This window comes from Virgifigura deserti (assembly GCA_003576685.1).
GTDB lineage: Bacteria > Pseudomonadota > Alphaproteobacteria > Dongiales > Dongiaceae > Virgifigura > Virgifigura deserti.
In genome coordinates, this window is the sequence record QOZR01000006.1 from 1 (window position 1) to 112,151 (window position 112,151).

The window sequence follows — 112,151 nt, forward strand, 5'->3', positions numbered from 1 at the left end:
GGCGGCGGCGATGCCCTCGGGCGCTGGCGCCAGCCCCGGCGCGCCCAGCATCTCGCGCAGCGCCGCGGCCTCGGCCAGCGCATCGCGAACGGCGGCGAGGTCGCGCGGGCCGCCACGGCCAAGCGTGAGGCGCGACAGCGCACGCTCGATGTCGGGGCAACGGCGCAACCGTTCGCGCTGGTCGGCACGCAGGCGTTCCTCGGCGATGAAGAATCCCACCATGTCGAGGCGCGCCGCGATGGCCGCCGGATCGGTCAGCGGCGCGGCAAGCGCGGCGGCGAGCGCCCGCGCCCCGGCGCCGGTGACGGTGCGGTCGATCACCGCCAGCAGCGAGCCCTGGCGCTCACCGGTCAGGCTGCGGACCAGCTCCAGGTTGCGCCGGGTCGCGGCGTCGATCTCCAGCACCGCGCCCTCGGCGACGCGGCGCGGCGTGCCGAGGCGCGGCAGGCGCCCCTGCTGCGTCAGCTCGACATAATCGACCAGGGTTCCGGCCGCCGCCAACTCGGCGCGGTTGAAGCCGCCGAAGGCGTCGAGCGCCTTGACGCCATAGAGCGCTTCGAGCCGGCGGCGGGCGCTCTCGCTGTCGAACCGGCTGGAGGGCAGGGGCGAGAGCACGGGCTTCCAGTCGTTCAGCAACTCGAACAGGTCGGGCTGTTGGAGCAGACGCTCGGGCAGCAGCAGCTCGCCGGGATCGAGCCGCGCCAAGGCCGCGGCGAGATCGCCTTTCGCCACCGGCTGGACCTGGAAATCGCCCGTCGACATGTCGAGCCAGGCGAGCCCGTAATCGCCGGCGGCGTCGGCGAGCGCCGCCAGATAGTTGTGGGCACGGGCATCGAGCAGCGTGTCCTCAGTCAGCGTCCCGGGCGTCACCACCCGAACGACGGCACGCCGCACCACGGATTTGGAACCGCGCTTCTTGGCTTCCGCCGGGTCCTCGGTCTGCTCGCAGACCGCGACCTTGAAGCCCTGGCGGATCAGCCGCGAGAGATAGGCGTCGGCGGCATGGACCGGCACGCCGCACATCGCGATATCCTGCCCGTCATGCTTGCCGCGCTTGGTGAGCGCAATGTCGAGCGCCCGCGCCGCGGCCACCGCATCCTCGAAGAACATCTCGTAGAAGTCGCCCATCCGATAGAACAGCAGGCAGCCGGGATGGGCCCGCTTCACCGCGAGATACTGCGCCATCATCGGAGTGGCGGCGGCATCTCTGCCAGTTTCCGGGGCAGGACGCCCAACAACGGCGGACGGGTCTTTTTCGATAGCGGATTCGGGCATAGGCGGCAAAAATCAGCGAATAATCTGGTCGGTTTTGCAGCGGCGGCGGACCATAGCATGTCCGGCCCCCGACCCGCCATGCCGGGGAGCAGAGGCCGAAGCCGCCGGTGATGGGTTAGGTCGACAACAGCCCGTGTTGAGCCGATCACAGTCGTTCGACGCGTTCCTTTGCCACGTAGATTCGCCACGTGGATTCGCTGAGGCCGGTGCGCTAATCTTCCGGTAGAGGAGATTTGGCTTGAAACGCCGTCTCGCTGCCATTTTCGCTACCGATGTGGTCGGCTACACCCGGCTCATGGAGCTGGACGAGGCCGGAACGCTGGCGGCGCTGAAGCAGCGGCGCAAGGATATCCTCGAGCCGCTCGTCGTCGAGCATCACGGTCGCATCATCAAGGTGATGGGCGACGGGGTCCTGGTCGAGTTCGCCAGCGCCGTCAATGCGGTCGCCTGCGCTGTCGAGCTGCAGAAGCGCATGGCGACGGCCAACGCCGGCATAGCGGAGGATCGCCGGATCGTCCTGCGCATCGGCGTCAATCTCTGCGATGTGATCGTCGAAGGCAGCGACCTCTATGGCGACGGCGTCAACGTCGCGGCCCGGCTGCAGGCACTGACCGAGCCTGGCGGCATTTTGATCTCCGGGGCCGCCTACGATCAGGTCAAGAACAAGGTCGACGTCGGGTTCGAGGACCTTGGGTCCCAAACACTGAAGAATCATCTTGATCCGATCCGGATCTATCGCGTCGCGCTTGGTGCACGACGCCGCACGAGCCCCGAAGGATCGCGTGGCAATGACCTCAAACAGGAGAAGCCGTCGATCGCCGTACTGCCCTTCGTCAACAGGGGTGGTGATGCGGAGCAGCTCTATTTCAGCGATGGCCTCACCGAGGACATCATCACGGGCCTGTCGCGCTTTCGGCAGATTCTCGTCATCGCGCGCAACTCGTCATTTCAATACCGGGACAAGGCCGTTGACGTGCGGCAGGTGGCTCGCGACCTGGGTGTTCGGTTCGTCGTCGAGGGCAGCGTTCGGAAGGCCGGTACCAGGCTGCGCGTCAGCGCGCAGCTGATCGACGCAAAAGCAGGCTGTCACATCTGGGCGGAACGCTTCGATCGCGAGCTGACGGACATCTTCGCCGTACAGGACGAGATCACACGGACCATTGTCGCGAGTCTCGCGGGCCGCGTCGAGGATGCTGACCGTCGCCGTGCATTGCGCAAGAGCGCTTGTGACCTCTCCGCCTATGACCTCCTTCTTCAAGGCAGGCACTGCCTGGAGAACGGTTCGCAGCAGGACGTGCTCAAGGCACGCGAGATGTTCCAGCGGGTCCTTGATCGGGACCCGGACTATGCAGCGGCCTATGTCGCGCTCGCCGAGACATATTTCTATGAGGCGGTATCCAACTGGACGGCCTCGCCCGAGGCCGCGGCTGAACGGCTGTTCGAGCTCGGCCACATGGCGGCGGGGCTGGATGATCAGGAGAGCCGCGCCCGCCTGTGCCTCGCCTGGGGGTACTGGCGGGTTCAGGGCAACTTCGAGATGGCGAAGGCCCAGATCGAGGAAGCGATCCTGCTCAACCCGAACGACCTGGACAATTATTGCTTGAAGGGCTTTCTCTCGACCTATGCGGGTGAGCTTGAGGAGGGCATCTGGTGCGCGAGCGAGGCGATCCGCCGAGCCCCCAACATGCCCGAGAAATGTCTGCATAGCCGCGTCATGGCCGAATATCTGCTGGGACGATACGAAGATGCCATCGCGACCTTCGTCCGACTGTCGCACCCGGCCGTGGAACTCCTCGGTTGGACGGCTGCCTGCTACGCCGAGCTGGGTCGCGACAGCGAGGCGCGTGCAGCGGCGGCCCAGTTTCGCGAGCGTGCCCGAGTCGAGGGCGCCGGACCGCCGGACGATGACGTCGAGGGCTGGACGGCCTACTGGCTGAAGGTATTTCCCGCGAAGGATCGGAGTAGCGTCGAACTTCTGTTTGCCGGCCTGCGCAAGGCAGGTCTGCCGGTATGACCCCCGACGAATCCGCCCCAGTCCCTTTCCTTCCCGCACAAAAAGTGCAACGCTGGCGGTGACGATAGCGGCTTTCGCGCGGGAACAGCGGAGCGGCAAGACTCCGTGGCGCGGGACATCAGCGGAGGAAACATGCCGGACGACCAGCCAGATGCCAACCGAACGCTTTTCGAAGAAGCGCTGCTGCTGCACAGCAGCGGCCGCCCCGGCAAGATCGAGATTCGCGCGACCAAGCCGCTGACGACGCAGCGCGACCTGTCGCTCGCCTATTCCCCCGGCGTCGCAGCGCCCTGCCTGCGCATCGCCGAGAATCCGGATCTTGCCTACGAATACACGGCCAAGGGCAATATCGTCGCCGTGATCTCGAACGGGACGGCGGTGTTGGGCCTAGGCGACCTCGGCGCGCTCGGCGCCAAGCCGGTGATGGAAGGCAAGGCGGTGCTGTTCAAGCGCTTCGCCGACATCGACGGGATCGACCTGGAGATCGACACCAGGGACGTCGACGAGTTCGTCAACTGCGTGCGTTTCCTGGGCAAGGGCTTCGGCGGCATCAACCTCGAGGATATCAAGGCGCCGGAGTGCTTCATCATCGAACAGCGCCTGCGCGAGCTGCTCGATATTCCCGTCTTCCATGACGACCAGCACGGCACCGCGATCATCGTCGCCGCAGGGCTGCTCAATGCGCTCGATCTCACCGGCCGCAACCTGAAGAACACCCGAATGGTCGTGAACGGCGCGGGCGCCTCGGCCATCGCCTGCGTCGAGCTGATCAAGTCGATGGGGATGCCGCAGGACAATGTCGTGATGTGCGATCGCCAGGGCGTTATCTATCGCGGCCGCGAAACCGGCATGAACCAGTGGAAGTCGAGCCATGCGGCGCAGATCAAGGCCCGCACGCTGGAGGAGGCGCTGGCTGGGGCCGACATCTTCCTCGGCCTGTCCGGCAAGGACGCGGTGACAGCGGCGACGGTCAAGACGATGGCGGACCGGCCGATCATCTTCGCGATGGCCAATCCCGATCCTGAGATCACGCCCGAGCAGGTGCGCAGCGTGCGCCAGGACGCGATCATCGCCACCGGCCGGTCGGACTATCCGAACCAGATCAACAATGTGCTGGGCTTCCCCTACATCTTCCGCGGCGCGCTCGACGTCCGCGCCTCGACGATCAACGACCGGATGAAGATCGCCGCGGCGGAGGCGCTGGCCGCGCTCGCCCGCGAGGACGTGCCGGACGAAGTCGATGCCGCCTATTCCGGCCGCCGGTTGCGCTTCGGGCCGGACTATATCATCCCGGTCCCGTTCGACCCGCGGCTGATCTCGGCGGTCCCGCCGGCGGTCGCGAAGGCGGCGATGGACAGCGGCGTTGCCCGCGCGCCGATCGAGGACATGAATGCCTATCGCGCCCGGCTGAAGGCCCGCCTCGATCCGACGGCGACGAGCCTGGAGCTGATCTTCGAGGCGGCGCGCAGCCATCCCAAGCGCGTCGTCTTCGCGGAGGGCGAGGAAGAGAAGGTGATCCGCGCCGCCGTCGCCTTCCGCAATGCCGGCTACGGCACGCCGATCCTGATCGGTCGCGAGGACCGGGTCGCTGCGACGATGAAGGCGGTCGGGCTGGGCGCGTCCGCGGGCATCGAGATCCACAACGCCCGGCTCAGCCAGAACAACAGGGAATATACCGACTTCCTGTTTCGCCGGCTGCAGCGCCGCGGTGCGCTCTATCGCGACTGCCAGCGGATGGTGAACCAGGACCGCAACGTCTTCGCCGCCTGCATGGTCGCGGCCGGCCATGCCGACGGGATGGTGAGCGGCGTGACCCGCAGCTTCAGCACGACCTTCGAAGACATCACGCGGGTGCTTGACCCGAAGCCGGGCGAGCGGCTGTTCGGCCTGCAGATCGTGATCGCGCAGGGGCGAACGGTCCTGATCGCCGACACCAGCGTTCACGAGCTGCCGACGGCGGAGGAACTCGCCGACATCGCCGTGCAGAGCGCAGCCAAGGCGCGGCAGCTCGGCCATGATCCGCGCGTGGCGCTGCTCTCTTTCTCCAATTTCGGCAATCCGCCGCGCGAGAAGGCCGAGCGGATCCGCGAGGCGGTGACGGTGCTCGATGGGCGCCAGGTCGATTTCGAGTATGACGGCGAGATGCAGGCGAACGTGGCGCTCGATTTCGAGCTGATGCGCCGGCTCTACCCGTTCTGCCGCCTCTCGGGCCCGGCCAATGTGCTGATCATGCCGGCGCTGCACAGCGCCAACGTCTCGGCCAAGCTGCTGCAGCAGCTCGGCGGCGGTACCGTGGTCGGGCCGGTGCTGATCGGGCTGGAGAAGCCGGCGCAGATCGTCTCGACCGGCGCGACCGTGACGGACCTCGTCACCGCCGCCGCCTTGGCCGCCTTCGATGCTGTTCGCTGATGGTCCGGCCCAGAGGATCGATCCGGGCCAGCGGCCGTCGCCTCGCTTCCGGATCGGGCGGAGCGCATCGATGGACGTGACGCAATGGACGTGACATTGGATGCGAACGGCGCGCTGCGCAGCCCGAATCCGCAGGAAGCCTATCTCGAAGGGCTGGCCTTGAGCGACGGCACCGGCCAGCGCATGCTGCGTGTCGCATTCCGGCCGGAGAAGCCGGTGAACCGCCGCTTCGCGCTCGTGCTGGAAGGATTGGAGCATCTTCGATGCATGGACTTCCGAGAGGGCAATATCGTCCTCTCCGTCGAAATCGTCCGCCATCGAAAGCCCGACGCCGCGGCCTTGCATGCCCTGTTCGACACGGGCGCAAAGGCATCGACACCCTGGATCGATCGCTTTGCCCGGGATGTCGCCGTCGGGAAGCTGACCTTTGTCCGGATCAGCCCGTCCTATGGCTGTGAGCTGATCGCGCTCTGCAGAGAGGTCCGTGCCGAGGAGGAGAGAGGGGCGCGGTGACACGGCGGCGTCATCGCTTCTTCTCTAGCTCCTCCGCCGCCTCCGCGCAGGACGCGATGTTTCGCAGGTGCGTCTCGTGCATTTCGCGCAGAGGTTCCCGTATTTCGGGATCTTCGATTCGCGGCAGGGCTTCGCCCAGCTTGCGCGCGACCCATGCCTGCCCCCGGTTGAGAAACGCCAGGCGCTCGCTCCCGTCCTCGATGGCGCGGGCCTTGTCATAAAAGCTGCCGGTTGCGGCGCTCGGGGTGCCGCCGAGGCGATCGATCAGCCGGCGGAGCAGCGCGGTGTAGCGGGCCTCATCGCGCCCCGTCGAGGCGAGGGCGGTCTGCACGGCCCCGTCCGGCGTGCTTCGCAAATAATAGGTGATGGTCTTCGCGCCGGCGCGCTCCGCCTCCAGCAGCGTGTTGAGAAATTGTATCAGCTCCTGCGCCGGCATCGGCTGCGGCGCCATGAAGTAGTTGGGGTCGACCTCATGGGCATAGCAGGGCGGCGAACTGTAGCCTGCGGACTCGGTCTCGTTCGGATCCGTGTCGCTGCCGACGGAGTCGAGGGTCTTTTTCTGCATTGCTTCTTCCCACGATCGTGATTTCAACCAGCGTCCGTTCTTGAATAGTAGAGAGGGCGAGGATCCGAATCGATCCCCCAAGTGGCCCTCCAGATGGCTCCCTGGGCGGCGGATGGGGGTCTGGAGAAAGGGCGGGCGGAACATTCGGCGAAAAAAGACGGAAACCTTTTCCCTCGACCTCCCGTCTTCGGAATATGGAGGCGATTCTGCAAAGCACGATTGACGACGGACAGGCCGCTTTGGACTCGAGCCATGGCTCCCTCGCCGACGGCCAGCTCGTCGAGTCCGTACTGGGCGGCGATCATCGCGCCTTCGAGACGCTGATGCGTCGGTACAACCAGCGGCTCTTTCGCGTGGTGCGCGGCGTGCTGCGGGACGATGCCGAGGCCGAGGACGCGGTCCAGGAAACCTACATCCGGGCCTATCTGCGGCTGGGCCAGCTCTCGGAGCCGGCCGCATTCGGCGGATGGTTGACGCGGATCGCCGCCAACGAAGCCCTCGAGCGAGTTCGACGAGGCGCAAAGGCGCGCCGGTCCGGCGAAGCCGTCTCGGACGACATCGTTCAGGATCATGCGGAGCGAATGCTGATGGCCGGCTTGGCACGCGACATTTCGACACCGGAGGAGGCGGTCGCCGCCAGGGAGACCCGGCGGCTGCTCGAACGGGCCATCGATTCCCTGCCCGATGCATTTCGAACGGTCTTCATCCTGCGGGCCGTGGAGCAGCTCAGCACCGCCGAGACGGCGGCCTGCCTCGGGCTCCGGCCGATGACCGTCAAGACACGCTATTTCCGCGCCAAGATGCATCTGCGCAAGGCGCTCGAGCGGAGCATGATGACGCGGGCCTCGACGGCCTTTCCGTTCGCCGGCGCGCGCTGCGACCGCATCGTCGCCGCCGTCCTTCGTTGGATCGCGTCACAGCCTTCGGCTCCAGGCCTGTCCGGAGCAGAGACAGCTAGCGGTGCACCGCATTCCATTCCGGTTTCCAAACCACGATACGACAGGAGGACTCGATGATTCGACCTGCCATGACCCTTGCCGCCGGCTTGATGGCACTTTCCTTGCCGGCCTGCGCCCAGGACTATGATTCAGCCCCACCGGGCGGCGACTACAAGGCGGTGAGCAGCCTGGTCCCGTTGCCGGATTTCATTCCGGGGCTGGGCACGTTGTATGTGCAGCCCGACACCCTGCCCGCCGGCCCGTTCCTTGCCTATGACAAGGAAGGTGGTCTGGTCAGCACCGTCTACATGATCCCAATGGAGGATGTCGAGGCGCAGAAGGAGTTCGATGGACTGCAGGCGGCGAGCCAGCCGGTCGATCATGTCGATCTCTACTACAACGCCGGGCATCCGGGCGTGGAGAAGCCGCATTATCATATCATCCTCTGGCACGTCTCCGAGGACGAGGCGAAGAAACTGCAGTAGGCGCTCCGGTGATCACACGCAGAACGTGCCTTGGGGCCGGCGGCGCAGCGCTTGCCGGCCTCGCTTTTCCAGCCCTGTTCCGCAAGGGACGGGCCGCCGGCATCGTCGAGATCCGCATGGGCAGTGATCCGACCGGCGCCAAGGTCTGGTTCGATCCGATCGGCCTGCGGATCGAGCCGGGACAGACGGTGCGCTGGGTGCTGGACGCCAATGTCCATACATCCACGGCCTACCATCCCGCCAATGACGGCCATCCGCTGCGTATTCCCGAAGCAGCCGAGCCCTGGGACTCGGGATATCTGATCGATCCCGGCACCCATTTCGATGTGACCCTCACGGTCGAAGGCGTCTACGACTACTTCTGCGCGCCGCATGAGGAAGGCGGCATGGTCGGGCGGATAATCGTCGGCAAGCCGGGCGGGCCGGGTGCGCGGCCCTTCGACGACCCCGAGGACGACCCGAACTGGAAGCCCGTGCCGGCCGCAGCGCGCGCCACCTTCCCGAGCATCGAGACGATCATGAAGATGGGGGTCGTGCGGGTGTCCTGACGGGCTGCCAGGCGGCGCCGCGATGTATATGCTAGCGTCGTCTGTTGAACCGTCCGATGAGACCCATGCCCGGCCCCCGCCTGCTGCCCCGTCGCCTGCTCCTTGCCATCGCCTGCGTTTCGGCGCCGGCGCTGCTGGCACTCGCCCTGCTGGTGATGACGGATCGGGTGGCGGCCTGGCCGGCGCTGATCGCCGGGATCGGGACGATCGCCGGCTTGGCGCTGCTGATCCGGCCGCATCTCCTCCATCTCGAAGCAGTGGCCGACTACATCCGGTCGATGGCGGCCGACGGCGGGGTGGCCCGCGGTAAGGCGCCGCCGGTGCCCCGCGGTCCCGGCCCATCGGCGCTGGCGCCGGAGCTGAGCGACGCCGCGGCGGAGGCCGGGCACGCCTGGAACGACCGCCGCCACGAGCTCGAGGCGGTGGTGACGGCCAACGAGACGATTCTCGCGAGCCTGCCCGATCCGCTGATCATGCTGGACGACGAGCGGCGCATCGTCCGCGCCAACCACGCGGCCGAGACGCTGCTCGGCCGGTCGCTCGCCGGGCGGGACCTGATCACCGTGCTGCGCAACCCGCCGCTGATCGAGGCCGTGGATGCGGCCCTTGTCGGCGGGCCGGGACGCGTTGTCGAGTTCTCGCTGCCGGTGCCGGTCGAGCGCGTGTTCAGTGCGCGGGTCGAGCCGCTCGCCTCGCGCATCGCCGACGGCACGGTCGCGCTGATCGCGCTGCACGACCTGACCAAGATCAAGCGCGCCGACCAAATGCGCGCCGACTTCGTCGCCAATGCGAGCCACGAGTTGCGAACGCCGCTGAGCACGCTGCTCGGCTTCATCGAGACGCTGCGAGGGCCGGCGCGGGACGATGCCGAGGCGCGCGACCGGTTCCTGACGATCATGCACGACCAGGCGTCGCGGATGGCCCGCCTCGTCGCCGACCTCTTGTCGCTGTCGCGCATCGAGCTGAACGAGCACAGCCCGCCGACCGGCCGCGTCGATCTGGCGCACACCCTGCGCAGCGTCGCCGATACGCTGCAGTTCAAGGCGGCGGAGAAGAGCGTGACCATCCGGATCGCGCCGGACCTCACCGAGCTGCCGCCCGTCTGCGGCGACGCCGACGAACTGGCACAGGTCTTTCAGAACCTTGTCGACAACGCGGTGAAGTACGGCCGAGGCGGCTCGACCGTCCGCGTCGAGGGACGGGCGATACCGGCGGGATCATTCGGGGACGCTTCAAGACCGCAGGCCGACCGATCGATCGCGGCACCGCGGCGCGTCATCGGCGATGCGGTCGCCATCTCCGTCAGCGACGAGGGTGAAGGCATCGCGCGCGAGCATCTGTCGCGGCTGACCGAGCGATTCTATCGCGTCGACACCGCAAGATCGCGCGATCTCGGCGGGACCGGGCTCGGCCTCGCCATCGTCAAGCATATCGTCAACCACCATCGCGGGACGCTCGAGATCGAGAGCACTGTCGGCAAGGGCAGCCGGTTCACGGTCCTTCTTCCGGTCGCGGGGGAGAAGATTCCTGCGTCTGCCCCGGCATCTCAACAATGACCGGCGAAGGTCTGGACCAATGCGGTGAAACGTCCATGATCCGGCCGCCACGAGGCGTCGCGGGATGTTAACCATTACCTTCGCGGGACATGCGACAGGCGAATACGGCCTATGCGCGCCCTATCCTCTTGTCATCATTGGAAAGACCCCTCCACATACCCGCTGCCGCCGTCATTAATCATTAATGCAGCTGCAAACGCAGTATGCCGCGCTGCGTCATAAAACTGTCACTGCTCTGTAGTATTTTTAACGCCGTCCCTGAGTAGGTTCGCTCGCGTCGGCGGAGGCCTGCTTTGCTCTATCGGCTTCCGGCCATGACTTTTGGACCCCAACGGGAGATCGTCAGATGAAACAAACTCTCGCCATCGCGGCACTGGCCACGCTGGCCTTTGCGGCATCGGCCGAGGCGCGCGATCAGATCCGCGTCGTCGGATCGAGCACGGTATATCCTTTCACCACGGCTGCTGCCGAGCGGTTCGGCCAGAGCGGCGAGTTCCCGACGCCCGTCGTCGAGTCGACCGGGACAGGCGGCGGCTTCAAGCTGTTCTGCGCCGGCGTCGGCGTCGACCATCCGGACCTCTCGAACGCGTCCCGCGCGATCAAGCCGTCGGAAGTCGAGATGTGCGCCAAGAACGGCGTCGACGAGATCACCGAGATCAAGGTCGGCTATGACGGCATCGTCCTCGCCAACTCGAAGCAGGCCGAGCAGGTGGAGTTCACGGTCGAGCAGATCTGGCAGGGGCTGGCCAAGGAAGTCCCGGTCGACGGCGAGATCGTGCCGAACCCCTACCGGAACTGGAGCGACATCGACCCGTCGCTGCCGGATACCAAGATCGAGGTGCTGGGTCCGCCGCCGACCTCCGGCACGCGCGACGCCTTCGTCGAGCTGGTGATGGAAGTCGGCTGCGAGTCCTTCCCGGAAGTCGAGGCGCTGGACGAGGACCGCATGGAGCAGGTCTGCAAGACCATGCGCGAGGACGGTGGCTTCGTCGAGGCCGGCGAGAACGACAATCTGATCGTGCAGAAGCTGGACGCCAACAAGGCGGCGTACGGAATCTTCGGCTTCAGCTTCCTGGACCAGAACGCCGACAAGCTTCAGGGCAGCCTCGTGAGCGGCGTCGAGCCGACCTATGAGAACATCGCCGACGGCTCCTACCCGGTGTCCCGTCCGCTGTTCATCTATGTGAAGAACGCGCATGCGGGCGTCATTCCGGGCATCCAGGAGTTCATCGACGAATACACCAGCGAGCGGGCCATGGGCGAGGACGGCTACCTCGCCGACAAGGGCCTGATCGCCTTGCCGGAGGAGGAGTATGAGCAGGTTCGCGAGAAGGCGACCAGCTTGACCCCGATGGCAACCGCGAGCAACTAAGGCGCGGGATTCGCGCGACGGCCGGACCGGCTCCGGCCGTCGCTTCCTTTCACCAAACGATTCGGCTTTCCTGCCCATGCAGCTTACGATTCTCGCCACCACGCTTCTGCTGCTGACCTTGATCGGCTTCTATCTCGGTCGGAGCCGCGCGGTCGCGTCGGCCGGCGGAAACCGGCGGCAGCTGCATTCTCTGCCTGGCTATCACGGAGTCTATGTCGCGCTGTGGTGCGGGCTGCCGGCCCTCTTCATCGTCGCCCTTTGGCTCGTCGTCGAGCCGCATGTCATCGAAGCGCTTGTCCTCAGCGGCCTTCCCGAGGGCATGACGGATGTCGGGCCCGGGCAGCTCAGCCTCCTGATCAACGAAATCCGGAACGCCGCGAACGGCGTCTCGTTCTTCGGCGAACCCAACCCGGCCGTGGTCGCGGCGGCCGAACGATACAACGCATTGCATCAGATCGGCTTCGCCGCCATGGGCGTGGTCGCCGCTGCCGCCGCAATCGGCGGCCTTGCCTGGGCACGCCGGCGGATCGCGCCAAACATGCGGGCGCGGAACCGCGTGGAGAAGGCGATCATGGCGATTCTGATCGTGCTGTCGACGATCTCCGTCCTGACCACGATCGGCATCGTTCTGTCGCTGCTGTTCGAATCGATCCGCTTCTTCTCGCGCGTTCCGGTCACCGAGTTCCTGTTCGGCCTGCAGTGGAGCCCGCAGACGGCGATCCGCGAGGACCAGGTCGGCAGCTCCGGCGCGTTCGGCGCGGTGCCGCTCTTCGCCGGGACGATGCTCATCACCCTGATCGCCATGTGCGTCGCGGTGCCGGTCGGCCTTCTGTCGGCGATCTATCTGGCCGACTATGCGAGCCCTCGCGTGCGCTCGGTCGTCAAGCCGGTGCTCGAGGTGCTCGCGGGGATCCCAACGGTCGTCTATGGCTTCTTCGCCGCCCTGACGGTGGCGCCCTTCGTCCGCGACGCAGGCGCGAGCGCCGGGCTCGACGTGGCCTCGTTCAGCGCGCTCGCCGCCGGCCTGGTCATGGGCATTATGATCATTCCCTATGTCTCGTCGCTCTCCGACGATGTGATGAACGCGGTGCCCCAGACATTGCGCGACGGCTCCTACGCGCTGGGCGCGACGAAATCGGAGACGATCCGGCAAGTGGTGTTTCCAGCCGCCCTGCCGGGCATCGTCGGCGCCATCCTTCTCGCGGTGTCGCGCGCGATCGGCGAGACGATGATCGTGGTGATGGCCGCCGGCCTGGCGGCGAACCTGACCGCCAACCCGCTGGAGGCGGTGACCACCGTCACGGTGCAGATCGTGACGCTGCTGGTCGGCGATCAGGAGTTCGACAGCGCCAAGACCCTGGCCGCCTTCGCGCTCGGCCTTCTTCTCTTCTGCGTCACGCTCATCCTCAACATCATCGCCTTGCGCGTGGTCCGCAAATACAGGGAAAAATATGACTGATATCGCCCGAGAAGGACATCGGGGGCGGCCGGCCGCGCAGCATGCGGACCTGTCGCAGGCGAGGCTTCGCCGCCGCTATGCCGCCGAGCGCCGGTTCAAGCTGTACGGCGTGCTCGCGATCTGCCTCGCCATCGGGGTGCTCGGCATTCTGCTGTTCAGCGTGGTGAGCAAGGGCTACACCGCCTTCGTCAAGACCGAGATCGGCCTCGACGTCTATTTCGACCCGGAGGAGATCGATCCCGAGGGCACGCGCGACCCGGCCGTGCTGGCGGACGCGAACTACGACCGCGTCATCCGCGACGCCTTCGAGCGCACCTTTCCCGAGGTGAGCGAGCGGCGCGAGCGGCGGGCGCTCAGCGACCTGGTCAGCTCGGGCGCCTGGCTCGTCCTCCGCGATCGCGTCCTCGAGGACCCGTCCGTCATCGGCACCACGGAGCGCGTCTGGTTTCGCGCCTCGGACGATGTCGACATGCTCATGAAGGGCTATATCCCGCGCGACGTGCCGGAGACGGCGCGACGGGTGTCGGACGCACAGATCGCCTGGATCGACGCGCTCGACGAAGCCGGGCAGGTCGGCACCCGCTTCAACCTGGACTTCTTCACCGCCGGGGACAGCCGCGAGCCGGAGCTCGCCGGCATCTGGGGCGCGGTGGTCGGCACCTTCCTGACGATGGTGGTGACCCTCGTCCTGTCCTTCCCGCTCGCCGTCGCGACCGCCGTCTATCTCGAGGAGTTCGCGCCGAAGAACCGCTGGACCGACCTGATCGAGGTCAACATCAATAATCTCGCCGCGGTCCCGTCAATCGTCTTCGGCCTGCTCGGCCTCGCGGTTTTCCTGGGATGGTTCGGGCTGCCGCGGTCCGCGCCGCTGGTGGGCGGCATGGTGCTCGCGCTGATGAACCTGCCGATCATCATCATCGCCGGCCGCGCATCCTTGAAGGCAGTACCGCCGTCGATCCGCGAGGCGGCGCTGGCGGTCGGCGCCTCGCGCCTGCAGGTGGTGACGCATCATGTCTTGCCGCTGGCCATGCCCGGGATTCTCACCGGCACGATCATCGGCATGGCCCATGCGCTGGGCGAGACGGCGCCGCTGCTGATGATCGGCATGGTCGCCTTCATCGTCGACATTCCCAGCGGCTTCACCGATGCGGCGACCGTCCTGCCGGTCCAGATCTTTCTGTGGGCCGACAGCCCGGAGCGCGCCTTCGTGGAGAAGACCAGCGCCGCGATCATCGTGCTGCTGGGATTCCTGGTCATCATGAACGCGCTTGCCGTGATCCTGCGGCGGCGCTTCGAACGACGCTGGTAGGAGAAAAGGATGATGGTGATGGACCGGTCCAATCGTGCGACGGCGCCCACTGCGCCGGCGCCTGGGGCCCAGGCTGAGGCCACCGCTGAGGCCACCGCCGGGGTCTATGGCCCGCTCAAGATTTCCGCACAGGGCGTCGACGTGTTCTACGGCGACAAGCAGGCGCTGAAGCAGGTCGACCTCGATATTCACGAAAACCAGGTGACGGCGCTGATCGGCCCGTCGGGCTGCGGCAAATCGACCTTCCTGCGCTGCCTCAACCGGATGAACGACGTGATCGAGAGCGCCCGCGTTCGCGGCACCATCCTGCTCGACGGTCAGAACATCTATGACCGGGATCTCGATGTGGTGACGCTGCGCGCCCGCGTCGGCATGGTCTTTCAGAAGCCGAACCCGTTTCCGAAGTCGATCTATGACAATGTCGCCTACGGGCCGCGCATCCACGGCATCGGGTCGGGCAAGGCGGAGCTCGACGAGATCGTCGCGACGAGCCTGGAGCGGGCGGGCCTGCTGAAGGAGGTCAAGGACCGCCTGCACGAGCCGGGCACCGGACTGTCGGGCGGCCAGCAGCAGCGGCTGTGCATCGCCCGGGCGATCGCCGTGAACCCGGACGTGATCCTGATGGACGAGCCCTGCTCGGCGCTCGACCCCATCGCCACGGCGCGCGTCGAGGAGCTGATCGACGAGCTGCGCGAGAACTACACCATCGTTATCGTCACCCACTCGATGCAGCAGGCTGCCCGCGTGTCCCAGCGCACGGCGTTCTTCCATCTGGGCGAGCTGGTCGAGGTCGGCGACACCGAGCAGATCTTCACCAGCCCGCGCGACGAGCGCACGCAGGGCTACATCACCGGCCGGTTCGGCTGAGGCGCAGCCGACCACACTTCACCGGAGGAACAATGCCGATCGCAACGGATCACATCGTCAAATCCTTTGACGATGAATTGAAGCATCTGAACCAGATCATCACGCAGATGGGCGGCCTCGCCGAAGCGCAACTGCAGACGGCGATCGAGGCGCTGATGCGGCGCGACACGGACCTCGCCGGCCAGGCGGTGCAGAACGACGCGCGGATCGACGAGCTGGAGCGTCAGGTCGACAGCCTCTCGGTCCGCATGCTGGCGCTGCGTCAGCCGATGGCGCAGGACCTCCGCGAGGTGGTCGCGGCACTGAAGATCTCGAGCGACCTCGAGCGCATCGGCGACTATGCCGCCAACGTCGCCAAGCGCGCCATCGCACTGGCGCAGACGCGGCCGATGCGGCCGGCCCATGTCATCCCGCGGATGGGGCGCATGGTGCAGGCGATCATCAAGGACGTGCTCGACGCCTACATCGACCACGACGCGGAGAAGGCGGTCGCCGCCTGGGAACGCGACGAGGAGGTGGACGAGATGTACACCAGCCTGTTCCGCGAGCTGCTGACCTACATGATGGAAGACCCGCGGAACATCAGCCCCTGCACGCATCTGCTGTTCATCGCGAAGAACATCGAGCGCATCGGCGACCATGCGACCAACATCGCCGAGCTCGTCTATTTCCTGGTCCATGGACGGGAGATCGAGGCGGTGCGGCCGAAGGGCGACACCACGAGCTTCGCCCTGGTGACACCGCCCAATGGTGATGGAACAGATCAGGCCAAGAGCAAGGAGTAGAGAGAGGTGAATCCGCTGATCCTCATCGTCGAAGACGAAACCGCGCTGGTCACGCTGCTGCGCTACAACCTCGAAAAGGAGGGATTCCGCATCGCCGAGGCCCGCGATGGCGAGGAGGCGCTGCTGGTAGCGCGCGAGCAGAAGCCGGACCTGGTGCTGCTCGACTGGATGCTGCCGCTGCTCTCCGGGATCGAGGTCTGCCGGCAGATGCGTCGGATGCCGGAGACGAAGGGCGTGCCGATCATCATGCTGACTGCCCGGGGTGAGGAGGGCGACAAGCTGCGCGGCCTCGACAGCGGCGCCGACGACTACATCACCAAGCCCTTCAGCCCGAGCGAGCTGATCGCCCGCATCCGCGCCGTCCTGCGCCGCGCGCGGCCGGCCACCGAAGGCGAGACGCTGCGCTATGAGGACCTGGTGATGGACCTCGCCTCCTATCGCGTCCGCCGCAAGGGGCGCGACGTCCATCTCGGCCCCACCGAGTTCCGCCTGCTGCGCCACCTGCTTGAAAATCAGGGACGCGTGTTCAGCCGCGAGCAGCTGCTCGACATCGTCTGGGGCCAAGACGTCTATGTCGAGCCGCGCACGGTCGACGTCCATATCCGGCGCCTGCGCAAGGCGCTGAACGGGACCGCCGACACCGACCTGATCCGCACGGTCCGCTCCGCCGGCTATGCCCTCGACCGCGCGCAGTGAGTCGGTCCCCATCCTTCGACAGGCTCAGGATGAGGGGTAGATGAAATCCTCATGGTGAGCCTGTCGAACCATGAGGGCCGGTACTCGGCCCGCAATTACGACAACTCCGCCAACGCCTTCCGGTAAGTCGCGGCGACCTCTTCGCCGAAGCAGGCGAAGATCACCTCTTCGAGATTCGTGGCGGCGACTTCGCGCGCCACCGTCGTCACCGCGATGCGGGTCGCGCGCTCCAGCGGGAAGCCGTAGATGCCCGTGGAGATCGCGGGGAAGGCGATGGATTTCAGGCCGTGCCGCTCGGCGAGCGACAGGCTGTTGGCATAGCAGGCGGCGAGCTGGTCGTCCTCGCCCTCTTCGCCGCCCTGCCAGACCGGCCCCACCGCATGGATCACATGGCGCGCTTTCAGCCGATAACCCGCCGTGATCCGCGCCTCGCCGGTCGGACAGCCGCCGATCCGGCGGCATTCTTCCGCCAGCTCCGGCCCCGCGGCGCGATGAATGGCGCCGCAGACGCCGCCGCCCGGCGCCAGCTCGCTATTGGCGGCATTGACGATCGCGTCGACCTCGAGCCGTGTGATGTCGCCCTCCACGACCGAAAGGCGTGCCGCCTCCGGGGGCGTCCCTGAGGCAGAGGCCATCACTCGGCCTTCGCGCGCTCGATCGCCTCGGCGATCAGCTTGGTCGCCTCGTCCGCCTCGGCCCAGCGCGCCACCTTGGCCCATTTGCCCTTCTCCAGGTCCTTGTAGTGGGTGAAGAAGTGGGCGATCTGCTCGATCAGGATGTCCGGCAACTGCCGGTAGGAGGCGACGTTACGATAGAACGGATGCAGGTCGTCGACCGGCACCGCCAGGATCTTCTCGTCCATCCCGGCCTCGTCCTCCATCATCATCGCGCCGATCGGGCGCGAGCGGATCACGACGCCGGGCACCACCCGGGTCGGGCCGACGACCATGATGTCGCACGGGTCGCCATCGGCCGAGAGCGTGTGCGGGATGAAGCCGTAATTGGCGGGATAGGACATCGAGGTGTGCAGGAAGCGATCGACGAACATCGCGCCGGACGCCTTGTCCAGCTCGTACTTCACCGGCTCGCCGCCGAGCGGAATTTCGATGATGGCGTTGAGGTCCCAGGGCGGGTTCCGCCCGATCGGAATCTTCGACACATCCATGATTGGATCTCCGTTGGTCATGCTAGCGCGCCCACGGGCACGCTTCAAAAGTTAATATTAGGGTGTCGGCTGTGCGAGCGGGCGGGTTCCGGGAAAGCGCCGCATCATCCAGAGCAGCAGCAGCAGCCCCGGAATCGCCACGACCGTCGAGATCACGAAGAACGAGACCCAGTCGACATTGTCGGCCACCCAGCCGCTCGACGAGGACAGAAGCGTCCGGCCGAAGGCCATGAAGGACGAGAACAGCGCATATTGCGTCGCCGTGTAGGCGACGTTGCAGAGCACCGACAGATAGGCGACGAAGGCGGCCGAGCCCATGCCGCCGGACAGGTTCTCGATCCCAATGGTCAGGGTCAGCAGGCCGAGATCCGCGCCGGCGGCTGCCTGGACCGCGAACATCAGGTTCGACACCATCTGCAGAATGCCGCAGATCAGCAGGGCCTGCAGGACGCCGTAGCGACCGACGATCGCGCCGCCGATGAAGACGCCGAGCAGCGTCGCGACCAAGCCGAAGATCTTGCTGACGCTGGCGATCTCCGCCTTGGTGAAGCCGATCTGGACATAGAAAGGATTGGCCATCACCCCGGCGAAGGCGTCGCCGAACTTGTAGAGCAGGATGAAGGCGAGCACGAGCAGCGCCTCGCGCACGCCGCGCCGAGTGAAGAATTCGGCGAAGGGTTCGATGACGGCCTCGCGCAGCACGGCGACGGGGCCACGCCCGGGCTCTTGTGATGTCGCCTCGCGCCGGGGTTCGGGGCTCAGCAGCGCCGTCGCCAAGCCGATCAGCATGAGCGCCGCCATCGCCGCATAGACCCAGAACCAGGACACCTCCGCGGCCAGGAACAGCGCGCCGGCGCCGCTCGCCAGCAGGCCGATCCGATAGCCGAACTGCGTCACCGCCGCTCCGGCGCCCTGTTGATGCTCCTCCAGGATCTCGATGCGGTAGGCGTCGATCACGATGTCCTGGCTCGCCGAGAAGAACGAGACCAGGAGGGCGGCGAGCGCGGTCCAGAGCGGCGCCTCGGCGGGCCGCGTCGCGCCCAGGAAGAGGATCGAGCCGATCAGCGCCGCCTGGATCGTCAGCATCCAGGACCGCCGCCGGCCGAGCGCCCGGGTCAGCAGCGGGATCGGCGCCCGGTCGATCAGCGGAGCCCAGAGAAACTTGAAGGCGTAAGGCGTGCCGACCAGGGCGAACAGCCCGATCGTGGTCAGCGTGACGCCTTCCTCGGTCAGCCAGATCGACAGGGTCGACAAAGTGAGCAGCAGCGGCAGGCCGCTCGCGAAGCCCATCAGCAGGACGATCAGCATCCGGCGGTCGCGATAGACCGACGCCGCATCGAGCCAGGTTTTGCCGGGTGCGGTCGTCACTGGACCTCGCTCCGTCGTCGCGTCTCTCCCGTTACAGGGAGAGAATAAAGGAAACAGTGAATGGCTAACGAGTCCTTAAGCCGGCCCGCCGCTCACCCCACCTCGGCGGCGGCCCGGCTCGCGCGCTTGCGGGCGTGCGGGTCGAGCAGCTTCTTGCGCAGCCGGATGTTCTTCGGCGTCACCTCGACGAGCTCGTCCTCCTCGATATAGGCGATCGCCTTCTCCAGGCTCATCACCCGCGGCGGCGTCAGGCGCACCGCCTCGTCCTTCGAGGTCGTGCGGATGTTGGTCAGCTGCTTGCCCTTCAGCGGATTGACCTCGAGATCGTTGCCGCGGCTGTGCTCGCCGATGACCATCCCCTCATAGACCTGTTCGCCCGGCGCGATGAAGAGCGGCCCCCGCTCCTCCAGATACCACAGGGCATAGGCCACGGCGACCCCGGCGCCGGTGGCGATCAGCACGCCGTTGCGCCGGCCCTCGATCGCGCCCTTATAGGGTTCGTAGGCGTGGAAGATCCGGCTCATGATGCCGGTACCGCGGGTATCGGTCAGGAACTCGCCGTGATAGCCGATCAGGCCGCGCGAGGGGACGCGGAAGGTGATCCGGGTCTTGCCGCCGCCGGACGGCCGCATGTCGGTCATCTCGGCGCGGCGCTGGCCGAGCTTCTCGACGACGACGCCGGAATATTCCTCGTCGACGTCGACCTGGACCTCCTCGATCGGCTCGAGGCGCTGGCCGGTCTCCGGATCGGTCCGGTAGATCACCCGCGGGCGGCCGACCGACAGCTCGAAGCCCTCGCGCCGCATGGTCTCGATCAGCACGCCGAGCTGCAGCTCGCCGCGGCCGGCGACCTCGAACACGTCCTTGCCCTCGGATTCGTGGACCCGGATCGCGACATTGCCCTCGGCCTCGCGCAGCAGGCGGGCGCGGATCATCCGGCTGGTCACCTTGTCGCCCTCGCGGCCGGCGAGCGGCGAGTCGTTGACCGAGAGGGTCATCGACAGGGTCGGCGGATCGATGGGGAGCGCGGCGACCGGCGTGATCACCGTGGCGTCGCAGATGGTGTCCGCGACGGTGGTCTCGCCGAAGCCGGCGATCGCGACGATGTCACCGGCCGAAGCCGCTTCGATCGGCGTCCGGTCGAGCCCGCGGAAGGCGAGCAGCTTGGTGAGCCGCGCATGCTCGATCACGCGGCCGTCCGGGGCCAGCGATTTGACATGCATGTTCATCCGCGCGGTGCCGGAATAGATCCGGCCCGTCAGCACGCGGCCGAGATAGGGGTCCGCCTCCAGCGTCGTCACCAGCATGGCGAAGGGCGCGTCGCGATCGCCCGTCGGCGGCGGCACATGGCGGACGATCAGGTCGAAGAGCGGCGCCAGGCTTTCATGTGGCTCGTCGAGATCGGCGACCGCCCAGCCGTTCTTGCCCGAGGCGAACAGCGTCGGAAAGTCGAGCTGCTCGTCGCTGGCGCCGAGCGCCGCGAACAGGTCGAATACCATGTCGTGGACGGCGTGGGGCCGCGCGTCGGGGCGATCCGCCTTGTTGATGACGACGATCGGCCGGAGACCCAGCGCCAGCGCCTTGGCGGTGACGAACTTCGTCTGCGGCATCGGGCCTTCCGCCGCGTCGACGAGGACGACGACGCCGTCAACCATGCTGAGGATCCGCTCCACCTCGCCGCCGAAATCGGCGTGGCCGGGCGTGTCGACGATGTTCAGCCGGATGTCCTTCCAGGCGACCGAGGTGCATTTGGCGAGGATGGTGATGCCGCGTTCGCGCTCGAGATCGTTGGAGTCGAGCGCCCGCTCGGCGACCTGCTGGTTCTCGCGGAAGGTGCCGCTCTGGCGCAGCAGCTGATCGACCAGGGTCGTCTTGCCGTGGTCGACATGGGCGATGATCGCCAGGTTGCGGAGAGTCGGAATGGGTTGGTCGGACAAGGAAAACCTTCTTTCAAATTCAAATCAGCGCGCCCACTCAGCGCGTCAGCTCGGCGGGCAGAAGCGCCCTCAGCGGCGTTTCCGGCCGCGCGCCGATATGGCCGATCACCTCGGCGGCGGCGAGGCTGCCGATGCGCCCGCAATTAAAGGGTCCCCGGCCGGCGGTATAGCCGAACAAGAAGCCGGCGGCATAGAGGTCGCCGGCGCCCGTCGTATCGACCACCCGGGCGACCGGCGCGGCGTCGACGACATGCACGTCGCCGTCGGCCATCACCACCGAGCCCTTCTCGCTGCGGGTCAGCGCCGCGACGGCGCACTGGCCGCGCGTCGCCTGCAGCGCGGCGTCGAAGTTCTCGACCTCCCAAAGCGCGCAAAGCTCCGCCTCGTTCGCGAACAGGATGTCGACATGGTCGCGGACGAGGTCGCGAAACTCGGCCCGGTGCCGATCGACGCAGAACGGATCGGACAGGCTGAGCGCCACCTTGCGGCCCGCGCCGTGGGCGATCGCCGCCGCCTTCAGGAACGCCTCCTTCGCGCGCGGCGGGTCCCACAGATAGCCCTCTAAATAGGTGACCTTGGCCGCCGCGACTAGATCCGCGTCGATATCTTCCGGTCCCAGCTCGATGCAGGCGCCGAGATAGGTCTGCATCGTCCGCTGGGCGTCCGGCGTCACGAAGATCAGGCAGCGCGCGGTGGGCGCGCCACCCGTGGCGGGCGGCGTGTCGAAGCTCACGCCCGCCGCCCGGATGTCGTGCCGGAAGATCCGGCCGAGCTGGTCGTCGGCCACCGTGCCGATGAAAGCGCCGCGCCCGCCGAGCGAGGCGAGGCCCGCAATGGTGTTGGAGGCCGACCCGCCGGAGACCTCGACGCCCGGCCCCATCGCGCCATAGAGCGCCTCGGCCCGTGCCGCGTCGACCAGCGTCATCGCGCCTTTCTCCAGCCCCTGCGCCACGAGGACGCCGTCCTCGACATGGCTCAATACGTCGACGATGGCGTTGCCGATCCCGACGACGTCGAAGCTTGCGTCACTCATGAGTCTGTTCCGTATCGTGATTCGCGATTGCGGCGCCGAGGCGCGCCTACGCCCGGCTCGCGGGCGGGCGGAGTATAGCGAAGGACGGCGGTCGCACAAGCGGGGGCGGAGGTAGGGCGCAGTTTCGGGTCCGATAGGGGATCAGGGTGGTAAACACCAGCTTTGTGTAGGAACGGACGTCAAGACCGTGACATGAACGAGAGCCAGCCGAGAAGAGGCCGGACACCGAATCGATGCGGCCGAACGGAGAGTGGCACTGCAGATGCTCGGCCTCAACCGACCCCTCCACCGGGTAGGATGATCGATCTATCCGCCGCTCAGTCGCACCAGCCTTCCACGCCCCCGCACTTGCTGATCCAAGGCTGCTCCCAGACGCCGCCGGCGGAATTCTGGCACCAGGTGGGGTAGCTTCCGTCGTCGTACTCGTAGTCGAAGTTGGTCCAGCACCAGAGGTCATGCCCCTGCCAGTATTCGGATCCCGGCGGCGGTGCATTGCCCTCCGAACCGTGGCAGCAGCTGGGCGGCGACCATTCCTCGCCCGAGGACGCCTGCGACCCGTCGGACTGTGGGCCGGGGTCCGTCATCGCCTTCCCGATGCCGATGATCAGCGCCAGGGCGATGGCGGCGCCGCAGCTGTCGCTGTTCCCCGCCTCGCAGCCCCAGGCGTAAAACTGTCCCGCCCGCATGAGGTCGACTGGTCCGCCGTCGCCGTTGGCGTACATGTCGCCGGCGATCTTGCAGGACAGGGGAATGCCGGTGCCTTCCCGGCATTCCTTCTCGATCTGCTCGCGCGCGCTCGGAGGTTCCGGCGGCGAGAGGTCGAGGGTCGGCGCCTCCTCGGCGTCCGGAGGATCGGCGGCCGGTTTCTGCGCCGCCACGACGGCCGGATCGACCGGCTTGTAGGCGGTGGCGTTTGGCGCGATCGCCACCATCTCGGGCAGCGCCTTCTGCAGGATCGGCAGAGAGTCGAAAACCGCGACCTTGTCCTTGTCGATCGTCCAGCCCGGCATGTCCCTCCAGCGTGAAGTCGCGATGTACTGCTCGAAGGAACTTCCCATGAAGCCGTGGCTGATGACGATATCCTCTCTGATGTCGATCGCACCATAGACGAAGCCGGCTTCTTCCCTCTTACCCTTCTTGGCCATGACAACGAAGACGGACGGGTCCTCCGTATCGGCGAGCTTGAACTCCATGGGTTCGCCGCCGGCGTCTTCCTGGTAACGGTACCAGCCGTTGACGATCTCTAGACGGCCGGTTTCGACCCGGCCGTCACTCGCAACCCGAGGAGTCAGCCAAGCGGTTCCGTCCTTCATCTCGAATTGGAACTCCTGGGCTGTGCCCGGGGAGAGCGGGTACACCGGCCGGTCGATCAGCGGCCGCGTCGAGTAGAGGCAGCCGGCGAGCAGGAATGCCGTCGTCGCGACCAGCCATCCGATAGACCGGAGCATGGAAACCTCCTCTGGGCACCCGATCCAATTGGCGTTTGCTCCTGTCTGAGGAGCAAATTGGCGGCTTACCGGGAACTCGCCCGCGGTTCTTCGCTCAATACCTCGGATAGAGAATCTCGGTGGCGCGCATCGAGGAGGCGTGACGCTGTCATCATAGAGTCCTCCCCCCGCTCGACGATCGAGCGTTCAGTCCAAACAGGAAGGCCCGTGCGGGCCCGCCAGCGTGTTCCATTCTGCGCGCGATCGATTGGGCCGGGCAATTCTCCAGAAGTCGACCTCTCGAAAGACTCGTTCGAGGCGTTTTCGCCGGCCGCCTTTCTATTGGCGTTCAACAAAGACTCGAGGATCCGGTAGATCGTCTCGTTAAAGCCGCCGGCGAGATGATGGACGTCGTTGCGCAGCGCCTGTTGCTCGAAGCCCATCGTCAAGGCCGGGGTAAGGGCCCGATGAGGGCCGATAATCGCGGATCGCCCAGACGCCGACATCGGCTGCTTCCATCGGACCGCCTTCGGGTCCGGCGAACCGAAGGCGCGGGCGGGCCGTTCGACGAGAAAGGCGCGATCCTCCGGATCGTCCAGGAGCATCGTCCCCAGAGCCGCGCCAAGCGCCGGACGCGGCGCGCCATAGGCTACTACGATCGGATAGGGCGCGAGGTGGAATTCTAGATATTGGCCCCAGCCGGACCGGGACAGATCCCTGGTCGCAGATGGCGGGCCACCGGCACTCCGGAATCGGGCAGCGCCGATGATCCGCATTGATGTGTCCTGGAATCTATCCTGGCCAAGCCGCCAGCTCTCGCCGATTTCAGATCAAGGCATTCTGGTAGACGAACCGCGATGGCCGGTTTGGGGCAGAAGCCGATATTCCCCTATTGGGCTCTTACTTCCTGTCCGACTTGCGCACATGGATCTCAGCCGTTACACAAGGCCCACCCGCCGCCCCCTCAACCCCGATCCCGAGCCCGCGCTTGCTTTCCGTCCTCATCAAGGCCTTCGCCCAGCTCACCGATCCGCGCGCGCGGCGCTATGTCTGGCTCAGCCTCGGCGGCGCCATTGCGGTGCTGGTGGCGCTGGTGATCGTGATCTGGCTGGCGGCGTTTCAGCTTCAGTTCGTGTCGCTCGGCTGGCTCGACACGGTGATCGATGTCGGCGCCGGGCTGGGTGCCATTCTGCTGGCCTGGCTGCTGTTTCCGGTGAGCGTGCTTCTCATCGTCGGGTTCTTCCTGGAGGACGTCGCCGAGGCGGTCGAGGCACGGCATTATCCGGACCTGCCGGAGGCGCGGTCGCAGTCGGTGGGCGAGGCGGTGCTGTCGAGCGCGCGGTTCGCGGGGCTGGCGCTGCTGCTCAACCTGCTGGCGCTGCCGCTCATCATTGTGCTGTTCTTTTTCCCACCTTTTAATCTTTTTGTTTTTTATGGTCTGAACGGCTATCTTCTCGGCCGAGAGTATTTCGAGCTTGTCGCGCTTCGGCGCCTCGATCCGCGACAGGTTCGTGCATTGCGGCAGGCGCACAGGGGCCGCCTGTTCCTGGGGGGTGTCGTCATTGCCTTCCTGTCGACGGTTCCGGTGATCAACTTCGTGGCGCCGGTGGTTGCCACCGCGTTCATGCTGCATCTGTTCGAGGCGCTTCGGCGCAGACAGCCGCAACGGGTCCCTCCGGGACGGGCGGCATAGCAGGACGGGGGAACGGGTCCACATGCTTCGCAGACGAGCCGACGGCGGCGACACCGGTCGATCAGTTTCACAGGCAATCCCACAGGCAACTCCACAGGCAACCCCACCGGCATCTGCGCCGGCGGCCGCCATGGCGGCCGCGCAGCAGTCGGGCGGAGCAAACATCCCGGACCGCCGCGCCCTGGAGGCGGAGGCGGCGGCCGAGCAGGCGGCGAAGCGGCTGCTCGTCGGTAGGGGCATCAAGCTCAATGGCGAGCTTCAGCGCTGCGACACGCTGATCGTCGAGGGCCACGTCGATGCGCTGCTGAAGGAAGGCCGCGTCATCGAGATCGCCGAGTGCGGCTCGTTCAAGGGCACCGCGGCGGTCGACGAGGCGGATATCGGCGGACGGCTGGAGGGCGACCTCACCGTCCGGCAGCGGCTGACCATCCGGGCGACCGGACGGGTCGAGGGCACCGTGCGCTATGGCGAGCTCGCGATCGAGGCCGGCGGCGTTCTGGTCGGCCCGATCGAGCTTCTTCAGGCCGGCGCGAAAGCGGCCGGGGCAGGGGGCTCGGCCACAGGATCGGCCACGGCGCCGGACGCCCAGGCAACCCGCCCGACGACACAGACACCCTGACGGCGCCGACCTTGCCTGTCGGACGCCGCCACCCGACCGGGTCAGTTCGGAGTCCGGCCCAGACTCCAGAAGGATGGCGTCGGGGCGGCGTCGCTTCTTCGGTGTTCCGGCTGGGCCTGGTGTCGCTGGCGCTCGTGATGTTGGGCGCCTGCGCGACCGGCGGCCAGCGGGTCGTGCCGGTGCGGAGCGCATCGAGCGGGATGATTTCGGCGGATGCCGCCGCGTTCCTGCAGCGCGGGTCCTTCCTGCGCTCAGCGGATATCGATCCTGCGCGGATGGTCGGCCTGGACGGCGTGGCGTTGGAGCGGCTGCTCGGCGAGCCCGCACTGGTCCGCCGGGATGCGCCGGCCGAGATCTGGCAGTATCGCGGCGCGGATTGCGTGCTCGACCTGTTCCTCTATCGGGAAGCCGGTGGGCAGGAAGCCAGCGGGCAGAAGGAGGGCAGGCCGCGCGTGCTCTATCTGGAGGCGCGGACCGGCGCCGCGGAACCCGCGCCGACCGAGGGCTGCATCGGCAGCCTGCTGACGACCAAGCGGAAACTGCAGTCGAGCTGAGACGTTTTCGGACTGGCTCTTTGGTCTTGTCATTGCCGGACTTGATCCGGCAATCCATGGGGCTGCGGCTGGATGGATGCCCGGGTCAAGCCCGGGCATGACACTAGAAGATTAACCGGGGGCTCAACCAGCCTTCGCGCCGAAATCGCAGAGGTCGTGGACCGGGCAGAGAGCGCAGTCGGGCTTTCGGGCCTTGCAGATATAGCGCCCATGCAGGATCAGCCAGTGATGGGCATGCTGCTTCCAGCGGGCGGGCACCCGCTTCTCGAGCGCGCGTTCCACCTCGATCGGCGTCTTGCCCGGCGCCAGCCCCGTCCGGTTGCCGACGCGGAAGACATGGGTGTCGACAGCGATAGTCGGTTCGCCGAAGGCGATGTTCAGCACGACATTGGCCGTCTTCCGCCCGACGCCCGGCAGGCTTTCGAGAACCGCGCGATCGGGCGGCACCTGCCCGCCATGGTCGCGCACGAGGATCGCGCTGAGCGCGATCACGTTCTTCGCCTTGGTGTTGAACAGGCCGATGGTCCGGATGTAGTCGCGCAGGCCCGCCTCGCCGAGGGCCAGCATCTTCTCCGGCGTGTCGGCTACCTCGAACAGCGGCGCCGTCGCCTTGTTCACCCCGGCGTCGGTCGCCTGGGCCGACAGCACCACCGCGACCAGCAGCGTATAGGGGTTGATGTAGTGGAGCTCGCCGCGCGGATCGGGATTGCGCGCGGCAAGGCGGGCGAAGAATTCATCGATGGCTGGTTTCTTCATGCTCTGCAATCTATCGCGCCGCCGGGAACTCGGCAAAGACTCGCGACGTTTCGTCCTCCATGACCTGAACCGTAACCCGGGCTTTACCCACATTCGCCCTGGCCCCTATAGTCGAGACATGGCCCATCCGACGCCGAACGAATCCTGGCCGGAGGAGGAATCCTGGCCCGTCGAGGACGAGTCGCCGGCCTCGTTCGACGCGATCCTGCGGCCGCATCGCAGCCTCAGCCCGGCCGGCTTCGCGATATTGATGAGCGCCGTCGCCACCGTCGGCTTCGGCGCGGGGATCGCGTTCCTGGCGATGGGCGCCTGGCCCGTCTTCGGCTTCTGCGGCCTCGAGGTCGTGCTGATCTATGTCTGCTTCCGCCTCAACTATCGCAGCGGGCGGATGTTCGAGCGGGTCCGCCTCACCGATCGGGAGCTGATCGTCGAACGGCACAGCCCGCGGGGCACGCCGCTCGGCTGGCGCTTCCAGCCCTATTGGCTGCGCGTCACAATGGACGATCCGCCGCAGCATGACAGCCCGCTGACGCTGCGCTCGCACGGGCGCTCGCTGGTGATCGGCAACTTCCTCACGCCGGAAGAGCGCCTCGACTTCGCCCGCGCCCTGAACCGCGCGCTGGCGCAGCAGCGCATGGCGCCGACTGGCTGACCTCACCGGCGGATGTAGAACCAAAACCACTGACCTTGAAGATAACCACAGAGACACAGAGGCGCAGAGAACTCTATTGCTCGTTAGTATCTCAGTTTGAATTTCGGCTCTCGACACGTCAGAGAGGCACGAGCACATTCTACGTTCGTGGTGCACCGTTGAGGCGGACTGTCAACCGCCCCCGAGTGCGGGGGAAACCGGGCCGGAATTGGCTTCAAAAGTGAAAGGACGAGCAATGGCGATTGCCAAGAACACGATCTGCCTATGGTACGACAAGGACGCCGAGGCTGCAGCCCGCTTCTACGCCGAGACTTTTCCGAACAGCTCGGTAAGTGCCGTCCACCGCGCTCCCAGCGACTACCCGTCCGGCAAGGCGGGCGACGTGCTGATGGTCGAATTCACAGTCGCCGGCATCCCCTGTCTCGGCCTCAATGGCGGGCCCGCATTCAAGCATAGCGAAGCCTTCTCGTTCCAGATCGCCACTGACGATCAGCAAGAGACCGACCGCTACTGGAACGCCATCGTCGGCAATGGCGGCCAGGAAAGTGCGTGCGGTTGGTGCAAGGACAAATGGGGCATCTCCTGGCAAATCACGCCGCGCGTGCTGACCGAGGCGATGGCTGCCGGCGGCGATGAAGCAAAACGCGCGTTTGAGGCGATGATGAATATGAAGAAAATTAACGTCGCCGCGATCGAGGCGGCTCGGCGCGGCTGACGGTCCTAGGTTTTCCCATCTCCGCCCTTGTGGAGGCGGCGAAGGTTCGGGTTGGGTCGAAACAAGTCGTCGGCCCAATGTCCGCTTCGTCTGCAAAGGCGTCATTCGCGGCACGCCGACCCGACCTCCGCCTTCCGTCCGAAGTCGAAACTCAAACTGAGACGCTACCTATTTCTCTCTGTGGCTCTGTGATTTCAAACGCCGAATGGCGCAAACCTTGCCGACTTCGTATAAGAGGTCCGTTCGCGCGCGACGGCTCTCCGGTGTTCCTATGCCTCTTTCCGCCAATCGTCAGGACTATCTGCTCCTCCTGCTGCTCGCCGCGGCCTGGGGCTCGTCCTTCTTCCTGATCAAGATCGCCGTCGTCACCATCCCGCCGCTCACCGTGGCCGCCGGACGAATCGTGATCGGCGCCGCCCTGCTTGTTCTCTTCGTGCGCGCCCGCGGCGGCAGGTTGCCCTGCCGGCCGCGGACCTGGGCGATGCTGACCTTAATGGGGGCGGTCGGGATGGTCCTGCCCTTCGCGCTGATCGGCTGGGGCGAAACGCGGATCGACAGCGGGCTGGCGGCGATCCTGATCTCCGCCGTGCCGTTCTTCACGATCCTGCTCGCCCACCGCTTCGTGCCGGACGAGCCGCTGTCGCTTGGCAAGCTGGTCGGCGTGGCGCTCGGCTTCCTCGGCGTCCTCCTGCTGATCGGCCCTGCCGCGCTCCGCGGCCTCGGCGCCGATCTGCTCGCCCAGCTGGCGGTCGTTGCCGCCGCCGTCTGCTATGCGATCGCCGGCGTTCTCATAAGGCGGCTGGGGGGCCTGGCGCCCGAGGTCGCCGCCGCCGGGATGCTGACGACCGCAGCGGGCGTCGCCCTGTCGGCGGCGCTCCTCGTCGATCGACCCTGGAGCCTGACGCCGACTCCCGCCGCGCTCGCGGCCGTGGCGGCGCTGGGGCTGATCTCCACGGCCGGCGGCTATATCCTGTTCTTCCGGATCATCGCCCGCGCCGGCACCGGGTTCGCGTCATTCAACAATTACCTAGTCCCGGTGATGGGCGTGCTGTGGGGCGCCCTGCTGCTCGACGAGACGATCGACCCCCGCGCATTTTTCGCACTCCTGCTGATCCTCGGCGGTGTCACGGCCCCACGTCTGTGGCCGCACAGGACGGCGAAGTCGGCCGGCGCCTAGATCGTTATTTGGCAAGGCCGAGCACGTCCGCCATGGAATAAAGCCCGGGCTCCCGGTCCTTCGCCCAGCGGGCGGCCCGGACGGCGCCACGGGCGAAGATGTCGCGGCTGGTCGCCTTATGGGTGAGCTCGATCCGTTCGCCGCCGGCGGCGAACATCACCGTGTGCTCGCCGACCACATCGCCGCCGCGCAGGGTGGCGAAGCCGATCTCGCCGGGATGCCGCGCGCCGGTATGGCCGTCGCGCACCCGCGTCGACACGGCGTCGAGATCGACGCCGCGACCGGCCGCCGCAGCGTGGCCCAGCGCCAGCGCGGTGCCGGACGGCGCGTCGACCTTCATCCGGTGATGCATCTCGACGATCTCGATATCCCAATCGGGGTCGAGCGCGCGGGCGACCTGCTCGACCAGCCCCAGCAGCATATTGACGCCGAGGCTCATATTCGGCGCCCAGACGATCGCCGTCTCCTGCGCCGAGCGCCTGAGCGCCGCCATGTCGGCCGCGGCGAGCCCGGTGGTGCCCACGACATGCGCGGTCCGGGTCCGCGCGGCGATGGCGGCATGGGTGACCGTCGCGGCCGGGCCGGTGAATTCCAGCACTGCATCGGCAGCGGCGAAAAGCGCCGCCGGATCGTCCGTCACCGGAACGCCGAGCGCGTCGAGCCCCGCCACCACGCCGACATCCCGGCCGACGGCCGTGCCGCCCGATCGCTCGGTGCCGCCGGCAACGACGCAACCCTCGGCCTCGGCGACGGCACGGACCAGCATCTGCCCCATCCGCCCGGCGCAACCGATTACGCCGATTTTCAGCGCTGCCATGTCCGCCCTGTCCCTTCTTTGTCAACCATCGGCATCGTAGGACTGTGACAGCGACGGTCAAGCGCGGGAGTGCGGCCGCCTACTCTTTCAGATCCTCCCAGAACTCCTTCACCTTGGCGAAGAAGCCCTCGGATTCGGGGCTGTGAGCCTTGCCCTTACCGCCGACCTTGTCGAACTCGCGCAGCAACTCCTGCTGCTTCTTGGTCAGGTTGACCGGCGTCTCGACCATGATCTGGACATACATGTCGCCGCGCGATTGCGAGCGCAGCACGCTCATGCCCTTGCCGCGCAGACGGAACTGCTGGCCCGTCTGCGCCCCGGCCGGAACGGCGACACGGGCGCGGGAGCCATCGATCGACGGCACCTCGATATGGCCGCCGAGCGCGGCCGTGGTCATCGGGATCGGCACCCGGCAGTAGATGTTCGCGCTGTCGCGCTGGAAGAACCGGTGCGGCGCGATCGAAAGGAAGATGTAGAGGTCGCCGGCCGGCGCGCCGCGCATGCCGGCCTCGCCCTCGCCGGCGAGGCGGATGCGCGTGCCGTCCTCGACACCGGGCGGAATGGTCACCGCCAGAGTCTTTTCCTTATGCACCCGGCCGGCCCCGCCGCAGACCTTGCAGGGCTTCTCGATCACCCGGCCGGCGCCGTTGCAGCTCTGGCAGGTGCGCTCGATCGTGAAGAAGCCCTGGCTGGCACGCACCTTACCGGCGCCCATGCAGGTCGGACAGGTGATCGGCTGCGCGCCCTTCTCGCCGCCGGTGCCGTTGCAGGCGTCGCAGCCGACGGAGGTCGGCACCCGGATCGTCGCCTGCTTGCCGGCATAGGCTTCCTCGAGAGTGATCTCGAGATTGTAGCGGAGGTCGGCACCGCGGCCGCGTGCGGCGCCGCCGCGCCGGCCGCCCATGAAGTCGCCGAACATCTCGTCGAAGATGTCAGCGAATCCGGCCGCATTGAAGTCGAAGCCACCGGCCCCGCCGCGCGGCCCTGCGCTGCCGTTCTCGAAGGCGGCATGGCCGAACCGGTCATAGGCGGCGCGCTTCTGGTCGTCCTTGAGGACGTCGTAGGCCTCGTTGATTTCCTTGAACCGCTTTTCGGCGTTGTGGTCCCCCGGATTGCGGTCGGGGTGGTACTTCATCGCGAGGCTGCGGAACGCCTTTTTTAAGGCGTCGCCGCTGGCGTCCCGTCCTACCCCCAGAGTCTCGTAATAGTCCTGTTTGGCCATATGATCAGACGGTCAGTCGTAGACATCCAGCAGTCTGCTGCCGGAACGAAGACGCCCTATGCCGGGGATCCGGCGCCCGAAGATCGAACGCATGGTGCCGGACAACCGACATAGGGCCGCCAGGTTTCGTAATTACGCGGACCGGTTCTTCCGGTCCTCGTCCACCTCCTCGAAGTCGGCATCCACGACGCCCTCATCCGCGCCGCCAGCGGCACCGCCGCCCGTGGAACCGCCGCTCGGTCCCTCGCCGGAGTCGCCGTCATCGCCGGCACCCTGCTGCTCGGTCCGATACATCGCCTCGCCGAGCTTCATCGCCGCCTGCGCCAGCGCTTCCGTCTTGCTGCGGATCGCATCCGGGTCATCGCCCGAGAGCGCGCTGCGCAGATCGGCGATCGCGGCCTCGATCGTCTGCTTGTCGGCGTCCGCGATCTTGTCGCCATGCTCGGACAGGGTCCGCTCGGTGGTGTGGATCAGGCCCTCGCCATGGTTGCGCGCCTCGACGACCTCACGCCGCTTCTTGTCCTCCTCGGCATGGGACTCGGCATCCTTGACCATGCGGTCGATGTCGGAATCGCTGAGGCCGCCCGAGGCCTGGATGCGGATCTGCTGCTCCTTGCCGGTGGCCTTGTCCTTGGCCGAGACGCTGACGATGCCGTTCGCGTCGATGTCGAAGGTGACCTCGATCTGCGGCACGCCGCGCGGCGCCGACGGGATGCCGACCAGGTCGAACTGGCCGAGCAGCTTGTTGTCCGCCGCCATCTCGCGCTCGCCCTGGAAGACGCGGATGGTGACGGCCGTCTGGCTGTCCTCGGCCGTCGAGAACACCTGGCTCTTCTTGGTCGGGATCGTCGTGTTGCGATCGATGAGGCGGGTGAACACGCCGCCCAGCGTCTCGATGCCGAGTGACAGCGGCGTCACGTCGAGCAACAGCACGTCCTTGACGTCGCCCTTCAGCACACCGCCCTGGATCGCGGCGCCGATCGCGACGACCTCATCCGGGTTCACGCCCCGATGCGGCTCGCGGCCGAAGAAGTTCTTCACCGTCTCGATCACCTTGGGCATGCGGGTCATGCCGCCGACGAGGATCACCTCGTTGATCTCCGACGACTTCAGGCCGGCATCCTTCAGCGCCGCCCGGCACGGGCCGATCGTCCGCTGGACCAGCTCGTCGACCAGCGCCTCGAGCTTGGCGCGGGTGAGCTTGATGTTCAGATGCTTCGGACCGCTCTGGTCGGCGGTGATGAAGGGCAGGTTGACCTCGGTCTGCATCGCGCTCGACAGCTCGATCTTCGCCTTCTCGGCCGCCTCCTTGAGGCGCTGCAGCGCGAGCCGGTCCTTGCGCAGGTCGATGCCCTGCTCCTTTTTGAACTCATCGGCCAGATAGTCGATGATGCGCTGGTCGAAATCCTCGCCGCCAAGGAAGGTATCGCCGTTCGTCGACTTCACCTCGAAGACGCCGTCGCCGATCTCGAGGATCGAGATGTCGAAGGTGCCGCCGCCCAGGTCATAGACCGCAATGGTGCCCTGGCCCTGCTTCTCGAGCCCGTAGGCGAGCGCCGCGGCCGTCGGCTCGTTGATGATGCGCAGGACCTCGAGGCCCGCGATCTTGCCGGCATCCTTGGTCGCCTGACGCTGGGAATCGTTGAAGTAGGCCGGGACGGTGATCACCGCCTGGGTGACCTTCTCGCCCAGGTAGTTCTCCGCCGTCTCCTTCATCTTCTGCAGGATGAAGGCGCTGACCTGCGAGGGCGAATACTTCTTGCCCTGCGCCTCGATCCAGGCGTCGCCGTTGTCGCCCTTGATGATCTTGTAGGGAACGAGATCCTTGTCCTTCTCCGTCAGCGGATCGTCATAGCGGCGGCCGATGAGCCGCTTGATCGCGAACAGCGTGTTCTCCGGGTTGGTCACGGCCTGGCGTTTCGCCGCCTGGCCGACCAGCCGCTCGCCGGAATCCGTGAAGGCGACCATCGAGGGCGTGGTGCGCGTGCCCTCGGCATTCTCGATGACCTTCGGATCCTTGCCCTCCATGACGGCGACGCAGGAGTTGGTCGTCCCGAGATCGATCCCAATGACTTTGCTCATTTCAACCTCATCTTGTCAGCAAGTCCAAACCCGGCCTTCCGGTGAAGCACCGGCCGGACCCCCATATGATGACGGTCCCGGACGATGGATGGTCCGGGACGGTTCAAAGAAACCATTCAATCCGACGGGATATATATGCACGGCTTCCGGTCGTGCAAGCACCGGCCGCAAGCCGTGCGGGAGAAAGATTCCGCCACGCCAAGCCCTTCGCGCAGGTCGAGACGTTGAGGGGATCAAACCCGCCCCTGTCAACCATCGGGTCAACCATCGGGATTTCAGGCTTTCGGGATTTTAGGCTGTGGTATCGACGCGGCCGCCGGGCGCCGAGGGTTCGCTGTCCCCCGCGCCGTTGCCATTGCCGCCGGGGCCATTGCCGTCGGAAGCGCTCGGCGCCGGCTCGCTCTTGGCGACGCCGACCATGGCCGGGCGGAGCAGCCGGTCGTTCAGCAGATAGCCCGACTGTAGAAGCTGGACCACGGTGCCGGCCGGCTCGCCGCTGCCCGGCACCTCGAACATCGCCTGATGCAGGTTGCTGTCGAACTTCTCGCCGAGCGGTTCGATCTTGCGGATATTGTGACGCTCGAACGCCGCCTGCAGCTGGCGTTCCGTCATCTCGACGCCTTCGCTGAGCGTCTTCAGGAGCTCGTTCTCCTCGATCGCCTCGGCCGGAAGGCTCTCCAGCGCCCGCCGCAGATTGTCGGCGACGGGCAGCAGATCCTTGGCGAAGCCCGTGACGGCGAACTTCGAGGCGTCCTCGCGGTCGCGCTGGGCCCGCCGCCGGACGTTCTCCGTCTCCGCCAAGGCGCGCAGCAGCTGATCCTTGAGCTGGGCGGCCTCCGCCCGGCTCGCCTCCAGCGCCGCCGCGAGGTCGTCGGCCGGCGCCTCCATATCGGCGTTCCCTTGCTCCGCCGGCTGCTCGTCAGGCGCCACCGCTTCGACCGCGCGCTCTTCCTCCGGCGCGGCGGCGTCCATGGTCCGAGGATCGCCCCGAGAGTCGTTGGTCATGTCGTTCGTCTTCCGATTCTGCATTCCGAGAGTCCATTCATCGCTGTTTTTCATGTGTCTGTTCGGGAAGGCTCAGCCGATCACCCGGCCGATTACCGTCGCGGTATAATCGACCATTGGGATGATGCGGGCATAGTTGATCCGGGTCGGGCCGATCACGCCGACGGCGCCGACGATCTGTTCGCGGCTGTTGCGATAGGGCGCCAGCACCATCGAGCAGCCGGCGAGACTGAACAGCTCGCTCTCGGCCCCGACGAAGATCTGGACGCCCTGCGCGTCGTCGGCCGCATCGAGCAGCCGCACCAGGGCCTCCTTCGTCTCGAGCGCCGTGAACAGCGCGCGAATGCGCTCGAGGTCGCTCAAGGCGGTCACGTCCTGCAGCAGATGCGCCTGGCCGCGGACGATGAGCGCGCCGCCCTTGTCGCCGCCCGCCCAGGTCGCGAGACCTGCCTCGACCACGCCGCTGGCCAAGCTGTCGAGCTCGGCGCGCTGGCTCTCCAGCTCACCGATGATCTCGGCCCGCGCCTCGTCAATGGTGCGCCCGACCAGCCGCGCCGCGAGATAGTTGCTCGCCTCGACCAGGGACGAGGCCGGCATGCCCATGGGCACGTCGATGATCCGGTTCTCCACCAGCCCACCCTCGGTGACGATCACGACGAGGGCGCGTCCCGGGCCGAGATGGACGAACTCGATATGCTTCAAGGTATGGTTGGTCTTCGGCGCGACCACCAGTCCGGCGCAGCGCGACAGGCCGGAGAGCAGCGTCGTCGCCTCCTCCAGCACCTCGGGAACACTGCGGCCGACGGCGGCGCATTGCCCGTCGATGCTCTCGCGATCCTCCTTCGATAGATTGCCGACCTCGAGCAGGCCGTTGACGAACATGCGCAGGCCCAGGTCGGTCGGTAGGCGGCCGGCCGAGGTGTGCGGCGCATAGAGCAGGCCGAGATCCTCGAGATCCGCCATCACGTTACGGATCGTCGCCGGCGACAGATTCATGCCGAGCCGGCGCGAAATCGTGCGCGAACCGATCGGCTCGCCAGTTTCGACATAAGCGTCGACGATATGGCGAAAGATCTCCCGGGACCGTTCGCTGAGCTCGCCGATGGCCGTCCGCTGTCCTTCCTGCATTCCCATCTTGTGACCTTCCTCCAAGGCTGGAATGTAGTGACCGCCTGAAATAGCGTCAACGTAGCGGCTGGGGTAGGGGTCCGGGAAGGCGACGGGGTAGCAGCCAGGGTAGCAGGCTGGACGCGACAGCCCTTGGGGAGTAGCGTGGCGCCCCATTTCATCGACCCGGCTCTTTCGAAAGGAAATTCATGCGACCGTCCGGCCGTTCCCCCGATGCGCTGCGCCCGATCCGACTCGAGGTCGGCGTCAACAAACATGCCGAGGGTTCGTGCCTGGCGCGGTTCGGCGACACGCATGTGCTCTGTACCGCGAGCGTCGAGGACCGGGTGCCGCCATTCCTGCGCAACAGCGGCCGGGGCTGGGTCACCGCGGAGTACGGCATGCTGCCGCGCTCCACGGGAACGCGCACCGACCGCGAGGCGGCGCGGGGCCGGCAGTCCGGGCGCACCCACGAGATCCAGCGGCTGATCGGCCGCTCGCTCCGCTCCGTGACGAACCTCGCCGGCTTCGGCGAGCGGCAGATCAAGGTCGACTGCGACGTGATCCAGGCGGACGGCGGTACGCGCACCGCGGCGATCACTGGCGCCTATGTGGCGCTGCATCAGGCGTTCCAGCATCTGCGCGAGATCGGCGCGATGCCGGCACTGCCGTTCAGCGATCAGGTCGCCGCCGTGTCCTGCGGGATCTATCAGGGGACGCCGGTTCTCGATCTCGACTATGCCGAGGACAGCACCGCGCAGGCCGACGCCAATTTCGTGCTGACCGGCGGCGGCGGCATCGTTGAGATCCAGGGCACCGCCGAGCATGAGCCCTTCGACGACGCAGCGTTCGCGGCGATGTTCGCGCTCGCGCGCCAGGGCATCGCGCAACTCGTCGCCAAGCAGCGCGAGGCGTTGGGGCTGAGCTGACGGGCCTTTGCCGCCTCGCGTTCGCATAATAGATATGCGGGGGCAGAAGCCCCCGGTACATCACGAGGACGAACGGCTCATGGCGCGGAAATTCGGCGGCGACCGGCTGGTGATCGCCAGCCATAATCAGGGAAAGCTGCGAGAGATCGCGGCGCTGCTTGAACCTCATGGAGTCGACGTGGTTTCCGCCGCCGCGCTTGGGCTACCGGAGCCGGAGGAGACCGGCGACAGCTTCGTCGCCAATGCGGAGCTGAAGGCGCGCGCCGCGGCGACCGCCGCCGGCCTGCCGGCCTTGTCCGACGATTCCGGCCTGGCCGTCGACGCGCTCGATGGCGCGCCGGGAATTTATTCGGCGCGATGGGCGGGGCCCGACCGGGATTTCCGCCTCGCGATGGAGCGGGTCGAGCGCGAGCTTGCGGCGCGTGACGGCGCGAACCGGCGCGCGCGCTTCGTCTGCGCGCTGTCGCTGTGCTGGCCGGACAATCATTGCGAAAGCTTCGAGGGCACCGTGGCGGGATCGCTCGTCTGGCCGCCGCGCGGCGAGCGCGGGTTCGGCTATGACCCGATCTTCCTGCCCGAGGAAAGGACGCTGACCTTCGGCGAGATGGAGCCGGCGGCGAAGCATGCGATGAGCCATCGCGCCGAGGCCTTCCGCAAGTTGATCGCGGCCTGCTTCGCACCATGACAGCCGCTGTCGCCGTCGAGTCGCTTTTGCGAGGCGGCACCGAGGACGCGGGCTTCGGCCTTTATGTGCATTGGCCGTTCTGCCTGTCGAAATGCCCCTATTGCGACTTCAACAGCCACGTCCGCGAGGCGGTAGATCAGCCGCGCTGGCGCGACGCGCTGCTTCGCGAGCTCGATCATTACGCTAGCGAAACCGCCGGGCGGCGAGTGGCCAGCATCTTCTTCGGCGGCGGCACGCCGTCTCTGATGCCGCCGGACACCGTGGCCGCGGTGATCGACCGAGCCGCGGCGCGGTGGCGGTTGGCGCCGGACGTCGAGATCACGCTTGAGGCGAATCCCACCTCGGTCGAGGCGGAACGGTTCGCCGGATTCCGCGGGGCCGGCGTAAACCGCGTCTCGCTCGGCGTGCAGGCGCTGAACGATCCGGACCTGCGAGCGTTGGGCCGCGGCCATAGCGCCGCCGAGGCACGAACCGCGCTGGCGCTGGCGCGGCGGCAGTTCGACTGCTTCACCTTCGACCTGATCTATGCCCGGCCGGGGCAGGATGCGCGCGCCTGGCGGGCCGAGCTGCGCCAAGCCCTCGATCTCGCCGCCGATCATCTGTCGCTCTATCAACTGACGATCGAGCCGAACACCGTCTTCGCCGGCGCGCATCGGCGCGGCGAGCTCGTGCTGCCCGGGGAGGAGGATGCCGCGACGCTCTATGAGGAGACGCAGAATCTCCTGGAGGCGGCCGGCCTGCCCGCCTACGAGATCTCCAACCACGCCCGGCCGGGGGCGGAATGCCGCCACAACCTGACCTATTGGCGCTATGGCGATTATGTCGGCATCGGCCCCGGTGCGCATGGCCGGCTGACCCTCGATGGCGCCAAAATTGCGACGCGTCAGCATCGCGCGCCGGAGGCTTGGCTCGCCGCGGTCGAGGCCGCCGGGCACGCGACGCGCCAGCGCACCCCCGTGCCGCCGGCCGAGCGGATCGACGAGATGCTGATGATGGGCCTGCGCCTCACCCAGGGAGTCGACCGCGCCCGCTTCCGCGAGGAGACGGGTTCCGAAATCGAGACCGCCCTGGACCGCGACGGGCTGCGCCGGCTGAGCGAAGCCGGCTTCCTGGTCCTCGACGATCATGGCCTGCGCGCCACTGCCGCCGGCCGCCAGCGGCTCGACGCACTGCTCGGCGCCCTTCTCGCCTGACGGGCCGACCCGAACCCTCATGCTTCGACAAGCTCAGCATGAGGGTTGCCGGAATGCCTGCTAGAACAGCTTCTCCTCGAAGCTTTGCGGCGCAGGATCGACGACGATGATTCCTTCGCGCTGCAACTCGAGCACGGCGAGGGCGCGCTCGACCGTTCCGTCTTCCCGGAAGCGGAAGACGCCGTCGGTGCCGATGAAACCGCTTGGCTGCATCAGCGCGTCCATGGTGAACCCCTCCGCGCCCCCGCTCCGCGCGAGGACGGCCGCGAGCGCCGTCGCGTCGTAAGCGAGACTGGCGACGCGCGGTGGGGTGGCTTCGTAGATGGCCCGGTAGCGCCGCTCGAAAGCCTCCCAGAGTTCCGGCTGGGGCGCCGCGAACCAGCCGCCGACCAGCGCCGGCTCGACGCCGAGGTCGGGATCCTGCCACAGCGCGGTTCCCAGCAGGCGAACCTCGGCCGGGTCGATGTCGTAGAAAGGCAGCAGGGGCGCGACGGAACGCAGCCGGGCGCCGCCCTCAGGCAGGAGAACGGCATCGAAACCGATCTCGCCCAATGTGTCATAGCGGTTGAGTCGCTCCAGCGCCTCGATCGAGGCTTGGTCCTGCCTGCCGGCGAGCGCCGCCCGCTCGGCGGCGAGCGCGGCGGCGCGCGCCTCATAGCTCGCCAGGCGGCGCACGCTTTCGGAGACGTCCGCGGCGTTGGGGTCGTAATACTCGATCTGCGCCATCGAGACGCCGAACCGCTCCGTCGCCTCGTTCATCGCCACGACGATGGCTTGGCCGTAGGCCGAGTTCGGCACCAGGGCGGCGAAGCGTCGCAAGCCCTGCCGGCTGGCATAGCCGACGATGCGCTCGACCTGCGTCCGCGGCAACGGGCCTATCACGAAGATTCCGTCGCCGGCCACGGAGCTGTCGGTCGAAAAGGCGAGCACGTTGATGCCCGCGGCCTGCGCCGCCGGCGTCACGGCCCTCACCGAGGCGGAGAACAAAGGCCCGATAATGAGCTGCGCACCGGCGCCAATCGCCTCGTTTGCCGCCTGCGCGGCCCCCTCCGGCGTTCCGCGGGTGTCGCGCACGATCAGGGCAAACTCGGCGGCGGCGGCATCGAACAGCGCCATCTCGGCGGCATGCAGCAACGCCTGCCCGAGCGCCGCGCTCGTGCCGCTGAGCGGCAGCAGCAGGCCGACGCGGATATCGGCATTCTCCGGCTCCAGCGGCGATCGGACCAGCACGGGCGGCACGGCGTCGAGCAACTCCGGGAAGGACGGCGTCACCTGCGGCGCGGCTTGCTCGGTTTCGCCCGAGTCCGGTATGGTTGCAGGCCCAGCACAGGCGGCCAGGCCGAAGAGCAGCAGGCCGAGACAAGCCGCAGCCCAGGAACGGCGGAAGAATGGCGAAGAAGCCGCCGGACGGCGGATCCAGAATGCTCTCACGGGGCGCAATCTCCCGAGCCACAGATGACGGGCCTGAGCCTAGCGGGGCGACCCCGGGAAGTAAACCGCCGGACCAGCGGTCCACCCCATTGCCGCGCGGGCTGATTCTCGTCGCGACGCCGATCGGCAATCTGGCCGACATCACGCTGCGCGCGCTCGACACGCTGCGCCGGGCCGACGTCATCGCCTGCGAGGATACGCGCGTCACCGCCAGGCTGCTGGCCCGTTATGGAATCGAGACGTCGCTTCTTGCTTATCACGACCATAACGCCGCCCGTCGGCGGCCGGTCCTGCTGGATCGCCTGCGGCGCGGCGAGACCGTGGCACTGGTCTCCGACGCCGGAACGCCGCTGGTCTCCGACCCGGGATTCAAGCTGGTACGGGCGGCACGCGACGCAGGAATCAATGTCACCGCGGCGCCGGGTCCGTCGGCACCGCTCACCGCCCTGGTGATCTCCGGCCTCCCCAGCGACCGGTTTCTCTTCGCCGGCTTCCTGCCACCGCGCGGCGCGGCGCGGCGAACCGCGCTCGGCACGCTGGCGACCGTTCCGGCCAGCCTGCTGTTCTTCGAATCGGCGGGGCGGCTGGCCGCGACGCTCGCCGATATGGCGACGGTGCTCGGCCCGCGCGAGGCGGCGGTGGCCCGGGAGCTGACCAAGCTGTTCGAGGAGGTGCGGCGCGCACCCTTGCCGGAGCTCGCCGCGCACTATGCCGCCGCTGGACCGCCGAAGGGCGAGATCGTGATCGTCGTCGCCCCGCCCGAGGAGGCGGCGGCCACCGAGGCGGATCTCGATGCTGCGCTGGAACGCGCACTGGCGGAGATGAGCCTGCGCGATGCCGCCGCCGCGGTCGCCACCGCCACCGGCCGGCCGCGCCGCGAGGTCTATGCCCGCGCCCTGGCCCTGGCCCGCGATAAACCGGAGGACAGGCGTTCATGAAGTCGGCCGTTGCGCGAAAGACGCTTGGCAAAAGACGGCGCGCCTATCGGTACGGCCGGCGCGCGGAACGGCTGGCGGTCTGGTATCTGTGGCTGAAGGGCTATCGCCTGCTGGCCCGCGACCGGCGCTCGGCGGCCGGCGAGATCGATATCATCGCGCGACGCGGCCGCACGATCGCGGTGATCGAGGTGAAAGCGCGCGGAAGCCTGGCGACAGCCGCCGAATCACTCGGTGGCCGCCAGAGGACACGCATTCTGCGCGCGACGCATCTGTTCCTCGCAGGTCGCCCGGATCTCGCCCAGCATCAGGTCCGCTTCGATGTGATCTGGGTTGCGCCCGGCTGGTTGCCGCGCCATGTCGTCGACGCTTGGCGACCGGAGGGACCGCAGGCTGGATTTTGAGTCGGCTCGAACCCAATGTTCCGCTCGACGAACGGATTAGGTCGATTAATTACAATGTCGATGCGATCGACGACATCGTCCATCCAATAATCCATCGCGCAGGACAAAGCCGCATTGCGACGGGTCATCGATCACGTATGCGACATTCCTTATGCACAGGGGATGGGAAGTCGTGTAAGGCTGAAGGACGATCCGGCGAGGCAATCATGACCAATGGCATCGAAGCGGAAGACATCCTGCGCCGTGTCGCGGCCCTGCCGGACGAGGCCATCGACCTCGCCGAGGCGGCGCTGGCGCTTGCCAGCTTCGACCGGCCGGAGGTCGGGCTGAACCCCTACCGTGAGCATCTGTCGCAACTGGCACGCGACGTCGCCGCCTTCGCGAAAGATGGCGAGGCGGCGGACGCCGCCCTGGAGCCGCAGGTCGAGGCGCTGGGAACGATCCTCGCCGACCGCTATGGCTATGCCGGGGATTCGGTCACCTACGATGATCTGCAGAACGCCAACCTGATGCAGGTGATCGACCGGCGGCGCGGTCTTCCGGTGGCCCTGGGCATTCTCTACATTCATGCCGCCCGGGCACAGAATTGGGAAATTCATGGCCTGAGCTTTCCCGGCCATTTCCTGATTCGACTGCAGCGGGGCGGCGAGCAGGCGATTCTGGACCCGTTCAATGGCGGACGGGTGCGCGAGGCGGCGGATCTGCGAGGCTTGCTGAAGGCGACCGCCGGAATCGCGGCAGAGCTGACGCCGGGCCATTACGCGCCCGTCGGCAACCGCGAGATTCTGTTGCGGCTGCAGAACAACATCAAGCTGCGGCTGATTCAGGACCGGCAGTTCGAACGGGCCGTCGCGGTGGTCGAGCGCATGCTGCTGTTCGCACCGGGTCAGGCGTCGCTGCTGCGCGAGGCCGGCATCATCCACGCGCAGCTTGGCAATCTGCGGGCCGCGACGGCGGCGCTGGAGAGTTTCCTGAATATGAGCGACATCGGCGGTGACCAGCGGCACGAGGCGGCGCGGCTGCTGCAAAGCCTGAAGGGGCAGCTCAATTGAGAAGACAAATCTTGCGTGCGCAGCCCGGGGCTCTCGATCTATAGTCCGCGCCATGAGTCTCGCCGTCGGCATTCAGATGGACCCGATCGAAGGCATCGATATCGATGCCGACAGCACGTTCGTGCTTGCGCTCGAAGCGCAGCGGCGCGGACACGCGCTGTTTCATTATCTGCCGCGCGACCTGTTCTTCCGCGAGGGCCGGGTCTATGCGCGGGTCCGGCCGCTGAAGGTTCGCCGGAAGCGCGGCGATCACGCCAACCTCGGGGCGCCCGAGCTGATTGATCTGGCGACGCTCGACATCGTCCTGATGCGTCAGGACCCGCCGTTCGACATGGCCTATATCACGGCGACGCACCTGTTGGAGCATGTCCATCCGGAGACGCTGGTGGTGAACGACCCGGTGCATGTCCGCAACGCGCCGGAGAAGCTGTTCGTCACCCATTTCGAAGAGCTGATGCCGCCGACGCTGATCAGCTCGGATCGGGAGTCGATCCTCGATTTCCGCAAGGCGCATCGCGACATCATCGTCAAGCCGCTCTACGGTAACGGCGGCGCCGGCGTGTTCCACGTCAAGCCGGAGGACGATAATCTGAACGCGCTTCTGGAGCTGTTCACCCAGCTCTATCGCGAGCCGGTGATCGTGCAGCGCTACCTGCCCGAGGTCCGCCAGGGCGACAAGCGGATCATCCTGATCGACGGCGAGCCGGCCGGCGCGATCAACCGCGTGCCGGCCGCCGGCGAGGCGCGCTCCAACATGCATGCCGGCGGCAGGCCGATGAAGGCGACGCTGACGGTGCGCGAACGCGAGATCTGCGAGGCGATCGGCGAGGCGCTGAAATCCCGCGGGCTGGTCTTCGTCGGCATCGACGTGATCGGCGATTATCTCACCGAGATCAACGTCACCTCCCCCACCGGCCTGCAGGAGATCAACCGCTTCGACGGCGTTCAGCTCGAAGCGCGGATCTGGGACAGGATCGAGGACCGGTTCGGCACGCGCCAGCTCGCGCGGCCGATGTAAACTCTTCATGAGACCGCTTTCACGCCTCAGGCTGCCGCGCGCGCCTGCTTTTCGAGCGCCAAGTTTCCTCTTCTCGATACATATGAATTGCGCTAATTTTTCTTGAAGTTTTTCAAGAAAAATTGATCAGCGTAACTTATAGGCGGATTCAGCAGGGGGGAGAGACCGATGAATCGGTTGAAACATCTTTTGGTGGCCTGTCTGGCGGGACTTGCGGCGCTCGCACCGCAAATGGCGCAAGCCGTCATCGTCGAAGGCGGCGAGATCGAGACCGACGGCACGAGCACGACGATCGATCGCTGGTATTTCAGCATCGATGCCGCGGGGACCTTCGAGATACAGATCGATCCGATCGCGACGATGGATCCGATCCCGAACGCGCGCTCGTCACTGAAGATCTACGTCGATGACGGTGTCCTGGATCTCGCGGACCTGCTGTTCGAGGACGACGGCAGCGCGTACGGCGACCCGGCCCTGGTCGAGACGTTTTTCGCCGTCGGCAACTACGTCCTGATTGCGGCCGAGTTCGATTTGGCCGCCGGTCAGTTCGGACCGCTTCAAACGGATGCCGAGTCGACGGAAGGATGGGTGTACGAGTTTGCCTCTTCCGGCGGCGGCGACGCGCTCACCATCACCTGCACCGCGTTCGGCAATCTCGACGGGACCTTTACGTCTACAGCGCGCAGCGGCGGGACATGCCCGGAGATCGCAGCGGTTCCCGAGCCGACCACCCTGGCTCTGATCGCCAGCGGGCTCGTCGGGCTCGGCTTCCTGCGGCGCCGGCGCGGGACGGCCTGACTGAACCATTAGTTCGCTCTGAGGGCGAAAACCCCCGTGATCCTTTCGGGGTCATGGGGGTTTTTCTATATCGAGGATATCTTCGGGAGCCGTCAAGCTGCGACTGCCGCCGGCGTGCACCGGGATCGAGGCCGGCGCACGCCGGCAAGGGAGCGGCGGCGGGTCCGGCCGGCCGTCAGGCCGTTCTGCGGACCCGGATCAGGCCGAGGCCGAACAGGCCGGCGCCCAGCAGCGCCAGGATGGAGGGCTCGGGAACCGAAACCCGCTCGTCCCCGGTCAGGAAGAAGGCGTGTTCCGAGAAGTTATTGGACCAGTTATCGAGTGCTTCATACTGACTCTCGCGGCCGAAGCTCGTCCCGTTCGAGGCCGTCGTGACCCAATAGATGTTATCCCGAGCGAAGTCGTCGGCGAGGTGGATGCCGAGCCAGTACGTCGTCCCGGCCGCCGCGGCGAACACGCTCTCCAAGTCGAATTCCACGAAAAAGGTGTTGCCGCCAGCCACCCAAGCGATTCCCGTGTCGGTCGTGGTGGCGTTCTGTCCCGAGCCGCTGGTCAGAACCGCACCGGGGGTTCCGGCGTTGTCCGCGAACAGGAAGTACTCGACGGTCCCGTCCCAGTTCCCGATCCCGCCAGAACCGGCGATATAGACGCCGGCGCCGCCGACCGCGCCTCCGGCCCCGAGGGTGAAGTCCTCGGCCTGAACCCAAGCCGTCGCCTCATTGCCATTTACAAGATCGGGAGATCCGTTGTCATAAATGACGGCGGCGTTCGCCGCCCCGCCGGCAAGCGCCAGGCTCAAAGCCGCCGCGCCGATCGCCAGTCTAAATGTTTTCATCTTGCCCCCGTTCCAATTAAGCTTCGTTAACAGTTGGAAAATACTAGATGGGAGCAAGTAGAAAGCACAAATCGTGCCGGTACTGTATGTCCTTGGTTTAACGGGATTGTCCGTTTCGGCATATTCGCTTATGTAAAATACATCGACACCGGGGCGGTAATCGGGCGCATCGGGTCGCCTGGGCAAAACCGGAGAGGCCGGTAGCGCCGCGGCGGATTCAGCGGCCGAACCAAAGGATCTGCGCGCTATGCGGAACGGTTCGAACGGCAGGATCGGGGCGTGCCCCTGGATAATCGCCGGGAACTTTCAGCGGCCCGTGCGTGCCCTTCGGAGCTTCGCCTCGCGGTGCAGGATGTAGAGACCGCTCGCCACGACAAGCGCGGCGCCGGTCAGGATGAAGACGCCCGGCACGTCGTCCCACAAGACGTAGCCGAAGAATAAGGCGAAGATCAGGGCGGAATATTGGAAGGGCGCGACGACCGCGACGGGGGCCAGGCCGAAGGCCTGGGTCATCGCGATCTGCGCCACGCCGCCGATCAGGCCGATCGCGACCAGCAGCAGGAAATCGCCGGTGCTCGGCGTCAGCCATTGGAACGGCAGGCTGAGGCCGCTGAGCAGGGTGCAGAACAGCGTGAAGTAGAAGACGATCGTCACCGGCGACTCCGTCCGGCTCAACTGCCGGACAGCAACCATGGCGAACGCGGTGAGCGCCGCGCCGGCGATCGCCAGGAGGGCGGCAGGGTCGAACATGCCGGCCCCCGGCCGCGTCATGATCAGTACGCCGACAAAGCCGACGGCGACGGCCGACCAGCGCCGGACGCCGACCTTCTCGCCCAGCAGCGGCACCGACAGCGCGGTGAGGAACAGCGAGCCCGACTGCCGGAGCGCGGTCGCGTCGGGCAGCGGCATCAGGGCGTAGGACGCGAAGGTGCAGACCATCGCCCCCAGACCGACGGCGGCGCGCCACAGATGACCGCCGGGATGTTCGGTGCGGAGCACCGCGATGCCTCCAGCCCGACGGAGGAACAGCGCCACCGGAAGGAAGGCGAACAGGTTTCGGAAGAAGACGATCTGGCCCAGCGGGTAGCCCGCGGACATCCATTTGATCAGCGCATCCATGCAGGAGAACAGGAACACCGACAGCAGCATGAACATGATGCCGCGCGCGGCGGTCTCGGCTGCGGCCGGGGCGATCCTGGCGGGCGTCGCGCGTTTCACGGTGAAGGGGCCAAGGGCAGGATCAGGCGAATGTCACGGGCACAGGTCCTTCGAACCCGCAGGAGCAGGGCAGCATCGGATGATTAGCCCGTTCCCTGCCGCGCTACCAGCGTCATTTCCGCAGGGCGGCCCTCCACCGGATGCGTAGCACTTCAGGTTGCCGGATCTGGTTGATCGAATGGCGGATCGGTGATTTGTTCGGTGCCGACCGCAGCGCTGCAGAACTAGGAGCGACCCCGCCATGGAACTGGTGACCGTCGCGCTTTGGGCGACGAACCTTGCCGCGCCGTTGAACGGCATCGACGCCTGGGCGGCCCAAGTCGACGCGCAGATGGCCGAGGCCAAGGCCGCGGGCGCCAAGCTGCTCGTCATGCCCGAATATGCCTCGGAGCAGTGGCTGTCCTTCGCTCCGGCCGGTCTTACGATCGATCGTGAGATCGCCTGGATGGCCGAGCAGGGCGAGGCCGCGCTGGCCGCCGTCGCGCCGCTTGTGCGCAAGCACGACATGGCGCTGCTCGCCGGCAGCATGCCGGTGGCGGACGGCGGGGGAAATGGAACGGCGAAGCCGCGCAACCGCGCCTGGCTGATCCTGCCGGACGGGCGCATGATCGGCCATGACAAGCTGGTTCTGACGCCGGGCGAGAAGGACCCGAAGGGCTGGGATCTCGGCACCGGCGACCGGGTCACGGTGGTCGAGTGGGCCGGCCTGCGTCTGGCCATGCTGATCTGCCTCGATATCGAGATGCCGGCGCTGGCGAGCCGGCTGGCGCCGCTCGACCTCGATTTGATCCTGGTGCCGTCGATGACAGCGCAGCGTTCCGGCTATCACCGGGTGTTCGATTGCGCCAAGGCCCGCGCCGTGGAGCTTCAGACCGTGGTCTGCGCCGTCGGCGCGATCGGCGCGCCCGCGGTGCTGCAGGACCGGCGCGAGACCAACTGCTCGGGCGCCGCCGTCTTTCTGCCATGCGAGCCCGTCCTCGATCATTCCGGCGTCGCCGACCGGATCGGACCCTGGGACGCGGTCGAGGGGCCGGGGCCGATGCTGATCGCCCGCGACCTGCCGGTCGGCCTCGTCCGCCGGCTGCGGCAGGGCGACGCCGAGGTCTGGCCGGGCGCTTGGAGCGCCGAGCATATCGTGATCGAAGATCCCTCGAACGGAGCCCAGTAACGGAGTCCAGTCATGAAAACCATCTACACCGACGACCACCGGCTGCAGGACGGCAAGGCGGAGCTGATCGACGGCAAGCTGCAGCCCTGCTTCGAGATGCCGCGGCGGGCCGACATCATCATCGCCCGGGTTCGGGATGTGGGGCTGGGCGAGGTGATCCCGCCGCAGGATTTCGGGCTCGATCCCGTGCGCCGCGTGCACAAGGACAACTTCGTCGACTTCCTGCACACCGCCTGGGACCGCTGGGTCGAGGATCACGGGGCCTATGACGCGCTGCCGCTGAACTGGGCAACGCGCGGCATGCGCGCCATCGAGCCGGAGTCGATCGACGGCAAGCTCAGCTATTTCTCCTTCGACGCCGGAACGCCGATCACCGCCGGCACTTGGCGGGCGATCACCGGTTCCGCGAATGTCGCGCTCACCGGGCAGAAGCTCGTCGCCGACGGCGCGCGTTCGGCCTTCGCGCTCTGCCGGCCGCCGGGCCATCATGCCGGCACCGATTTTTATGGCGGCTATTGCTTCTTCAACAATGCGGCGGTCGCGGCGCAGGCGTTCCGCGATGCCGGCGCGGGCCGCGTCGCGATCCTCGACGTCGACTACCATCATGGCAACGGCACGCAGGAGATCTTCTACGATCGCGACGACGTGCTGACGATCTCGATCCACGCCGACCCGAAGCAGGAGTTCCCGTTCTTCCTGGGCTTCGCCGACGAGACCGGCGAGGGCCGGGGCGAAGGCCATCACCTCAATCTACCGCTGCGCTGGGGCAGCGGCTGGGATGCCTATCGCCCGGCGCTCGAGACGGCGATGGGCCGGATCCGCGATTACGCGCCGGACGCGCTCGTGGTCTCGCTCGGCGTCGATACCTTCGAGGAGGATCCGATCTCCAAGTTCAAGCTGAAGCATGACGATTACACCACAATGGGCGCGATCATCGCCGGCGGCGGCCTGCCGACCCTGTTCGTGATGGAGGGCGGTTATGCGGTCGACGCGCTCGGCGTCAACGCGGTCAATGTGCTGACCGGGTTCGAGGCGGCAGTGTCGTAAGACAAACCACGGAGGCACGGAGGTGAGTTTTCTCCCCTTCTCTGTGTCTCCGTAGTTCGAGGCCTTCGGCGTATCCGTTACGTTAGCGGTTCATTAACTCTGCGACCCGAAGATCCCGGCGGACGCAACGCCATGCAGGACAATCCGCAGATGAAGTTGATCGAATGGGACGACCCGTTGACCGGCGCGACGGGACGAAGCGGTACACGCTATGACATCTCGCCCGTCGCGCTCGACGAGCACGGCACCGAAGGCTGGATCGTCGCCGCTGACGGCCAGCAGATCTGCGTCGCGGACTCGGCCTCCGCGGCCGTGTCGCGCATTGAGCATCTCGAAGCGCTGCGCTGCATGATGAAGGGCCTGGGGACCGAGCTGACCGGCGGGCAACTGCTGCAAGCCAAGGCGATCGCCGCCGAGATGACGGAAGCGGCGGACCGCTCGCTGTCCGACGATGCGATGAGCGCGGTCGACATGGAGGGTGTCGAGCAGAGCCGCGACACGCTGGTTTCGCTTCAGACGCTGATCTCGATAGAGGAAGAGCGGCGCGACGGAACTTCGGCGCCCCGCGCCGCGACGATGCACTAAAGAAAGAAGCCGTCGCACCCTGCTTTCTGGGCGCGACGGCGTTCAAATCACGGGCTAGTGTGATGGTTCCGAAGTTCGGCACAGTGTTTGTGCCGAACTTCGGGAGCTGAATCACACTAGGTTCAACAAGTGAGTGTGCCGATTCACGCGAAATTCGATCATTCGAATTTCGCGATCGGGACACTAGGATCCGGCAGGCTCAGGTCCAGTAGGGACGGACCTTGTAATAGTCATGGACCTGGCGGCCCCAGGTCTCGTCCTCATAGTTCGGCGTCTCGTTGGCCGCGAAGGTCGGCCCCTGCTCCAGCGTGTCCTTGTCGATGTTCACGACATAGCCGTCCTTGCTGGTGTCGTAGGTCAGGACGCTCCAGGGCAGGGCGTGGTGGCGATCGCCGACGCCGAGAAAACCGCCAAACGACATCACCGCATAGGCGACCTTGCCCGAGATCTTGTCGATCATGACCTTCTCGATGGTGCCGAGCTTCTCGCCCTGATTGTTGACCACGGGCGTCCCCTCGACCTTGTCCGACGCGATCAGTTTGTTGGTTTCGTCCTTTTTCAGTTCGCCTTCGCTTCTGGTCGCCATCATGGCCTCCTTCTGAAAAGTAATGGAGGGCTAACACGGCCTGCCTAACGGAGTTCCGTAGGGCGTTCCATGGACGATGGACTCAACCGCCGATCTGCAGAAGCGCGGCGCCGGCCGCGACGATGGCGGCGGCGGCCACGCGCAGGCGGCCGAAGGGCTCACCAAGTATCGCGGTGCCGATGATCGCGGCGAGGATCACGCTGGTCTCGCGCAGCGCCACGACATGGGCGATCGGGGCGAGGCTCATCGCCCAGATCACGATGCCGTAGGCGGTCGCCGCGATGAGGCCACCGAAGAGCCCCGTCAGCAGATGCGGCCGGAACGCCGTCCAGACGCGCCCGCGCCGCCGCGCCATGGCGATCAGCACCAGGAGCGGCGCCTCGAGCGCGAACATCCAGGCGATGTAGCTCGCCGCCTCCGGCGTCCGCCGGACGCCCATCCCGTCTGCGAGCGAATAGCCGGCGATGCAGACCCCGGTGCCGAGCGCGAAAAGAATGGCCTTCGGGTTGTCGGGCGCGCCGTTCCGCCGGGCGAAGGCGAGGCTCATGATGCCGGCCGAGGCGATCGCGATGCCCGCCGCCTCCGGCACGCTCAGCACCTCTCCCGCCAGGACCCAGGCGCCGACTCCCACCATCAGCGGCGCCGCGCCGCGGGCGATGGGATAGACCTGGCTCAAATCGCCATGCTGGTAGGCGAAGACAAGGCAGAAATAATAGCCCTGATGGATCAGCACCGAGGCGAGGATGTAGGGCCAGCTCGCCGGATCGGGGAACGGCACGAAGGGCAGCGCGACGACCGCCGGCAGGCCGGAGCCGAGGATCGCCAGCGACAGTACCACGAGCTTGTCCCCACCCGACTTGACCAGCGCATTCCAGGTGGCGTGCAGGGCGGCCGCCAACAGCACGAGGCCGATCACGGGCAGCGTCATTGACGGAGGACTCCGAGGGGTGCGGTGGTGCGGTGGTCCGGTGCGGCCCACGAAAGATCAATGTCATAAAACTGTCATGAGCCGCGCCGGCATTAGGCCGCGTCTCGAGCTTGTTGTCCAGGGCTCGCTTGCTCAGCACGCATGACGCACTGCTTTACACGCGCGTCCTTTTCCTGTTTTGGAATGATCGACAACTTTCATCATGGTGTTGATGTACATGAGCAGCCCGCACATCCTTTATGATGCCGAAGTGACCCTGCGCGCGCCGAAGCCGGAGGATATGGCGGATCGCTTGGCCTTGGGCCGGGATCCGGAGATTGTCCGCATGTTCGGTGGCGATACGAGCAATCCCTTGCCGCCCCTGGCGGCTGGCGAGGTGTCGAGGTGGCTCGATCGCATCAATGCTCATCCGCACGCATGGGTGGTCGAGCACAACGGCCGACTGCTGGGAGAAGCCCGTCTCGATGGACTCGATGCACACGATGGGCGCGCTCGGCTCGCCACGGGACTTTTCGACCCCGCGAAGCTAGGGCAGGGATTGGGACGGAAAGTCGTGCGTCTTGTTCTGCAACATGCCTTTGAAGACTTGTGGTTGCACCGGGTGGATTTGCGGGTTCTGGCCTACAATGCGCGGGCCATCCGTTGCTATCGAAGCTGCGGGTTCGTCGAGGAAGGACGAGAGCGTGAAGCCGCCTTGGTCGCGGGCGAGCGGCATGATGATGTCATCATGGGTATTCTCTCGCGAGAGTTCTCATCCATATTGCCTGGTAGCCTCTCGTGATCGAAATGCGGGCAGTTTCCGAAAGCAGCGTTGCGCTGGCATCGCAGGCCTCCGCAAAGCAACTTGTCCGAAGCGCTTCGCCTCTCCGAAGGGAGCCGTCCGGTCGGGAGATGTGATGGCTTTGGCGCGCATCGCCGCCTAAACTGCGCGCATCGGTTGCATGAGGGTGCGGGGGCATCATGGTCGCGCGAGTGAAGACGGTGGCCTTTCAGGGCATCGAGGTCCTGGAGGTCGACGTCCAAGTGCAGGTGGCGGCGGGCGTGCCGGCCTTCACCCTTGTCGGCCTGCCGGACAAGGCGGTGGGCGTACTGAAATTGTTGCACTCTGCAACAGGGACGCCGTGGCCGACCTTCACATTCGAGAGAACTCCACGGGATTGACCTCCCAGGACTTGCCCTTGTAGATGCCTCTCGCTGAGTCTTCGCAAATCGGCGTTAGTTTGGTTGTGCCCGCTCGGCCACTCTGAACAAGAGCAACGGCGATATCTCGGTAGGCAAGAAACAATTGAGCCGATTGGCCGTCCGATAGGGTAGCAGGTAGAACCGTATCCGCCATTCCTGGGAAACCGTTGGCCGCCGTCGGAAAGAGCCGCCCGCCTTCTGGGAGCTCAAGCGTCAATGTCGTTACAGTTACAGCACGATACCCCGTGTTGGTCGCCTCCAATTTCGCAAAGCATTGCCCAATGCGCCCATCATTGTATGCGGGCATCGCCGTAGACAGGTCGACGTGGATGGTGCGTCGTTCTCTGCGAATGGACTGACGCCAGTTGAATGTGGAGAGAACTGCACCGTAGATTGCCAGCAAAAATAACAGTACATCTTTAATGCTGGTAAGTGTCAGTGAATCTTCCATGTTCATTCTCTAAAATTAAGCACCCAGGTGAGATACCGTGAATGCGGCTCGGATGCGAGCGGTGGATACTTGGCTGGGCCGGGCTGGAGAACGAATAGTGGATTATTTCAAGCGTTGAATTTCACTACTAAGCTTGGCGGCTCATTTCTTAGTTTATCATCGTCTAACTAGCTATGGTTGCAAGGCGAGTCCGTTCCTATCACAATTTTTGTTTATTCTCGCAAATAGTTACTATGCTCTGAGTATCGCGCGATTGGAGTGAGCGAGTACGGTGATGGAAGCAGTATCACTTCGTATATCTGGGAAAGAAATACCTTTCTATAAAGCCGTTCTAGACCCGGCATTTGGCATAAGAACGGTTCTAACGAACAGTCCCTGGACCTTTGTGGCACTATGGCTCAAACGTCGCAAGCAAAGCGAAGCGCTATTCTATTGGGGTCAAGCTCAGCAATTCTACAATGCATCCTCTGGGCTTCCGATGGAATCGGCTCCTTTACTTTTATACTATTCCTTTATGAATGCCGCTAAAGCGCTACTCGCAGCCAAGAGTGTGCCGTTCGATCCGCATCATGGCGTGAGGGCACACAACATGGGCAGAGCAGGTGCCAAGAAAAACCTGAATAATGAGGGCATAAAAATTATGCCAAAGGGCGTCCTACCTTCTTTGTCTTTATATTTTCAAGAATCAGAAACGGAATGTATTCACAGCGTCCGAGAAATACTTTTTAATCTTGGCTTCGTGCATCGAACGTATTGCTTAACCTATACCTCGCAAGCTGAGATGTTCCTTCCAATCAAAAATTGTGGGTACGTCTTTGACCCCGTGTCTAAAGTCGTATTTTTTCAGGCCCAACTATCCAAGGATGTAGCGCACATTCGTTTAGCGAATAGACTTCCAGCATCTCTGATTCCGGATCCCGAAACCGGCAGACTTGCTATTAGATCGTCGGTTTCCATTCCGTGGTCGAAACCAAGTAATCCCACTAAAGATGAGCTAAATAAGCTTACGGTGTTGCACAGATCGCTGCGGATGGATGTTCAATATATTGCTGGCTCTCAAACCCTTTGGTATGTCAAGACAATGACTAGGCGCCCAAGGCGGTTGCTCCGGTACTCGCCGACGCTTGTTCTTGCCGCAATGCACCGGCTGAGTGAAATATGTAGATATCGGCCGATTGAGCTCTCATCTTATCTGGACGGTCCGCATACGTGGTTATTAAGCGAATTCCTTTCTATGTCTCCAAAACAATTTCTGGATGAAATCGCTTCTGAAATAACAGGCCATCAATTTTTGGTACCGAATGTGCGGTCCCCAACCTAGCGAAGTATTCAGCAGCATCAGTGCGCAACATTCCATAAATTCCGCCAGGCATCTTTGGGGTCGAGTGTGAGAATCTACATTGCATGCGGGCTGACACATGTGCCGCGCGATCTATTCGGGGAGTACTCGGCGTTCCTACATAACTTGGCATCCGCTTTGAAGGAATGCCGCAAACACGCGGTTAAATATGCGCTCGTCAACAGCGATCCGCAGTTGGCCAACAAGCCGTTAGAGCAGCGGGCGCGGCTCTGCTATTTGTGGGATCGAGAGATGGTCGAGGAGGCCGAACTCGTCATTGCAGAAGTCAGCTTTCCCTCGACGGGGCTCGGCATTGAATTACAAGTAGCCGAGCAGAGTGGAACGCCGATCATCTTGTGCTTTCGGGATTTTGGATGCAACAGGACGGTGCCCGTCGAATACGTCAACCCAGATCATTCCCAACACGAGTTGCAGATCGGAGAGGGTTTCGTATCGCTTATGGCCTTAGGAATTCCTAGCGTTCTCAGCGTCGTGCGATACGGCGATTCCGCCGACGGTATCACCGAGATTCTAGATGCCGTCGCTTTACTAGAAAGGTGAAGTGATGAGCGGAATAGTTACCGGAACGAGTTCATCCATCAAGCACACGGGACAACCTTCGCCGACCCCAATATCGGCACCGCTCTGCGAGTGGCTTCAGTCTGATTTTCCCGGTGGTCGGGCCGCCATCGTTGGCAACTCGCGCGGTATGTTCACCAATGCCGTCGGGCGGACAGCACTGTGGCTGACCTACCGTTCGGAGTACGTGGCCCGCGAACGCCGAGTGATCCGGACATGGCCTTAGGATGACCTCCGGAGACAGGATGGCCACCAGCCTGCGGGTGTCCGCGCCCAGTCGCTTCTTGCGCCTCAGGGTCATGTCGCCTCTTGGCCTCTATCCAGACTGCTCGATCGCGGTCGGTCGCAACCGCCTCCTGGTCCGCGATGATGTCATCGTCTCGCTGGTCGTCGCGCTACCTCCGGAGACACATGGGCTCGGGTTGGAACATTGGTCGGATCTTGAGTTCCTGGCATTGGAAGAGGTCCGCTTCTTGGCATCCATCGCTCTGGCTATGCGCCCGGACCACGGGATGGTTTACGCCTATCCTCTGCCGTTCCACCTAGACCTCGCGCGGTTAGAGGAGGACGAAGGCTGCGTGGTCGAACAAGCGGTTCGCCATATGCGGGCCAAGGCAAGCGACTTCGCGGCACGGGGCGCGGTGTTGCCCCCGATGGGCGGCGGCCCTCCTTATGCGCGACACGAGAGACCGCTAGATGAGATTCTCCTGTCGAGCCTCATCCAGCGTGGTTCCCTTCAGGACCACCTGCTCATGCGTGGCCTCGCAGCGTTGCTCAAGGCCGACATGCTGTGGCAACGCCGAGAGTTTGGAGAGGCCGCGACCATGATGCTGTTCGTGGCGATGGAAGCATCGTTTCAGATGGTCCTTCGGACGTTGCGGGCGAGCGGCGTGAGTAATCCGTCCGCTGACGACGCCGGGGCATTTCTGGACCAAGTGTTCAACCCCGGAATCAGCACGGGTCCGTACCTTGCCGAACACTACGAGCACCGCATCCGGTCCTTGCACCCGTCGAGCAGGTTCGGAGTGTTCGCCTTCCCGCCGCTCGAATCGGACGACTTCTACCAGCTCCGTATCACGCTTGTGTCGTTGTACGTCTTCTTGATCGCGGATCACGTGTGGTCCGACCTCTGGCATGGGTGATCTCAGCCTCGGCTCCCGTGCTGAGCTTTCCATCCAGAGCGGTAGGCTGGCGGCCGGAGGTTCGATTCCCTCTGCATTCGGTCGATCGGATAGCGCCGCGAGGCCCCGCTGTCTACAATGCCCGCGGCTGTTGTAACGGGGGAATCCGAACTCATGGTCGCGCGAGTGAAGACGGTGGCCTTTCAGGGCATCGAGGTCTTGGAGGTCGACGTCCAGGTGCAGGTGGCGGCGGGCGTGCCGGCCTTCACCCTTGTCGGCCTGCCGGACAAAGCGGTGGGCGAGAGCCGTGAGCGGGTGCGCGCCGCCCTGGGCGCGATCGGCCTGGCGCTGCCGCCGAAGCGGATCACCATCAACCTCGCGCCGGCCGACCTGTTGAAGGAAGGCAGCCATTTCGACCTGCCGATCGGCCTGGGCCTCCTGATCGCGATGAGTGTGCTGGCCGAGGAGGCGGTCGGCGGCTATATGGCGCTGGGCGAGCTCGGCCTCGACGGGACGCTGGCGCCGGTGGCGGGCGTGCTGCCGGCGGCGCTTGCCGCCTCGGCCGCGGGGCGCGGGCTGATCTGCCCGGAGGCCCAAGGCGGCGAGGCGGCCTGGGCCGGCGAGATCGAGGTGCTGGCGCCGCAAAGCCTGCTGGCCCTCATCCATCATTTCAAGGGCAGCCAAGTGCTGAGCCCGCCCGAGCCGAAGCTGGCGGAAGCCGAGGCGAGCCGCCTCGACCTCGTCGACATCAAGGGACAGGAGACGGCCAAGCGCGCGCTCGAGGTCGTCGCGGCAGGCGGGCACAATCTTCTCATGCTCGGGCCGCCGGGCTCGGGCAAGTCGATGCTGGCGGCGCGGCTGCCGGGCCTGCTGCCGCCGCTCGACCCGGCCGAGGCGCTGGAGGTCAGCATGATCCACAGCGTCGCCGGGCAGCTCGGCGACGGGCGGCTGATGCGGGCGCGGCCGTTCCGCGATCCGCATCATTCGGCCTCGCTGCCGTCGCTGGTCGGCGGCGGCGCGCGGGCACGGCCGGGAGAGGTGTCGCTCGCCCATCTTGGCGTGCTGTTCCTCGATGAGCTGCCGGAGTTCAGCCGGGCCACGCTGGAGGCCCTGCGCCAGCCGCTGGAGAGCGGCCGCGTCGCCGTCGCCCGCGCCAACGCGCATGTGACATATCCCGCGCGGGTCCAGCTTGTCGCCGCGATGAACCCCTGCCGCTGCGGCCATCTCGACGATCCGGCGCTGGCCTGCGCCCGGGCGCCGCGCTGCGCGCTCGACTATCAGTCGAAGATCTCCGGCCCGCTGTTCGACCGCATCGACTGCCATGTCGAGGTGCCGGCGGTCACGCCCGCCGATCTGGCGCTGCTGCCGCCGGCGGAGGGCTCGGCCCAGGTGGCCGGCCGGGTGGCGAACGCGCGGGCACGGCAGGCGGCGCGCTATGCGCGGCTGAATGACGGCGGCGGCCAGAGTAACGGCCGGCGCATCCGCACCAACGCCGAGGCCGACGGTACGCTGCTGGAGGAGGTCGCCGCGCCGGACGCGGAGGGGCGCAAGCTGCTGGGCGACGCGGCGGAGCGCTTCAAGCTTTCGGCCCGCGGCTATCACCGGGTGCTGCGCGTCGCCCGCACGTTGGCCGACCTGGAGGGCAGCGAGCAGGTGCGCCGGCTGCATGTGGCCGAGGCGCTTAGCTATCGCCGGGTGGCGCCGGGACGGTGAGGAGGCGGTGAGAGCGCTTCGCATCGATCAGGTGTGAGACGAGAGACATTGGAGGTACTCGCTACACGTGCTGTCGGGACCCCGGCTTTCGCGCTATAGTGGGATCGGCGCTTCTGCTCCCAACGGTCCAAGCCTCCTGGTTCGCGCGCGTGGAGGGTCGCGATGAAGCTCTTCACGATCGGCGACAGCATCTCCCAAGGTTTCATGTCCTTGGCGGCGGCCCGCACGGAGCTTTCCTTTCCGACATTGATCGCGCGCTGCCTTGGCTTGCGTCCGGGCATCGATTACGCGATTACGTTCTGGGGCGCCGGCGGCCTGCCGATCAATGTCGAGACGGTTCTTCGCACCCTCGAGCGGCGCTTTGGCAACGACGTCTCCGGCGTGATCGAATGGCCGCAGGCGGTCGTGATGATCAATCAACTGATCGACGAGGTCGAGACCTATTACGAGCGGGGACCTGGTAACATCGCGCTGCCGCAGGCCGGCGCCACGGAGTGGTTCCCCAACGTCTCCGTCGCCGGCTTTACCGTCGCGGATGCCTGGCTGGTCACGCCTGAGTGGTGCTTGAGACAGATCGCCTCCGACCAGCGGGAGCATGGAATCCTCGCCGAGGCGGAGGACGGGTTCTTCGCGCTTCCCAACAGACGGTTCGAGCGCACGGCGGCGGCGGTTTTGAACCCGTCGCGCAGCCCGCACTATAACGGGTTCAGTCAGCTTCGCTGGCTCCAGTTTCACGCCGAGCGGGAGGGCGTGGAGAACGTTCTCCTCTGGCTCGGCTCGAACAATGCGCTGGGCACCGTCGTCCGCTTGCAGATTCGCGAGACGCGCGACGCGCCCGATCATCCGCTGGACATGGCGGTCGAGAAGCGCAACGGGTTCAATCTCTGGACGCCCGAGCATTTCGAAGACGAGTATGACGAGCTGTTAAGGCGCGTGCACGCGATCCTCACCGCCGATACGAACCGAACGCCGGACTGCAAGGGTTCATCGGCACGGTCCCACCCGTCAGCGTGGCGCCGCTGGCCAAGGGAGTGGGCAGCGAGCTGCGGGTGACCGATCCGTTCGGTGTCGTGAAACCGAAAGCGACCTACTACGAGTACTACACCTATGTGATCTTCGGCCTGGATTACGCGCGCCGCGGCCACCGGCTCACACAGGCGGAGGTCGTGCATATCGACACTTATGTGGCGGAATACAACGGAACAATTCGGAAGCTGGTCAAGAAATACAATAAAGCAAGCCGCGACGCCGGCAGTTCTGTCAGATATGTGATCGTGGATATCGCCGACCATCTTCTCCAGCTTGCCTTCAAGCGGAACAACGGCCGGCCGACCTACGAGATGCCGCCCGAAGCGCTGGCGACGGCAGAGCGGATGCGCCGGCCGATCCCCAACACGCTTTACTATCACACCGACCGCCGTGGCCATATGCTGCAGGGCGGCGTCTTCAGCCTGGACGGCGTTCACCCCTCCGCCATCGGCCAAGGACTTCTTGCCGTGGAATTCATAAAGAAGCTGGAGGAAAGCGGCGTCACCGTTCCCGCGAGCCTTGGCTGGGATGCGATCTTTGCCAGCGATTCCCTTTATAGCCGGCCGATTTCCCTGATGCCGGAGCTGTACGAGAATACCAAGGTCGCAGAGCTGATCCTCGATCTGCTGAATTTGGCATGAGCGCGCGCCCGGTCTTGCGGGGCCGCCGCAATGATCGCTCGACAGCGGCAGATCGTCCCTGCGAAGGACGACGCAGGATGACTACTGCAACCATCCCGGTTGAGCCTGATTAATATAGAACCGCCGCCGGACGCGGCGGCCGTCGGCACTTGGCAAATCGCTCCGACGGAGAACCACAACCCCGGAGGGTGGCGATGCTTATCTTGCACTATGCCGGCCGGGTGTTCGGCCTTATTGCGATTGCGGCGACGTTTTGGGCCTGGGGCTCCGTACCCGGCCAAGCTGCGCTCATTACCTTGGAGACGACGCTGGACGGGTTCCAGGAGGTCGATCCCGAGGGCAACCCGGCGCAGGGCGACCTGGACGGGTTCGGCACCGCGGTGCTGGTGATCGACGACGCCGACCTGACCATCGACTGGGATTTGACCTTCGGGAATATCGTCCTGCCGCTGATCGGGGCGCATATCCATCAGGCACCCGCCGGTGTGGTCGGCCCGATCGTCGTCGATTTCATGGCGCAGCCCTCCGGGTCGAACCTGTCCGACCCCGACCTCGCCAATGTCCTGGCGAATCCCACCGGGTTCTATGTGAACCTGCACAATGATCCGTTCCCGGCGGGGGCGATCCGCGGACAGCTGCCCCAACCGCCCCAGGTGATCCCCGAACCGGCCGCGGTCGGCCTGCTCGGCGTCGCCATGGTCGCTCTGGCGATGCTAGGCCGACGCGTTCGGCGCGTCACCTCTGCGTGAGGTCGCTCTCTCGCACGACCCGCTCGTGGCCGTCCAGGACGGACTTTATGCGGTACTGATTGCTCACCCCGTCGGTCGGAAGCGGACGCACGATCTGGTACCGGCCCAGCGGAATCAGGGAATTGGTGGACTTGACGGACATGACGGTTTGCCCGGCCTTGAACTTATGTTCTGTGGTCATTGTCGCATTCCTCCGGTCCAATAAAAGATCATAAGCTCTCCGCGAGCGACTTGGCCGGCCCTGCGCCGAGTGCCGCAGCAACGCGTCCCGCTCCCCCATGCTCTAGGCGAAAGAGAGGAACCGGCTCGAGCCGCGGCGGCGCGCCTCCACCATCCCGGACAGGGGGCCGCCGGAAATCCAGTTATTTACTATATATGGGGTCGGCGGCGGCGAATGTGTCGCTTTATTTCAAGGCGCCATTTATCGACGAAACCGTCGGCCGGTACTATCGAGAGGGCAGCGGTCGGTTTGGCCCCGGCTGCGGAACGTCCTCGTTCGGCATCGGCGGCGGGCCAGGCGGTACGTCACGTCCCGGAGCGGGAGCGGGAGCGGGACCCGGAACCGGGACATCTTCGTTCGGGAAGGGCGGTGTACTCGGCGGTAGCGGCTGTTTCTGGGGCATTGTCACCTGTAGAGGGAATGCGGGGTGGCAGTCCGGCCGCCGCAGGTGGCCGTATGGTTAGGTTTTGGTTTCCAACACCGCAGCGGCGCGACGGTTCCGTGAGGGCTTCATCGAGATCTGTGAAGTCGAACCGAAGTGTCCGACAATATATAGGTTAAGCAAAAAGTAACCATTGCGGCGCTTAACCAGTCATTCACCAACGTGATTCATTATTAATCCTACGGCAACCATAGCCGGCGCGAGTCCGCTACACGGGCTTGATTGTGTCGGAGGCGGTACGACGCCGCGGGATGCGCAATGAACGGATTGCTTAGCCTTCTGATCGATCTCGGTGAGAACCTGGCCCTGCTGCTGGTTCTCGCGCTGCTCTACAACCTCGCCGGCATGCCGCTGATACGCCGTGCCGGACAGTTCGGCGCCGCAGGCATGGGCGCCCTGTTCGGGATCATCGCCATCGCCGGTATGCAGGTCCCGATCCAGCTCGCGGCCGACGTAACGGTGGACGGCCGGAACCTGATCGTCCTTGCCGCCGCGGCGTTCGGGGGGCCCTGGTCGGGCCTCGCGGCGGCGGCCGTCGGCGCCGCGGCCGGCGTGATCGGCGCCATCGGCGATGCCGACGCCGTCGCAACCGGTACCGTAACGATCGGCAACGCCCTGACCGCTGCGGCGCTGGGCACAGTGCTTTATCTACGCTGGTGGCGGCGCGGCACGCTGGCCGGCCGGCGCGAGTTCCTGGTCGCCGGCCTGATCCTGGCGGCGGCCAGCCTGCCCTGGCACATCGCGGCCCTGCCGCTCAGCCTCTCGGTCGCCCGCGACCTCGGCATCGCCGTTCTGCTGCTGTACCCTGTCGGCTTCCTGCTACTGGGAACACTGCTCTCGAACGAGCAGCGGCAGGCCGCCGCGGTCGCGGCGCTGCGCCGCACAGAGGAGCGGTTCCGGGACATCGGCGAAGCCGCCTCGGACTGGTTCTGGGAGACCGATCCGGACCTGCGCTTCACCTATCTGTCCGACCGGTTCCGGCGAATGACCGGGCTCGACCCCAAAACGATCCTCGGCCGGCGCTGCGACGAGGTCGGCATCGAAGCCGACGACCCCGAGGCTTGGCAGCGCCATCTCGACGATCTGGAGAACCGGCGGCCGTTCGACGATTTCCACGGCACGATCCCGACATCGACCGGCCAGCGCTTCCGCATCCGGCTCAGCGGCCGGCCGGTGTTCGCGGCCGACGGCCGTTTCCAGGGCTATCGCGGCATCGCCACCGACATCTCGGCGGAGATTGAGGCCGACCGGCGGCTGCGGATGACGGAAACGCGCTTCCTCGATGCGATCGAGAGCATGCCGGCGGCGTTCGCGCTGTTCGATGCCGACGACCGCCTGGTCCTCGGCAACAGCCGCTATCGGCTCGCCAATACCGAGATCGCCGATCTCGTCCGGCCCGGCGCGCGGTTCGAGGACCTGCTGCGCGAGGGCATGCGCCGCTTCAGCGCCGACGCCGGCCTCGCGACGCCGGAGGAGGTGATCGAGGCGCAGATTCAGGCGCGGCTCGCGGCGCGCCGCAACCTGCCCGCCATTCACGAAGAGCCGACCGCGGACGGCCGGTGGCTTCGGACCGTCGAGCGCCGCACCGACGAAGGCGGCATTCTCGCCGTGACCACGGACATCACCGACATGAAGCAGCGCGAAGATGCGCTCGAGGCCAACTCGCTGCTGCTGCAGGCGACGCTGGACAGCATCAGCCAGGGCCTGAGCGTCGTCGATGCGGAGCGGCGGCTGATCGCCTGGAACCAGCGCTTCCTCGACCTCTTCGATCTGCCGGCGGACTGGATCCGCAAAGGCATGCCGTGGTCCGCCGTCGCGGCGCTGCTCGCGGAGCGCGGCGAGAGCGACCCGAACGACCCCGATTGGCGGGCGAGCGGACCGGCGCAGGCCGACGCGCCGGTGCGGTTCGAGAAATATCGCGGCGCCTCGGTGATCGAGACCCGGCGCAGCCCGATCCCCGGCGGCGGCTTCGCCACGACCTACAGCGATATCACCGACACGAAGATCCGCGAGGCCCGTCTGGCCGAGCTCGCCCAGCGCAACGCGTCGCTGGCCGCCGCCGTCTCGGCGACCTCGAACGGCGTGATCGTCACCGATCCGAACCTGCCGGGCAACCCGGTGATCTTCGTGAACCCCGCCTTCACCCGGATCACCGGCTATCGGGCGGAGGAAGCCATCGGCCGCTGCTGCCGGTTCCTGCAGGGCCGCGACACCGACCCCGACACGGTCGCGCGCATGCGCCGGGCGATCGCGGCGCGCCGCCCGGTCCATCTCACCGTCCGCAACTATCGAAAGGACGGCCGGACGTTCTGGAACGAGCTCAGCGTCAATCCGGTGTTCGACGACCGCGGCCAGCTGATCCATTTCATCGGTATCCAGACGGACGTCACTGATCGTGTGCGGGCGGAGGAAGCCTTGCGCCGGAGCGAGCGCGACCTGCGCGAGCAGGTCGATATCACCGCGGCGACGCTCGACGCCCTGCCGGCGCAGGTCGCGCTGCTGAACGAGGCCGGAACGGTGCTGAAAGTGAACCGGCAGTGGAGTGACTTCGCCGGGCTGCCGCGGGACAGCCGGCTGGCGATCGCGCCGGGCGAGGATTATGTGGCGGTGCTCGACGACGCCTGCCGTGACGACGGGGAGGACGCGGCCGCTCTGGGTGAAGGCCTGCGCGGCGTGCTGGCCGGCGAGCGCGGACAGTTCGCCTGCGAATATCAGGCCGGCGGGACGCCCGAACCGCGCTGGTTCAAGTTCGTCGCGACGCCCGTCTCGAAGGAGGAGGGCCGCGGCGCGGTGGTGATGCATTTCGACATCACCGACCGGATCCTGGCCGAGGAGGCGCTGCGGGCGGCGAAAGAGCAGGCGGAGTTCGCCAACCGGTCGAAGTCTGACTTCCTCGCCAATGTCAGCCACGAGCTGCGCACGCCGCTGAACGCCATCATCGGCTTCTCGGAGATCATGAAGGGCGAGATGTTCGGGCCGCTGGGCAAGACGCAGTATCGCGACTATGCGGAGGACATCCACGAAAGCGGCGTGCATCTCCTGTCGATCATCAACGATATCCTCGACCTCTCGAAGATCGAGGCGGGCAAGTTCGACCTGCATGAGAGCCATGTCAAGCTACCGGACCTCATCCGCAGCTGCCAGCGCCTGGTGAAGGATCGGGCGGCGGCCGGCAAGCTCAGCCTGCAGACGCGCGTGGCGAAGAACCTGCCCATGCTCTATGCCGATGAGCGGGCGGTGAAGCAGATCGTGATCAATCTGCTGTCCAACGCGCTGAAATTCACGCCCGCCGGCGGCAAGATCGCCGTGGACGCCCGGCTCGACGAGCGAGGCGACTTCCTGCTGACCGTCTCCGACACGGGGATCGGCATCGCCGCGAGCGACATCGAGAAGGCGATGGCGTCGTTCAGCCAGCTGGAAAGCTCGCTGAACCGCAAATATGCCGGCACCGGGCTGGGCCTGCCGCTGGTCCGGCTACTGGCCGAGCTGCATGGCGGCAGAATCGACATCGAAAGCACGGTCAATGTCGGCACCACCGTCACGGTGCGCTTCCCGCAGCACCGCAACGTGATGGCGGCCTGAGCGATCGCGCCGCAGGCGCACACGCAAATCCCTTGACCTGGACGGTCCGATTGCCGTTCTGAATCCGCGTCAGGCGGCGACACCGGAAGTCGCCGCCCCAGTTTCAGCGGAGACATGGACCAAGCATGACGGAATTGCCACAGCCTGCGACCGCAGCGCCATCGGAGCGCCTGCGACAGGTGATCGAGTCGTCCTCGGCGCAGACTCTCATCATGACGGCCATCATTTTGAACGGGATCACGCTCGGGCTGGAGACATCGTCTTCGGTCATGGCCCGGGCCGGCGATCTGCTGGTTCTGCTGGACCGGATATTCCTGGCCATCTTCGTGACCGAGATCGCTCTGAAGATAGTGGCCTATCGCTGGCGCTTCTTCACCGATGGATGGAACCTCTTCGATTTCACCATCATCGCGACCAGTTTGGCGCCGGCCGGTGAAGGTCTGTCGATCCTGCGGGCGCTCCGGGTCCTGCGGGTGCTGCGGCTCGTCTCCGCCGTGCCGCAGATGCGCCGCGTCGTGCAAGCCTTGCTGGGGGCGATTCCGGGTATGACCTCGGTCATCGCGCTGCTGGCGCTGGTCTATTACGTCTTCGGGGTGATGGCGACCAAGCTGTTCGGTGCTGCCTTTCCCGACTGGTTCGGCTCGATCGGCGAGTCGGTCTATTCGCTGTTCCAGATCATGACGCTGGAGAGTTGGTCGATGGGAATCGTCCGGCCGGTGATGGAAATCTATCCCTACGCCTGGATATTCTTCGTTCCGTTCATCCTGCTGACCAGCTTCGCCGTGCTGAACCTGTTCATCGCCCTCATCGTCAACTCGATGCAGGAACAGCACGAAGCCGACGCCACCGAAAACCGGGACACGGAGCTGGCGGCGCTGCGCGCCGAGATCCGAGAGCTCAAAGAGTTGATGCTGCGCGCGCAGGACCGCCGGTAGGCTGAGGCCTGCGCGTCCGGTCGGCGCTCAACCGGCCGGGCTGATCAGCCGGCCGAGATCCTGGCCGCCGAAAATGTGGATATGGAGGTGCGGAACCTCCTGACGCGAGTCCGGGCCGTGGTTGGCGAGGATGCGATAGCCGCTCTCGGCCAGCCCGAGCTCGCGCGCCACCTTGCCGACCGCCCGGATCAGCCCGGCGATCTCCGCGTCCGAGGCACGCTGCGAGAAATCCTCCATCGAGACATAGGCGCCTTTCGGAATCACCAGGACATGCGTCCTGGCCTGCGGCTTGACGTCGTGGAAGGCGAGGGCGTGATCGTCCTCATACACTTTCTTGCAGGGGATCTCGCCGCGCAGGATGCGCGCGAAGATGTTGTTGTCGTCATAGGCCATGCCGCCTCCGTTATGCAGTCAATCAGGTGCGGTCAGTCGTTCTTGCGGCTGTTCTTCTCGGCGATCCCCGAGATGCCTTCGCGGCGCTCGAGCGCAGCCCACACCTCGGCAGGCGTCAGGTCGCGGTCCGCCCACAGCACGAGAAGATGGTAGAGCAGATCGGCGCTTTCCGCAGCCAGTTCCTTCTTCTTGCCGCTGACGCCCTCGATCACCGTCTCGACCGCCTCCTCGCCGAGCTTCTGGGCGATCTTGGCGGTGCCCTTGGCGAACAGCTTGGCAGTGTGCGATTGCGTGGGGTCGCCGCCGCGGCGGCTCTGAATCACTTGATAGAGGCGGTCGAGGATCGTGGCGTCCAGCCCGTCATGCACTTCGTTTCCCATAATATCCTGCTGTATTTTCTGGTTTTTCCATGCCTAGCAAGCATGGTTAAAGATCTCTTTAATCGACGTTAAGGTCCGCGGCCCTCATGCTTCGATGGGCTCAGCACAAGGACCTCGTCCTGAGCCCATCGAAGACAAGGCAGGCACCGCCTTAGCGCACCGGCAGCCCGGCGCGGGCGAGTTGCGCCTTCGCCTCGGCGATCGAGTGGATCCCGAAATGGAAGATCGAGGCGGCAAGGACGGCGGCGGCGTGACCGTCGCGAACCCCCTCGACCAGATGGTCGAGATGACCCACCCCGCCGCTGGCGATCACCGGGACAGGCACGGCGTCGGCGACGGCGCGGGTCAGCGGAATGTTGTAGCCCTGGCGCGTACCGTCGCGATCCATCGAGGTCAGCAGGATCTCGCCGGCGCCGAGTTCGACCAGGCGCCGGGCCCAGGCGACGGCGTCGAGGCCGGTGCGTTCACGCCCGCCATGGGTGAATACCTCATAGCGGTCGGCGCCCACGGATTTTGCGTCGACCGCCACGGTGACGCACTGGCTGCCGAACTTCTCGGCGGCGCGGCGGACGAGATCGGGGTCCTGCACCGCAGCGGTGTTGATCGAGACCTTGTCGGCGCCGGCCAGCAGCAGTTTGCGGATGTCCTCCGTCTTGCGGACGCCGCCCCCGACGGTGAGCGGCATGAAGCAGCGCTCGGCCGTGCGGGCGACGACGTCGTAGATCGTGTCGCGGTTCTCGGAGCTGGCGGTGATGTCGAGGAAGCAGAGCTCGTCGGCGCCGGCGGCGTCATAGACCTGTGCCTGCTCGACCGGATCTCCGGCGTCGACCAGGTCGACGAAGTTCACGCCCTTGACGACGCGGCCGGCATGGACGTCGAGACAGGGAATGACGCGGACCTTCAGCATCACGCGGCCCCATTGGTGTTGTCGTCGTGCAGCAGGGCAAGCGCCGCGCCGATGTCGAGCCGGCCGTCATAGAGGGCGCGGCCGACGATGACGCCGGCGATACCACTTGCGGCAACGGCCTTCAGGGCGTGCAGATCGTCGAGCGAGCCGACGCCGCCGCTGGCGATCACCGGGGTGGCCAAGGCCGCCGCCAGCGCCGCGGTCGCCGCCGCGTTCACGCCTGACAGCACCCCGTCGCGCTCGATATCGGTGTAGATGATGGCGGCCACGCCGGCATCTTCGAAGCGCAGGGCCAGCTCCTCGGCCGAGATCTCGCTCGTCTCCGCCCAGCCTTCGACGGCGACCCGGCCGCCGCGCGCGTCGATGCCGACCGCGATGCGTCCGGGATGTGCCCGGCAGGCCTCGCGCACCAGCGCCGGATCCTTCAGCGCCGCCGTGCCGAGGATCACCCGCGCGATGCCGCGCTCGAGCCAGCGATCGATGGTGGCGCGGTCGCGGATGCCACCACCGAGTTGGCAGGGCCGGTCGACGGCGGCGAGAATGGCGTCGACCGCCGCGGCATTCATCGGCCGTCCGGCGAAGGCGCCGTCGAGATCGACCAGATGCAGCCAGTCGACACCTTGCGCCGCGAAGCTTCGGGCCTGCGCCGCCGGGTTTTCATTGAACACCGTCGCGGCCGCCATGTCGCCCTGGCGCAGCCGCACGCAGGCGCCGTCCTTCAGGTCGATCGCGGGAAACAGGATCATGCGTCGCCTTCCTCGGCCGTGCCGTCGAGATCCTTCCAGAAGTACAGGCCGGCCACCATCTTGCCGTCGACCCGCGCGTAATGCCGATGGGTGCCGTAATGCTGATAGCCCAGCGATCGGTAGACGCTGATCGCCCGCTCCTGCGTCTCGCGCACGTCGAGGTTCAGCACGGCGAAGCCGGCGCGCCGGGCGGCCTTCTCGACTGTCTGCGTGATCGCAGGCGCCAGCCCGTGGCCGCGTGCCCAGGGAGCCACGAAATTCATCGTCATCTGCGCGGCATGGGCCTGAGCCTCGTTGTTGCGCGGCGGCCGGACGAGCTGCGCCGAGCCGGCGATGACGCCGTCGAGCCGGCCGACGAACAGCGTCCGTTCCGGCACCAGCAGCACGCCGCGCCAATAGGCCTCCATGATCGGGCGCGGCGGCGGCTTCAGCCAGCCGAAGCCGCCGCCGGCGCGGATGCCGGCGTCGGCCGCATCGCACAGATCGTGCAGATCGCTGTTGCGGAACTGGATCAGTTCCTCGACGGAGGTTTCGGCCATGCGTCGGTCGCTGTCTAAGGGCGCCATTGCAGGAAATTCGCCAGGAGCCGCAGGCCGGTTGCCTGACTCTTCTCCGGATGAAACTGCGTGCCGACGAGATTGTCGCGCCCGACGACCGCGGCCAGTGGCGTGCCATAGTCGACCGTCGCCAGTCGATCGGCTGGGTCCGCCGGGACGAACTGATAGCTGTGGACGAAATAGGCATGATCGCCGGAGGCGATACCGGTGAGAACCGGGTGATCTTCCCGGCCGACCGTCAGCTCGTTCCAGCCCATATGGGGGATTTTCAGAGCCTGGCCGTCTGAGCCCGTCCGGTCGATCGGCACCACCGCACCGTCGATCCAGCCGAGCCCGGCATGATCGCCATGCTCGCGCCCCGTGGTCGCCATGAGCTGCATGCCGACGCAGATGCCGAGGAACGGGCGGCCGGCGTCGAGCACTGCCGAGCGCAGCGCGTCCACCAGCCCGGGAACTTCGTCGAGACCACGCCGGCAGTCGGCGAAGGCGCCGACGCCGGGAAGGACGATCCGATCGGCTCGCGCCACGTCGGCGGCATCGGCGCTGACGGCGATCCGCTCGCCGCAACCGGCTTCCGCGGCCGCCCGCTCCAGCGCCTTGGCGGCTGATCGCAGGTTGCCCGAGCCATAGTCGATGACGATCGTGGTCACGGGGTCAGCCGCCGAGAACGCCCTTGGTCGAGGGCACCGCATCGGACTTGCGCGGATCGATCTCGACGGCGGTGCGCAGCGCGCGCGCCAGGCCCTTGAAGCAGGACTCGACGATGTGGTGGTTGTTCTCGCCATAGAGATTCTCGACATGGAGCGTCAGGCCGGCCTGCTGGGCGAAGGCCTGGAACCACTCCTTGAAAAGCTCGGTGTCCATCTCGCCCAGCTTCGGCCGCGAGAGCGTCACCTTCCAGATCAAATAGGGGCGGTTCGAGGCGTCGAGCGCAACGCGGGTCAGCGTCTCGTCCATCGGGATCAGGGCGTCGCCATAGCGGGTGATGCCCTTGCGGTCGCCGAGCGCCTTCGAGACTGCCTGGCCGATCACGATGCCGGTGTCCTCCGTCGTGTGATGCATGTCGATATGGAGGTCGCCCTCGGCCGCGACGGTGAGGTCGATTAGGCTGTGGCGCGAAAGCTGCTCGAGCATATGGTCGAGGAAGCCGATCCCGGTTGAAATCTCGGACATGCCGCTGCCGTCGAGATTGACCGCGACCCGGATGCGGGTCTCTTTCGTATTGCGCTCCACGCTGGCCGAACGCATGGCGAACCTCCTTCGATGCGCCCAAGGATGGCGTCATGGGCGGGGCCAAGGCCGAGCCCAAAGGGAAGAGTTGGCCGCTTGTACCAGCATAGGCCGGAAACCGCCAGCCCGGCGGCGGCGTGGGTCAGTTACCGCTTCTCCAGCGGCATGACGATTTCCGGGTTCGCAGATTGCTTGCTGTCGCTCGTGGCTGTCATTCAGGCTTCAGGTCGACCGCCGCCTTGAAGCTGCCGTCCATGTAGAAGGGCACGGATTCATGCTCATGCACGATCTTCCATGCGCCCTCGATCTTGCGGAAACAGAGTGTCTGGCGAAACCAGATGTCGGCCTTCGCGCCGTCGGTCTTCGTTCCGCTCAGCCGGTTGAGGCTGTGGCAGAAGGCCGCGTCGCCGCCGGTCGTGATGCTGAGGTCGTGGACCTCGTAGCCGAGCGGGCCTTGCCAGGTGGCGAACCACGCGTTCAGGCCTTTCGCATCCGCTTCCGTGGATATCAGCGGCGGCGCGAGCGAGAACTGAACGAACCCTGCCGCATGGTGAGAGACAATACCGTCAGCGTTCTTCGTGCGGAGTGCGGCTACGCAATCGTCGATCGCCGCGCGGATCTGGGCCTCATCGGCCGCTCTGCTGTTTTCCGTCGTCATCTTTCTCTCCTCTTCCAATGGGGCTGCGGAAATTGAAGGCACGCCCTAAGGACGAATGGAGGGACGACGGTCCGACAGCGAGGCGAATTCTTTGGACGGTTAGCTGGAAGCCTGGAGGTCGTCGCCCAGTGTGCCGCCCTTGATTGCGCTGTCTTTGATGAGGCGGTCGAGATGCAGGCGGATGTGGGCGGCTTCCGCCGCGGTGTTGGCCAGCGCGATGGCCCGGTCGAAGGCGATTCGGGCCTCCGCGGCGCGGCCGAGCTGCAGGAGGAACGCGCCTTTCGCCCCGAAGAAATGAAAATAACCGGAAAGCCGCGGGGCCAGCGGCTCGATCATGGCCAGCGCCGCGGCCGGGCCGCGGACCTTGGCGACGGCGACCGCCCGGTTGAGGGTGACGACGGGGGACGGCTGCAGGGTCTCGAGCGCGGCGTAGAGCAGATCGATCTGCGCCCAATCGGTGTCTTCGGGCTGGGCGGCCCGGGCATGCAGCGCCGCGATGGCCGCCTGCACCTGGTAGGGACCGCGACGTTTGTGGCGCATCGCCTTGTCGATGAGCGCGAGCCCCTCGGCGATCATCTTGCGGTCCCAGAGGCTGCGATCCTGGTCTTCCAGGAGCACGATGCAGCCATCCGCATCGAGCCGGGCAGGGGCGCGTGCATGCTGCAGGAGCAGCAGCGCGGTCAGGCCCATGATCTCGGGCTCGCCCTGGAAGAGCCGCAGCAGCAGCCGGGCGAGCCGGATCGCCTCGTCGCAGAGCGGCGCACGCATCGGGACCGCGCCACCGATCGCCGAATAGCCCTCATTGAAGATGAGATAGACCATGGCGGCGACGGCGGCGAGCCGTTCGGCCCGCTCCACCGCGTCGGGCGCCTCGAACGGGACATCGGCGCCCGCGATCCGGCTCTTGGCCCGGGTGATGCGCTGCTCCATCGCGCTTTCGCTGACGAGGAAAGCACGGGCGATCTGCTTGACCGACAGTCCGGAGACGATGCGTAGCGCGAGCGCGATCTGCTGGGTCGCCGGCAGCTCGGGATGGCAGCAGATGAACAGCAGGCGCAGGACGTCGTCGCGATAATCCGCCCCGTCGAGCCGCTCGACGAGCGCGGCCTCGGCATCGTCCAGATCCGAAACCAGCTCGTCGGCCGGCAGCGCTTCCTGTTTGCCCCGACGCCGCACCGCGTCGATCGCGGCATTTCGCCCGACGAAGATGAGCCAGGCCGTGGGATCGCGCGGCGGGCCGTTCTTCGGCCAAGTCTTCAGCGCCCGCAGGCACGCATCCTGGAACGCCTCCTCGGCGGTATCGAGGTCGCGGAAATAGCGCAGGAGCGCGCCCAGCGCCTGGGGCCGCGCCGAGGTCAGCGCCGCATTGATCCAGGCGAGGTCGGTCACGCCCTGTCGCTCCCCTGACCGCTCCCGGGCTTGAAAATGGCGATCGGGCGAATCTCGAACGCCCCTGCCGAGCTGCTCGCGCGCGCCAGGTCCCGAGCGGTCTCGATCGCTTCGTCCAGCGTGGAACAGTCGACGACGTAGAAGCCGAGGAGCTGCTCCTTGGTCTCGGCGAAAGGGCCGTCGATCACTAAAGGCTCGCGGCCTTTCCTGATGGTGGTCGCCGCGGTCGTCGGCAACAGGCGGGCGACCGGCCCGAGCCTGCCTTCCGCGGCCAGCTTCTGCTGCACGACCGCGAGCTTGGCCATGACAGCATCGTCCTCCTCCTTGGTCCAGGATCCGACGACGTCTTCGGAATCGTAGCAGAGAATGGCATAGAGCATGGGGTCATTCCTCGTTTCCCTAAGGACGAACGAGTATGCCCGTTGCCGACAAAGCCCCAATATAAAAACCGTGTATAAAAACTGCTGCTGTCGACCCCAGCCGATCCGTGCCCGCCGATCCGTTCTTGAAGCGCCGTCGCCGTTCGCCTATTTGGGAGATCATGTCTGAGACAACATCCCCCACCTGGCACGGCACCACGATCCTGTCCATCCGCAAGGGCCCGCATGTCGTGGTCGCCGGCGACGGGCAGGTGAGCTTCGGCCAGACCGTCATGAAGTCCAACGCGCGCAAGGTGCGCCGCCTCGGCAAGGGCGACGTGATCGCCGGCTTCGCCGGAGCGACGGCCGACGCGCTGGCGCTGTTCGAGCGGCTTGAGGCGAAGCTCGAGCAGCATCCGGGCCAGCTCGCCCGCGCCTGCGTCGAGCTGGCCAAGGACTGGCGGACCGACCGCTATCTCCGCCGGCTCGAGGCGATGATGGCCGTCGCCGACCCCCAGGTCAGCCTGGTGATGACCGGCAATGGCGACGTGCTGGAGCCGGAGGACGGGCTGATCGGCATCGGCTCCGGCGGCGCCTATGCGCTGGCCGCCGCGCGCGCGCTGATCGACGTCGACGAGATGGATGCCGAGGCGATCGCCCGCAAGGCGATGAAGATCGCCGCCGACATCTGCGTCTATACCAACCAGAATGTGATCATCGAAAGCCTATGACCGCCGAACCGAAAATCTCCGCGGCCGTCCTGCCGGAGCAGCACGCCGAGACCGCGCCCGCCGCCTTCAGCCCGCGCGAGATCGTTTCCGAGCTCGACCGCTTCATTGTCGGCCAGAACGACGCCAAGCGCGCCGTTGCGATCGCGCTGCGCAACCGCTGGCGCCGTCAGCAGCTTCCCGAGGAGATGCGCGAGGAGGTGCTGCCGAAGAACATCCTGATGATCGGCCCGACCGGTGTCGGCAAGACCGAGATCGCGCGCCGCCTGGCGAAGCTGGCGCAGGCGCCGTTCCTGAAGGTCGAGGCGACGAAGTTCACCGAGGTCGGCTATGTCGGCCGGGACGTCGAGCAGATCGTCCGGGACTTGGTCGAGATCTCGATCACCATGACCCGCGACCGCTTGCGCCGGCAGGTCGAGGCCAAGGCCGAGATCCACGCCGAGGAGCGGGTTCTGGACGCGCTGGTCGGCGAGAATTCCAGCGCCGAGACGCGCGCCAAGTTCCGCCGCATGCTGCGCGCTGGCGAGATCAACGACCGCGAGATCGAGGTCCAGGTCAAGGAAAGCGGCGCCGGCACTCTGCCGACCTTTGAGATCCCCGGCATGCCGGGCGCCAGCATGGGCATGCTGAACCTGAACGACATCCTGGGCCAGGCCTTCGGCGGCCGCACCAAGCCGCGGCGCATGACCGTGGCCGATTCCTACCAGGTGCTGATCGCCGAGGAGAGCGACAAGCTGCTCGACCAGGAAAAGGTCGTGGCCGAGGCGATCGAGGCGGTGGAACAGAACGCGATCGTCTTTCTCGACGAGATCGACAAGATCACCGCCCGCTCGGAGCGGATGGGCGCCGACGTCAGCCGCGAGGGCGTGCAGCGCGACCTGCTGCCGCTGATCGAGGGGACGCAGGTCAACACCAAACATGGCACGGTCAAGACCGACCATATCCTGTTCATCGCATCGGGCGCCTTCCACCTTGCCAAGCCCTCGGACCTGCTGCCGGAGCTGCAGGGCCGGCTGCCGATCCGGGTCGAGCTCGCCGCGCTGACGCGTGACGACTTCAAGCGCATCCTGACCGAGCCGGAAGCGAGCCTGATCAAGCAGTACCGGGCGCTCCTCGCGACCGAGGAGGTGACGCTCGACTTCACCGACGATGCGATCGACGCGCTCGCCGACCTCGCCGCCGAGATCAACAGCGCGATCGAGAACATCGGCGCCCGGCGCCTGCACACGGTGATGGAGCGCCTGCTCGAGGAGATCAGCTTCACCGCCACCGACCAGACCGGCGCCCGCATCACCATCGACGCGGCCTATGTCCGCGACAAGGTCGGCGCGCTGGCCAAGAACGCGGATCTGAGCAAGTTCATTCTGTAGACAATCGAAGTAGGGGCGACTACGCCCAGGCTGTGCGAAAACTCAGCATAACAGCAACGGTGCCCAGACATCGCAGCACGGGAAAGCCGAGGCCAGCAATCACGACACGCACCAGCGCCGCGGGCGCAACGTAGTCGTCGATGCAGGACGGCAACACGCTGGTTTAGCCGCGGTCTGAGCCTTCGATGAAGCTCACTACCACCTCACCATAGTTGTCTCGTAGATGGCAGATTCGTGGGCGCCCCTCACAGCGAGGCGCCCGGCTCTCTACGACGCGGCTTCCAGCAGCACCTTGAGCTTCGCCAGCTCGATATCGACCAGCTTGATCTGCTCGTCGAAGAAGGTGTCCGTGAAGCCGGGCGGCTGGAAGAACGTGATCATGAACTCCGCCCCGTCGCCGTTGCGCACCACCCGGGCAGGCACCGTCCAACTCGCTTGCGGGTCGATGAAATCGTGGTCGAGGATGCCATGGCTTGCGTCGGCACGCATCCGCAGGCGGGCCATCCCGTGCGGGGTGACCATATCCCACCAATTGGGATCGTCGGTGCGACTGGTAGATTTGACATTCACTATGGCCCAGCGCGGCCAGTTGCCCAGATCGGCCAGGAAACCGAAGGCGGCCTGCGGATCGCAAGCAATGCGAACCGTCTTGGTGACCGAACGGACTGTGGTGTGGGTATGGTTGGCGTCGAGCATAGTCGGATTCTTTCAGGATGTCGTTAGAGCAGCGAAAGTGCTGCAGGCAGCGCGGTCATGCGGCGACGTGGCAGACGGCTTCCAGGTTGTTGCCGTCCGGATCGATCACGAACGCCGCGTAGTAATTCGCGTGATAGTTCGCTCTCAGGCCCCGGCTTGCCGTTGTCGGTCGCCCCTGCGACAAGGGCGGCCCCGTAGAAGGCTTCGACGGCGGCACGGTCCTCCGCCGACAGGGCGATATGGATGCCACTCGGCTTGGTCTTCGACGCGCCGATCCAGAGCGCGGCGGCACCATTCCGGCCGAATCCCGCGCCTCCCTCCCACGCGAAAAGCTTCGTGTAGCCGAGCGGTACCAGCACCGCCTCGTAGAAGCGCACGAGCGCGTTAAACTGCGTGGTACGAAGTCCGATATGGTCGAGCATGGTGAATTCCCTTCATCGATAGAGGTGGCGCGGATTCTATTTGGCGAGCGAGACCAGGGTGGCGCCGATGCAGATCAGCAGTGTGCCGCCCATGGTCATGGGGACGTCGAGGGAACGCCACTCGCCGAAGGCCAGGGCGCCGACCGTCACGGCCACCAGCGCGTTGGCGTTCGTCAGTGGCGCGACCACGGAGACCGGCAGCTTCAACGTCCCGAAGCCATAGGAGATGCAGGCGATTGCGGCGGACCAGGTCAGTGCCATGGCGATCGCCCAGCCGACCGCGCCCGATACCCGCAGGCCGCCCGCCTGACCGGTGAGCGCCACGCTAATCCAGCCGACCAGCGCGATCGTGGTGCCGATCACCGCAAGATAGGTGGGGATGGAGGCCCCGGCGGCTATGCTGGAGCGCATCAGCACCGTGCCGAGGCCGAGAAAGAGCGCGGGTAGCACCCCGCCCACCAGGATGCCGGTGGCGTTCACGGCTTCGCGGCCGGCTGCGTACCAGGGAAATACTCGGTGTGGGTCTCGCCCGTGCGGCCATAATAGAGGACCCGCTTGCCGATGAGTGAGACCAGGTAGCCGGCGCACCCTGCCCCCGCCACCTTGGCGCAGAAGCCCTTGTAAGTGTAGCCGGGGACCAGCGCTTGGGCCTCGCGGAGCGCCTCCTTGATCACGGCGGTGTCGAACCTTTCTGCGACCGGTCCGGTCCGCTCCGTTTCCAGCTCGGTCGCCGCGCCGTCCGGCATGTAATAGGCACGGGTCGAGCGACGGAAATCGACCGCATAGCCGTCAAAGCCGGCCTCCACCAGCATCCGCACGCTTTCGGGAAAGGTCATCTCGCCGGATTCGGAGCCCTGGAGGGTGGCGCGGGCGACATCTTGCCAATTCGCGTTCATGTCAGCGTCCTTTCGTGGAGTTGAAAAATGTTCGCCATCAGTCGACGGGCAGCGATTTGAGACCGCGTTTCTCGACGATCTCCCGCAGGATGCGGAGCAGCGCCGCGCGGTCCTTCGATCTCAGGTGATCGAAGAATTCTGCATCGTTGGCATCGGCCAGCGCGGCCAGTTCGGGCACCAGGGCGCGGCCAGCGGACGTGAGGGCGAGCGTCTGCGCCCGCCCGTCTTTCGGGTCGGCGGCACGCACCAGCATGGACTTGGCGATCAGCCGGTCAGCCAGCTTGGAGATGGCGCCGCGCGTCATGCCCATGCGCTCGGCCAGGTGGCTTGGGGCGAGGGCCTCCTCGTCGAGGAGCTGGCGCATCAGCACCCATTCCGCCACCGTCACGCCATGCGCCTCCACCTTGCGGGCGAAAGCCTGCGAGACATGGTTGGAGACATAGCGCAGCCAATAGCCGAGATGGTCGGTCAGGTCTGAAGCGGAATGGGTGGATGACATGAGGGCTCCTTAGTTGACTAGGAAACTATCATTAAGAAGCTTCCTAGTCAACTAGACAGCGGTGCTCTGACATGAAGACGGTTACCGTCCAAGCTCAGCCCGAAACGAAGATTTTCTGCACAGCCTGCGCCGGGTCGCCCCTACGCCGTGCTTTCATCCAGTTCCGCCAGTAATCGCCCGATCGTCTCCGCATCCAGCCGGGCGATCACCTCGGCTAGCCGGTTCGCGAGTTCCGTCGCCTGCGGGCTGAGGCCCGCAGTGTCGACGACGACGCGCGGATGGGAGAGTTCGGCAAGGCGCTTCAGCTCGTCGACATCGTCCCAGGCGAGGTTGAAATAGGCCGAGATCTGCTGCACGAACACGCCGCTCGGCCGGCCGCGATTGCCATGCTCCAGCGCCGAGAGATAGGCCGACGACACCCCGAGCGCCGCCGCCATATCCTTCAGCAGCACGCCGCGCGCGGCGCGCAGGTCGCGGAGCTTTCGTCCGAAGGGCGTCATCGCTCGCGTTTCCGTTTCAAGAGAACATAAAGCGCGCCCAGGCCGCCGTCGCGCTGCTGCGCATAGTCGAAGGCCAGCAAATGCTCGCGGTTGGGCGATTCGTTCAGCCAGCGCGGCACCGCCTCGCGCAGGACTCCGAGGCCCTCGCGATAGAGTCCCTTGCCGGTGATCACCAGGACGCAGCGCTTGTTCGCCGCCACCGCCCGGGCAATGAAGGCGTTCAGCCGGGCATGCGCCTCCGCCTGGGTCATGCCGTGAAGGTCGAGACGCGCCTCTATCGGCAGGCGGCCGCGGCTGAGCCGCTCGGCTTGGCGGCGGTCCAGCCCTTCGCTTCGGCCATGGCCGAGTTCGGAGGACCGGCGGCGCGCGGCCGGTGAAGGTGGGGCGGGCGACGGGGCGGCGGGGACTGAGCGGGGCGGCGTCGCCGGCGGCGGCGCATGCCGCTCGGCCGGCGGCAGGGCGGGTGCCGATGGCTCCGATGCGTCGCGGCCGGGCAGGGGCTTCGCATCCCGCATCGCGGCGCGCCACAGATCCAGCTCAGCCTCGCTAGCGCGTCGCTTCTTGCTCATCGACGAGGAGGATATGCAGTCGCCGGGGGCCATGCGCGCCCATCTGCAGCGTCTGCTCGATGTCGGCGCTGCGCGACGGCCCGGTGATCAGGTTCACCGTGCGCGGCATGGCCGCCGCACCGAAGCGGGCACGGAGCAGCGGCCAGACGTTCTCATAAGCGCCGACGATGTCGCCGGCCTCGAGCAGCACGATATGGGTGTCGGGGAGGAAGTTGAGGGTGGTCGGCGTCTCGGCCCCGGACAACAGGACGAGCGTGCCGGTTTCGGCGATTCCGGCGAAGGCCGGCGTCAGGGAGACCGGATCGGACCCATCGCTGCGCCCCGTGCTGATGGAGAGCAGCGGCCGGCCGGCCCAGGGCAGCGACTGGAGGCGCGGATCGGGGGCAAGGCGGAGCGCGGCCGGCAGATTCTCCCGTGCGAGATAATCGGTGACGGCGCCTGGTACGTCTCTCAGGCTCGGGAGATGCGTTACGGTGGCTGCCGCCTCCTCGGCCATTTTCAGGAATTGCGCCACGCGCGCCCTGCCGTCGGACCGGCTCCGGGCCGGGATCAAGCCGGGCTTCGGCGCCGCGAGGCGCGCCTCCAGCGCGACCCGGTCCGCCTCCGGAAGGACATCCCGCCGCAGGGAGCGGCGCAAGGCATCGAGAATCTGCTGGCGCGCTGCGCTCATCGCGGTTATTCCGTATCCGAAACGGTTTCGCCGGGTGCCGGGGTCGGTGCCGGGGCGGGCATCAAGTGATCGCGCGCGAAGGCCTGCCAGTCGCCGTCCGGCGAGATGCAGTCCCGGGCCGGGTCACGGGTCGACCGCAAGGCGAGGCCGCCGAGCCGCCATAGCGCCTGCCAATCCTCCAGCTTCGCCAGCGCGAGCGCTCGCGTCCGGTCCATGGTGCGCTGCTTGTTTCGTGGGCGGAGCACGAACAGGAGCAGGCCCATGCCGGCCAGCAACGCCAACGTGCCCGCGACCGGGCCGACGGCGAAGAGGACATAGAGCGACAGAACCAGGATGACGAAGGGCGGCACAACGATGTCGGTCGTGCGGAAACCCGGCGCGCCGGTGCGGTTGACGGCGCGAAAGCTGACGGCGATCTCGACCTCGCCCGCCGCATGGGCGCGGACGATCGCCCGGTGCAGGCTCGCGGCGTCCCAAGCCGGATGTTGCATATCGGAACTCATGACACTCGGCGCCGCTTCGCCCAGAGTTGCTGGAAGGTCCGGCCTTCGGGCGCCGGCAGATCGCGATGCGCGGTCCAGCCGCCGGCCAGCGGCAGCGACCGGAACCGCCCGCGGCGCCGGCCGAAGGCCCCGAGCAGGCCGGCCGCGATGGCGGCGGCAAAGCGGTAGAGCGCGGGTCTGCGGGCCAGAAAAGCCCAGAGTCTGAGCCCGTGGCGCGCGGCGGCCGGGGCAAGGTGCCGCTCGAACTCGCGCTCGCGCCAGTGGCGCATCATCTTCGGCAGCGGGATGCGCATCGGGCAGACGCTCTCGCAGCGACCGCAGAAGGTCGATGCATTGGGCAAATGCCCGGCCTCGCCGACGCCGAGCAGCGACGGCGTCAGCACGGCGCCCATCGGCCCCGGATAGACCCAGCCATAGGCGTGTCCGCCGACCGCCTGATAGACTGGGCAGTGATTCAGGCAGGCGCCGCAGCGGATGCAGCGCAGCATGTCCTGGAACTCGGTGCCGAGCATCCGGCTGCGCCCGTTGTCGAGCAGGATCACGTGAAACTGCTCCGGCCCGTCGAGGTCGTTCGGCCGGCGCGGACCGGTCGAGAAGGTCGTGTAGACGGAGAACTCCTGCCCAGTGGCGGAGCGCGCCAGCACGCGCAAGATGGTGCTGGCATCCTCCAGCGTCGGCACGACCTTCTCCAGGCTGGCGAGCACGATATGCACCCGCGGCAGCGTCTGTGTCAGGTCACCATTGCCCTCGTTCGTCACGATCACGGTCGAGCCGGTCTCGGCGATCAGGAAATTGGCTCCGGTGATGCCGACATCGGCGGCGAGGAAGCGGCTGCGCAGCCGAGCCCGCGCTTCGGCCAGCAGCGCCGGGGCCTCCCCGAGCGGACGCGCCGGGTCGAGATCGGCATGGGCGGCGCGGAAGGCGTCGGCGATCTGGTCCTTGTTGACGTGGATCGCGGGGGCGATCAGATGGCTCGGCGGCTCATGGCGAAGCTGGATGATATACTCGCCGAGGTCGGTCTCGACCGGCTCGATGCCGTGCGCCGCGAGATGCTCGTTCAGCGCGATCTCCTCGCCGATCATCGACTTGCCCTTGGTCACCGTGCGGGCGCCGGCGGCGCGGCAGATCTCCAGCACCGCCGACCGTGCCGCATCCGCGTCGGTGCACCAATGGACCTGTCCGCCAGCCTCGACGACCTTGGCCTCGAAACGCTCGAGATAGAAATCGAGGTTCTCCAGCACGTGGTCCTTGATGTCGCGGGCGGCATCGCGCAGCGCGTCGAATTCGGGCAGCCGCGCGGCGGCGCGGGCGCGGCGGTCGATGAAGTTCTCCTGGAAATTGCCGAGCGCCTTCTGCAGCGCCGGGTCGTCCAGGGCCGTTCGGGCATTCTCCTTGAAGCGGTGGCTCGTGGCCGTTTGCATGGCCTACTCCGCCGCCTCGCCGATCGCCGGCCCCGCCGCCATGCCGGCGAGCACTTCCGCGACATGGCGCACGCGGACGGGATGGCCCTCGCGCTGCAGCTTGCCGGCCACGTTCATCAGGCAGCCGAGGTCGCCGGCGAGCAGCGTGTCGGCGCCGGTCCGGACGATATCCGCCGTCTTCTCGCCGACCATCTTGTTGGAGATGTCCGGGTATTTGACGCAGAAGGTTCCCCCGAAGCCGCAGCAGATCTCGGCGCCGGGCAGCTCGACCCGGCGCAGGCCGGCGACGCTGTCCAGCAGCCGGCGCGGCTGCTCCTTGATCCCCAGTTCGCGCAGACCCGAACAGGCATCGTGGTAGGTGACGGCGCCGTCATAGCGGGCAGTGACCCGGTCCATGCCGCGGACATCGGTCAGAAAGGCGATCAGCTCGTAGGTGCGGTCGGCCAGCGCGCGGGCGCGGGGCAGCATCGTTGCATCCTCCGCGAACAGGGCCGGATAATGCGCGCGGATCATCCCGGCGCAGGAACCGCTCGGCGCCACCACATAATCGAACGCCTCGAACGCCTCGATCACCTGCAGGGCGATGGCGCGGGCGTCGGCCCGGTCGCCCGAATTGTAGGCCGGCTGGCCGCAGCAGGTCTGTGCCGCCGGCACCTCGACCCGGCAGCCCGCCTGCTCCAGCAGCTTCACCGCGGCAAAGCCGACGGTGGGGCGGAACAGATCGACGAGGCAGGTGACGAACAGCGCGACGCGGACCGGACCATCGGTCATTCAACGGCCTTCCGGTTAAGTCCCTTCAACCCATTCTGGAGAATGAGGGCGCATCCCACGGAAAGCAAGGATAAGACCTTATCTCTAGAGCTCGTCCAGGAATCGTTGCGGATCCGAAAGGAAGGCGCGGGTGATCGTCACATGCTCGAGCGCCTCGTAATCAGCCTCACGGATCGAGTCGCTCTCAAAGAGAAGAATGCGCGCGTCGGGGAAAGCCATCAGGATCGGCGAGTGGGTGGCGATCACGAACTGGCAGTCCTGATCGACGAGCTGCTTCATCATCGACATCAGCGCCAGCACCCGTAGCGGCGAGAGCGGCGTTTCGGGCTCGTCGAGCAGGTACAGGCCCTTGGGATGCAGGCGGCCCTGCAGCAGACGAAGGAAGCTTTCGCCATGCGAGGCCGCGTCGGGATCGTCGCCATAGCGCGCGGCCAGGGCGGCGCGCTGGCCCCTTGCGACGCCGGTCGCCAAGCGCTGCGCGTAGGATCCTTCCTTGAAGGTCGCGCGCAACTCGTCCTCCTCGTCTTCGAGGCTACGGAGATCACCCATCACCCGCTTGGCGAAGCCGAAGGCATCCTCGGCGCGGAAGAAGAGCTTGTGCCTCGGATGGCGGCGGCGGGTGAAGACCAGGGCCTTGGCCAGGGCGCGGGCGGGTGCCAGGGTCGGGTCGCGGGCGATATCGGCACTGCCCGCCGCCACGGCGGACATACCGGCGGCGATCGCCTCAAGAATCGTCGATTTTCCCGACCCGTTCTCGCCGACGAAGAGAGTCACGGGAGTCGTGAAGGACAGCGACGTCAGGCCTCGGACGACCGGCAGGGTGAAGGGAAACACCTCGGCGGTGAGATCGATCCTTGGCCGGACGGCATCGAGAAAGAGCATGTGTGCCACCGGCTCTCGTTAGAAGCTTCGTCGCGGCCTCAGCTCACCCGGTCGCGCCGCTCGGCGACTGCCCGCGGCAGCAACAGATAATAGCGGCCGGTCTGCTTCATGCCGCCGGCGCGGTCCAGCGCCGCCTCGCCGGTGCCCCAGAAGAAGTCGCCGCGCACCGGCCCCTTGATCGCGCTGCCGGTATCCTGGGCCACCATCAGGCGGCGCATCGGCTGACCGGCCTCCGGCCCGCCGGCGGGCCAGGTGGTATCGAGCCACAGCGGCGCCCCCAGCGGCAGGAAGGCCGGGTCGACGGCCAAGCTCCGCATCGCCGTCAAGGGCAGACCCATCGCGCCGACGGGACCCTCGCCCTCGATCTCGCGGAAGAAAATGTAGCGCCGGTTCTTGTACATCAGCTCCCGCGCCTCGGCCGGGTTGGCGCGCAGCCAGTCGCGCACCGCCTGCATCGATGCATCCTCGCGCGAGACGGACCCATTGTCGATCAGGGTGCGGGCGATCCCGAAAAAGGGATGGCCGTTATTGGCGGCGTAGCCGACCCGGATGCGCTCACCGTTCTCGAGCTGGACCCGTCCAGATCCCTGGATATGCAGGAAGAAGGCGTCGACCGGGTCATCCAGCCACAGCAGCTCGAGACCGTCACCGTCGAGCGCGCCTTCGTCGATCGCCTCGCGCGTCAGATAGGGTTGCAGCCGCCCGTCGACGACGCGCCCCACCAGGACCTCGCCCGGCAGGTCGGCGCGGAACTTCTGAAGGTCGACCGTGACCATGTCGGCGGGGCGGCGATAGAGCGGCGCGGAAAACTCCGCGCTGGGTTGCCGGGCGCCACGCAGCTCGATTTCGTAATAGCCGGTGAACAGGCCGTCCGGATCCCCGTCAGCTCCATCGCCGGCGGAAACCGCGTAGGGCGTGAAGGCGGCCTCGAAAAACCGGCGCGCCGCCGCGTCGTCACCGGCGGGCACGGCATTCAGCGCCTCGCAGGGGCCGCGCCAGTCAGCCACAGTGCCGGCGAGGCCGTCGGGGCCGATCGGGCGATCATTCGGCTGCGCCATGAAACGGCCGCAGGAGCGGCGGAGGGCGGGCAGGGCCTCGCTGGTCCGGTCCTCCGTCCAGCCGGGCAGATCGGCGAAGGTGACTTTCGAAAAAACCGCCGTGGGCGCCTGCGGGGGCGCCTCGGAGACTGTCTCCGGGGCCGGAGGAGCCGGAGGTTCGGGCGGCGGCGGCGCCTCTTCCGGAGCGCAGGCGGTCAGCAGCAGCGCGGTCGTCAGTGCGAGCGCAACGCCGAGAGCGGATCGCATGCCGCTAGTTCGGGCTGCTCGTGGCGATCAGGGCCCAGTTGGGATCCCGCGACCGGGTGTTACGCGCGAAGGTCCAGATGTCGGTCACGGTCGCGACATGCGACGGATCGCCGTCGAGGATCCGGCCCTCGCTGTCGCGGGTGACGTTGATCTGCTCGGAGACGAACTTGACCGTCACGAGCGCCATGCGCCCCTGGAGCTCCGCCTCGATAATATCGGCGCTGGTGATACCGACCAGCGTGGTTTCCAGGGTTTCGTTCGCCTTGGTCCGCTCCGTGATCGCGGTGCTGAAATTCTCGAAGACCTCGTCGCTCAACAGCGGCCGCAGGGTCGTCGTGTCGCCGGCGGCATAGGCACCGACGATCATCTCGAACGCGGCACGCGCCCCGGCGGTGAACCCGTTCGGATCGAAGCTTTGATCCACGGCCTGGATTTGCGCGACGCCCGCCTGCAATGGCGAGGCGCCGGCCTCGACCGTGGGTGACGGCGCCACGCCCTCGGGGGGCGCCGGCCGGTTGCGGTCGGGAAGCGGCACGACCTTGTCGCCCTTCTCTTTCTTCATCTCTTCGGCCCGGCGACCATTGAACAGATCGCGTTGCCGTTCATGCCCGGTTCGACGTCCCAGCACGCTCCGCAGACGCATCACCAGAAATACGGCGATCATCGCGAAGAAGATGATATCGAGGAATTGAAAGCCTTCGCCCATTCTCCAGGTCCGGTAATCGATCCGTCAGGAAGGGCTCAGCGGCTGGACCCTGCGGGGGTAGTGCGCTAAATCACCCTGAGTGCACCGCATCGGCAGGCTGTTAATCTTTCCGGCCTACCGACCCGCCCATTATCAGAGAGATAGGAAATTCCCGGACAAAGAGCAAGCATGCCGGTCGTAATCCTGCTGACACTCATCATTTTGCCTATGGCCGAAATCGCCGTTTTCATCATAGTCGGCGAGGAAATCGGCGTCTGGCGGACGATCGCCCTCGTTTTTCTGTCCGCCTTTGCGGGGCTCATCCTGCTGCGGGTTCAGGGCCTCGTCACCCTGACCCGGGTGCGGGCCGCCCTGAATCGCGGGGAGGCGCCCGCGGCGGAGCTGTTTCGTGGCGCCTGCCTGCTGGCTGCCGGAATCCTGTTGCTGATTCCCGGTTTTCTGACGGATGCGATCGGGCTTCTCCTGCTGCTGCCGCCGGTGCGCGACGGCCTGCGCCGCGCCCTTGGACGGGGAATCGGGGTCCGGGGGCCTGGGGGACCGGGAGGACATAGACCCGGGGGACAGAAACCTGGAGCAAGGGGACCGGGCCGGCCCGGTCCCGTGATCGAGGGTGATTTCGAGGAGCTGCCGACGCGGGAGGGCGATCGGAACTCGGACGGACGTCCGCCGGAGGATGGGTCCGGCCGCGATGGAGAGCCGCGCCAATGATCCTCATCCGCCATGGTCAGTCGGAGTTCAACATCGCCTTCGACGCGACCCGCATCGACCCGGGCATTCCCGATCCGAAGCTGACCGACAAGGGACGGCGGCAGGCGCGCGCGGTCGCCGAGGCGCTGCGGGACGAACGGATCGAGCGGTTGATCGTCAGCCCCTACACGCGGACGCTCGAGACGGCGACGGCCATCGCCGAGCGGCTTTCGCTGCCGATCACGATCGAGCCGCTGGTGCGGGAACGCGCATTCTTCGTCTGCGACATCGGCAGCCCGCGGGCGGAGCTGACGCTGACTTGGCCGCGCTACCGCTTCGATCATCTGGAGGAATGCTGGTGGCCGAACGAGGAGAGCGAGACCGAGCTGCTCGACCGCTGTGCCCGGTTCCGCGCGGCGATGGCGGCAACGGCGGACTGGCGCCGCGTCGCCGTCGTCACCCATTGGGGATTCATCCGCGGGCTGACCGGGCACGAAGCGGAGAATTGCGAGATGATCCGCTTCGATCCGGTCGCCGGCCGGATCGACCCGCAGATCGACGATATCTGCGGGATTGAGCCGCCGCCGGATCCGTGATAGCCACTCGAATAGCCATTGAATTGCTTTCCTGTCTCTCGCGGCCCTGTTTTCCCGGCCGCGCTCGCCGCTTCGAGGATTAACGGATGTCCGACACATCGACCGATACCGCCCCAGGAACGCAGGCTGGGGCGCAGAACGGCGCACAGCCCGGCGCGCAGCGGCTGCCGATCATCGTCCTAGCCCAGTATCTGAAGGATCTTTCGTTCGAGAACCCGAACGCCCCCGGAGCGATTCGGGAGGGGGCCAAGCCGCCGCAAGGCCAAGTTCAGGTCGATGTGCGGGCCAAGCCGATGGGCGAATCCACCTTCGAGGTCGTGCTGAGTCTGCGCGCCGAAGCGAAGCACGGCGAACAACTCGCCTATCTGCTGGAAATGGAGTATGGCGGCGTGTTCAGGACCGGCGCGATTCCCCCCGAAGCCGTCGAGCCGTTGATCATGATCGAGGGGCCGCGCCTGTTGTTCCCGTTCGCGCGGAACATCATCATGAGCGCGAGCCGCGATGGCGGCTTCGCGCCGCTGCTGATCAATCCGATCGATTTCGCCGCGCTCTATCGCGAGCATCGCCAGCGCGCCATGCAGGCGCAGGCCGCAGGCGCCGAAGCAACCGCCTAGAGCACGATCCGATCAGGCCGTCCAGATCGGATCCTTAAGCTTCGTGAGAAAGGCCGCATGGGCGGCTTGCTCCTCTGCCGTCGGCGCGTGCGGACGCGGCGGTCGGGCGATCCGCTGGCTTACCGAGACCGCGGCGGTCGCGGACGGCTGCATCACCAGATCAAGGCCGACCTGACGACCGCCGACCAGTTCCAGATAGACTTCGGCCAGCAACTCCGAATCGAGCAGCGCCCCATGCTTGGTCCGTGCTGAGTTGTCGATCGCGAAGCGACGGCACAGCGCGTCCAAGCTGGCCTGGGCGCCCGGAAACTTCTGGCGCGCGATCAGCAGCGTGTCGGTGGCGCGTTCTGGCGGCAAGAGCGGGCGGCCGCAGCGGCTCAGTTCGGCATTGAGGAATCCCATGTCGAACTCGGCGTTGTGGATCACCAGCGGTGCGTCACCGATGAAGGCCAGGAACTCGTCGACGATCTCGGCGAAACGAGGCTGGTCCGCCAGGAATTCCGTCGTTAGCCCGTGCACATCCGCTGCGCCCTTGGAAACCTCGCGCTCCGGGTTCAGGTAGCGTTGGAAGCTGCGGCCGGTCGGCAGGTGATTGACCAGCTCCAGGCAGGCGATCTCGACCAGCCGGTCGCCGCCCGCGGCGTCGAGGCCGGTCGTTTCGGTATCGAGGACGATCTCGCGCATTCTAACTCCTTCAAGCATCGCCGCGGCAGCCACAGCCTGCGCAGCGACGCATCACTTTGACGATGCGGATCAGGGCGCGCAAGGTCGCGCGCCGATCGCCCCCGGTCCGGACGACGAAATCCGCACGGCGGCGCTTCTCGGCATCCGGCATCTGGCGCGCCTCGATCGCGGCGAGGCGGTCCGGCGTCATGTCGGGTCGTCGCAGCACCCGCGCGCGCTGCAGGAAACGCGGCGCCGACACGACGATCGTCGCGTCGCAGCGCCGGTCGGCGCCGGTCTCGAACAGCAACGGAACATCCAGCACGACGACGGGCGCCTGCGCCGCTGTGGCACGGGCCAGGAATCGCCGCTCGGCGCGTCGGACGAGCGGGTGAAGAATCGCTTCGAGCCGCTTCAGCTGCACCGGATCCCCGAACACGCGCCGGGCCAAGGCCGGCCGGTCGACGGCGCCGTTCCGGACGACGCCCGGAAAGCTCGCTTCCACCGCGGCGACGGCCGCGCCGCGCGCACCGAGCAGCCGATGCACGGTCGCGTCGGCGTCATGGACCGGAATGCCGCAGCGGCGGAGCATCGCCGCGGCGGTCGTCTTTCCCATGCCGATCGAGCCCGTCAGGCCGAGGATCACCATCGCATTACAGATCTCGAAGAACGAACGCTCGCAGCGCGGGGGTGACCTCCGGCTCGACTCCGTACCAGGCGGCGAAGCCGGGACGCGCCTGGTGCAGCAGCATGCCGACCCCGTCGACAACCGGATTGCCGCGGGCCCGGGCGGCTGCGAGCAACGGCGTTTCGAGCGGCGCATAGACGATATCATTGACCACCGCGTCCGTCGGCAGGGCGGCGAGGTCGAGGTCGAGCGGAGGCTGCCCGGTCATGCCGAGCGTCGTCGTGTTCACGAGGAGACCGGCCTCTGCCAGCGCGGCACCGCGATCCGCCCACCGGTGAATTTGAAACGGCCCATTGATCTCGCGCGCCAGCCGCTCCGCACGATCCGCCGTGCGGTTGACCAGGCGGATTTCCGACACGCCCTCCTCGAGCAGGGCGACGGCGATCGCCCGCGCCGCGCCGCCCGCCCCGAGCAGCACCGCCGGACCCGCCGTCGGCGTCCAGTCGGGCTGATGTGCGCGAAGGTTTTCGCGAAAGCCGAAGCCGTCGGTGTTCTGCCCTTCAAGCGTGCCGTCCGCGCCGACGACGATCGTATTGAGCGCGCCGATCCGACGGGCGGCCGCACTGGCGCGATCGACGATCGCCAGGGCCGCTTCCTTGTGCGGCACCGTCACGTTTGCGCCCTTGAAGCCTAGCAGCGGCAAGGCACGAAGCGCCGCGGCCAGGGAGTCGGGCCGGACGGGAAGCGGAAGATAGGCGCCGTCAATCCGATGGTGGCGCAACCAGAAGCCATGGAGCCGGGGCGAGCGGGAGTGGGAGACCGGCCAGCCGACGACACCGGCCAGCATCGCCCGGCCGGAGAGCACGGTGGCGTCGATGGCATCGGACTCCGTCATGATGGGAGCGCATCCCGGTCGCGAAGAAAGGCGAGCAGCGGCAGCAGCGGCAAACCGAGGATCGTGAAGTAGTCGCCTTCGACTCGGGCGAACAGTTGCGCGCCGAGCCCTTCGAGCTGGTAGGCGCCGACCGAGGCGCAGACGCCCGGCCCCGCCGCCGCAAGGTAGGAGTCGAGGAACGCATCGCTGAACGGGCGCATGGTCAGCGCTGCCCGCGCTGTATGATGCCACAGCCGCACGCCGTCCTGGACCACCATGGCGCTGCTGATCAGCTCATGGCGCCGGCCGCGCAGTCTTCCGAGCTGGGCACGCGCCTGTTTGAGGTCGGCCGGCTTGTCGAACCATTCTTCATCGCAATCCAGGACCTGGTCCGCGCCGACGACGAGCCGTCCCGGACAGCGTCGGGAAACCGTCTGCGCCTTGATCTCGGCCAGGGTTTCCGCGGCGGCAGCGCTGGTGGCCTTGGCGCCGCGCAGGGAAATCTTGATCTCGTCCTCGTCGATCGCGGCCGGATGAGTTTCGACCGGAACGCCGGCGGCGGCGAGCAGGCGGGCCCGCGTGGCGCTCGCCGAAGCGAGAACGATTTTTGGAGGCACCGTCGCGTCGCTATCGGGCATTGTCACCGGCATGGCCGGCCTCACTTGTCTATGGTGGCCGTGTCGCCGCGATGCCGCGCCAGAAGTTGGATGATTGCGGCGGCGGTTTCCTCGATCGACCGGCGGGTCACGTCGATGACGGGCCAGCCATGCTCGGCGCAAAGCCGGCGCGCCATCGACAGTTCCTGCCTGACGATGTCCGGATCGACATAGTCGGTCTCGTCTGTCTGGGAAAGCAGGCGCAGGCGATTGCGCCGGATCTGGATCAGAGAGCCCGAATCCTTTGTCAGGCCGACAATCAGCGGGCGCGTCACGGCGAGGAGTTCCGGCGGCAAAGGGCATCCCGGCACGACAGGCACGTTCGCCGCCTTAACACTTCGGTTGGCGAGATAGATGCAGGTCGGCGTCTTCGAGGTCCGCGAGACACCGACGAGGATCACATCGGCATCGTTGTAGTCCCAGCTCGATTGCCCATCGTCATGCGTCAGGGCGAAGTTCATTGCATCGATGCGGCCGAAATATTCGGCGTCGAGCTCGTGCTGGCGGCCTGGAAGACCGCGGCTTTGCAGGCCAAGAAAATTCGCCAGCGCGCCGATCACTGGTTCCAGAACCGGAATACAGGGCACCTGGATGCGGCGGCAGCCGTCCTGCAGGGCCGAGCGAAGCCGATCATTGACCATGGTGAACAAGACCAGGCCGGGCGTCGCTTCGATCCCGGCAAGCACCTTGTCCATCTGACCGGGCGTCCGGATCAGGGTCCAGCTATGCTCGACCGGCTCGACGCCTTCGAACTGGACGAGGCAGGCGCGCGCGACGCTGTTGATCGTCTCGCCCGTCGCGTCCGATACGAGATGCAGATGGAAGCTCTTCACGACACCATCCTTGAGCCTGCTTCATGAGCTGCCGGCTTTATGAACCGCCCGCTCCGGGAACTAAGCGGCTTACGGGGATAACTCGGCCTTTCGGGACCACCCCGGATTTTCCATCCACGCTGGCCGAATCAATGGTGGTCAGTTCCGCCAATCGCCGTCCCGATCATTCCTTATCGGGGATAGCGGGGATTGTCGGCCAAGTCATCCGGATTATCCCCATTGTTCACGATTTTTCACTGCGGAACGAGATCCAGCCATTGCAAACGCTTGTGCCGGTTGCGCCGAAGATCTCGACATGGGAGGTGATGGAGCCTCGTTCCATCGCCCGCGTTGGTGGATCGATGGGGCCTGAGGCTGAATCCCCGATTCCCACAGGCATCCACTACACACCACATCCTTTTTTAAAATCTATAGTATGAAGAGGATTGGCGAATTGCGGGCCCGAACCTCGAAGAACGGACGGATCGTGACAATCGGACAAGACGACAAAAGGCTGCTTCGCACGCTTCGTGGCGGCCGATGCGAGCGGCCACCCTTCTGGCTGATGCGCCAGGCCGGGCGATATCTGCCCGAATATCGCGAGGTTCGCGCCGCAGCCGGCGGCTTTCTCGACCTGTGCCTGACGCCGGAACTTGCCGTCGAGGTCACGCTGCAGCCGATCCGACGCTTTGCCATGGATGCGGCCATCCTGTTCTCGGACATTCTGGTCATCCCCTATGCGCTGGGCCAGACAGTCGCCTTCGAGGAAGGCCGCGGCCCGGTGTTGGCGCCGATCCGCACGACCGGCGATTTGTCACGGCTGTCGGACGCGGCGCTGCATGACCGGCTGGCGCCGGTCTATGAGACGGTGCGGCTGCTGACCAAGGCGTTGCCGCAGGAGACGACGCTGATCGGTTTCGCCGGCGCGCCCTGGACGCTTGCCACCTACATGGTCGAGGGTGGGGCCAGCAAAGATTTCGCCACGATCAAGAGATGGGCCTATGCGGAGCCGGACTCGTTCGGTCGCCTGATCGCGCTTCTGGTGGACGCGACCGCCGACTATCTCTGCAAGCAGATCGAGGCGGGTGCCGAGGCCGTGCAGATCTTCGACAGCTGGATCGGCGTGCTGCCCGAGACCGAGCTGCGGCGGTGGGGCCTGGATCCGGTGCGCGAAATCGTTCGGCGCGTCAAGGCCGCCCATCGGGATACACCGGTCATCCTGTTTCCGCGCGGCGCCGGACTGCTTTACGAGACCTATGCCGCCGAAAGCGGCGCCGACGCGCTGTCGCTCGACACGGCGGTTCCGCTCGGCTGGGCTCGCTCCGCCCTGCAGGGCCGATGCGCATTGCAGGGCAATCTGGATCCGGTCATGCTCGTCGCCGGCGGCGCGGCGCTGGAGCGGGAGGCCGAACGCGTCCTTCGGCAGCTGGCAGGCGGGCCGTTCGTCTTCAATCTTGGCCACGGAATTCTGCCGCAGACGCCGCCCGATCATGTCGCGCAGCTGGCGGACATCGTCAAAGGCTGGAAAATCTGAGGCTGGAAAATCAGAACGGGGCGATCCATAGTCCGCCGATGCCGAAGATCGTCCCGAAGATTGCTGTCGTCCTGTTCAATCTCGGCGGGCCGGACCGGCCCGACTCCGTCCAACCGTTCCTGTTCAACCTGTTCTACGATCCGGCGATCATTGCGCTGCCGAACCCATTCCGCTGGCTGATCGCGACGCTGGTGTCGCGGCGGCGGGCGCCGGTCGCGCGCGAGATCTACGAGCATATCGGCGGCGGCTCGCCGCTGCTCGCCAATACGCAGGCACAGGCGGCGGCGCTGGCGGCGGTGCTGCGGGATCTCGGCGAGGTTCGCGTTTTCCCCTGCATGCGCTATTGGCATCCGATGAGTGCCGATGTGGTCGCGGCGGTGCAGGCTTTCGCGCCCGACCGGGTGATATTGCTGCCGCTCTATCCGCAGTTTTCCTCGACGACGACGGCGTCGTCGGATCGGGCGTGGCGGCAGGCTGCGGCCGAGGCCGGTCTTTCCGTGCCGACGCAGCTGATCTGCTGCTATCCGACCGAGGCGGGATTCGTGTCCTCCATAGCTGAGCGGACGCGCCACGGTATTGCGGAGGCAAGCGGCGGAATGGCAGGGCAACAGCCTCGCGTCCTGTTCTCGGCGCATGGCCTGCCGAAGAAGGTGGTGGCGCGCGGCGACCCTTATCCGGACCAGGTTGAGGAAACGGCGGCAGCCATCGCGCGCCTGCTGGAACTGCGCGCCGAGGACTGGGTCGTCTGCTATCAGAGCCGGGTCGGACCGCTCGAGTGGATCGGGCCGTCGACCGACGCGGAGCTGCGCCGCGCCGGCGCGGACGGCGTGCCGGTCGTGGTGGTGCCGATCGCCTTCGTTTCGGAACATTCGGAAACGCTGGTCGAGTTGGATATCGAATATCGGCGGCTGGCCGAGGAGATCGGGATTCCGCGCTATGTCCGGGTGGCGACGGTCGGGACCGACGCGGCCTTCATCGAAGGGGCAGCGGCTCAGGTGCGGGCGGCGCTGGCAGAGGAAGGAAATGTGCGCTCCCAATCCGGCCCGCGCCGTTGCGCCGCGGATCAGTCCTGCTGCCCGAACAAGGCGGCGTAGGGGGCCTCGGCGTGGACGGGCTGGCGCCCTTCTACCTGTGGATCCGGGCGCTGCATCTCGTCAGCGTCATCTCATGGATGGCAGGGCTCCTCTATCTGCCACGGCTGTTCGTCTATCATTGCGGCGCGGCGCCGGGATCGGAGCAGGCCGAGACCTTTAAGGTGATGGAACGCCGGCTGCTGCGGGCCATCATGAACCCGGCGATGATCGCGGTTTATCTGTTCGGCGGCCTGTTATTGCTGACCCCCGGCGTGGTCGATTGGTCGGCCGGCTGGATCTATGTGAAACTGGCGCTGGTCGCGGTGCTGACCTGGTACCATCACCTTCTGGCGCGATGGTGGAAGGCCTTCGCCACAGACGGCAACCGCCGCGAGGCCCGCTTTTACCGGATGATGAACGAGGTCCCGACGGTATTGATGATCGGGATCGTGATCCTGGCGGTGGTGAAGCCGTTCTGACCAGCTGGTCCGGCGGCCCCGGAAGTTATTGGGCCCAGGGGACTTGAAAAGGAATGAAGTCGTCCGAACCTTATTGACTTAGCTTGCCGCTTTGGCTAAGGGTTTTGTTGAGGCCCGCGCCATCTTTCTCGCGGCGCCCCATTTCCGCACATTAGGATCCGTTTAGCCGTTCGGCTTTTAGTTTTTTCGCGTAGATGCGCCGGGTCAGTCTCGAATCCTCGATCGAGCGGCCCGCCGTCGTCTCGCAATTGCCTTTCCCCCACCTTATCACCACGCGAATCATGAATCTTCAGGAACTCAAGCGAAAGTCGCCCGCCGAGCTTCTCGCCTATGCCGAGGAGCTCCAGATCGAGAATGCGAGCAACCTGCGCAAGCAGGACATGATGTTCGCCATCCTCAAGCAACTTGCCGAGAACGATGTCGCCATCTTCGGCGACGGCGTTCTGGAAATTCTGCAGGACGGCTTCGGCTTTCTGCGCTCGCCCGAGGCGAACTACCTGCCCGGGCCAGACGACATCTATGTGAGCCCGAGCCAAGTCCGCCGCTTCGGCCTGCGCACCGGCGACACCGTCGAGGGGCAGATCCGGTCGCCCAAGGAAGGCGAGCGGTATTTTGCCCTGCTCAAGGTCAACACGATCAATTTCGACGCGCCGGAAAAGGTCCGTCACCGGATCAATTTCGACAACCTCACGCCGCTCTATCCGGATTCGCGCCTGACGCTGGAGCTTGATGATCCGACGAAGAAGGATCTCACGACGCGGATCATCGATCTGATCGCGCCCCTGGGCAAAGGCCAGCGTGGGCTGATCGTGGCGCCGCCGCGTACTGGTAAGACGGTGATGCTGCAGAACATCGCGCATGCGGTGGCGGCGAATCATCCCGAGATCTATCTGATCGTGCTGCTGATCGACGAGCGGCCGGAAGAGGTGACCGACATGGCCCGCTCGGTCAATGGCGAGGTGGTCAGCTCTACCTTCGACGAGCCGGCGGTCCGCCATGTCCAGGTCGCCGAGATGGTGATCGAGAAGGCGAAGCGGCTGGTCGAGCACAAGCGCGACGTCGTGATCCTGCTCGATTCGATCACCCGTCTGGCGCGGGCCTACAACACTGTGGTGCCCTCGTCTGGCAAGGTGCTGACCGGCGGCGTCGACGCCAATGCGCTGCAGCGGCCGAAACGGTTCTTCGGCGCCGCCCGCAACATCGAGGAGGGCGGGTCTCTCACGATCATCGCCACGGCCTTGATCGATACCGGCAGCCGCATGGACGAGGTGATCTTCGAGGAGTTCAAGGGCACCGGCAATTCCGAGATCATTCTCGACCGGAAGCTTTCGGACAAGCGCACCTTCCCGTCGATCGACATCACCAAGTCCGGCACCCGGAAAGAGGAGCTGCTGGTCGACAAGGCGACACTGTCGAAGATGTGGGTGCTTCGCCGCGTGCTGATGCCGATGGGCGTCGTCGATGCGATGGAGTTCCTGCTCGACAAGCTGAAGCAGTCGAAGACGAATTCCGACTTCTTCAGCGCGATGAACCAGTAGATTCTATCAACGACTTTTGGTTGTGATGCCCGGACTTGGTCCGGGCATCAGCCGACCGTATCCTCAGGCTTTTCTTAACGTGTCAAGCCGGTGGTGACAATCTGCGGTTGAAGAAGAGTCCACGAGTGGTTGGCGGGGCGATTGGCGACATCATGGCAGCAGGATCGTCGAGCCGATTGTCTTGCGCGCCTCGAGGTCGCGATGCGCCTGCGCCGCGTCCCGTAGAGGATAGGTCTGGTTCACGGTGATCTTGACCGCGCCGCGGTCGACGACATCGAACAGGTCGTTGGCGCTCGCCACCAGATCTTCGCGCTTGGCTGTATAGGTCACCAGCGTCGGACGGGTGAGGAAGAGCGATCCCTTGGCCGAGAGAATGCCGAGATCGAACGGCGGGACGGAGCCGGAGGCGTTGCCGAAGCTCACCATCAACCCCAGCGGCGCGAGGCAGTCGAGTGACGGCATGAAGGTGTCCTTGCCGACGCCGTCATAGACGACAGGCACGCCCGCGCCGCCGGTGAGGTCGCGCACCCGGTCGACGAAGTTCTCACTGCGATAAAGGATCGGATGGTCGCAGCCGTGCTCCCGCGCGATCGCCGCCTTCTCCTCGGAGCCGACGGTGCCGATCACGGTGGCACCTAGATGCTTCGCCCATTGGCAGAGGATGAGGCCGACGCCGCCGGCGGCGGCATGGACGAGAATCGTTTCTCCGGCCTGAAGACGGCGGGTCCGCCGCAGCAGATACTGGACGGTCAGGCCCTGCAGCATCATTGCGGCGGCGGTTTGATCGGAAATGCCGTCCGGCAGCTTTACCACGCGCCCGGCCGGCATGAGGCGGCTTTCGGCATAGGAACCGAGCGGAGCCGAGGCATAGGCGATCCGGTCGCCGGGCTTGAGGTCCTTGACGTCTTCACCGACCGCCTCGACGACTCCCGCGCCTTCCAACCCGATGCCGGAGGGTAGTTTCGGGACCGGATACAGCCCAGTCCGGTGGTAGGTATCGATATAGTTCAGCCCGACCGCCGTCTGGCGGAGGCGGATCTGGTCGGCGGCCGGCGCGCCGACCTCGACGGGCTCCCAGCGGAGGACGTCGGGACCGCCGGTCTCGTGAAAACGAATCGCATGAGGCATCGTGGGTTCTCGCGGTGGAATTAATTCAGGTCAGGTGCTTCTTGAGAAAGGCCGAGGTTCGCTCGTTGGCGAGGGTGGCGGCCGCCTCGTCCCAATGGGCACCGCCGACGCGGGCGAAGGCGTGATCAACCCCGGGATAGGTGTAGATGGTGACGTTGCTGTTCCGCGAAAGGCTTTCCGTGATCTCGGCCTGCGCTTCCTTCGGCGTGAACTCGTCTTCCTCGGCGATATGGAGGAGGAGGGGTTCGGTAATGGCCGCGGCCTCGCCGAGCGCGGCCTGGATCCCGACGCCGTAATAGCCGACATTGCAGTCGGCGTTGGAGCGGGTCGCCATCAGATAGGCGAGCTTGCCGCCGAGGCAGTAGCCGATCGTTCCGGCCTTGCCGGAGCAGCCGGGAATGCCGCGGAGATGATCGAGGCTGGCGATCAGGTCGGTGATGCCCTTGGCTTGGTTGAAGCCTCTAAAGAGCTCGAAGGCCCTTTCCCATTCCGCGTCGGTCTTGTCTGTGATCTGTATGCCGGGCTCCTGCCGCCAGAACAGGTCCGGGCACAGCGTTACATAGCCTTCGCCGGCAAGATCATCGCAGATCCCGCGCATCACGGCATTGACGCCAAAAATTTCCTGGATGACCAGCACCGCGGGCTGAGCGTCGCCGGCGCCCAGGCCGGGCGGTTTGGCGAGATAGGCGGAAAAGCTTCCGTCTGGACCGTCGACAAGGATGTCTGGCATTGCTTCCCCCCTCTCCTCAACGGCAGTTAACCGAACGTTAGGGGATCAAAGTAGCGGGAAGCGCACCGCTTGTCACCGTTCTGCGGATGTCATTTCTGCGTCCCTGTGCTAGGGCCTGAGCCGATCACATCGAAACGATGTGATCGGTGAATCAGTCCCTGACTATATGAACCAGAGGACGATTCACCGATCAGGTTGATCCAACCTGATCGGATCGTGCTCTCGGTGGGCCGAGAGGGAGGGCGGCCCCTTCCAGACCGAGCAGGAACTGCTTCGTCTCGGGCCCGCCGTGACCGCTATAGCCGCCGAGTCGGTTTCCGGACGTCGAAGTCCCGACAATGCGATGACAGGGAATGATGATCGGGATCGGATTGCGGCCGCACGCGACGCCGACGGCGCGCGGCATGCTGCGGAGAAGGCGGGCGACCTCGCCGTAGCGTTGCGTCGTGCCATAGGGAACACGCCGCATCGCCGCCCAGACCTCCTGCTCGAACGGGCTCCCTGCGGGGGCGAGAGGCAACTCGAACTCGGTCAACTCACGATCGAAGTAGCTAGCGATCTGCTGCGCGGCGGCGGCGAGCAAAGGCGTTTCGGCTTCAGCGTCGGCCGCGCCCCAATCGAGAGCGACGATCGCCTCGCCTCGCTGGGTCACCGTCAGCGGCCCGAGCGGCGTCGCGACAGTGGTTTGTGCCCTGGTCATCCGCGACGTCATCCGAGTGCCAGAGCCTGACTCAGCCCGGCCGGATCGGTGATCGGCAGCGAGCAGGTGGTGCCCCGACAGACATAGGCCGTGACGCGGCCATCGATCTGGGGCTTGTCGGCGGCGGGATGTGCGGCGGGCAGGGGCTCATCCGCCGCCAGCACCGTCAACACGTGGTTCGGCAGGGACCGGCCATGGACCACATCGAGCAGCGTCCGGGTCTCTTCGGCGTCGCGCGGGCCGATCAGGACGACCTGCAGCGCGGTTTGCAGCAGCTCGTTGCTGTTGAGGAGCGTGGCGAGCGGGAAGAAGTTTCTGCCGATTTCGCCGGCGAAGGCGGCGACGGTCGCGTCGGCACGCTCGCGATAGGCGGCCTCGCCGGTCAGGTAATGGAGCCGGGCGAGGACACCGATCATGATTCCGTTGCCGGACGGCACCGCCGCGTCGGCTGCGCTCTTGGTCCGAAGGAGGACATCACCGGTATCGTCCGCGGTGAAGAAATAGCCGCCGCCCGACCCGTCCCAATAATGCGCGTCGAGGACCTCGACCCAGGCGCGGCTCTGGTCGAGATAGGCGGAGTCGCCGGTGGCGGCATGCAAGGCGAGGGCGGCGCGGCCGAGACTGGCGTAATCGTCGAGCGATGCCGGATGCTTCGACTGGCCGGCGCGCCAGCTATGACGCAGGCGACCGGCCACGCTCATATCGTCGCGGACGAAGGCGAAGGCCTCGGCGGCGGCCTCGAGCCATTGCGGCTCGCCGAACGCCGTCGCCGCATCGGCGAGGGCGGCGATCATCAGGCCATTCCAATCGGCGAGCACCTTGTCGTCCCAGCCCGGCCGCACCCGGTCCGCGCGGGCGGCGAGAAGCGTGGCACGGCAGGCGGCGAGGCGGGCCTCGGCTTCGGCGTCTCCGAGGACGGGCCGGGCGGTCCGGTTCAGGATGGTCTTGCCTTCCCAATTGCCGCCCGCGCGGACATCATAGGCCGCCTTGAAGATCGCGGCGTCCGGGCCGAGCAGCCGGTCGATCTCCGGCTCCGTCCAGACATAGAATTTGCCTTCCTCGCCTTCGCTGTCGGCGTCGAGGCTGCTGGCGAAGCCGCGCCGGCCATCGGAGCCAGGCGCCGCCCGCATCTCGCGGAGCAGCCAGCCGACGGTTTCGCGGATGCGGGCCTCATAGAGCGGGTCGCGCGTTTCCTGCCAGACCAGTGTCAGCAGGTCGATCAGCTCGGCATTGTCGTAGAGCATCTTCTCGAAATGCGGCACAAGCCAAGCCGCGTCGACGGAATAGCGGGCGAAGCCGCCGCCCAGATGGTCGTAGATGCCGCCCTGGGACATCCGGGTCAGGGTGAGGGTGACGGCGTCGCGATATCGGCTGTCGCCCGTCCGCTTCCAGGCCCGCCATAGCAGCTCGAGGATCGAGGATTGCGGAAATTTCGGCGCACCGCCGATGCCGCCGTGCCTCATATCCACTTCCTGGAGGAACCGCTCGGCGATCTGTGTGGTGACATCGAGGCTGATCCCGGCGGCGCCCTGCGGTCGCGCCAGGGTCTGCAGGGCGTCGCGCAGCGCGGTGACATTCTGAGTCACCTTCTCCGGTTCGCTCTGGTAGATGTCGGCGATTCCCTTGAGGACGTCACGGAATCCCGGGCGGCCATATTGGGCGACCGGGGGGAAATAGGTGCCGCCCCAGAAAGGCTCGGTGTCAGGCGTCAGGAACATGGTGAGCGGCCAGCCGCCCTGCTGGCCGAGCAGCGCGAGCGCCGACTGGTAGATCGTGTCGAGATCCGGCCGCTCCTCGCGGTCGACCTTGATGTTCACGAACAGCTCGTTCATCAGGGCCGCCGTGTCGGCGTCCTCGAAGCTCTCATGCGCCATGACGTGGCACCAGTGGCAGGCGGCGTAGCCGACGGAGAGGAGGATCGGCTTGCTCTCTTGTCGGGCTTGATCGAGCGCGGCTTCGTCCCAAGGCTGCCAATGGACCGGATTGTCCTTATGCTGCAGCAGATAAGGGCTGGTTTCCTGGTCGAGGCGATTGCGGGCCATGGCGGAATTCCTGGATGTTCGCTACAACGGCCGCTTGGCGGCGACCTTGGGGCCCGCGATCATTGTGAACGGGCGGGTCGGACACCATCCTATCTAAGGACCGTCGCTGATCCGCAACAGGGAAATCTTCGATGAAAATCAAGATCGACATCGATTGCACGCCGGAAGAGGCGCGAACCTTTCTCGGGCTTCCCGACGTCGGGCCGCTCCAGGAAGCTGTGATGAAGGAAATGCAGGAGCGAATGACGACGACGCTGCGCTCGATGGATCCGGAGGCACTTTTCAAGACGTGGTTTCCCGGGGGATTCGCCGGCGGATTTCAGGGATTGGAGCAGCTCCAGAAGAGCTTGTGGCGGCAATTTGGAACTCCCGGCGACAAGCCGGGCGACAAGAAGGAGCCCGGGGCGTGAGTGACGGCATGGGAGATTATGGGCTGCGGCAGGAGGATCCGCCGCTCTATTACCAAGCACATGTGTTCTGCTGCACGAACGAGCGGCCGGCGGGCCATCCCCGCGGCTGCTGCCGGGGAAAGGGGGCGGAGCGCTTGCGCAACTATATGAAAGCGCGCGCCAAGGAGCTGGGCCTGAAGGATGTGCGGATCAACACGGCGGGATGCCTTGACCGCTGCGAGCTTGGGCCGACCATGGTGATCTATCCGGAAGGTGTCTGGTACAGCTATTCGACGCCCGCGGATATCGACGAGATTCTGCAGACCCATCTCATGGAGGGGAGGCGGGTCGAGCGTCTCCTGCTTCAACCGGATGCGGTGCCGGACGAGATGGAGGCGCGGAACCGGTCCGCCTGATCGGGATCGGATGCCGCGACGGCCGTCATGACCGACACGATCTTTGCCTTGGCATCGGCGCCGGGTCGGGCCGGTGTCGCCGTGATCCGCGTCTCGGGGCCCGGGGCGGGCGGGGCGCTGCGGCGGCTGAGCGACGGGGCCGTGCCGTCCCCGCGCTATGCAGCCTACCGGCGTCTCCGCGATCCATGGAGCGGAGCGGTCATCGACGAGGCGCTGGTCCTCTGGTTTCCCGGTCCGGCGAGCTTCACGGGCGAGGATGTCGCGGAGTTCCACCTGCATGGCGGACGGGCGGTGATCGCAGCGCTGATCGACGCCTTGTACAACTGTCCCGGCCTTCGCCCGGCGGAGCCTGGTGAATTCACGCGGCGGGCCTTCGAGAACGGGAAGCTCGACCTGACCGCCGCGGAAGGCTTGGCCGATCTGGTCAATGCCGAGACGGAAGGGCAGCGACGCCAAGCGCTTCGACAGATGCAGGGAGAACTCGGCCGTCTCTATGACCGCTGGCGCGAGGGGTTGGTCGGCGCGCTGGCGCAAGCCGAAGCGGCCATCGATTTTCCTGATGAGGATCTTCCGGCCGGGCTGGAGGACGTGGTTCGGGGCAGGCTCGCCGAGATCCTGGGCGAGATCTCGCAGCATCTTGCGGACAACCGGCGGGGCGAGCGGCTTCGGGACGGCTTTTCGATCGCGTTGATCGGGGCGCCGAACACGGGAAAGTCGAGCCTGCTGAACTGGCTGGCGCAGCGCGATGCGGCGATCGTCTCGGCGACGGCCGGAACGACTCGTGACATCATCGAGGTTCAACTTGATCTCGGTGGCTATCCGGTCCTGGTGGCGGACACAGCCGGGCTGCGGACGGCCCAGGACGAGATCGAGGCGGAGGGCGTGCGACGGGCGCTGGATCGGGCAGGAGCGGCGGATCTACGGATTGCGCTGTTTGACGCGACGGCATGGCCGGACTTTGATCTGGAAACGACAAGGCTCATCGATGACGACACGATCCCGGTGATCAATAAGACCGATCTCCGATCGATTGACCCTGAGGTTCGAATCGGCGGGCGAGCGGCGCAGTGTCTTTCGGTGCGCAGCGGGAACGGTCTGCCGGCATTTCTTGATCAGGTGACCGATGCCGTTGCCGAGCGGCTCGGCGGCGGCACGGCACTGCCGCTGACACGGGCGCGACATCGACATGCGCTGGAGGAGTGCCTCGACGCGCTGGGTCGGACGCAGGCCGCCGCGCTTTCTGAGCTGGCCGTGGAGGACCTGCGCTTGGCCGTGACCGCGCTTGGGCGGATCACCGGTCGGATCGATGTCGAGGACCTGCTCGATCGGATCTTTCGGGATTTTTGCATCGGAAAGTGAAGACGGAGGTGATCGGGTCGGATGTTTCACGTGAAACACAACATCCGTAGCCGCCGGTCGGCCCACCGCGCTCGCCGCTTTTGACTTCAATCCCGGCGCGGATTAGATAATGCCGATGGAAGCATTCGATGTCATCGTGGTGGGGGGCGGCCATGCCGGGGCCGAGGCGGCGAGCGCCGCCGCGCGGCTTGGGGCCAAGACCCTGCTGCTGACCCACAATCCGGACACGATCGGCGAAATGTCCTGTAACCCGGCGATCGGGGGGCTGGCCAAGGGTCATCTCGTTCGCGAAATCGATGCCCTCGACGGGCTGATGGCTCGGGCGATCGATTGCAGCGGAATTCAGTTCCGGATGCTGAACCGGAGCAAGGGGCCGGCGGTCCGCGGCCCGCGGGCGCAGGCCGACCGCAAGCTCTATCGGCAGGCGGTGCAGTTCCTCCTTGCAGAGCAGGCCAATCTCACCGTTCGGGCGGGCGGGGCGGCCGACATCCGTCTCGATCGGTCGGGGCACGCCGCCGGCGTGATCACCGAGGAGGGGGAGACCGTCGCCGGCGGGGCGGTGGTCTTGACCACGGGCACCTTTCTGCGGGGCATCATTCATATCGGCGAACAACAGATTACGGCCGGGCGGGTCGGGGAGGCGCCGTCGGTCGCCCTGGCCGAGACACTCGCCCGGTTCGGCTTCCGCCTTGGCCGTCTGAAGACGGGGACGCCGCCGCGACTCGACGGCCGGACGATCGATTGGGCGGCGCTGGAGGTCCAGCCGGGCGACGATCCGCCGCTTCCCTTGTCCTACATGACCGAGCGGATCACGACGCCGCAGTTACCCTGCCACATCACCGAGACGACGCCGGCGACTCACCGGATCATCGCCGCCAACCTGGATCGATCCCCGATCTATTCCGGCCAGATCGAAAGCGTCGGCCCACGCTACTGTCCGTCGATCGAGGACAAAGTGGTCCGGTTCGCGGACCGGACACGCCATCAGATCTTTCTCGAGCCGGAAGGGCTCGACGATCCGACGGTCTATCCCAACGGGATCTCCACCTCGCTGCCGGAAGCGGTCCAGTGGGAGCTGCTGGCGACCATCCCTGGACTCGGTCGCGCGGCCATGCTGCGGCCGGGCTATGCGATCGAATATGATTTCGTCGATCCGCGGGAGCTGACACCGGCGCTCGAAACGCGGCATATTCCGGGCCTATTCTTCGCGGGGCAGATCAACGGCACGACCGGCTATGAGGAGGCGGCTGCCCAGGGCCTCATGGCCGGGCTGAATGCGGCGCGCGGCGTTGCCGGGTTGGAGCCTTTCCTCCTCGACCGGGCCGACGCCTATATCGGTGTGCTGATCGATGATCTCGTGACCCGGGGGACAACTGAGCCTTACCGGATGTTCACGTCCCGGGCGGAGTACCGATTGCTCCTGCGGGCAGACAATGCGGATCAGCGGCTGACCGGGAAGGGATGTGAGATCGGCTGTGTCGGCACGGCGAGGGCCCGGACCTTCGATCGAAAGATGCAGGCTCTCGATGCCGCCAGGCGTCTCGTCGAAACCCTTCAGGCAACGCCGCCGGAACTCCAGCGGTACGGGCTGAAGGTCTCACAGGACGGCGTTCGCCGGACGGCCGCGGAACTCCTTGCCTATCCGGATGTCGACCTGAAGAGCTTGTCGCTCCTTTGGCCGGAACTCGGGGAATTGCGCGCCGACGTCGCCGAGCAGCTTGAGATCGATGCGCGCTACGCCGGCTATCTGAAGCGGCAGGAGGCCGATATCTTGTCCTTCCGCCGTGACGAGGCGCTGCGTCTTCCGGTGGATCTGGACTATGCGACGATCGGCGGACTTTCCGCCGAAGTCAGGCTGAAGCTGAGCACCGCGCGACCAGCGAGCCTCGGCGCGGCCGCACGACTTCCCGGTGTCACGCCCGCGGCCTTGACAGCGCTACTGCGGCATGTCCGTCGCAGGCCAGGGCGCGGGCCAGGACAGAAATCGGCCTAAGCTCTTGTCCAGCCCGCTCACGCCAGAGGCCTTCGCGCGCCTAACTTTTGTTTCACGTGAAACACTCGACCGGCTTGAACGCTATGCCGCGCTGCTTATCAAGTGGCAGAAGGCGATCAATCTCGTCGGCGGCGACAGTCTCGGAGATCTCTGGCGGCGCCATTTTCTCGATTCGGCCCAGCTCTACCCGCTGGTTCCACCTCAAGCGAGAACTCTGCTCGATTTGGGGAGCGGCGCCGGGTTCCCCGGCCTGGTTCTCGCGATCCTTGGGGTTCCCGAGGTACATCTCGTCGAGTCCGATTCGCGGAAGGCAGCCTTCCTGCGCGAGGCGGCGCGGGTGACGGGCTTGACCAGCCCGGGCCAGGTCACCTTGCATTCGCGGCGTGTTGAGCAGCTTGAGCCTTGGCCCGTCGATGTTATCACCGCCCGCGGCTGTGCAGACCTCGACAAACTCCTGACTTATGGCGAGCCATTCCTGCAACCGGAGACAATCTGCCTCTTCCCAAAGGGCAGGACGGTTAATGAAGAATTGACCCGTGCCGAGAAAAATTGGACTATGACTGTGCAACGCCGGTCGAGCACGACCGACGCCTCTGGGGTCATTCTGCAAATAGGGCATATCCGCCGTGAACCAGGCTCTTCTGACGAAACCTGAAGGCCAGAAACGGGCGAAGATTCTCGCTTTGGCCAATCAGAAAGGCGGCGTGGGCAAGACCACGACCGCGATCAACCTCGCGACGGCGCTCGCCGCCTGCGACCGGCGTGTGTTGATCGTCGATATCGATCCTCAAGGCAATGCCAGCACCGGCCTCGGCGTCAATCGGCATGCGCGGGCGGTGACGTCCTATGATGTGCTGCTGGGCGACGCGCCGATCGGCACGGCGACGGTGCCGACGGCCGTGCCCGGCATGTCCATTGTGCCGGCATCGCTGGACCTGTCCGGCGCCGAGATCGAGTTGGTGCAGTCGTCGCGCCGGCGGGAGTTCCGGTTGCGCGACGCTCTCGGGGCCGCGGCCCAGGACTATGATTTCATCCTGATCGACTGCCCGCCCTCGCTCAACCTTCTGACGCTGAATGCCCTCGTGGCGGCCGACGCGGTTCTGGTGCCGCTGCAGTGCGAGTTCTATGCCCTGGAAGGGCTCAGCCAGTTGGTCAAGACGATCGAGCGTGTCCGGCGCGCCTTCAATCCAGCCCTGGAAATACAAGGTGTTGTGTTGACCATGTTCGATAGACGCAGCAATTTGTGTGATTTGGTCGCCGCGGATGTCCGAGGCTATTTCGGCAGCAAGGTCTATGACACGGTGATTCCGCGCAATGTTCGCGTTTCGGAAGCCCCGTCCCACGGCAAGCCTGTCCTTCTGTATGATATGCGCTGCGCCGGATCACAGGCCTATATCCACCTCGCGAGCGAAGTCCTGCGACGAGAGCAGGGTGCCCTGAACCCGGAGATGGTGCAGTGAGCGAAGAGGGCACCGCACGCCGCAATCTCGGCCGAGGGCTGTCGGCACTCCTCGGCGCCGAAAGCGAGGATTACGCGTCGCTCGACCGCGTCCGTCTGTCGAAAATGGTGCCGGTCCAAACCGTCCATCCCGGACCGGTTCAGCCGCGTCACCACTTCGATGACGAGCATCTGAAGGCCTTGGCCGACTCGATCCGGCAGAACGGCATTCTGCAGCCGCTTCTGGTCCGGCGTCATCCGACGATGCCGAACGCCTTCGAGATCGTCGCCGGCGAGCGCCGCTGGCGCGCGGCCCAGCTCGCGCAGCTCCATGAGGTACCGGTCGTCATTCGCGAGTTGACTGACAGCGATGCCTTGGAGCTGGCCCTGGTCGAGAACGTCCAGCGCCAGGATCTCACACCGCTTGAGGAAGCCGAGGGATATCGGCGGCTGATGGACGAGTTCCAACATACGCAGGAGGATCTTGCCCGCCGCGTCGGTAAGAGCCGTAGTCATATCGCCAACAGCCTTCGCCTGCTGAACCTGCCGGGGCCAGTCAAGAAATTGGTGGAGTCCGGCGAGTTGACGGCCGGTCACGCCCGCGCGCTGCTTGGCGCCGTTGACCCGGTGGCGCTTGCGGGTGAGGTCGTCGCCAAAGGCCTGAACGTTCGGCAAACGGAACAATTCGTCAATTCGCAGAAGCAGCCGGACGGATCGGGACGGTCGGGACTGACGCCATCGGAGCCGGCCTCATCGGAACCAGCGCCATCAGGGGTGACATCCTCGGGACCGGCCGGAGCAATGCCGGCGGCTGCGGCGACGATACCGAGCGGAAACGACCCCGACACGGTGGCGCTTGAGCGGGACCTATCGGCTCTGCTTGGTCTGCGGGTCGCGATCCGGCTGCAGGGGCGGGGCGGGGCGCTCACCATTCATTACAACACGCTCGAGCAGCTGGACGACGTGCTCCATCGCCTCAACCATTCCACGCAGCGAACGGTCGGCGTCGGCGCTTAACTGACACGCCGGGCGGAGCGCGCGGCCTGTTGCGCCACCTGCATCAAGGCGCGGTGGCACAGCGCCTCCGCCGGAGCCCCGGTCCGCTTGCAGGCGCGCTCCGCCGCTATCAGCCGATCCAAGGCGATCGCCAGGGCAGGCTCGGCCCATCGGTCGAGCTGACGATGGAACCGGTCAAGGACCTTGAAGAAGACAGGCGGCCGCAGCGTCTTCACCGCCCGCTCACGCGGAGTTCCGGCCGCCATCGTTGCGCGGACGGAATGAATTCGCAGGAAGTGCCGCGCGACGGCCCGAAGGATCGTTACGCCCGAGCCGCTCTCCGCCAGGCAAACCGGGAAGATCCGCTCGATCTCGGACAAATCGCCGTCGGCAACGGCGAACGCCAGATCGTCAAGAAACAAGGCCGCATTCGCCCCGATGCAGGCAATGGCGTCGGCCAGCTCCACTCGCGCCGCGCCAGGGTTCACGCCGGTGGCGTCTCCCATATAAAGGCGGAGCTTTTCAAGCTCGGCCCGGGTGATGGCGCGATCATTGCCCAGATTGGCGAGCAGATAGGATAGAGCCTCTGGCGTGATTCCGAACCCTTGCCGACGCAAATCGCCTTCGATGAGTTGGCTGAGTTCCACGCCTTCGTCGCGATAGCAGGGCAGGGCGGCGGCGTTTCTCGCCTTCTCGAAGACTTCGCGCAGTGCCGACCGAGGGCCGAGCTCGCCGGCCTCGACCAGCAGGAGGGCAGGGGCGGGCGGGCCGCCGAGAAAACTGCGAAACAGGCTCGCAATCGAATCACCGGCGCTCCGAAGCCGGACCACGCGCCGGCCGCCACCAAAGGCCAGCGCGGCTGCCTCGTCGGCCAGACGCGCCGGATCGTCGCGAAGCGCCGCCGCCGTCATCTCGGAGATCTGAAACGGATCCGTCGCGTCTCCCGCCACGGCCTGCGCGAGTCTGTCCGCACGCTCCCGCACGAGCCCGGCGTCCGGGCCGTAGAACAGGACCGCACCGACCGCCGGGTCCGGCTGCTTCAGAAACGGCTCGATCTGTCTCCCTGACAGCTTCATCCGACCCGCCTCAACCGGTTAGGGTGCCTTGGCAACAGCGTCGGACAGGAAGACCGCCAGACGGGTGCGGATGTCCTCGCTCAGCGCTTGCGTCGCCCGCTCGAGCGCATCCTCCTCGGAAACGAGCGCGGCAAAGGGATTCTCCAAAATGTCATAGCTGCTGGTGCTCCGGCTCATCGAGGTCAGCAGCACCGTGCCGTCCGACGCTTGGCGAAGCGTATAGTTCGCGCGCAGATTTAGATTGGCGCGCGTCGGCGTTTCGTCCCGGCGGAAACCCAGCTCTTCCTTGGTCGCAGTGACGTCGACGGTGAGGATATAGCGCGGGTCGGCCGGCCGGCCGTACGGACTCAAATCATTCAGCAGCAGGTTATGGAGTTGCTGGCCGCTGCGGTCGGCGATCGCCTCGACCCGGATCGAGGCCAGCGCCTCCGCCGTGCTCGGCCCGACGGCCCCCTGATCGCCGTAAAGCGGCTGAAAGCCGCAAGCCGCCAAGCTGGCTGTCGCGGTCAGGAGGAAGGGGAGGGCGAGCCTACACCACCACATTGATCACGCGATTCGGCACCACGATCACCTTTCGCACCGTCTTACCGTCCACCGCCTTCTGGACCGCCGGATCGGCCAGCGCCGCCGCCTCTGCGGCATCGGCCGGCATATCCCGCGGCAGATCGAGGGTCGCCCGCAGCTTCCCGTTCACCTGCACCGCGATGGTAGTGGTTGCCTCGACCGTCAAGGTCGCGTCGGAATCCGGCCAAGGCGCATCGACGAGCAGGCCGTCCTGGCCGAGCGTCTGCCAGATTTCCTCCGCAAGATGCGGCATCATCGGGCCGACCAGGCGCGCGAGCGCCTCGAAGGCCTCCCGCAACGCCCAGCCGAGGCCGCCATCCGCATTGCCCGGGGACTGCCCCTGACCCTGGCCGGGGGAGATAACCCCTGACAGCGCATTGGTGAACTCATAGAACCGGGCGACGGCGCGATTGAAGTGGAAAGACTCGATATCGTCCGTCACCCCGGCGATCGTCTTGTGCGTCGTCCGCCGGATTGCCATGGCCGGCTCGCCGAAGGCGGACGGCATGGGTGCACCGGCGGGTGCCATTATGGGTGTGGCGGCGGTGATCAGCCGCCAAAGCCGCTGGGTGAAGCGCCAAGCGCCATCGACCCCCGCCTCGGTCCATTCGAGGTCACGGTCCGGCGGGCTGTCGGAGAGCATGAACCATCGTGCCGTATCGGCTCCGTAACGATCGATGATCTGGGTCGGATCCACCACATTCTTGCGCGACTTGCTCATCTTCTCGGAGCGTCCGACCGTGACCGGCTTCGCACCCTCGACCGTCACCAGGTCTCCATCGGCCGCCTTGGCGACCTCGCTGGGAAACAGCCAGGCGCCGGACGGGTCGCAATAGGTCTCATGACAGACCATTCCCTGGGTGAACAGGCCGGCGAACGGCTCCTCGACATCGATATATCCGCACAGCTTCATCGCCCGGCTGAAGAACCGCGAATAGAGCAGATGCAGCACGGCATGCTCGACGCCGCCGATATATTGATCGACCGGCATCCAGTAATCGACCTCCGCCCGATCCGTCGGCGTCTCCGCGCGCGGCGAGCAGAATCTCGCGAAATACCAGGAGGATTCGACGAAGGTGTCGAAGGTGTCCGTTTCGCGCCGCGCCGGCTCGCTGCAGCGCGGGCAGTTGACATGCTTCCAGCTCGGATGGTGCTCCAGCGGGTTGCCCGGCCGGTCGAAAGTCACGTCCTCGGGCAGCAGCACCGGGAGGTCGTCGACCGGAACCGGAACGGTTCCGCAATCGGCGCAATGGATCACCGGAATCGGACAGCCCCAATAGCGCTGCCGGGATACGCCCCAGTCGCGCAGCCGATAGGCGACGGTCCCCTCGCCCTCGCCCGCGGCCTCCAGCCGCTCGATCGCCGCCCGCTTCGCCTTGGCGACTCCGAGCCCGTCGAGAAAATCCGAATTGATGATGACGCCGTCGCCGGTATAGGCCTCGTCGCCGATGGTGAAACCGGCCGGATCGACATTCGGCGGCGCCACCACGGGCGTTACCGGCAGGGAGTATTTCCGGGCGAAGTCCAGATCCCGCTGGTCGTGTGCCGGGCAGCCGAAAATCGCGCCCGCGCCATACTCCATTAGCACGAAGTTCGCGACATAGACCGGCAATTCCCAGGCCGGATCGAAGGGATGCAGCGCCTTGATTCCGGTGTCGAAGCCCTTCTTCTCGACCGTTTCCAGAACCGCCTCGCTGGTCCCCAGCCGCCGGCACTCGGCGATGAAGGCCTGCAGCTCCGGATTCGCCGCGGCCAGCTCCGCCGCCAGCGGATGGTCCGGCGAGATCGCGCAGAACGAGGCGCCGAACAAGGTGTCCGGCCGCGTGGTGAAAACCTCCAGCCTCTCGTCGCGGCCCTTAAGCTTGAACAGGACGCGCGCGCCCTCCGACCGGCCGATCCACTTCTCTTGCATCAGCCGCACCTTGGCGGGCCAGCGGTCGAGGCCGTTCAGCGACTCCAGAAGCGAATCGGCGAACGCCGTGATGCGGAAGAACCATTGGGCAAGCTGTCGCTTCTCGACCGGCGCGCCGGACCGCCAGCCACGCCCGTCGATCACCTGCTCGTTGGCTAGGACCGTCTGATCGACGGGATCCCAATTGACCCAGGATTCCTTGCGATAAACCAGCCCCGCCTCGAGGAACTCGAGGAACATCCGCTGCTCGTGCCGGTAATACTCCGGGTGGCAGGTCGCGATCTCGCGCGACCAGTCCAGCGACAGGCCCATGGCCTTCAGCTGGTCGCGCATCACCGCGATGTTCTCGTAGGTCCAGCTTCCCGGGTGAACGCCCTGGGCGATGGCGGCGTTCTCGGCCGGCAGGCCAAAGGCGTCCCAGCCCATCGGATGCAGGACGTTGAATCCGCGCGCCCGCTTGAATCGGGCCACCACGTCGCCGAGCGTATAGTTGCGGACATGCCCCATATGAATCCGCCCCGACGGATAAGGGAACATCTCCAGGACGTAATATTTCGGCCGGTCGGACTGGGTCTCCGCCTCGAAGCAGCGATGCTCCGCCCAGAGACGCTGCCATTTCCGCTCGGTTTCCTTGACGTTGTACCGCGACATCACCAAACCGGATTGTGCTGCTTCAGCGCCTGACAGTGTTATGCCCGGAAAGATGCTTGCCCGGGCCTCGTTCTTCGTCCCTCGACAAGCTCGGGATGAGGGGTGCTCTCATGGTGAGCTTGTCGAAGCATGAGGGCCGGGTTCGGCCGTCTTACTGTCCCGCCTGCGCAATCCGAAGCTGTCGCGCGCGGGTGAGGATGGCGTTCTCGAGCTTCGTTGCCGTGCTCTCGTCGATCGGCGCGTCGACCCAGCCGGCGGCGCCGTTGAGCTGCTGCCGAAAGACGCTGGCGCGGATGCCGTCGGCGCGCAGGGCGCGGCCGAGGATGAACAGGTTCACCTTGTAGCGCTCGTTCGTCGTCCCCGCCGGCGAATACCAGTCGGTGATGATCACGCCGCCGAACGGATCGGCGGAGACAAGCGGCATGAACGAGACCGTGTCGAGCGACGCCCGCCATAGGAAGCTGTTCACACCGATCCCGCCGCCGCTATCGTCGCTGGGTGCCGCTCCACCGCCGCCGAAGGTCAGGCCGCCCTCGCCGAAGAGCGTCTCCGGCTCCTCATATTGCGGCGTCGCCTGTCCTTCCCGCCTGGCCTTCGGGTACTTCGCTTCGCCATAGCCGCAGCCGGCCACGGCCAGAACGATTCCGATCGCCATCGCTTTCCGCAAAAAAGAGTTCATGCCGTCCGGTGCCGTGCGGGCAGACCAGGCCATCGCCGCCGTTGCTCCAAGAAGTCCAATATAATCGGCGGTTTAAAGCAGACCTGCCCCGACAGGTCAAGCTCGTGAGCCGTCCACGGCCGCCCCATGGTGGCCTCGCGATATCGCGAGGTGCTTTGCACTTTGATGTTATCGGCTCTTCGCCTTATGTAGGGGGCCTGCCGCTGTACTCGCATCGGCGAATCCCCCTACCGCTCAGGACTCGTCCCATGGGAAAGATCGTTTGGCTGGCCTCCTATCCGAAATCGGGCAACACGTGGTTGAGGGCATTTCTGCACAATCTGTTGCGCAATCCGAACGAGCCCTACAACATCAATCATCTGACCGATTTCACGCTCAGCGACAGCCAAGTGCGGTGGTTCCATCTTTTCGATCAGCGGCCGGGGTCGGAGCTGACGAAGGAGGAGGTGGCGGCGCTGCGGCCCAAGGTCCATGAGCGCATGACCAAATCGTCCCGCGACTCCGTGTTCGTCAAGACGCACAACGCTCTGGTCGAAGCCCACGGCGTCCCGATGGTCACGATGGCGCATACAGCCGGCGCGATCTATGTCGTTCGCAATCCACTGGATGTCGTGATTTCGCACAGCCATCATTATGGTCTGTCCATCGACGACTCGATCGGCGCGCTCAACACGCCGCGCCTGGAGTCGATCAACGACGACACGCATGTTTATGAGCACCACGGATCCTGGTCCGAGCATGTGATGAGCTGGACCCGGCAGCCCAGTCCGGGGCTCCATGTCGTCCGCTACGAGGACATGCTGGATGCGCCGATCAAGACCTTCGGCGGCATCGCCGCCTTTCTCGGCCTGAAGCCGCCCCGCGAGAGGCTGAAAAAGGCGATCAAGCTCAGCTCCTTCAAGGTGCTGCGCGAGCAGGAGAAGCGGCAAGGCTTCATCGAGCGCAGCACCAACACGGAGCATTTCTTCCGCGAAGGCCGCGCCGGACAGTGGCGCCGCCTGCTGACTCCGGAGCAGATCGAGGCCCTCGTCTCGGTCCACCGCGAGCAGATGGCCCGCTTCGGCTATCTGCCGCCCGACCGCCCCCGTTGACGGAATCGCCCCTTAACGAAATCGAAAGAGCCGGCGCGTAGGACAGCGTTGGTAACCGGAGCGCGCTGTGGCATCAATGACACAGTATGATGAAAAAGCCACTAACACCCAAGGGCTCAGCTTGACGCCTCAAATCGTCTCAATAGGATGCGGCCCGTACCGAGTCCTTTCGGTTAAGCGGGGATGTGACGAAAAAGACGATTAGCAGGTCTTTGGTCACCTCCCCAACGAATTCGGGCGCGGTATAAATGGGGGACCGGTCGTTTCTTCGGGGGCCGGTCGACACTGTATAAGGAACGATCGTTATGAAAAATATTCTTCTCGGAACCAGCGCCTTGGTCGCTGCCGGGCTGATGGTTGCGCCGGCGGCCGCCCAAGAGGGCGTGCAGCTCGGCCTCGGCGGCTTTTATTTCGGCGCCGTCGGCGGCAATTTCGACGAGAGCGGCGCTCCTTCCGATCGCCAGGACGACGTCGAATTCAAGCAGCAAGTCGAGGTCCATTTCGACGGTGAAACGACGCTTGACAACGGCATCACCGTCGGTGCTCGCGTCGAGCTTGAAGGTTTCCGGACGACCGACGTGATCGACGAAGCCTATGCCCGTTTCAGCGGCGGCTTCGGCGAGGTGCGGTTCGGTGACGATGACGACGCCTACGCCCAGCTCTGCTATCTGGTGCCGACCGCCTCCTCGGCCTTCGGTGCCGACAGCCCGTTCCTGAACTTCTCGAACGCTGGCACCAATGGCACCTGCTATGGTCTTTCCGGCGACAGCACGAAGCTGATCTACTTCACGCCCAGCTTCGGCGGTCTCCAGCTCGCCGGCTCGTATGCGGCGGACGACCACGAGGCCAGCGCCGACAATTTCACCGGCACGGAGGTCAAGGACGGCGGCCTGCAGGACATCTACTCCGCCGCGTTGACCTACGCCACCGAGATCGACGCCTTCAGCATCGCTGTCGGCGGTGGCGGTTCGTGGGCCAAATATGAGGATCCCGCCTCCGATCTGGACGATCCGGCTCACTACAACGCCTATGTGCAGGGCGGCTTCGCCGGCTGGACGATCGGCGCCGTTTACAACCTCCGTGAGAATGACCTCGGCGATAACCTGGACTCGGAGGTCTATGGCGCGGGCGTCACCTATGGCTTCGAAGCCTGGACGGTCGGCCTCGGCTGGACGCACGGCGAATACGACGACGGCGCCACCCTCGGCTTCGTCCCGGTCGATGAGCTGGACATCTACCAGTTCACCGCCGCCTATGCGCTTGGCCCGGGCGTCACGGTCGACGCTATGGTCGGCTATAACGATGGTGCCGCGGTGGCTGGCGGCGAGGACTATGAAAGCGTCGAGGCCGGCGTCGGCTTCG

At 66.0% G+C, this 112,151-nt stretch carries 118 protein-coding genes (1 of these 118 running past the window's edge); 59 read left to right on the top strand and 59 right to left on the bottom strand.

Annotation, left to right across the window (positions count from 1 at the left end; all coding sequences use genetic code 11):
- A partial coding sequence (locus DT069_RS11475; RefSeq protein WP_483887790.1) for a MutS N-terminal domain-containing protein occupies positions 1–1,188 on the bottom strand: 1,188 nt, incomplete at its 3' end.
- A gap of 325 nt (positions 1,189–1,513) precedes the next feature.
- Between DT069_RS11475 and DT069_RS11480 the strand changes: the two genes are divergently transcribed.
- From DT069_RS11480 to DT069_RS11490, 3 genes are all read left to right on the top strand, one after another.
- Positions 1,514–3,289, top strand: a complete 1,776-nt coding sequence (locus DT069_RS11480; RefSeq protein ID WP_119460461.1) for an adenylate/guanylate cyclase domain-containing protein — start codon at positions 1,514–1,516, stop codon at positions 3,287–3,289.
- A 132-nt stretch (positions 3,290–3,421) separates the two neighbouring features.
- Complete coding sequence (locus DT069_RS11485; RefSeq protein ID WP_119460462.1) at positions 3,422–5,698, top strand: NADP-dependent malic enzyme; 2,277 nt, start codon at positions 3,422–3,424, stop codon at positions 5,696–5,698.
- Between the two features lie 84 nt (positions 5,699–5,782).
- On the top strand, positions 5,783–6,211 hold the full coding sequence (locus DT069_RS11490) for a hypothetical protein (RefSeq protein ID WP_119460463.1): 429 nt from the start codon (positions 5,783–5,785) through the stop codon (positions 6,209–6,211).
- 10 nt (positions 6,212–6,221) lie between these two features.
- On the opposite strand, the gene DT069_RS11495 is transcribed toward DT069_RS11490, so the two are convergent.
- The gene (locus tag DT069_RS11495) at positions 6,222–6,776 is read right to left on the bottom strand and encodes a DUF6306 domain-containing protein (protein ID WP_119460464.1); all 555 of its coding nucleotides are present in this window, start codon (positions 6,774–6,776) and stop codon (positions 6,222–6,224) included.
- A gap of 239 nt (positions 6,777–7,015) precedes the next feature.
- On the opposite strand from DT069_RS11495, the gene DT069_RS11500 reads away from it, so the two are divergent.
- From DT069_RS11500 to phoB, 10 genes are all read left to right on the top strand, one after another.
- Positions 7,016–7,792, top strand: coding sequence for an RNA polymerase sigma factor (locus DT069_RS11500; RefSeq protein ID WP_425450164.1), 777 nt, complete (start codon positions 7,016–7,018; stop codon positions 7,790–7,792).
- Positions 7,789–8,199 (top strand): hypothetical protein, encoded by a 411-nt coding sequence (locus DT069_RS11505; protein ID WP_119460466.1) that lies wholly within the window; start codon positions 7,789–7,791, stop codon positions 8,197–8,199. Before DT069_RS11500 ends, DT069_RS11505 begins: the two co-directional genes overlap by 4 nt.
- Positions 8,200–8,207: 8 nt before the next feature.
- Positions 8,208–8,747, top strand: a complete 540-nt coding sequence (locus DT069_RS11510) for a plastocyanin/azurin family copper-binding protein (RefSeq protein WP_119460467.1) — start codon at positions 8,208–8,210, stop codon at positions 8,745–8,747.
- A gap of 65 nt (positions 8,748–8,812) precedes the next feature.
- The gene (locus tag DT069_RS11515; protein ID WP_425450165.1) at positions 8,813–10,303 is read left to right on the top strand and encodes an ATP-binding protein; all 1,491 of its coding nucleotides are present in this window, start codon (positions 8,813–8,815) and stop codon (positions 10,301–10,303) included.
- Positions 10,304–10,649: 346 nt separating this feature from the next.
- Positions 10,650–11,675, top strand: a complete 1,026-nt coding sequence (locus DT069_RS11520) for a PstS family phosphate ABC transporter substrate-binding protein (RefSeq protein WP_119460469.1) — start codon at positions 10,650–10,652, stop codon at positions 11,673–11,675.
- A gap of 76 nt (positions 11,676–11,751) precedes the next feature.
- The gene (gene pstC / locus DT069_RS11525; RefSeq protein ID WP_119460470.1) at positions 11,752–13,134 is read left to right on the top strand and encodes a phosphate ABC transporter permease subunit PstC; all 1,383 of its coding nucleotides are present in this window, start codon (positions 11,752–11,754) and stop codon (positions 13,132–13,134) included.
- Entirely contained in the window at positions 13,127–14,443 is a 1,317-nt protein-coding gene (gene pstA, locus DT069_RS11530) for a phosphate ABC transporter permease PstA (RefSeq protein ID WP_119460471.1), read from the top strand. Before pstC ends, pstA begins: the two co-directional genes overlap by 8 nt.
- Positions 14,444–14,461: 18 nt before the next feature.
- Positions 14,462–15,310 carry a phosphate ABC transporter ATP-binding protein PstB gene (gene pstB / locus DT069_RS11535; protein WP_425450207.1) on the top strand — a complete coding sequence of 283 codons (849 nt, stop codon included), beginning with the start codon at positions 14,462–14,464 and terminating at the stop codon, positions 15,308–15,310.
- Between the two features lie 38 nt (positions 15,311–15,348).
- Complete coding sequence (gene phoU, locus DT069_RS11540) at positions 15,349–16,095, top strand: phosphate signaling complex protein PhoU (protein WP_119460736.1); 747 nt, start codon at positions 15,349–15,351, stop codon at positions 16,093–16,095.
- A gap of 6 nt (positions 16,096–16,101) precedes the next feature.
- Positions 16,102–16,791 carry a phosphate regulon transcriptional regulator PhoB gene (gene phoB / locus DT069_RS11545; RefSeq protein WP_119460472.1) on the top strand — a complete coding sequence of 230 codons (690 nt, stop codon included), beginning with the start codon at positions 16,102–16,104 and terminating at the stop codon, positions 16,789–16,791.
- A gap of 95 nt (positions 16,792–16,886) precedes the next feature.
- Here phoB and DT069_RS11550 read toward each other — a convergent pair whose 3' ends face one another.
- The 7 genes from DT069_RS11550 to DT069_RS24615 all read right to left on the bottom strand — a co-directional run bounded on the left by DT069_RS11550 (position 16,887) and on the right by DT069_RS24615 (position 24,227).
- The gene (locus DT069_RS11550) at positions 16,887–17,426 is read right to left on the bottom strand and encodes an O-acetyl-ADP-ribose deacetylase (RefSeq protein WP_119460473.1); all 540 of its coding nucleotides are present in this window, start codon (positions 17,424–17,426) and stop codon (positions 16,887–16,889) included.
- Positions 17,426–17,956, bottom strand: coding sequence for an inorganic diphosphatase (gene ppa / locus DT069_RS11555; RefSeq protein WP_119460474.1), 531 nt, complete (start codon positions 17,954–17,956; stop codon positions 17,426–17,428). The genes DT069_RS11550 and ppa overlap by 1 nt, the downstream gene beginning before the upstream one ends.
- A 57-nt stretch (positions 17,957–18,013) precedes the next feature.
- Positions 18,014–19,324, bottom strand: a complete 1,311-nt coding sequence (locus DT069_RS11560) for an AmpG family muropeptide MFS transporter (RefSeq protein ID WP_425450166.1) — start codon at positions 19,322–19,324, stop codon at positions 18,014–18,016.
- Between the two features lie 92 nt (positions 19,325–19,416).
- Positions 19,417–21,246, bottom strand: a complete 1,830-nt coding sequence (gene typA / locus DT069_RS11565) for a translational GTPase TypA (protein WP_119460738.1) — start codon at positions 21,244–21,246, stop codon at positions 19,417–19,419.
- 52 nt (positions 21,247–21,298) lie between these two features.
- Positions 21,299–22,294: an adenosine kinase gene (locus tag DT069_RS11570; protein ID WP_119460475.1), complete on the bottom strand. Its 996-nt coding sequence runs from the start codon at positions 22,292–22,294 to the stop codon at positions 21,299–21,301.
- 317 nt (positions 22,295–22,611) lie between these two features.
- Positions 22,612–23,742, bottom strand: coding sequence for an SEL1-like repeat protein (locus DT069_RS11575; protein WP_119460476.1), 1,131 nt, complete (start codon positions 23,740–23,742; stop codon positions 22,612–22,614).
- A gap of 65 nt (positions 23,743–23,807) precedes the next feature.
- On the bottom strand, positions 23,808–24,227 hold the full coding sequence (locus DT069_RS24615; protein WP_162913145.1) for a hypothetical protein: 420 nt from the start codon (positions 24,225–24,227) through the stop codon (positions 23,808–23,810).
- Between the two features lie 482 nt (positions 24,228–24,709).
- Here DT069_RS24615 and DT069_RS11585 point away from each other — a divergent pair, with 482 nt between their 5' ends.
- The 3 genes from DT069_RS11585 (at position 24,710) to DT069_RS11595 (ending at position 26,587) form a co-directional block, all read left to right on the top strand.
- Positions 24,710–25,414 carry an EI24 domain-containing protein gene (locus DT069_RS11585; RefSeq protein WP_162913146.1) on the top strand — a complete coding sequence of 235 codons (705 nt, stop codon included), beginning with the start codon at positions 24,710–24,712 and terminating at the stop codon, positions 25,412–25,414.
- A 130-nt stretch (positions 25,415–25,544) separates the two neighbouring features.
- Positions 25,545–26,033, top strand: coding sequence for a bactofilin family protein (locus DT069_RS11590; protein WP_425450167.1), 489 nt, complete (start codon positions 25,545–25,547; stop codon positions 26,031–26,033).
- A 101-nt stretch (positions 26,034–26,134) separates the two neighbouring features.
- Positions 26,135–26,587, top strand: coding sequence for a hypothetical protein (locus DT069_RS11595; RefSeq protein ID WP_119460480.1), 453 nt, complete (start codon positions 26,135–26,137; stop codon positions 26,585–26,587).
- Positions 26,588–26,710: 123 nt separating this feature from the next.
- Here the strand turns inward: DT069_RS11595 and nth are convergent, their stop codons facing one another.
- Positions 26,711–27,343: an endonuclease III gene (gene nth / locus DT069_RS11600; protein ID WP_119460481.1), complete on the bottom strand. Its 633-nt coding sequence runs from the start codon at positions 27,341–27,343 to the stop codon at positions 26,711–26,713.
- On the opposite strand from nth, the gene DT069_RS11605 reads away from it, so the two are divergent.
- The 3 genes from DT069_RS11605 (at position 27,327) to DT069_RS11615 (ending at position 29,887) form a co-directional block, all read left to right on the top strand.
- Positions 27,327–27,995, top strand: coding sequence for a DUF2244 domain-containing protein (locus DT069_RS11605; protein ID WP_425450168.1), 669 nt, complete (start codon positions 27,327–27,329; stop codon positions 27,993–27,995). The genes nth and DT069_RS11605 overlap by 17 nt on opposite strands.
- Positions 27,996–28,230: 235 nt before the next feature.
- Positions 28,231–28,710: a VOC family protein gene (locus tag DT069_RS11610; RefSeq protein WP_162913147.1), complete on the top strand. Its 480-nt coding sequence runs from the start codon at positions 28,231–28,233 to the stop codon at positions 28,708–28,710.
- Between the two features lie 271 nt (positions 28,711–28,981).
- Positions 28,982–29,887, top strand: coding sequence for a DMT family transporter (locus tag DT069_RS11615; protein WP_162913148.1), 906 nt, complete (start codon positions 28,982–28,984; stop codon positions 29,885–29,887).
- A gap of 4 nt (positions 29,888–29,891) precedes the next feature.
- On the opposite strand, the gene dapB is transcribed toward DT069_RS11615, so the two are convergent.
- The 5 genes from dapB to hrcA form a co-directional block, all read right to left on the bottom strand.
- Positions 29,892–30,695 carry a 4-hydroxy-tetrahydrodipicolinate reductase gene (gene dapB / locus DT069_RS11620; protein ID WP_119460740.1) on the bottom strand — a complete coding sequence of 268 codons (804 nt, stop codon included), beginning with the start codon at positions 30,693–30,695 and terminating at the stop codon, positions 29,892–29,894.
- 88 nt (positions 30,696–30,783) lie between these two features.
- Entirely contained in the window at positions 30,784–31,926 is a 1,143-nt protein-coding gene (gene dnaJ / locus DT069_RS11625; RefSeq protein ID WP_119460484.1) for a molecular chaperone DnaJ, read from the bottom strand.
- Between the two features lie 132 nt (positions 31,927–32,058).
- Positions 32,059–34,008 carry a molecular chaperone DnaK gene (dnaK, locus tag DT069_RS11630; RefSeq protein WP_119460485.1) on the bottom strand — a complete coding sequence of 650 codons (1,950 nt, stop codon included), beginning with the start codon at positions 34,006–34,008 and terminating at the stop codon, positions 32,059–32,061.
- A 291-nt stretch (positions 34,009–34,299) separates the two neighbouring features.
- On the bottom strand, positions 34,300–35,013 hold the full coding sequence (gene grpE / locus DT069_RS11635) for a nucleotide exchange factor GrpE (protein ID WP_119460741.1): 714 nt from the start codon (positions 35,011–35,013) through the stop codon (positions 34,300–34,302).
- 72 nt (positions 35,014–35,085) lie between these two features.
- On the bottom strand, positions 35,086–36,147 hold the full coding sequence (gene hrcA, locus DT069_RS11640; protein ID WP_425450169.1) for a heat-inducible transcriptional repressor HrcA: 1,062 nt from the start codon (positions 36,145–36,147) through the stop codon (positions 35,086–35,088).
- A 182-nt stretch (positions 36,148–36,329) separates the two neighbouring features.
- On the opposite strand from hrcA, the gene rph reads away from it, so the two are divergent.
- From rph to hemW, 3 genes are all read left to right on the top strand, one after another.
- Entirely contained in the window at positions 36,330–37,049 is a 720-nt protein-coding gene (gene rph, locus DT069_RS11645) for a ribonuclease PH (RefSeq protein ID WP_119460486.1), read from the top strand.
- 79 nt (positions 37,050–37,128) lie between these two features.
- Complete coding sequence (gene rdgB, locus DT069_RS11650; protein ID WP_119460487.1) at positions 37,129–37,734, top strand: RdgB/HAM1 family non-canonical purine NTP pyrophosphatase; 606 nt, start codon at positions 37,129–37,131, stop codon at positions 37,732–37,734.
- Positions 37,731–38,927 carry a radical SAM family heme chaperone HemW gene (hemW, locus tag DT069_RS11655; RefSeq protein ID WP_119460488.1) on the top strand — a complete coding sequence of 399 codons (1,197 nt, stop codon included), beginning with the start codon at positions 37,731–37,733 and terminating at the stop codon, positions 38,925–38,927. The genes rdgB and hemW overlap by 4 nt, the downstream gene beginning before the upstream one ends.
- Before the next feature lie 60 nt (positions 38,928–38,987).
- Here the strand turns inward: hemW and DT069_RS11660 are convergent, their stop codons facing one another.
- A complete protein-coding gene (locus DT069_RS11660; RefSeq protein ID WP_162913149.1) occupies positions 38,988–40,358 on the bottom strand; it encodes a penicillin-binding protein activator in 1,371 nt (456 codons plus the stop codon).
- Positions 40,359–40,447: 89 nt separating this feature from the next.
- Between DT069_RS11660 and rsmI the strand changes: the two genes are divergently transcribed.
- From rsmI to DT069_RS11685, 5 genes are all read left to right on the top strand, one after another.
- On the top strand, positions 40,448–41,296 hold the full coding sequence (gene rsmI, locus DT069_RS11665) for a 16S rRNA (cytidine(1402)-2'-O)-methyltransferase (protein ID WP_425450170.1): 849 nt from the start codon (positions 40,448–40,450) through the stop codon (positions 41,294–41,296).
- On the top strand, positions 41,293–41,697 hold the full coding sequence (locus DT069_RS11670) for a YraN family protein (protein ID WP_119460490.1): 405 nt from the start codon (positions 41,293–41,295) through the stop codon (positions 41,695–41,697). Before rsmI ends, DT069_RS11670 begins: the two co-directional genes overlap by 4 nt.
- Positions 41,698–41,903: 206 nt before the next feature.
- Positions 41,904–42,749, top strand: coding sequence for a SirB1 family protein (locus tag DT069_RS11675; RefSeq protein WP_119460491.1), 846 nt, complete (start codon positions 41,904–41,906; stop codon positions 42,747–42,749).
- A 52-nt stretch (positions 42,750–42,801) separates the two neighbouring features.
- Positions 42,802–43,767: a glutathione synthase gene (gshB, locus tag DT069_RS11680; protein WP_119460492.1), complete on the top strand. Its 966-nt coding sequence runs from the start codon at positions 42,802–42,804 to the stop codon at positions 43,765–43,767.
- A 168-nt stretch (positions 43,768–43,935) separates the two neighbouring features.
- Positions 43,936–44,565 carry a PEP-CTERM sorting domain-containing protein gene (locus DT069_RS11685; RefSeq protein ID WP_119460493.1) on the top strand — a complete coding sequence of 210 codons (630 nt, stop codon included), beginning with the start codon at positions 43,936–43,938 and terminating at the stop codon, positions 44,563–44,565.
- Positions 44,566–44,740: 175 nt separating this feature from the next.
- On the opposite strand, the gene DT069_RS11690 is transcribed toward DT069_RS11685, so the two are convergent.
- Positions 44,741–45,400 carry a PEP-CTERM sorting domain-containing protein gene (locus DT069_RS11690; protein WP_119460494.1) on the bottom strand — a complete coding sequence of 220 codons (660 nt, stop codon included), beginning with the start codon at positions 45,398–45,400 and terminating at the stop codon, positions 44,741–44,743.
- Positions 45,401–45,706: 306 nt separating this feature from the next.
- Positions 45,707–46,618, bottom strand: coding sequence for a DMT family transporter (locus DT069_RS11695; protein WP_425450171.1), 912 nt, complete (start codon positions 46,616–46,618; stop codon positions 45,707–45,709).
- Between the two features lie 241 nt (positions 46,619–46,859).
- Here DT069_RS11695 and DT069_RS11700 point away from each other — a divergent pair, with 241 nt between their 5' ends.
- The 3 genes from DT069_RS11700 to DT069_RS11710 all read left to right on the top strand — a co-directional run bounded on the left by DT069_RS11700 (position 46,860) and on the right by DT069_RS11710 (position 49,418).
- Positions 46,860–47,786: a nitrilase-related carbon-nitrogen hydrolase gene (locus tag DT069_RS11700; protein ID WP_119460495.1), complete on the top strand. Its 927-nt coding sequence runs from the start codon at positions 46,860–46,862 to the stop codon at positions 47,784–47,786.
- A gap of 12 nt (positions 47,787–47,798) precedes the next feature.
- Positions 47,799–48,833: a histone deacetylase family protein gene (locus DT069_RS11705; RefSeq protein WP_119460496.1), complete on the top strand. Its 1,035-nt coding sequence runs from the start codon at positions 47,799–47,801 to the stop codon at positions 48,831–48,833.
- Between the two features lie 150 nt (positions 48,834–48,983).
- Positions 48,984–49,418, top strand: coding sequence for a hypothetical protein (locus DT069_RS11710; protein WP_162913150.1), 435 nt, complete (start codon positions 48,984–48,986; stop codon positions 49,416–49,418).
- A 199-nt stretch (positions 49,419–49,617) separates the two neighbouring features.
- Here the strand turns inward: DT069_RS11710 and DT069_RS11715 are convergent, their stop codons facing one another.
- On the bottom strand, positions 49,618–50,007 hold the full coding sequence (locus tag DT069_RS11715; RefSeq protein ID WP_425450172.1) for a PRC-barrel domain-containing protein: 390 nt from the start codon (positions 50,005–50,007) through the stop codon (positions 49,618–49,620).
- 79 nt (positions 50,008–50,086) lie between these two features.
- On the bottom strand, positions 50,087–50,932 hold the full coding sequence (locus DT069_RS11720) for an EamA family transporter (RefSeq protein ID WP_119460499.1): 846 nt from the start codon (positions 50,930–50,932) through the stop codon (positions 50,087–50,089).
- A gap of 217 nt (positions 50,933–51,149) precedes the next feature.
- On the opposite strand from DT069_RS11720, the gene DT069_RS11725 reads away from it, so the two are divergent.
- Both DT069_RS11725 and DT069_RS24940 read left to right on the top strand, forming a co-directional pair.
- The gene (locus DT069_RS11725; protein ID WP_119460745.1) at positions 51,150–51,713 is read left to right on the top strand and encodes a GNAT family N-acetyltransferase; all 564 of its coding nucleotides are present in this window, start codon (positions 51,150–51,152) and stop codon (positions 51,711–51,713) included.
- 179 nt (positions 51,714–51,892) lie between these two features.
- Positions 51,893–52,093 carry a hypothetical protein gene (locus DT069_RS24940; RefSeq protein WP_425450173.1) on the top strand — a complete coding sequence of 67 codons (201 nt, stop codon included), beginning with the start codon at positions 51,893–51,895 and terminating at the stop codon, positions 52,091–52,093.
- Here DT069_RS24940 and DT069_RS24620 read toward each other — a convergent pair.
- Positions 52,065–52,565 (bottom strand): hypothetical protein, encoded by a 501-nt coding sequence (locus DT069_RS24620; protein WP_162913151.1) that lies wholly within the window; start codon positions 52,563–52,565, stop codon positions 52,065–52,067. The two genes, DT069_RS24940 and DT069_RS24620, sit on opposite strands and share 29 nt — an antisense overlap.
- A 274-nt stretch (positions 52,566–52,839) precedes the next feature.
- Between DT069_RS24620 and DT069_RS11735 the strand changes: the two genes are divergently transcribed.
- The 7 genes from DT069_RS11735 to DT069_RS11765 all read left to right on the top strand — a co-directional run bounded on the left by DT069_RS11735 (position 52,840) and on the right by DT069_RS11765 (position 59,736).
- A complete protein-coding gene (locus DT069_RS11735; RefSeq protein WP_119460500.1) occupies positions 52,840–53,886 on the top strand; it encodes a YaaC family protein in 1,047 nt (348 codons plus the stop codon).
- Between the two features lie 66 nt (positions 53,887–53,952).
- Complete coding sequence (locus DT069_RS11740; RefSeq protein WP_162913152.1) at positions 53,953–54,465, top strand: hypothetical protein; 513 nt, start codon at positions 53,953–53,955, stop codon at positions 54,463–54,465.
- 263 nt (positions 54,466–54,728) lie between these two features.
- Positions 54,729–55,625 carry a hypothetical protein gene (locus DT069_RS11745; RefSeq protein WP_119460502.1) on the top strand — a complete coding sequence of 299 codons (897 nt, stop codon included), beginning with the start codon at positions 54,729–54,731 and terminating at the stop codon, positions 55,623–55,625.
- Positions 55,626–55,778: 153 nt separating this feature from the next.
- Complete coding sequence (locus tag DT069_RS11750; protein WP_119460503.1) at positions 55,779–57,317, top strand: YifB family Mg chelatase-like AAA ATPase; 1,539 nt, start codon at positions 55,779–55,781, stop codon at positions 57,315–57,317.
- A 162-nt stretch (positions 57,318–57,479) separates the two neighbouring features.
- The gene (locus DT069_RS11755) at positions 57,480–58,370 is read left to right on the top strand and encodes a hypothetical protein (RefSeq protein ID WP_119460504.1); all 891 of its coding nucleotides are present in this window, start codon (positions 57,480–57,482) and stop codon (positions 58,368–58,370) included.
- Entirely contained in the window at positions 58,367–58,987 is a 621-nt protein-coding gene (locus DT069_RS11760; RefSeq protein ID WP_162913153.1) for a hypothetical protein, read from the top strand. The genes DT069_RS11755 and DT069_RS11760 overlap by 4 nt, the downstream gene beginning before the upstream one ends.
- A gap of 194 nt (positions 58,988–59,181) precedes the next feature.
- Positions 59,182–59,736, top strand: a complete 555-nt coding sequence (locus DT069_RS11765) for a CHRD domain-containing protein (RefSeq protein ID WP_119460506.1) — start codon at positions 59,182–59,184, stop codon at positions 59,734–59,736.
- Here the strand turns inward: DT069_RS11765 and DT069_RS11770 are convergent.
- A complete protein-coding gene (locus DT069_RS11770) occupies positions 59,723–59,917 on the bottom strand; it encodes a hypothetical protein (RefSeq protein WP_119460507.1) in 195 nt (64 codons plus the stop codon). The genes DT069_RS11765 and DT069_RS11770 overlap by 14 nt on opposite strands.
- A gap of 739 nt (positions 59,918–60,656) precedes the next feature.
- On the opposite strand from DT069_RS11770, the gene DT069_RS11775 reads away from it, so the two are divergent.
- Both DT069_RS11775 and DT069_RS11780 read left to right on the top strand, forming a co-directional pair.
- The gene (locus DT069_RS11775) at positions 60,657–63,980 is read left to right on the top strand and encodes a PAS domain S-box protein (RefSeq protein ID WP_119460508.1); all 3,324 of its coding nucleotides are present in this window, start codon (positions 60,657–60,659) and stop codon (positions 63,978–63,980) included.
- Positions 63,981–64,105: 125 nt separating this feature from the next.
- Positions 64,106–64,915, top strand: coding sequence for an ion transporter (locus DT069_RS11780; RefSeq protein WP_119460509.1), 810 nt, complete (start codon positions 64,106–64,108; stop codon positions 64,913–64,915).
- 27 nt (positions 64,916–64,942) lie between these two features.
- Here DT069_RS11780 and DT069_RS11785 read toward each other — a convergent pair whose 3' ends face one another.
- The 10 genes from DT069_RS11785 to DT069_RS11830 form a co-directional block, all read right to left on the bottom strand.
- A complete protein-coding gene (locus tag DT069_RS11785) occupies positions 64,943–65,308 on the bottom strand; it encodes a histidine triad nucleotide-binding protein (RefSeq protein ID WP_119460510.1) in 366 nt (121 codons plus the stop codon).
- A 32-nt stretch (positions 65,309–65,340) separates the two neighbouring features.
- Positions 65,341–65,688 (bottom strand): phosphoribosyl-ATP diphosphatase, encoded by a 348-nt coding sequence (locus tag DT069_RS11790; protein ID WP_119460511.1) that lies wholly within the window; start codon positions 65,686–65,688, stop codon positions 65,341–65,343.
- A 151-nt stretch (positions 65,689–65,839) separates the two neighbouring features.
- Entirely contained in the window at positions 65,840–66,595 is a 756-nt protein-coding gene (gene hisF, locus DT069_RS11795) for an imidazole glycerol phosphate synthase subunit HisF (protein WP_119460512.1), read from the bottom strand.
- The gene (gene hisA, locus DT069_RS11800) at positions 66,595–67,341 is read right to left on the bottom strand and encodes a 1-(5-phosphoribosyl)-5-[(5-phosphoribosylamino)methylideneamino]imidazole-4-carboxamide isomerase (RefSeq protein ID WP_119460513.1); all 747 of its coding nucleotides are present in this window, start codon (positions 67,339–67,341) and stop codon (positions 66,595–66,597) included. The genes hisF and hisA overlap by 1 nt, the downstream gene beginning before the upstream one ends.
- The gene (locus DT069_RS11805; protein WP_119460746.1) at positions 67,338–67,880 is read right to left on the bottom strand and encodes a GNAT family N-acetyltransferase; all 543 of its coding nucleotides are present in this window, start codon (positions 67,878–67,880) and stop codon (positions 67,338–67,340) included. The genes hisA and DT069_RS11805 overlap by 4 nt, the downstream gene beginning before the upstream one ends.
- A gap of 14 nt (positions 67,881–67,894) precedes the next feature.
- Complete coding sequence (gene hisH, locus DT069_RS11810; RefSeq protein ID WP_425450174.1) at positions 67,895–68,548, bottom strand: imidazole glycerol phosphate synthase subunit HisH; 654 nt, start codon at positions 68,546–68,548, stop codon at positions 67,895–67,897.
- A 4-nt stretch (positions 68,549–68,552) separates the two neighbouring features.
- Complete coding sequence (gene hisB / locus DT069_RS11815) at positions 68,553–69,146, bottom strand: imidazoleglycerol-phosphate dehydratase HisB (RefSeq protein ID WP_119460515.1); 594 nt, start codon at positions 69,144–69,146, stop codon at positions 68,553–68,555.
- A 193-nt stretch (positions 69,147–69,339) separates the two neighbouring features.
- The gene (locus DT069_RS11820; protein WP_119460516.1) at positions 69,340–69,786 is read right to left on the bottom strand and encodes a YybH family protein; all 447 of its coding nucleotides are present in this window, start codon (positions 69,784–69,786) and stop codon (positions 69,340–69,342) included.
- Between the two features lie 99 nt (positions 69,787–69,885).
- Positions 69,886–71,175 carry an RNA polymerase sigma factor gene (locus DT069_RS11825; RefSeq protein ID WP_119460517.1) on the bottom strand — a complete coding sequence of 430 codons (1,290 nt, stop codon included), beginning with the start codon at positions 71,173–71,175 and terminating at the stop codon, positions 69,886–69,888.
- Positions 71,172–71,555: a YciI family protein gene (locus DT069_RS11830; RefSeq protein WP_119460518.1), complete on the bottom strand. Its 384-nt coding sequence runs from the start codon at positions 71,553–71,555 to the stop codon at positions 71,172–71,174. Before DT069_RS11830 ends, DT069_RS11825 begins: the two co-directional genes overlap by 4 nt.
- Before the next feature lie 161 nt (positions 71,556–71,716).
- On the opposite strand from DT069_RS11830, the gene hslV reads away from it, so the two are divergent.
- Positions 71,717–72,265 carry an ATP-dependent protease subunit HslV gene (gene hslV / locus DT069_RS11835; RefSeq protein WP_119460519.1) on the top strand — a complete coding sequence of 183 codons (549 nt, stop codon included), beginning with the start codon at positions 71,717–71,719 and terminating at the stop codon, positions 72,263–72,265.
- Positions 72,262–73,632, top strand: coding sequence for an ATP-dependent protease ATPase subunit HslU (gene hslU / locus DT069_RS11840; RefSeq protein WP_119460520.1), 1,371 nt, complete (start codon positions 72,262–72,264; stop codon positions 73,630–73,632). The genes hslV and hslU overlap by 4 nt, the downstream gene beginning before the upstream one ends.
- Positions 73,633–73,899: 267 nt before the next feature.
- On the opposite strand, the gene DT069_RS11845 is transcribed toward hslU, so the two are convergent.
- From DT069_RS11845 to DT069_RS11910, 14 genes are all read right to left on the bottom strand, one after another.
- Positions 73,900–74,328: an SRPBCC family protein gene (locus DT069_RS11845; RefSeq protein WP_119460521.1), complete on the bottom strand. Its 429-nt coding sequence runs from the start codon at positions 74,326–74,328 to the stop codon at positions 73,900–73,902.
- Between the two features lie 23 nt (positions 74,329–74,351).
- The gene (locus DT069_RS11850; RefSeq protein ID WP_425450175.1) at positions 74,352–74,750 is read right to left on the bottom strand and encodes a VOC family protein; all 399 of its coding nucleotides are present in this window, start codon (positions 74,748–74,750) and stop codon (positions 74,352–74,354) included.
- A 36-nt stretch (positions 74,751–74,786) separates the two neighbouring features.
- Positions 74,787–75,230, bottom strand: coding sequence for a hypothetical protein (locus DT069_RS11855; RefSeq protein WP_119460522.1), 444 nt, complete (start codon positions 75,228–75,230; stop codon positions 74,787–74,789).
- Positions 75,227–75,646 carry a DUF1398 family protein gene (locus DT069_RS11860; protein WP_119460523.1) on the bottom strand — a complete coding sequence of 140 codons (420 nt, stop codon included), beginning with the start codon at positions 75,644–75,646 and terminating at the stop codon, positions 75,227–75,229. The genes DT069_RS11855 and DT069_RS11860 overlap by 4 nt, the downstream gene beginning before the upstream one ends.
- A gap of 37 nt (positions 75,647–75,683) precedes the next feature.
- A complete protein-coding gene (locus tag DT069_RS11865; protein WP_425450176.1) occupies positions 75,684–76,145 on the bottom strand; it encodes a MarR family winged helix-turn-helix transcriptional regulator in 462 nt (153 codons plus the stop codon).
- A gap of 140 nt (positions 76,146–76,285) precedes the next feature.
- Positions 76,286–76,645: a helix-turn-helix domain-containing protein gene (locus DT069_RS11870; protein ID WP_119460524.1), complete on the bottom strand. Its 360-nt coding sequence runs from the start codon at positions 76,643–76,645 to the stop codon at positions 76,286–76,288.
- Entirely contained in the window at positions 76,642–77,214 is a 573-nt protein-coding gene (locus tag DT069_RS11875) for a Smr/MutS family protein (RefSeq protein ID WP_119460525.1), read from the bottom strand. The genes DT069_RS11870 and DT069_RS11875 overlap by 4 nt, the downstream gene beginning before the upstream one ends.
- Positions 77,192–77,884, bottom strand: coding sequence for a LutC/YkgG family protein (locus DT069_RS11880; RefSeq protein ID WP_119460526.1), 693 nt, complete (start codon positions 77,882–77,884; stop codon positions 77,192–77,194). The genes DT069_RS11875 and DT069_RS11880 overlap by 23 nt, the downstream gene beginning before the upstream one ends.
- Before the next feature lie 5 nt (positions 77,885–77,889).
- Positions 77,890–78,375, bottom strand: a complete 486-nt coding sequence (locus tag DT069_RS11885) for a hypothetical protein (RefSeq protein ID WP_162913154.1) — start codon at positions 78,373–78,375, stop codon at positions 77,890–77,892.
- A gap of 8 nt (positions 78,376–78,383) precedes the next feature.
- On the bottom strand, positions 78,384–79,808 hold the full coding sequence (locus DT069_RS11890; RefSeq protein WP_119460528.1) for a LutB/LldF family L-lactate oxidation iron-sulfur protein: 1,425 nt from the start codon (positions 79,806–79,808) through the stop codon (positions 78,384–78,386).
- Between the two features lie 3 nt (positions 79,809–79,811).
- Positions 79,812–80,579: a (Fe-S)-binding protein gene (locus DT069_RS11895; RefSeq protein WP_119460529.1), complete on the bottom strand. Its 768-nt coding sequence runs from the start codon at positions 80,577–80,579 to the stop codon at positions 79,812–79,814.
- An 84-nt stretch (positions 80,580–80,663) separates the two neighbouring features.
- The gene (locus tag DT069_RS11900; RefSeq protein ID WP_119460530.1) at positions 80,664–81,461 is read right to left on the bottom strand and encodes an AAA family ATPase; all 798 of its coding nucleotides are present in this window, start codon (positions 81,459–81,461) and stop codon (positions 80,664–80,666) included.
- 38 nt (positions 81,462–81,499) lie between these two features.
- Positions 81,500–82,765 carry a murein transglycosylase A gene (mltA, locus tag DT069_RS11905; protein WP_119460531.1) on the bottom strand — a complete coding sequence of 422 codons (1,266 nt, stop codon included), beginning with the start codon at positions 82,763–82,765 and terminating at the stop codon, positions 81,500–81,502.
- A 4-nt stretch (positions 82,766–82,769) separates the two neighbouring features.
- Positions 82,770–83,471: a Tim44/TimA family putative adaptor protein gene (locus DT069_RS11910; RefSeq protein ID WP_119460532.1), complete on the bottom strand. Its 702-nt coding sequence runs from the start codon at positions 83,469–83,471 to the stop codon at positions 82,770–82,772.
- 168 nt (positions 83,472–83,639) lie between these two features.
- Here DT069_RS11910 and DT069_RS11915 point away from each other — a divergent pair, with 168 nt between their 5' ends.
- From DT069_RS11915 to secB, 3 genes are all read left to right on the top strand, one after another.
- Entirely contained in the window at positions 83,640–84,179 is a 540-nt protein-coding gene (locus tag DT069_RS11915; protein ID WP_119460533.1) for an FxsA family protein, read from the top strand.
- Entirely contained in the window at positions 84,176–84,754 is a 579-nt protein-coding gene (locus DT069_RS11920; RefSeq protein ID WP_119460534.1) for a histidine phosphatase family protein, read from the top strand. The genes DT069_RS11915 and DT069_RS11920 overlap by 4 nt, the downstream gene beginning before the upstream one ends.
- An 86-nt stretch (positions 84,755–84,840) precedes the next feature.
- Entirely contained in the window at positions 84,841–85,368 is a 528-nt protein-coding gene (gene secB, locus DT069_RS11925; RefSeq protein WP_119460535.1) for a protein-export chaperone SecB, read from the top strand.
- Positions 85,369–85,380: 12 nt separating this feature from the next.
- Here the strand turns inward: secB and dnaQ are convergent, their stop codons facing one another.
- From dnaQ to DT069_RS11950, 5 genes are read right to left on the bottom strand one after another with little or no spacing between them, the layout of a single operon-like run.
- Positions 85,381–86,052, bottom strand: a complete 672-nt coding sequence (gene dnaQ, locus DT069_RS11930) for a DNA polymerase III subunit epsilon (RefSeq protein ID WP_119460536.1) — start codon at positions 86,050–86,052, stop codon at positions 85,381–85,383.
- 10 nt (positions 86,053–86,062) lie between these two features.
- Positions 86,063–86,680 (bottom strand): dephospho-CoA kinase, encoded by a 618-nt coding sequence (coaE, locus tag DT069_RS11935; protein WP_119460537.1) that lies wholly within the window; start codon positions 86,678–86,680, stop codon positions 86,063–86,065.
- 4 nt (positions 86,681–86,684) lie between these two features.
- Complete coding sequence (locus DT069_RS11940) at positions 86,685–87,554, bottom strand: shikimate dehydrogenase (protein WP_119460538.1); 870 nt, start codon at positions 87,552–87,554, stop codon at positions 86,685–86,687.
- Entirely contained in the window at positions 87,551–88,183 is a 633-nt protein-coding gene (locus DT069_RS11945) for a Maf family protein (RefSeq protein ID WP_425450177.1), read from the bottom strand. Before DT069_RS11945 ends, DT069_RS11940 begins: the two co-directional genes overlap by 4 nt.
- 8 nt (positions 88,184–88,191) lie before the next feature.
- Positions 88,192–89,022: a pyruvate, water dikinase regulatory protein gene (locus DT069_RS11950; protein WP_119460539.1), complete on the bottom strand. Its 831-nt coding sequence runs from the start codon at positions 89,020–89,022 to the stop codon at positions 88,192–88,194.
- Between the two features lie 472 nt (positions 89,023–89,494).
- Between DT069_RS11950 and hemE the strand changes: the two genes are divergently transcribed.
- The 4 genes from hemE (at position 89,495) to rho (ending at position 93,625) form a co-directional block, all read left to right on the top strand.
- The gene (gene hemE, locus DT069_RS11955) at positions 89,495–90,535 is read left to right on the top strand and encodes a uroporphyrinogen decarboxylase (protein ID WP_425450208.1); all 1,041 of its coding nucleotides are present in this window, start codon (positions 89,495–89,497) and stop codon (positions 90,533–90,535) included.
- A gap of 38 nt (positions 90,536–90,573) precedes the next feature.
- Complete coding sequence (gene hemH / locus DT069_RS11960) at positions 90,574–91,629, top strand: ferrochelatase (protein ID WP_119460541.1); 1,056 nt, start codon at positions 90,574–90,576, stop codon at positions 91,627–91,629.
- 20 nt (positions 91,630–91,649) lie between these two features.
- A complete protein-coding gene (hemJ, locus tag DT069_RS11965; protein WP_425450209.1) occupies positions 91,650–92,087 on the top strand; it encodes a protoporphyrinogen oxidase HemJ in 438 nt (145 codons plus the stop codon).
- Between the two features lie 281 nt (positions 92,088–92,368).
- On the top strand, positions 92,369–93,625 hold the full coding sequence (gene rho / locus DT069_RS11970; protein ID WP_119460750.1) for a transcription termination factor Rho: 1,257 nt from the start codon (positions 92,369–92,371) through the stop codon (positions 93,623–93,625).
- 150 nt (positions 93,626–93,775) lie between these two features.
- Here rho and DT069_RS11975 read toward each other — a convergent pair whose 3' ends face one another.
- From DT069_RS11975 to DT069_RS11990, 4 genes are all read right to left on the bottom strand, one after another.
- A complete protein-coding gene (locus DT069_RS11975) occupies positions 93,776–94,753 on the bottom strand; it encodes a quinone oxidoreductase family protein (RefSeq protein WP_119460542.1) in 978 nt (325 codons plus the stop codon).
- A gap of 25 nt (positions 94,754–94,778) precedes the next feature.
- Positions 94,779–95,483 (bottom strand): dienelactone hydrolase family protein, encoded by a 705-nt coding sequence (locus tag DT069_RS11980; protein WP_119460543.1) that lies wholly within the window; start codon positions 95,481–95,483, stop codon positions 94,779–94,781.
- 190 nt (positions 95,484–95,673) lie between these two features.
- A complete protein-coding gene (locus DT069_RS11985) occupies positions 95,674–96,183 on the bottom strand; it encodes a methylated-DNA--[protein]-cysteine S-methyltransferase (protein ID WP_119460544.1) in 510 nt (169 codons plus the stop codon).
- 8 nt (positions 96,184–96,191) lie between these two features.
- Complete coding sequence (locus tag DT069_RS11990) at positions 96,192–98,225, bottom strand: thioredoxin domain-containing protein (protein WP_119460545.1); 2,034 nt, start codon at positions 98,223–98,225, stop codon at positions 96,192–96,194.
- Positions 98,226–98,356: 131 nt separating this feature from the next.
- Between DT069_RS11990 and DT069_RS11995 the strand changes: the two genes are divergently transcribed.
- From DT069_RS11995 to DT069_RS12025, 7 genes are all read left to right on the top strand, one after another.
- The gene (locus DT069_RS11995; RefSeq protein ID WP_119460546.1) at positions 98,357–98,635 is read left to right on the top strand and encodes a DUF6489 family protein; all 279 of its coding nucleotides are present in this window, start codon (positions 98,357–98,359) and stop codon (positions 98,633–98,635) included.
- An 8-nt stretch (positions 98,636–98,643) separates the two neighbouring features.
- A complete protein-coding gene (locus tag DT069_RS12000) occupies positions 98,644–99,030 on the top strand; it encodes a (2Fe-2S) ferredoxin domain-containing protein (protein WP_119460547.1) in 387 nt (128 codons plus the stop codon).
- A 27-nt stretch (positions 99,031–99,057) separates the two neighbouring features.
- Positions 99,058–100,389, top strand: a complete 1,332-nt coding sequence (gene mnmE / locus DT069_RS12005; RefSeq protein WP_119460548.1) for a tRNA uridine-5-carboxymethylaminomethyl(34) synthesis GTPase MnmE — start codon at positions 99,058–99,060, stop codon at positions 100,387–100,389.
- Between the two features lie 115 nt (positions 100,390–100,504).
- Positions 100,505–102,382 carry a tRNA uridine-5-carboxymethylaminomethyl(34) synthesis enzyme MnmG gene (gene mnmG, locus DT069_RS12010; RefSeq protein WP_119460751.1) on the top strand — a complete coding sequence of 626 codons (1,878 nt, stop codon included), beginning with the start codon at positions 100,505–100,507 and terminating at the stop codon, positions 102,380–102,382.
- 4 nt (positions 102,383–102,386) lie between these two features.
- Entirely contained in the window at positions 102,387–103,037 is a 651-nt protein-coding gene (gene rsmG / locus DT069_RS12015; protein ID WP_425450178.1) for a 16S rRNA (guanine(527)-N(7))-methyltransferase RsmG, read from the top strand.
- Entirely contained in the window at positions 103,009–103,842 is an 834-nt protein-coding gene (locus DT069_RS12020) for a ParA family protein (RefSeq protein ID WP_425450179.1), read from the top strand. Before rsmG ends, DT069_RS12020 begins: the two co-directional genes overlap by 29 nt.
- Positions 103,839–104,837, top strand: a complete 999-nt coding sequence (locus DT069_RS12025; protein ID WP_119460550.1) for a ParB/RepB/Spo0J family partition protein — start codon at positions 103,839–103,841, stop codon at positions 104,835–104,837. The genes DT069_RS12020 and DT069_RS12025 overlap by 4 nt, the downstream gene beginning before the upstream one ends.
- On the opposite strand, the gene holA is transcribed toward DT069_RS12025, so the two are convergent.
- The 4 genes from holA to DT069_RS12045 form a co-directional block, all read right to left on the bottom strand.
- Positions 104,834–105,892: a DNA polymerase III subunit delta gene (gene holA, locus DT069_RS12030; RefSeq protein ID WP_119460551.1), complete on the bottom strand. Its 1,059-nt coding sequence runs from the start codon at positions 105,890–105,892 to the stop codon at positions 104,834–104,836. The genes DT069_RS12025 and holA overlap by 4 nt on opposite strands.
- Positions 105,893–105,910: 18 nt before the next feature.
- Entirely contained in the window at positions 105,911–106,435 is a 525-nt protein-coding gene (gene lptE, locus DT069_RS12035) for an LPS assembly lipoprotein LptE (protein ID WP_119460552.1), read from the bottom strand.
- Positions 106,422–109,019 (bottom strand): leucine--tRNA ligase, encoded by a 2,598-nt coding sequence (gene leuS, locus DT069_RS12040; RefSeq protein ID WP_119460553.1) that lies wholly within the window; start codon positions 109,017–109,019, stop codon positions 106,422–106,424. The genes lptE and leuS overlap by 14 nt, the downstream gene beginning before the upstream one ends.
- A 151-nt stretch (positions 109,020–109,170) precedes the next feature.
- Positions 109,171–109,674 (bottom strand): DUF3576 domain-containing protein, encoded by a 504-nt coding sequence (locus DT069_RS12045; RefSeq protein ID WP_425450180.1) that lies wholly within the window; start codon positions 109,672–109,674, stop codon positions 109,171–109,173.
- A gap of 272 nt (positions 109,675–109,946) precedes the next feature.
- Between DT069_RS12045 and DT069_RS12050 the strand changes: the two genes are divergently transcribed.
- Both DT069_RS12050 and DT069_RS12055 read left to right on the top strand, forming a co-directional pair.
- A complete protein-coding gene (locus tag DT069_RS12050) occupies positions 109,947–110,789 on the top strand; it encodes a sulfotransferase domain-containing protein (protein WP_119460554.1) in 843 nt (280 codons plus the stop codon).
- Between the two features lie 305 nt (positions 110,790–111,094).
- A protein-coding gene (locus tag DT069_RS12055; protein ID WP_119460555.1) for a porin crosses the window boundary here: on the top strand, positions 111,095–112,151 show its 5' portion. The gene runs 14 nt beyond the window's last position; 1,057 of the gene's 1,071 nt are visible here — the first part of the coding sequence; it begins with the start codon at positions 111,095–111,097; its stop codon lies beyond the right edge, outside the window.

Bases quoted from the DNA above. Each gene is read 5' to 3' on its own strand.
- DT069_RS11485 (WP_119460462.1), top strand. From the start codon at position 3,422: ATGCCGGACGACCAGCCAGATGCCAACCGAACGCTTTTCGAAGAAGCG.
- DT069_RS11490 (WP_119460463.1), top strand. From the start codon at position 5,783: ATGGACGTGACATTGGATGCGAACGGCGCGCTGCGCAGCCCGAATCCG.
- DT069_RS11495 (WP_119460464.1), bottom strand. From the start codon at position 6,776: ATGCAGAAAAAGACCCTCGACTCCGTCGGCAGCGACACGGATCCGAAC.
- DT069_RS11505 (WP_119460466.1), top strand. From the start codon at position 7,789: ATGATTCGACCTGCCATGACCCTTGCCGCCGGCTTGATGGCACTTTCC.
- DT069_RS11515 (WP_425450165.1), top strand. From the start codon at position 8,813: ATGCCCGGCCCCCGCCTGCTGCCCCGTCGCCTGCTCCTTGCCATCGCC.
- DT069_RS11520 (WP_119460469.1), top strand. From the start codon at position 10,650: ATGAAACAAACTCTCGCCATCGCGGCACTGGCCACGCTGGCCTTTGCG.
- pstC (WP_119460470.1), top strand. From the start codon at position 11,752: ATGCAGCTTACGATTCTCGCCACCACGCTTCTGCTGCTGACCTTGATC.
- pstA (WP_119460471.1), top strand. From the start codon at position 13,127: ATGACTGATATCGCCCGAGAAGGACATCGGGGGCGGCCGGCCGCGCAG.
- pstB (WP_425450207.1), top strand. From the start codon at position 14,462: ATGGACCGGTCCAATCGTGCGACGGCGCCCACTGCGCCGGCGCCTGGG.
- DT069_RS11550 (WP_119460473.1), bottom strand. From the start codon at position 17,426: ATGGCCTCTGCCTCAGGGACGCCCCCGGAGGCGGCACGCCTTTCGGTC.
- ppa (WP_119460474.1), bottom strand. From the start codon at position 17,956: ATGGATGTGTCGAAGATTCCGATCGGGCGGAACCCGCCCTGGGACCTC.
- DT069_RS11570 (WP_119460475.1), bottom strand. From the start codon at position 22,294: ATGAGTGACGCAAGCTTCGACGTCGTCGGGATCGGCAACGCCATCGTC.
- DT069_RS11575 (WP_119460476.1), bottom strand. From the start codon at position 23,742: ATGCTCCGGTCTATCGGATGGCTGGTCGCGACGACGGCATTCCTGCTC.
- DT069_RS24615 (WP_162913145.1), bottom strand. From the start codon at position 24,227: ATGTCGGCGTCTGGGCGATCCGCGATTATCGGCCCTCATCGGGCCCTT.
- DT069_RS11590 (WP_425450167.1), top strand. From the start codon at position 25,545: ATGGCGGCCGCGCAGCAGTCGGGCGGAGCAAACATCCCGGACCGCCGC.
- DT069_RS11605 (WP_425450168.1), top strand. From the start codon at position 27,327: ATGGCTGGTTTCTTCATGCTCTGCAATCTATCGCGCCGCCGGGAACTC.
- nth (WP_119460481.1), bottom strand. From the start codon at position 27,343: ATGAAGAAACCAGCCATCGATGAATTCTTCGCCCGCCTTGCCGCGCGC.
- DT069_RS11610 (WP_162913147.1), top strand. From the start codon at position 28,231: ATGGCGATTGCCAAGAACACGATCTGCCTATGGTACGACAAGGACGCC.
- DT069_RS11615 (WP_162913148.1), top strand. From the start codon at position 28,982: ATGCCTCTTTCCGCCAATCGTCAGGACTATCTGCTCCTCCTGCTGCTC.
- dnaJ (WP_119460484.1), bottom strand. From the start codon at position 31,926: ATGGCCAAACAGGACTATTACGAGACTCTGGGGGTAGGACGGGACGCC.
- dnaK (WP_119460485.1), bottom strand. From the start codon at position 34,008: ATGAGCAAAGTCATTGGGATCGATCTCGGGACGACCAACTCCTGCGTC.
- grpE (WP_119460741.1), bottom strand. From the start codon at position 35,013: ATGACCAACGACTCTCGGGGCGATCCTCGGACCATGGACGCCGCCGCG.
- hrcA (WP_425450169.1), bottom strand. From the start codon at position 36,147: ATGGGAATGCAGGAAGGACAGCGGACGGCCATCGGCGAGCTCAGCGAA.
- rph (WP_119460486.1), top strand. From the start codon at position 36,330: ATGCGACCGTCCGGCCGTTCCCCCGATGCGCTGCGCCCGATCCGACTC.
- rdgB (WP_119460487.1), top strand. From the start codon at position 37,129: ATGGCGCGGAAATTCGGCGGCGACCGGCTGGTGATCGCCAGCCATAAT.
- hemW (WP_119460488.1), top strand. From the start codon at position 37,731: ATGACAGCCGCTGTCGCCGTCGAGTCGCTTTTGCGAGGCGGCACCGAG.
- DT069_RS11670 (WP_119460490.1), top strand. From the start codon at position 41,293: ATGAAGTCGGCCGTTGCGCGAAAGACGCTTGGCAAAAGACGGCGCGCC.
- DT069_RS11675 (WP_119460491.1), top strand. From the start codon at position 41,904: ATGACCAATGGCATCGAAGCGGAAGACATCCTGCGCCGTGTCGCGGCC.
- gshB (WP_119460492.1), top strand. From the start codon at position 42,802: ATGAGTCTCGCCGTCGGCATTCAGATGGACCCGATCGAAGGCATCGAT.
- DT069_RS11685 (WP_119460493.1), top strand. From the start codon at position 43,936: ATGAATCGGTTGAAACATCTTTTGGTGGCCTGTCTGGCGGGACTTGCG.
- DT069_RS11690 (WP_119460494.1), bottom strand. From the start codon at position 45,400: ATGAAAACATTTAGACTGGCGATCGGCGCGGCGGCTTTGAGCCTGGCG.
- DT069_RS11700 (WP_119460495.1), top strand. From the start codon at position 46,860: ATGGAACTGGTGACCGTCGCGCTTTGGGCGACGAACCTTGCCGCGCCG.
- DT069_RS11705 (WP_119460496.1), top strand. From the start codon at position 47,799: ATGAAAACCATCTACACCGACGACCACCGGCTGCAGGACGGCAAGGCG.
- DT069_RS11710 (WP_162913150.1), top strand. From the start codon at position 48,984: ATGAAGTTGATCGAATGGGACGACCCGTTGACCGGCGCGACGGGACGA.
- DT069_RS11715 (WP_425450172.1), bottom strand. From the start codon at position 50,007: ATGATGGCGACCAGAAGCGAAGGCGAACTGAAAAAGGACGAAACCAAC.
- DT069_RS11720 (WP_119460499.1), bottom strand. From the start codon at position 50,932: ATGACGCTGCCCGTGATCGGCCTCGTGCTGTTGGCGGCCGCCCTGCAC.
- DT069_RS11725 (WP_119460745.1), top strand. From the start codon at position 51,150: ATGAGCAGCCCGCACATCCTTTATGATGCCGAAGTGACCCTGCGCGCG.
- DT069_RS24940 (WP_425450173.1), top strand. From the start codon at position 51,893: ATGGTCGCGCGAGTGAAGACGGTGGCCTTTCAGGGCATCGAGGTCCTG.
- DT069_RS24620 (WP_162913151.1), bottom strand. From the start codon at position 52,565: ATGGAAGATTCACTGACACTTACCAGCATTAAAGATGTACTGTTATTT.
- DT069_RS11735 (WP_119460500.1), top strand. From the start codon at position 52,840: ATGGAAGCAGTATCACTTCGTATATCTGGGAAAGAAATACCTTTCTAT.
- DT069_RS11745 (WP_119460502.1), top strand. From the start codon at position 54,729: ATGGCCACCAGCCTGCGGGTGTCCGCGCCCAGTCGCTTCTTGCGCCTC.
- DT069_RS11750 (WP_119460503.1), top strand. From the start codon at position 55,779: ATGGTCGCGCGAGTGAAGACGGTGGCCTTTCAGGGCATCGAGGTCTTG.
- DT069_RS11755 (WP_119460504.1), top strand. From the start codon at position 57,480: ATGAAGCTCTTCACGATCGGCGACAGCATCTCCCAAGGTTTCATGTCC.
- DT069_RS11765 (WP_119460506.1), top strand. From the start codon at position 59,182: ATGCTTATCTTGCACTATGCCGGCCGGGTGTTCGGCCTTATTGCGATT.
- DT069_RS11770 (WP_119460507.1), bottom strand. From the start codon at position 59,917: ATGACCACAGAACATAAGTTCAAGGCCGGGCAAACCGTCATGTCCGTC.
- DT069_RS11775 (WP_119460508.1), top strand. From the start codon at position 60,657: ATGAACGGATTGCTTAGCCTTCTGATCGATCTCGGTGAGAACCTGGCC.
- DT069_RS11780 (WP_119460509.1), top strand. From the start codon at position 64,106: ATGACGGAATTGCCACAGCCTGCGACCGCAGCGCCATCGGAGCGCCTG.
- DT069_RS11785 (WP_119460510.1), bottom strand. From the start codon at position 65,308: ATGGCCTATGACGACAACAACATCTTCGCGCGCATCCTGCGCGGCGAG.
- DT069_RS11790 (WP_119460511.1), bottom strand. From the start codon at position 65,688: ATGGGAAACGAAGTGCATGACGGGCTGGACGCCACGATCCTCGACCGC.
- hisF (WP_119460512.1), bottom strand. From the start codon at position 66,595: ATGCTGAAGGTCCGCGTCATTCCCTGTCTCGACGTCCATGCCGGCCGC.
- hisA (WP_119460513.1), bottom strand. From the start codon at position 67,341: ATGATCCTGTTTCCCGCGATCGACCTGAAGGACGGCGCCTGCGTGCGG.
- DT069_RS11805 (WP_119460746.1), bottom strand. From the start codon at position 67,880: ATGGCCGAAACCTCCGTCGAGGAACTGATCCAGTTCCGCAACAGCGAT.
- hisB (WP_119460515.1), bottom strand. From the start codon at position 69,146: ATGCGTTCGGCCAGCGTGGAGCGCAATACGAAAGAGACCCGCATCCGG.
- DT069_RS11820 (WP_119460516.1), bottom strand. From the start codon at position 69,786: ATGACGACGGAAAACAGCAGAGCGGCCGATGAGGCCCAGATCCGCGCG.
- DT069_RS11830 (WP_119460518.1), bottom strand. From the start codon at position 71,555: ATGCTCTATGCCATTCTCTGCTACGATTCCGAAGACGTCGTCGGATCC.
- hslV (WP_119460519.1), top strand. From the start codon at position 71,717: ATGTCTGAGACAACATCCCCCACCTGGCACGGCACCACGATCCTGTCC.
- hslU (WP_119460520.1), top strand. From the start codon at position 72,262: ATGACCGCCGAACCGAAAATCTCCGCGGCCGTCCTGCCGGAGCAGCAC.
- DT069_RS11845 (WP_119460521.1), bottom strand. From the start codon at position 74,328: ATGCTCGACGCCAACCATACCCACACCACAGTCCGTTCGGTCACCAAG.
- DT069_RS11850 (WP_425450175.1), bottom strand. From the start codon at position 74,750: ATGCTCGACCATATCGGACTTCGTACCACGCAGTTTAACGCGCTCGTG.
- DT069_RS11860 (WP_119460523.1), bottom strand. From the start codon at position 75,646: ATGAACGCGAATTGGCAAGATGTCGCCCGCGCCACCCTCCAGGGCTCC.
- DT069_RS11865 (WP_425450176.1), bottom strand. From the start codon at position 76,145: ATGTCATCCACCCATTCCGCTTCAGACCTGACCGACCATCTCGGCTAT.
- DT069_RS11870 (WP_119460524.1), bottom strand. From the start codon at position 76,645: ATGACGCCCTTCGGACGAAAGCTCCGCGACCTGCGCGCCGCGCGCGGC.
- DT069_RS11875 (WP_119460525.1), bottom strand. From the start codon at position 77,214: ATGAGCAAGAAGCGACGCGCTAGCGAGGCTGAGCTGGATCTGTGGCGC.
- DT069_RS11880 (WP_119460526.1), bottom strand. From the start codon at position 77,884: ATGAGCGCAGCGCGCCAGCAGATTCTCGATGCCTTGCGCCGCTCCCTG.
- DT069_RS11885 (WP_162913154.1), bottom strand. From the start codon at position 78,375: ATGCAACATCCGGCTTGGGACGCCGCGAGCCTGCACCGGGCGATCGTC.
- DT069_RS11890 (WP_119460528.1), bottom strand. From the start codon at position 79,808: ATGCAAACGGCCACGAGCCACCGCTTCAAGGAGAATGCCCGAACGGCC.
- DT069_RS11895 (WP_119460529.1), bottom strand. From the start codon at position 80,579: ATGACCGATGGTCCGGTCCGCGTCGCGCTGTTCGTCACCTGCCTCGTC.
- DT069_RS11900 (WP_119460530.1), bottom strand. From the start codon at position 81,461: ATGCTCTTTCTCGATGCCGTCCGGCCAAGGATCGATCTCACCGCCGAG.
- mltA (WP_119460531.1), bottom strand. From the start codon at position 82,765: ATGCGATCCGCTCTCGGCGTTGCGCTCGCACTGACGACCGCGCTGCTG.
- DT069_RS11910 (WP_119460532.1), bottom strand. From the start codon at position 83,471: ATGGGCGAAGGCTTTCAATTCCTCGATATCATCTTCTTCGCGATGATC.
- DT069_RS11915 (WP_119460533.1), top strand. From the start codon at position 83,640: ATGCCGGTCGTAATCCTGCTGACACTCATCATTTTGCCTATGGCCGAA.
- DT069_RS11920 (WP_119460534.1), top strand. From the start codon at position 84,176: ATGATCCTCATCCGCCATGGTCAGTCGGAGTTCAACATCGCCTTCGAC.
- secB (WP_119460535.1), top strand. From the start codon at position 84,841: ATGTCCGACACATCGACCGATACCGCCCCAGGAACGCAGGCTGGGGCG.
- dnaQ (WP_119460536.1), bottom strand. From the start codon at position 86,052: ATGCGCGAGATCGTCCTCGATACCGAAACGACCGGCCTCGACGCCGCG.
- coaE (WP_119460537.1), bottom strand. From the start codon at position 86,680: ATGGTGATCCTCGGCCTGACGGGCTCGATCGGCATGGGAAAGACGACC.
- DT069_RS11940 (WP_119460538.1), bottom strand. From the start codon at position 87,554: ATGACGGAGTCCGATGCCATCGACGCCACCGTGCTCTCCGGCCGGGCG.
- DT069_RS11945 (WP_425450177.1), bottom strand. From the start codon at position 88,183: ATGCCGGTGACAATGCCCGATAGCGACGCGACGGTGCCTCCAAAAATC.
- hemH (WP_119460541.1), top strand. From the start codon at position 90,574: ATGCCGAAGATCGTCCCGAAGATTGCTGTCGTCCTGTTCAATCTCGGC.
- rho (WP_119460750.1), top strand. From the start codon at position 92,369: ATGAATCTTCAGGAACTCAAGCGAAAGTCGCCCGCCGAGCTTCTCGCC.
- DT069_RS11975 (WP_119460542.1), bottom strand. From the start codon at position 94,753: ATGCCTCATGCGATTCGTTTTCACGAGACCGGCGGTCCCGACGTCCTC.
- DT069_RS11980 (WP_119460543.1), bottom strand. From the start codon at position 95,483: ATGCCAGACATCCTTGTCGACGGTCCAGACGGAAGCTTTTCCGCCTAT.
- DT069_RS11985 (WP_119460544.1), bottom strand. From the start codon at position 96,183: ATGACCAGGGCACAAACCACTGTCGCGACGCCGCTCGGGCCGCTGACG.
- DT069_RS11990 (WP_119460545.1), bottom strand. From the start codon at position 98,225: ATGGCCCGCAATCGCCTCGACCAGGAAACCAGCCCTTATCTGCTGCAG.
- DT069_RS11995 (WP_119460546.1), top strand. From the start codon at position 98,357: ATGAAAATCAAGATCGACATCGATTGCACGCCGGAAGAGGCGCGAACC.
- DT069_RS12000 (WP_119460547.1), top strand. From the start codon at position 98,644: ATGGGAGATTATGGGCTGCGGCAGGAGGATCCGCCGCTCTATTACCAA.
- mnmE (WP_119460548.1), top strand. From the start codon at position 99,058: ATGACCGACACGATCTTTGCCTTGGCATCGGCGCCGGGTCGGGCCGGT.
- mnmG (WP_119460751.1), top strand. From the start codon at position 100,505: ATGGAAGCATTCGATGTCATCGTGGTGGGGGGCGGCCATGCCGGGGCC.
- holA (WP_119460551.1), bottom strand. From the start codon at position 105,892: ATGAAGCTGTCAGGGAGACAGATCGAGCCGTTTCTGAAGCAGCCGGAC.
- lptE (WP_119460552.1), bottom strand. From the start codon at position 106,435: ATGTGGTGGTGTAGGCTCGCCCTCCCCTTCCTCCTGACCGCGACAGCC.
- leuS (WP_119460553.1), bottom strand. From the start codon at position 109,019: ATGTCGCGGTACAACGTCAAGGAAACCGAGCGGAAATGGCAGCGTCTC.
- DT069_RS12045 (WP_425450180.1), bottom strand. From the start codon at position 109,674: ATGGCGATCGGAATCGTTCTGGCCGTGGCCGGCTGCGGCTATGGCGAA.
- DT069_RS12050 (WP_119460554.1), top strand. From the start codon at position 109,947: ATGGGAAAGATCGTTTGGCTGGCCTCCTATCCGAAATCGGGCAACACG.